The sequence below is a fragment of the Microbacterium sp. 8M genome, from assembly GCF_902506375.1.
Lineage (GTDB): Bacteria > Actinomycetota > Actinomycetes > Actinomycetales > Microbacteriaceae > Microbacterium.
The window spans coordinates 2791427-2903456 of sequence record NZ_LR733284.1 but is presented as its reverse complement, the minus strand read 5'-3'; the positions used below and the strand labels follow the sequence as shown (position 1 = coordinate 2903456).

102 protein-coding genes and 1 riboswitch (2 of these 103 cut by a window edge) are annotated in these 112030 nt (G+C 71.8%); of the genes, 43 read left to right on the top strand and 59 right to left on the bottom strand.

The features are described from left to right. On the top strand, positions 1-1401 hold the 3' portion of the coding sequence (gene ptsP, locus AERO9AM_RS13805) for a phosphoenolpyruvate--protein phosphotransferase (protein ID WP_159576660.1). 1098 nt of this gene lie to the left of the window's left edge; only the last 1401 of its 2499 coding nucleotides appear in the window; the start codon falls outside the window, past its left edge; the stop codon is at positions 1399-1401. A gap of 21 nt (positions 1402-1422) precedes the next feature. Then, positions 1423-2073 (top strand): DUF6226 family protein, encoded by a 651-nt coding sequence (locus AERO9AM_RS13800; protein WP_159576659.1) that lies wholly within the window; start codon positions 1423-1425, stop codon positions 2071-2073. A 141-nt stretch (positions 2074-2214) separates the two neighbouring features. Here the strand turns inward: AERO9AM_RS13800 and AERO9AM_RS13795 are convergent, their stop codons facing one another. Beyond that, positions 2215-2865, bottom strand: a complete 651-nt coding sequence (locus AERO9AM_RS13795; RefSeq protein WP_159576658.1) for an HAD-IA family hydrolase — start codon at positions 2863-2865, stop codon at positions 2215-2217. 34 nt (positions 2866-2899) lie between these two features. Between AERO9AM_RS13795 and AERO9AM_RS13790 the strand changes: the two genes are divergently transcribed. Next, positions 2900-4093, top strand: coding sequence for a DUF998 domain-containing protein (locus AERO9AM_RS13790; protein ID WP_236602624.1), 1194 nt, complete (start codon positions 2900-2902; stop codon positions 4091-4093). A gap of 13 nt (positions 4094-4106) precedes the next feature. Here the strand turns inward: AERO9AM_RS13790 and AERO9AM_RS13785 are convergent, their stop codons facing one another. Then, complete coding sequence (locus AERO9AM_RS13785) at positions 4107-4406, bottom strand: hypothetical protein (protein WP_159576657.1); 300 nt, start codon at positions 4404-4406, stop codon at positions 4107-4109. Positions 4407-4567: 161 nt separating this feature from the next. Between AERO9AM_RS13785 and AERO9AM_RS13780 the strand changes: the two genes are divergently transcribed. Together AERO9AM_RS13780 and AERO9AM_RS13775 are read left to right on the top strand one after the other, a co-directional pair. Next, on the top strand, positions 4568-6001 hold the full coding sequence (locus AERO9AM_RS13780; RefSeq protein ID WP_159576656.1) for an aldehyde dehydrogenase family protein: 1434 nt from the start codon (positions 4568-4570) through the stop codon (positions 5999-6001). 4 nt (positions 6002-6005) lie between these two features. Continuing rightward, a complete protein-coding gene (locus AERO9AM_RS13775; RefSeq protein ID WP_159576655.1) occupies positions 6006-7511 on the top strand; it encodes a GMC family oxidoreductase in 1506 nt (501 codons plus the stop codon). 15 nt (positions 7512-7526) lie between these two features. On the opposite strand, the gene AERO9AM_RS13770 is transcribed toward AERO9AM_RS13775, so the two are convergent. After that, positions 7527-8222, bottom strand: coding sequence for a winged helix-turn-helix transcriptional regulator (locus AERO9AM_RS13770; protein ID WP_159576654.1), 696 nt, complete (start codon positions 8220-8222; stop codon positions 7527-7529). A gap of 92 nt (positions 8223-8314) precedes the next feature. Between AERO9AM_RS13770 and AERO9AM_RS13765 the strand changes: the two genes are divergently transcribed. Next, positions 8315-9793: a DHA2 family efflux MFS transporter permease subunit gene (locus AERO9AM_RS13765; protein ID WP_159576653.1), complete on the top strand. Its 1479-nt coding sequence runs from the start codon at positions 8315-8317 to the stop codon at positions 9791-9793. 120 nt (positions 9794-9913) lie between these two features. On the opposite strand, the gene AERO9AM_RS13760 is transcribed toward AERO9AM_RS13765, so the two are convergent. Genes AERO9AM_RS13760 through AERO9AM_RS13750 form a run of 3 tightly spaced genes read right to left on the bottom strand, consistent with a single transcriptional unit; the run spans position 9914 to position 13967 of the window. Then, positions 9914-11086 (bottom strand): acyl-CoA dehydrogenase family protein, encoded by a 1173-nt coding sequence (locus AERO9AM_RS13760; protein ID WP_159576652.1) that lies wholly within the window; start codon positions 11084-11086, stop codon positions 9914-9916. Then, positions 11083-12402: a beta-ketoacyl-[acyl-carrier-protein] synthase family protein gene (locus tag AERO9AM_RS13755; RefSeq protein ID WP_159576651.1), complete on the bottom strand. Its 1320-nt coding sequence runs from the start codon at positions 12400-12402 to the stop codon at positions 11083-11085. The genes AERO9AM_RS13760 and AERO9AM_RS13755 overlap by 4 nt, the downstream gene beginning before the upstream one ends. Beyond that, on the bottom strand, positions 12399-13967 hold the full coding sequence (locus tag AERO9AM_RS13750) for a class I adenylate-forming enzyme family protein (protein ID WP_159576650.1): 1569 nt from the start codon (positions 13965-13967) through the stop codon (positions 12399-12401). The genes AERO9AM_RS13755 and AERO9AM_RS13750 overlap by 4 nt, the downstream gene beginning before the upstream one ends. A gap of 141 nt (positions 13968-14108) precedes the next feature. On the opposite strand from AERO9AM_RS13750, the gene AERO9AM_RS13745 reads away from it, so the two are divergent. Together AERO9AM_RS13745 and AERO9AM_RS13740 are read left to right on the top strand one after the other, a co-directional pair. Then, a complete protein-coding gene (locus AERO9AM_RS13745) occupies positions 14109-14441 on the top strand; it encodes a PadR family transcriptional regulator (RefSeq protein ID WP_159576649.1) in 333 nt (110 codons plus the stop codon). Next, entirely contained in the window at positions 14438-15085 is a 648-nt protein-coding gene (locus AERO9AM_RS13740) for a hypothetical protein (protein ID WP_159576648.1), read from the top strand. Before AERO9AM_RS13745 ends, AERO9AM_RS13740 begins: the two co-directional genes overlap by 4 nt. Positions 15086-15117: 32 nt before the next feature. Here the strand turns inward: AERO9AM_RS13740 and AERO9AM_RS13735 are convergent, their stop codons facing one another. The 3 genes from AERO9AM_RS13735 to AERO9AM_RS13725 all read right to left on the bottom strand — a co-directional run bounded on the left by AERO9AM_RS13735 (position 15118) and on the right by AERO9AM_RS13725 (position 19139). Then, positions 15118-16767, bottom strand: a complete 1650-nt coding sequence (locus tag AERO9AM_RS13735; protein WP_159576647.1) for an amidohydrolase — start codon at positions 16765-16767, stop codon at positions 15118-15120. Position 16768: 1 nt separating this feature from the next. Next, positions 16769-17611: a molybdenum cofactor biosynthesis F family protein gene (locus AERO9AM_RS13730; protein ID WP_159576646.1), complete on the bottom strand. Its 843-nt coding sequence runs from the start codon at positions 17609-17611 to the stop codon at positions 16769-16771. Positions 17612-17693: 82 nt separating this feature from the next. Then, on the bottom strand, positions 17694-19139 hold the full coding sequence (locus AERO9AM_RS13725) for an APC family permease (protein ID WP_159576645.1): 1446 nt from the start codon (positions 19137-19139) through the stop codon (positions 17694-17696). Positions 19140-19346: 207 nt separating this feature from the next. Between AERO9AM_RS13725 and AERO9AM_RS13720 the strand changes: the two genes are divergently transcribed. The 3 genes from AERO9AM_RS13720 to AERO9AM_RS13710 all read left to right on the top strand — a co-directional run bounded on the left by AERO9AM_RS13720 (position 19347) and on the right by AERO9AM_RS13710 (position 21565). Then, complete coding sequence (locus AERO9AM_RS13720; protein ID WP_236602623.1) at positions 19347-20147, top strand: SDR family NAD(P)-dependent oxidoreductase; 801 nt, start codon at positions 19347-19349, stop codon at positions 20145-20147. Between the two features lie 65 nt (positions 20148-20212). Further along, positions 20213-21019, top strand: a complete 807-nt coding sequence (locus AERO9AM_RS13715; RefSeq protein ID WP_159576644.1) for an SDR family NAD(P)-dependent oxidoreductase — start codon at positions 20213-20215, stop codon at positions 21017-21019. 36 nt (positions 21020-21055) lie between these two features. After that, the gene (locus AERO9AM_RS13710) at positions 21056-21565 is read left to right on the top strand and encodes a DUF3465 domain-containing protein (RefSeq protein ID WP_201298645.1); all 510 of its coding nucleotides are present in this window, start codon (positions 21056-21058) and stop codon (positions 21563-21565) included. A 69-nt stretch (positions 21566-21634) separates the two neighbouring features. Here AERO9AM_RS13710 and AERO9AM_RS13705 read toward each other — a convergent pair whose 3' ends face one another. The 9 genes from AERO9AM_RS13705 to AERO9AM_RS13665 all read right to left on the bottom strand — a co-directional run bounded on the left by AERO9AM_RS13705 (position 21635) and on the right by AERO9AM_RS13665 (position 30710). Next, positions 21635-23041: an HNH endonuclease gene (locus AERO9AM_RS13705; protein ID WP_159576643.1), complete on the bottom strand. Its 1407-nt coding sequence runs from the start codon at positions 23039-23041 to the stop codon at positions 21635-21637. A 247-nt stretch (positions 23042-23288) separates the two neighbouring features. Then, positions 23289-24089, bottom strand: a complete 801-nt coding sequence (locus tag AERO9AM_RS13700; RefSeq protein ID WP_159576642.1) for a potassium channel family protein — start codon at positions 24087-24089, stop codon at positions 23289-23291. A gap of 49 nt (positions 24090-24138) precedes the next feature. Next, positions 24139-24567, bottom strand: a complete 429-nt coding sequence (locus AERO9AM_RS13695; RefSeq protein WP_159576641.1) for a VOC family protein — start codon at positions 24565-24567, stop codon at positions 24139-24141. A 171-nt stretch (positions 24568-24738) separates the two neighbouring features. Continuing rightward, positions 24739-25431: an ABC transporter ATP-binding protein gene (locus tag AERO9AM_RS13690; RefSeq protein WP_159576640.1), complete on the bottom strand. Its 693-nt coding sequence runs from the start codon at positions 25429-25431 to the stop codon at positions 24739-24741. After that, on the bottom strand, positions 25428-27227 hold the full coding sequence (locus AERO9AM_RS13685; protein WP_159576639.1) for a branched-chain amino acid ABC transporter ATP-binding protein/permease: 1800 nt from the start codon (positions 27225-27227) through the stop codon (positions 25428-25430). Before AERO9AM_RS13685 ends, AERO9AM_RS13690 begins: the two co-directional genes overlap by 4 nt. Then, positions 27214-28074, bottom strand: coding sequence for an ABC transporter permease subunit (locus AERO9AM_RS13680; RefSeq protein WP_159576638.1), 861 nt, complete (start codon positions 28072-28074; stop codon positions 27214-27216). Before AERO9AM_RS13680 ends, AERO9AM_RS13685 begins: the two co-directional genes overlap by 14 nt. A 112-nt stretch (positions 28075-28186) precedes the next feature. Beyond that, entirely contained in the window at positions 28187-29350 is a 1164-nt protein-coding gene (locus AERO9AM_RS13675) for an ABC transporter substrate-binding protein (protein WP_159576637.1), read from the bottom strand. A gap of 69 nt (positions 29351-29419) precedes the next feature. Beyond that, positions 29420-29809 carry a nuclear transport factor 2 family protein gene (locus AERO9AM_RS13670; protein WP_159576636.1) on the bottom strand — a complete coding sequence of 130 codons (390 nt, stop codon included), beginning with the start codon at positions 29807-29809 and terminating at the stop codon, positions 29420-29422. Between the two features lie 70 nt (positions 29810-29879). After that, positions 29880-30710: a MoaF C-terminal domain-containing protein gene (locus tag AERO9AM_RS13665; protein ID WP_236602622.1), complete on the bottom strand. Its 831-nt coding sequence runs from the start codon at positions 30708-30710 to the stop codon at positions 29880-29882. 288 nt (positions 30711-30998) lie between these two features. Here AERO9AM_RS13665 and AERO9AM_RS13660 point away from each other — a divergent pair, with 288 nt between their 5' ends. From AERO9AM_RS13660 to AERO9AM_RS13650, 3 genes are read left to right on the top strand one after another with little or no spacing between them, the layout of a single operon-like run. Beyond that, positions 30999-32420 (top strand): MFS transporter, encoded by a 1422-nt coding sequence (locus AERO9AM_RS13660; protein WP_159576635.1) that lies wholly within the window; start codon positions 30999-31001, stop codon positions 32418-32420. A 10-nt stretch (positions 32421-32430) separates the two neighbouring features. After that, positions 32431-34737: a molybdopterin oxidoreductase family protein gene (locus AERO9AM_RS13655; protein WP_159576634.1), complete on the top strand. Its 2307-nt coding sequence runs from the start codon at positions 32431-32433 to the stop codon at positions 34735-34737. Further along, entirely contained in the window at positions 34734-36296 is a 1563-nt protein-coding gene (locus AERO9AM_RS13650; protein WP_159576633.1) for an FAD-dependent oxidoreductase, read from the top strand. The genes AERO9AM_RS13655 and AERO9AM_RS13650 overlap by 4 nt, the downstream gene beginning before the upstream one ends. A gap of 71 nt (positions 36297-36367) precedes the next feature. On the opposite strand, the gene AERO9AM_RS13645 is transcribed toward AERO9AM_RS13650, so the two are convergent. The 3 genes from AERO9AM_RS13645 to nirB are packed head-to-tail and all read right to left on the bottom strand — an operon-like array spanning position 36368 to position 40904. After that, complete coding sequence (locus AERO9AM_RS13645) at positions 36368-37507, bottom strand: uroporphyrinogen-III synthase (protein ID WP_159576632.1); 1140 nt, start codon at positions 37505-37507, stop codon at positions 36368-36370. Then, positions 37507-38289 carry a uroporphyrinogen-III C-methyltransferase gene (cobA, locus tag AERO9AM_RS13640; RefSeq protein ID WP_159576631.1) on the bottom strand — a complete coding sequence of 261 codons (783 nt, stop codon included), beginning with the start codon at positions 38287-38289 and terminating at the stop codon, positions 37507-37509. Before cobA ends, AERO9AM_RS13645 begins: the two co-directional genes overlap by 1 nt. Next, the gene (gene nirB, locus AERO9AM_RS13635; protein WP_159576630.1) at positions 38286-40904 is read right to left on the bottom strand and encodes a nitrite reductase large subunit NirB; all 2619 of its coding nucleotides are present in this window, start codon (positions 40902-40904) and stop codon (positions 38286-38288) included. The genes cobA and nirB overlap by 4 nt, the downstream gene beginning before the upstream one ends. A 183-nt stretch (positions 40905-41087) precedes the next feature. Here nirB and nirD point away from each other — a divergent pair, with 183 nt between their 5' ends. Next, positions 41088-41474 (top strand): nitrite reductase small subunit NirD, encoded by a 387-nt coding sequence (gene nirD, locus AERO9AM_RS13630; RefSeq protein WP_159576629.1) that lies wholly within the window; start codon positions 41088-41090, stop codon positions 41472-41474. A 12-nt stretch (positions 41475-41486) separates the two neighbouring features. Here nirD and AERO9AM_RS13625 read toward each other — a convergent pair whose 3' ends face one another. Then, the gene (locus AERO9AM_RS13625) at positions 41487-42443 is read right to left on the bottom strand and encodes a helix-turn-helix domain-containing protein (RefSeq protein WP_159576628.1); all 957 of its coding nucleotides are present in this window, start codon (positions 42441-42443) and stop codon (positions 41487-41489) included. Positions 42444-42577: 134 nt separating this feature from the next. Beyond that, entirely contained in the window at positions 42578-44344 is a 1767-nt protein-coding gene (locus AERO9AM_RS13620) for an FAD-binding protein (protein WP_159576627.1), read from the bottom strand. 77 nt (positions 44345-44421) lie between these two features. Between AERO9AM_RS13620 and AERO9AM_RS13615 the strand changes: the two genes are divergently transcribed. Further along, complete coding sequence (locus AERO9AM_RS13615) at positions 44422-45351, top strand: LysR family transcriptional regulator (RefSeq protein ID WP_159576626.1); 930 nt, start codon at positions 44422-44424, stop codon at positions 45349-45351. Between the two features lie 96 nt (positions 45352-45447). On the opposite strand, the gene AERO9AM_RS13610 is transcribed toward AERO9AM_RS13615, so the two are convergent. Both AERO9AM_RS13610 and AERO9AM_RS13605 read right to left on the bottom strand, forming a co-directional pair. Beyond that, a complete protein-coding gene (locus AERO9AM_RS13610) occupies positions 45448-47451 on the bottom strand; it encodes a primary-amine oxidase (RefSeq protein ID WP_201298644.1) in 2004 nt (667 codons plus the stop codon). A gap of 90 nt (positions 47452-47541) precedes the next feature. Continuing rightward, a complete protein-coding gene (locus AERO9AM_RS13605) occupies positions 47542-48126 on the bottom strand; it encodes a TetR family transcriptional regulator C-terminal domain-containing protein (RefSeq protein ID WP_159576625.1) in 585 nt (194 codons plus the stop codon). A 93-nt stretch (positions 48127-48219) separates the two neighbouring features. On the opposite strand from AERO9AM_RS13605, the gene AERO9AM_RS13600 reads away from it, so the two are divergent. The 6 genes from AERO9AM_RS13600 to AERO9AM_RS13575 all read left to right on the top strand — a co-directional run bounded on the left by AERO9AM_RS13600 (position 48220) and on the right by AERO9AM_RS13575 (position 54142). Then, on the top strand, positions 48220-48795 hold the full coding sequence (locus AERO9AM_RS13600) for a hypothetical protein (protein WP_159576624.1): 576 nt from the start codon (positions 48220-48222) through the stop codon (positions 48793-48795). Between the two features lie 61 nt (positions 48796-48856). Further along, complete coding sequence (locus AERO9AM_RS13595; RefSeq protein ID WP_159576623.1) at positions 48857-49750, top strand: N-acetylglucosamine kinase; 894 nt, start codon at positions 48857-48859, stop codon at positions 49748-49750. Then, positions 49740-50705, top strand: coding sequence for an N-acetylmuramic acid 6-phosphate etherase (gene murQ / locus AERO9AM_RS13590; RefSeq protein ID WP_159576622.1), 966 nt, complete (start codon positions 49740-49742; stop codon positions 50703-50705). Before AERO9AM_RS13595 ends, murQ begins: the two co-directional genes overlap by 11 nt. A 232-nt stretch (positions 50706-50937) precedes the next feature. Continuing rightward, on the top strand, positions 50938-52389 hold the full coding sequence (locus AERO9AM_RS13585) for a glyceraldehyde-3-phosphate dehydrogenase (protein WP_159576621.1): 1452 nt from the start codon (positions 50938-50940) through the stop codon (positions 52387-52389). A gap of 71 nt (positions 52390-52460) precedes the next feature. Continuing rightward, positions 52461-53129: a response regulator transcription factor gene (locus tag AERO9AM_RS13580; RefSeq protein WP_159576620.1), complete on the top strand. Its 669-nt coding sequence runs from the start codon at positions 52461-52463 to the stop codon at positions 53127-53129. Further along, positions 53126-54142, top strand: coding sequence for a sensor histidine kinase (locus AERO9AM_RS13575; protein WP_159576619.1), 1017 nt, complete (start codon positions 53126-53128; stop codon positions 54140-54142). Before AERO9AM_RS13580 ends, AERO9AM_RS13575 begins: the two co-directional genes overlap by 4 nt. Positions 54143-54168: 26 nt before the next feature. On the opposite strand, the gene AERO9AM_RS13570 is transcribed toward AERO9AM_RS13575, so the two are convergent. From AERO9AM_RS13570 to AERO9AM_RS13560, 3 genes are read right to left on the bottom strand one after another with little or no spacing between them, the layout of a single operon-like run. Next, positions 54169-55053, bottom strand: a complete 885-nt coding sequence (locus AERO9AM_RS13570; protein ID WP_201298643.1) for an FAD:protein FMN transferase — start codon at positions 55051-55053, stop codon at positions 54169-54171. Next, a complete protein-coding gene (locus tag AERO9AM_RS13565; RefSeq protein WP_159576618.1) occupies positions 55050-55589 on the bottom strand; it encodes an FMN-binding protein in 540 nt (179 codons plus the stop codon). Before AERO9AM_RS13565 ends, AERO9AM_RS13570 begins: the two co-directional genes overlap by 4 nt. Positions 55590-55626: 37 nt before the next feature. Beyond that, on the bottom strand, positions 55627-57039 hold the full coding sequence (locus AERO9AM_RS13560) for a ferredoxin reductase family protein (RefSeq protein ID WP_159576617.1): 1413 nt from the start codon (positions 57037-57039) through the stop codon (positions 55627-55629). A 140-nt stretch (positions 57040-57179) separates the two neighbouring features. Between AERO9AM_RS13560 and AERO9AM_RS13555 the strand changes: the two genes are divergently transcribed. Then, positions 57180-58250, top strand: coding sequence for a winged helix DNA-binding domain-containing protein (locus AERO9AM_RS13555; protein WP_159576616.1), 1071 nt, complete (start codon positions 57180-57182; stop codon positions 58248-58250). Between the two features lie 80 nt (positions 58251-58330). Here the strand turns inward: AERO9AM_RS13555 and AERO9AM_RS13550 are convergent, their stop codons facing one another. After that, a complete protein-coding gene (locus AERO9AM_RS13550; protein WP_159576615.1) occupies positions 58331-59770 on the bottom strand; it encodes a helix-turn-helix domain-containing protein in 1440 nt (479 codons plus the stop codon). A gap of 111 nt (positions 59771-59881) precedes the next feature. Between AERO9AM_RS13550 and AERO9AM_RS13545 the strand changes: the two genes are divergently transcribed. The 4 genes from AERO9AM_RS13545 (at position 59882) to AERO9AM_RS13530 (ending at position 65383) form a co-directional block, all read left to right on the top strand. Next, the gene (locus AERO9AM_RS13545; protein ID WP_201298642.1) at positions 59882-61750 is read left to right on the top strand and encodes a phosphoenolpyruvate carboxykinase (GTP); all 1869 of its coding nucleotides are present in this window, start codon (positions 59882-59884) and stop codon (positions 61748-61750) included. Between the two features lie 228 nt (positions 61751-61978). Further along, complete coding sequence (locus tag AERO9AM_RS13540) at positions 61979-63337, top strand: HNH endonuclease signature motif containing protein (protein WP_159576613.1); 1359 nt, start codon at positions 61979-61981, stop codon at positions 63335-63337. A gap of 32 nt (positions 63338-63369) precedes the next feature. Continuing rightward, positions 63370-64320: a hypothetical protein gene (locus AERO9AM_RS13535; protein ID WP_159576612.1), complete on the top strand. Its 951-nt coding sequence runs from the start codon at positions 63370-63372 to the stop codon at positions 64318-64320. Between the two features lie 28 nt (positions 64321-64348). Further along, positions 64349-65383, top strand: a complete 1035-nt coding sequence (locus AERO9AM_RS13530) for a S66 family peptidase (RefSeq protein WP_159576611.1) — start codon at positions 64349-64351, stop codon at positions 65381-65383. A gap of 23 nt (positions 65384-65406) precedes the next feature. Here the strand turns inward: AERO9AM_RS13530 and AERO9AM_RS13525 are convergent, their stop codons facing one another. The 16 genes from AERO9AM_RS13525 to sdhC all read right to left on the bottom strand — a co-directional run bounded on the left by AERO9AM_RS13525 (position 65407) and on the right by sdhC (position 79726). Next, positions 65407-65610, bottom strand: coding sequence for an AsnC family protein (locus tag AERO9AM_RS13525; protein WP_159576610.1), 204 nt, complete (start codon positions 65608-65610; stop codon positions 65407-65409). 94 nt (positions 65611-65704) lie between these two features. After that, positions 65705-67162: an MFS transporter gene (locus AERO9AM_RS13520; RefSeq protein WP_159576609.1), complete on the bottom strand. Its 1458-nt coding sequence runs from the start codon at positions 67160-67162 to the stop codon at positions 65705-65707. Positions 67163-67358: 196 nt separating this feature from the next. Beyond that, positions 67359-67721, bottom strand: coding sequence for a Fe-S protein (locus tag AERO9AM_RS13515; RefSeq protein ID WP_159576608.1), 363 nt, complete (start codon positions 67719-67721; stop codon positions 67359-67361). Positions 67722-67780: 59 nt separating this feature from the next. Further along, a complete protein-coding gene (gene ribH / locus AERO9AM_RS13510; protein WP_159576607.1) occupies positions 67781-68254 on the bottom strand; it encodes a 6,7-dimethyl-8-ribityllumazine synthase in 474 nt (157 codons plus the stop codon). After that, positions 68251-69540, bottom strand: a complete 1290-nt coding sequence (gene ribA / locus AERO9AM_RS13505; protein ID WP_159576606.1) for a GTP cyclohydrolase II — start codon at positions 69538-69540, stop codon at positions 68251-68253. The genes ribH and ribA overlap by 4 nt, the downstream gene beginning before the upstream one ends. Beyond that, entirely contained in the window at positions 69537-70211 is a 675-nt protein-coding gene (locus AERO9AM_RS13500) for a riboflavin synthase (protein ID WP_159576605.1), read from the bottom strand. Before AERO9AM_RS13500 ends, ribA begins: the two co-directional genes overlap by 4 nt. Beyond that, complete coding sequence (gene ribD / locus AERO9AM_RS13495; protein ID WP_159576604.1) at positions 70211-71329, bottom strand: bifunctional diaminohydroxyphosphoribosylaminopyrimidine deaminase/5-amino-6-(5-phosphoribosylamino)uracil reductase RibD; 1119 nt, start codon at positions 71327-71329, stop codon at positions 70211-70213. The genes AERO9AM_RS13500 and ribD overlap by 1 nt, the downstream gene beginning before the upstream one ends. Before the next feature lie 51 nt (positions 71330-71380). Continuing rightward, positions 71381-71530: riboswitch (FMN riboswitch) on the bottom strand. A gap of 81 nt (positions 71531-71611) precedes the next feature. After that, complete coding sequence (locus tag AERO9AM_RS13490) at positions 71612-72487, bottom strand: Fpg/Nei family DNA glycosylase (RefSeq protein WP_159576603.1); 876 nt, start codon at positions 72485-72487, stop codon at positions 71612-71614. 44 nt (positions 72488-72531) lie between these two features. Beyond that, a complete protein-coding gene (locus tag AERO9AM_RS13485; protein WP_159576602.1) occupies positions 72532-73101 on the bottom strand; it encodes a GNAT family N-acetyltransferase in 570 nt (189 codons plus the stop codon). A 26-nt stretch (positions 73102-73127) separates the two neighbouring features. Then, positions 73128-74132: a tryptophan--tRNA ligase gene (trpS, locus tag AERO9AM_RS13480; RefSeq protein WP_159576601.1), complete on the bottom strand. Its 1005-nt coding sequence runs from the start codon at positions 74130-74132 to the stop codon at positions 73128-73130. Positions 74133-74178: 46 nt separating this feature from the next. Next, on the bottom strand, positions 74179-75072 hold the full coding sequence (locus tag AERO9AM_RS13475; protein ID WP_159576600.1) for an exodeoxyribonuclease III: 894 nt from the start codon (positions 75070-75072) through the stop codon (positions 74179-74181). Between the two features lie 9 nt (positions 75073-75081). Continuing rightward, on the bottom strand, positions 75082-76071 hold the full coding sequence (locus AERO9AM_RS13470; protein ID WP_236602621.1) for a YihY/virulence factor BrkB family protein: 990 nt from the start codon (positions 76069-76071) through the stop codon (positions 75082-75084). Positions 76072-76182: 111 nt separating this feature from the next. Beyond that, positions 76183-76953, bottom strand: a complete 771-nt coding sequence (locus tag AERO9AM_RS13465; RefSeq protein ID WP_159576599.1) for a succinate dehydrogenase iron-sulfur subunit — start codon at positions 76951-76953, stop codon at positions 76183-76185. Beyond that, the gene (gene sdhA / locus AERO9AM_RS13460; RefSeq protein WP_159576598.1) at positions 76953-78779 is read right to left on the bottom strand and encodes a succinate dehydrogenase flavoprotein subunit; all 1827 of its coding nucleotides are present in this window, start codon (positions 78777-78779) and stop codon (positions 76953-76955) included. Before sdhA ends, AERO9AM_RS13465 begins: the two co-directional genes overlap by 1 nt. Before the next feature lie 57 nt (positions 78780-78836). After that, a complete protein-coding gene (locus AERO9AM_RS13455) occupies positions 78837-79292 on the bottom strand; it encodes a succinate dehydrogenase hydrophobic membrane anchor subunit (protein ID WP_159576597.1) in 456 nt (151 codons plus the stop codon). Continuing rightward, complete coding sequence (gene sdhC, locus AERO9AM_RS13450; RefSeq protein WP_159576596.1) at positions 79292-79726, bottom strand: succinate dehydrogenase, cytochrome b556 subunit; 435 nt, start codon at positions 79724-79726, stop codon at positions 79292-79294. Before sdhC ends, AERO9AM_RS13455 begins: the two co-directional genes overlap by 1 nt. Before the next feature lie 224 nt (positions 79727-79950). Here sdhC and AERO9AM_RS13445 point away from each other — a divergent pair, with 224 nt between their 5' ends. The 11 genes from AERO9AM_RS13445 to AERO9AM_RS13395 all read left to right on the top strand — a co-directional run bounded on the left by AERO9AM_RS13445 (position 79951) and on the right by AERO9AM_RS13395 (position 91192). Beyond that, on the top strand, positions 79951-81066 hold the full coding sequence (locus tag AERO9AM_RS13445; RefSeq protein ID WP_159576595.1) for a mannose-1-phosphate guanylyltransferase: 1116 nt from the start codon (positions 79951-79953) through the stop codon (positions 81064-81066). A gap of 233 nt (positions 81067-81299) precedes the next feature. Continuing rightward, positions 81300-82418 (top strand): BMP family lipoprotein, encoded by a 1119-nt coding sequence (locus AERO9AM_RS13440; protein ID WP_159576594.1) that lies wholly within the window; start codon positions 81300-81302, stop codon positions 82416-82418. A gap of 117 nt (positions 82419-82535) precedes the next feature. After that, the gene (locus tag AERO9AM_RS13435; RefSeq protein ID WP_159576593.1) at positions 82536-84053 is read left to right on the top strand and encodes an ABC transporter ATP-binding protein; all 1518 of its coding nucleotides are present in this window, start codon (positions 82536-82538) and stop codon (positions 84051-84053) included. Beyond that, a complete protein-coding gene (locus AERO9AM_RS13430) occupies positions 84050-85429 on the top strand; it encodes an ABC transporter permease (RefSeq protein ID WP_159576592.1) in 1380 nt (459 codons plus the stop codon). Before AERO9AM_RS13435 ends, AERO9AM_RS13430 begins: the two co-directional genes overlap by 4 nt. Next, positions 85426-86712, top strand: a complete 1287-nt coding sequence (locus AERO9AM_RS13425) for an ABC transporter permease (RefSeq protein WP_201298641.1) — start codon at positions 85426-85428, stop codon at positions 86710-86712. The genes AERO9AM_RS13430 and AERO9AM_RS13425 overlap by 4 nt, the downstream gene beginning before the upstream one ends. A gap of 9 nt (positions 86713-86721) precedes the next feature. Then, a complete protein-coding gene (locus tag AERO9AM_RS13420; RefSeq protein WP_159576591.1) occupies positions 86722-87117 on the top strand; it encodes a cytidine deaminase in 396 nt (131 codons plus the stop codon). Continuing rightward, positions 87114-88409 carry a thymidine phosphorylase gene (locus AERO9AM_RS13415; RefSeq protein ID WP_159576590.1) on the top strand — a complete coding sequence of 432 codons (1296 nt, stop codon included), beginning with the start codon at positions 87114-87116 and terminating at the stop codon, positions 88407-88409. The genes AERO9AM_RS13420 and AERO9AM_RS13415 overlap by 4 nt, the downstream gene beginning before the upstream one ends. 82 nt (positions 88410-88491) lie before the next feature. Beyond that, on the top strand, positions 88492-89607 hold the full coding sequence (locus tag AERO9AM_RS13410) for an adenosine deaminase (RefSeq protein WP_159576589.1): 1116 nt from the start codon (positions 88492-88494) through the stop codon (positions 89605-89607). Further along, positions 89600-90478 carry a carbohydrate kinase family protein gene (locus AERO9AM_RS13405; protein ID WP_159576588.1) on the top strand — a complete coding sequence of 293 codons (879 nt, stop codon included), beginning with the start codon at positions 89600-89602 and terminating at the stop codon, positions 90476-90478. The genes AERO9AM_RS13410 and AERO9AM_RS13405 overlap by 8 nt, the downstream gene beginning before the upstream one ends. After that, positions 90465-90875, top strand: coding sequence for a DMT family transporter (locus AERO9AM_RS13400; RefSeq protein WP_159576587.1), 411 nt, complete (start codon positions 90465-90467; stop codon positions 90873-90875). Before AERO9AM_RS13405 ends, AERO9AM_RS13400 begins: the two co-directional genes overlap by 14 nt. Continuing rightward, on the top strand, positions 90872-91192 hold the full coding sequence (locus tag AERO9AM_RS13395; protein ID WP_159576586.1) for a DMT family transporter: 321 nt from the start codon (positions 90872-90874) through the stop codon (positions 91190-91192). The genes AERO9AM_RS13400 and AERO9AM_RS13395 overlap by 4 nt, the downstream gene beginning before the upstream one ends. 16 nt (positions 91193-91208) lie before the next feature. Here the strand turns inward: AERO9AM_RS13395 and AERO9AM_RS13390 are convergent, their stop codons facing one another. The 9 genes from AERO9AM_RS13390 to AERO9AM_RS13350 are packed head-to-tail and all read right to left on the bottom strand — an operon-like array spanning position 91209 to position 99681. After that, a complete protein-coding gene (locus tag AERO9AM_RS13390) occupies positions 91209-92162 on the bottom strand; it encodes an NAD-dependent epimerase/dehydratase family protein (RefSeq protein WP_159576585.1) in 954 nt (317 codons plus the stop codon). After that, a complete protein-coding gene (locus AERO9AM_RS13385) occupies positions 92159-93463 on the bottom strand; it encodes a flavin-containing monooxygenase (RefSeq protein ID WP_159576584.1) in 1305 nt (434 codons plus the stop codon). The genes AERO9AM_RS13390 and AERO9AM_RS13385 overlap by 4 nt, the downstream gene beginning before the upstream one ends. Positions 93464-93512: 49 nt before the next feature. Beyond that, the gene (locus AERO9AM_RS13380) at positions 93513-94130 is read right to left on the bottom strand and encodes a GNAT family N-acetyltransferase (protein WP_159576583.1); all 618 of its coding nucleotides are present in this window, start codon (positions 94128-94130) and stop codon (positions 93513-93515) included. A gap of 50 nt (positions 94131-94180) precedes the next feature. Then, positions 94181-95326, bottom strand: a complete 1146-nt coding sequence (locus tag AERO9AM_RS13375) for a mannitol-1-phosphate 5-dehydrogenase (protein WP_159576582.1) — start codon at positions 95324-95326, stop codon at positions 94181-94183. Further along, entirely contained in the window at positions 95326-95757 is a 432-nt protein-coding gene (locus AERO9AM_RS13370; RefSeq protein ID WP_159576581.1) for a PTS sugar transporter subunit IIA, read from the bottom strand. Before AERO9AM_RS13370 ends, AERO9AM_RS13375 begins: the two co-directional genes overlap by 1 nt. Before the next feature lie 27 nt (positions 95758-95784). Next, positions 95785-97395 (bottom strand): PTS mannitol transporter subunit IICB, encoded by a 1611-nt coding sequence (locus AERO9AM_RS13365; RefSeq protein WP_159576580.1) that lies wholly within the window; start codon positions 97393-97395, stop codon positions 95785-95787. A gap of 53 nt (positions 97396-97448) precedes the next feature. Further along, complete coding sequence (ptsP, locus tag AERO9AM_RS13360; protein ID WP_159576579.1) at positions 97449-99098, bottom strand: phosphoenolpyruvate--protein phosphotransferase; 1650 nt, start codon at positions 99096-99098, stop codon at positions 97449-97451. Then, a complete protein-coding gene (locus AERO9AM_RS13355) occupies positions 99098-99379 on the bottom strand; it encodes an HPr family phosphocarrier protein (RefSeq protein WP_159576578.1) in 282 nt (93 codons plus the stop codon). Before AERO9AM_RS13355 ends, ptsP (AERO9AM_RS13360) begins: the two co-directional genes overlap by 1 nt. Further along, positions 99376-99681, bottom strand: a complete 306-nt coding sequence (locus AERO9AM_RS13350; protein ID WP_159576577.1) for a hypothetical protein — start codon at positions 99679-99681, stop codon at positions 99376-99378. The genes AERO9AM_RS13355 and AERO9AM_RS13350 overlap by 4 nt, the downstream gene beginning before the upstream one ends. Positions 99682-99840: 159 nt before the next feature. Here AERO9AM_RS13350 and AERO9AM_RS13345 point away from each other — a divergent pair, with 159 nt between their 5' ends. Further along, positions 99841-101775 (top strand): BglG family transcription antiterminator, encoded by a 1935-nt coding sequence (locus AERO9AM_RS13345; protein ID WP_236602619.1) that lies wholly within the window; start codon positions 99841-99843, stop codon positions 101773-101775. 12 nt (positions 101776-101787) lie between these two features. Here the strand turns inward: AERO9AM_RS13345 and AERO9AM_RS13340 are convergent, their stop codons facing one another. Genes AERO9AM_RS13340 through AERO9AM_RS13330 form a run of 3 tightly spaced genes read right to left on the bottom strand, consistent with a single transcriptional unit; the run spans position 101788 to position 104563 of the window. Next, positions 101788-102042, bottom strand: a complete 255-nt coding sequence (locus AERO9AM_RS13340) for an HPr family phosphocarrier protein (RefSeq protein WP_159576576.1) — start codon at positions 102040-102042, stop codon at positions 101788-101790. A 2-nt stretch (positions 102043-102044) separates the two neighbouring features. Beyond that, positions 102045-103736: a phospho-sugar mutase gene (locus AERO9AM_RS13335; RefSeq protein ID WP_159576575.1), complete on the bottom strand. Its 1692-nt coding sequence runs from the start codon at positions 103734-103736 to the stop codon at positions 102045-102047. Next, on the bottom strand, positions 103733-104563 hold the full coding sequence (locus AERO9AM_RS13330) for a purine-nucleoside phosphorylase (RefSeq protein ID WP_159576574.1): 831 nt from the start codon (positions 104561-104563) through the stop codon (positions 103733-103735). Before AERO9AM_RS13330 ends, AERO9AM_RS13335 begins: the two co-directional genes overlap by 4 nt. 95 nt (positions 104564-104658) lie before the next feature. Between AERO9AM_RS13330 and AERO9AM_RS13325 the strand changes: the two genes are divergently transcribed. Beyond that, the gene (locus tag AERO9AM_RS13325; protein ID WP_159576573.1) at positions 104659-106107 is read left to right on the top strand and encodes an NAD(P)H-quinone dehydrogenase; all 1449 of its coding nucleotides are present in this window, start codon (positions 104659-104661) and stop codon (positions 106105-106107) included. Between the two features lie 230 nt (positions 106108-106337). Here the strand turns inward: AERO9AM_RS13325 and AERO9AM_RS13320 are convergent, their stop codons facing one another. Together AERO9AM_RS13320 and AERO9AM_RS13315 are read right to left on the bottom strand one after the other, a co-directional pair. Next, positions 106338-108107: an acetyl/propionyl/methylcrotonyl-CoA carboxylase subunit alpha gene (locus AERO9AM_RS13320; RefSeq protein ID WP_159576572.1), complete on the bottom strand. Its 1770-nt coding sequence runs from the start codon at positions 108105-108107 to the stop codon at positions 106338-106340. A 125-nt stretch (positions 108108-108232) separates the two neighbouring features. Next, the gene (locus AERO9AM_RS13315; RefSeq protein ID WP_159576571.1) at positions 108233-108892 is read right to left on the bottom strand and encodes a Maf family protein; all 660 of its coding nucleotides are present in this window, start codon (positions 108890-108892) and stop codon (positions 108233-108235) included. A 56-nt stretch (positions 108893-108948) separates the two neighbouring features. On the opposite strand from AERO9AM_RS13315, the gene AERO9AM_RS13310 reads away from it, so the two are divergent. The 3 genes from AERO9AM_RS13310 to AERO9AM_RS13300 all read left to right on the top strand — a co-directional run. Continuing rightward, on the top strand, positions 108949-110208 hold the full coding sequence (locus AERO9AM_RS13310) for a class I SAM-dependent RNA methyltransferase (RefSeq protein ID WP_159576570.1): 1260 nt from the start codon (positions 108949-108951) through the stop codon (positions 110206-110208). Positions 110209-110310: 102 nt separating this feature from the next. Further along, positions 110311-110976 carry a response regulator transcription factor gene (locus AERO9AM_RS13305; RefSeq protein WP_159576569.1) on the top strand — a complete coding sequence of 222 codons (666 nt, stop codon included), beginning with the start codon at positions 110311-110313 and terminating at the stop codon, positions 110974-110976. A 60-nt stretch (positions 110977-111036) separates the two neighbouring features. Continuing rightward, positions 111037-112030: the 5' portion of a sensor histidine kinase gene (locus tag AERO9AM_RS13300; protein WP_159576568.1), read on the top strand. It continues 233 nt past the right edge of the window; 994 of the gene's 1227 nt are visible here — the first part of the coding sequence; its start codon is at positions 111037-111039; its stop codon lies off the right edge, out of view.

Here is a 112030-nt window from a genome sequence, read left to right as displayed (position 1 = left end):
GATCCGGAGCTCGCCTCGGGGGCCGCCGCGCGGGTGCGCGCCGAGGGCGTGCCGGCCGACCGCGCCGTGTGGGACGAGGCCGAGGCTCAGGCGCAGATGCTGCGCGGGCTCGGCGGCCGCATGGCGGAGCGCGTCGCGGACGTGCACAGCGTGCGCGACCGCATCGTGGCACGGCTGACCGGGCGCGAGGTGCCGGGGATCCCGGATCGTGCGGATCCGTTCGTGCTCGTCGCGCGCGACCTCGCCCCGGCGGAGACCGCGGCGCTCGGGCGCAGCCGGTGCGTCGCGCTGGTCACCGAGGAGGGCGGCCCCACCTCGCACACCGCGATCCTCGCGCGCGCCCTCGGACTCCCCGCCGTGGTGGGCGCTGCCGGGGCGACCGGCATCCGGGCGGGGACGGTCGTGCTCGTGGATGGCGAGGCGGGCGTCGTCCAGCTCGACCCGCCGGAGCAGCGGCGCGCGGCCGCATCCGAGGCGGTGCCCGCGTTCGACGGTGCGGGGGCGCTCGCCGACGGCACGCCCGTGCCGCTGCTCGCCAATGTCGGCGGCGCCGCAGAGGCGCGCGCCGCGGCGGAGGCGCATGCGCAGGGCATCGGCCTGTTCCGCACGGAGTTCTGCTTCCTCGACCGCGCGGCCGAGCCCACCGTCTCCGAGCAGACGGACGCCTACCGGGGCGTGCTGGCCCCGTTCTCCGGACGGAAGGTCGTGGTGCGCACGCTCGACGCCGGATCCGACAAGCCCCTCCCGTTCGCGACGGCGGTGGACGAGGAGAACCCCGCCCTCGGCGTGCGCGGGCTCAGGGTCGCGCGGGCGCACCCCGCCCTGCTCGCCCATCAGCTCGCGGCGATCGCCGCCGCCGCGGCACAGGAGCGCGCCGACGTCGAGGTGATGGCGCCGATGGTGGCCACGGTCGACGAGGCGCGCGACTTCGTGGCGGCGTGCCGGTCGGCCGGGATCACGCGGGCCGGGATCATGATCGAGACCCCCGCCGCCGCCCTGCTCGCCGCGGAACTGCTCGATGTCGTCGACTTCGTGAGCCTCGGCACCAACGACCTCACCCAGTACACGATGGCGGCCGACCGGCTGTCGGCGCCGCTCGGCGCGCTCAACGATCCGTGGCAGCCGGCGGTGCTGCGTCTGATCGGCACCGTCGGCGCCGCCGGGCGCACCCTGGGCAAGCCGGTGGGCGTGTGCGGTGAGGCCGGAGGCGATCCGGCGATCGCGCCCGTGCTCGTCGGCCTCGGCGTCACCAGCCTGTCGATGACGGCGCGATCGCTTCCCCGCGTGGCGGCGCGGCTGCGCGCGGTGACCGCGGAGGACTGCCGCCGCGCGGCTGCGGCGGCGCTCGGCGCTGCGACCGCTGCCGAGGGCCGCGCCGCCGTGGCGGCTGCGCTGGGCTGAGGGCTGCGGCAGGATCGAGGCATGAGCGCATATGTGCGGCCGGCGATCGACGCACGCGTGTTCCGCGATGCGGACGGACGGGTGATCCCGTACGGCCGTCGCTGGGCCGGATCCCCGCCGGAGGAGGCGTACTCGGCCGTGTCGCACCCGGACCGGTATCTCCCACTGCACACCGTCGCGGATGCCCTGATCGGCCACCTGCGAGCGACCTACGACGTCGAACTCGACGAAGGCCCGGAGGTTGCCGACGATCTGCTCCGCCCGCACCCGGAGGTTCAGCGCGCGGTGCGCGTGCGGCCCGCCGATGCCGCCTCCGCGGCGCTGACGTTCGTCTTCACGACCTTCCCCGGCGTCATCGTGCACGCCGGGCTGCTGCACGACTTCGCATACCCCGTGTGCGGGTGCGACGCGTGCGACTCCCCGTGGGAGTACGAGGTGGACCAACTGGAGCGCACGGTTCTCGCCGTCGTCTCCGGAGACTATGTCGAGAGCGTGACCAGCCGGTCCGAGGTGGGATTCCGGCTCGTCTACCCGAACGGCTCGACCACCGGGCAGACGCGCGCCGAGGATCTTCCCGCGGGTCGTCTGACCGCCGCCCTTCCGATCCTCCGCGATCTTCCGGACGGCTGGGCGCCGTGGCCGCTGCGGGCGGATCCCGGATCCGGATCCTGAGGCGCGAGACTGTGGATCCAGCATGAGACTGCACGTCTGCCGTGGTGTCTCATGCTGAAAATGGAGTCTCGCGGTGTGGCGCGCGCTGCGCGTTGGGGCGTGCGTGGCGCGGGCGCTGCGCGTTGGCTCGCGCCGCTGGCGTCAGCCGACCGTGAGCAGGAACCCGTCGCCGTCGGGGGAGATGGTGACGTGCGTCAGATCGGGGACGACGGCGTCCGGCGAGTGGGCCGCGGATCCGACGCCCACGCCGATCACCCGCATCCCCGCAGCCTGGGCGGCCTGGATCCCGGCCTCGGAATCCTCGAAGGCGACGCAGTCCGCCGGGTCCACGCCCAGGCGCCGGGCGCCGAGCAGGAAGCCCTCCGGATCCGGCTTCGAGGCGGTCACGAACTCCGCCGTGACCGGACCGTCGGGCACGGCGAGGCCGGCCGCGCCCATGCGGGCACGCATGAGCCGGTCGTCGGCCGAGGTCACGATCGCGTGCGGGAACGGTGCGAGTGCCGCCAGGAACGCCGCGGCGCCCGCCACCTCCACGACGCCGTCGACGTCGTCGCTCTCGCGGGCGAGCATCTCCCGGTTCTCCGCGAGGTTCTCCTCGTGCGGGCGGTCGGGAAGCATGATCGCCATGCTCTGGTGGCCCTGGCGGCCGTGCACCACGCTCAGCACGAACTCGGGGTCGAGTCCGTGCGGCTCCGCCCAGGCCAGCCACAGCCGCTCCACGACGGCGGTCGAGTCGACGAGGGTGCCGTCCATGTCGAGCAGGGCGGCGCGGGCGCGGAACGTCTGGGTCATCATGCCAGGGTATCCGCGCCCCTAGGGTGGAGACGTGACACAGGAGCGGGGAACGATGCGCGCCGAGTGGGACCGGCTGACCGGGCGGCTGCGCGCCGCCCGCGCGATCGCGACGCTGCGTCAGATCCGCGAGAGCGACGCGCTGCTGACCGGCGTGGTCGCGTTCGTGCTGGGGTTCCTCGCGGCCCTCGTGATCTTCTGGAACCGCACCCTCGCGATCACCGGCCCGTGGTCGGTCGGCGATGTGGCCGCGTACGGTGGAGCCGTGGTCGCCGTGCTGAGCTTCCTCGCGGGGCGCATAGGCTTGCGCCTCGAGCGCGTCGAGGCACCCGGGACGCGGCGCGATCGCGCAGGCGACGACGGCTTCGCGACGCCGGGCCAGCGCCTGCGCTGGTACGAGCTGACGGCGATCGCGCTCGCGCACGGCGCCGTCGCTCTGCTCGCCCTGCTCGGGCTGGCCACGCTTCTCGAGGCGGCCTTCCGGGACGCCCCGGTGTTCCCTTTCCCGGGGGCCGTGCTCGTCGGCGTCGCACTGGCCCTCACCGCGTACGTCTGCTACCTGAGCGCGATGGCGCTGAGCCCCACCACGGTATCGCTGATCCTGGCGGTCTACCTCGTGATCGGGGCGCTCACCGCGATGCTCGAGGCGACGGATCCGCACTGGTGGCGCACCAACCTCTCCGCCCTGGGCATGTCGACCAACGCCTCCTCGCCCGCGTTCAACGGCACTCTCATCGTCGCCGGGGTCATGGTGACCACGATCGCCCGCTACGCGACGGCGGCGCTGCCCGTTCCCGAGCCCCGGGACGACCGCGGTCGCACGATCGTGCGGGTCGGACTCGTCCTGATCGGGATCCTGCTCGCGTGCGTCGGGGTCTTCCCGGTGGACCGCTTCTTCCTGCTGCACAACACCGTCGCGACCGGGATGGCGGTGTGCTTCGCGGTGGTGGTGGTCGGGCTGCCGTGGTTCCTCCGGGGGATCTCGCGGGTCTTCGTCGTGCTGGGCTGGGTGTACGTGCTGGTGATCGCGCTGCTCGGGGTGTTCTTCGCGACCGGCTACTACAACCTCACCGCGGTCGAGCTCATCGCCGCCGTGCTGATCTTCAGCTGGATCATCGTGTTCCTGCGCACGGCCGCAGCCGATCACGGAGCGGGAGACGCGGACCGCGCGGCCCGCACGGAGGCCGCGGAGCGCGCGGGCAGCGCGGAGGCCGCGGCGCACACCTGAGCAACGTCGGTGCTCAGCCGGCGGCTGAACGCTGCGCGTCGAGCACCGCGGCGAGTCGCTCCACCTCGGTCTTGCCGGCCTCGTCGACGGTCAGCGACATGATCGACGACATCGCCAGCAGGACCTCGAACTCGCGGGGATCGCGGGGCTTGCCGAATAGCGAGGTGCGCTCCTTGATCCGCACCTCCCGGTACGTCGACACGGGATTGCGGGCGGTCTCGAGCTTGCCGTGATGCTTGAACTTCGCCACGGTCGCCCCGTCGAAGACGATCGACTCGCCGTCCGCGCCGGTGACCTCGATGCTGCTCGTCATGCGCAGAGTCTAGGGCGGAGGGCCCTGCGCCCGGAATGCGGGAACGGATCCGGATCCTTCGCGGGGGGACGAGCGCCGTGCACGGAAGGACAAGCCGCGGCACCGGGCCCTGCCGAGAATGGGTTGACGCATCGTCGTCCGCACACTCGAAGGAGAGACCGATGACCGACCTGTCCGCCGCGTCCGCGCTGCTCGACCGCGTCCAGGCCCCCCAGGGGTCGGGGCGGGAGATCCCCGACGCCGCCACGCGCGAGATCATCGGCCGAGCCCCGGTGCAGACCGTCGCCGACCTCGACGGCGCGATCGCGCGCGCCAAGGCCGCTCAGCCGGGCTGGGAGGCCCTCGGGCACGCGAAGCGGAGCGAACTGCTGCTGGCCGCGGCCGACGCGATCGATGCGAACGCCGAGGCGCTGGCCGTGCTGCTCTCCCGTGAGCAGGGCAAGCCGCTGAACGGCCCGAACGCGCGCTTCGAGCTGGGTGCGTGTTCGGCGTGGCTGCGCACGAACGCGACCACGGTGCTGGAGCCCGAGGTGCTCGTGGACGACGAGAACCTGCACGCCGAGCTCGTCTACAAGCCGGCGGGCGTGGTCGGCGCGATCGGGCCGTGGAACTGGCCGCTCATGATCACGATCTGGCAGATCGGGCCGTCGCTGCGGATGGGTAACACCGTGGTCGCCAAGCCCAGCGAGTACACGCCGCTGAGCGTGCTCGCGCTCCTCGCCGTGATGAACGACGTGCTGCCGGCCGACGTGCTGATCGGCATCTCCGGCGACCGCGAGGTGGGCGCGCGGCTCGCCTCGCACCCGGACATCGACAAGATCATGTTCACCGGATCCACCGCGACCGGGCGGAAGATCATCGAGAGCTCGGCCGGCAACCTGGCCCGCCTCACGCTCGAGCTCGGCGGGAACGACGCCGGCATCGTGCTGCCGGGAACGGATCCGGCCGCGATCGCCGAGGACCTGTTCTGGGGCGCCTTCATCAACACCGGTCAGACGTGCGCGGCCATGAAGCGCCTCTACGTGCACGACTCCCTGTACGACCAGGTCGTCGACGCCCTGGCCGGCATCGCCGCCAACGTGCCGATCGGCAACGGCCTCGACGAGGGCAACGTGCTGGGACCCCTGCAGAACAAGCAGCAGTTCGACATCGTCACGCGCCTCGTCGAGGACGCGAAGGCGCGCGGTGCCCGCATCGTCACCGGCGGCGAGCCGGCTCCGGAGCTGGGCGAGCTGTTCTACCGTCCGACGATCGTCGCCGACATCCCCAACGACGCCGCGCTCGTGCAGGAGGAGCAGTTCGGCCCCGCGCTGCCGATCATCCGCTACTCCGACGTGGACGAGGCGTTCGAGCTCGCCAACGGGGTCGACGTGGGCCTCGGCGCCTCGGTGTGGTCGAGCGATCCCGAGGCCGCGCGCGAGGCGGCGACCCGGATGCAGTCCGGCACCGTGTGGATCAACTCGCACGGGGGCCTGCACCCGATGGTGCCCTTCGGCGGCGTGAAGAGCTCGGGCTACGGCCTCGAGTTCGGCGTCGCCGGCCTCAAGTCGGTGGCCGTGCCGCAGGTCGTCTCCGGGCCCGGCCGGAAGGGCTGAACCGATGGCCCGCTCCGCCATCGTGGTCGGCGCCGGCACCTCGGGCAGCATCGTCACCCGGCGTCTCGTGGACGCCGGGTGGGATGTGACGCTCGTCGAGGCCGGCGGCTACGACACGAATCCCGCGATCCACGATCCGTCCCGCGCCGGCGAGCTGTGGCACGCCGTCGAGGACTGGGACTACGCCACAGTGCCCCAGGAGCACGCGGCCGGACGCCGCCTGCATCTGCCGCGCGGCAAGGTGACCGGCGGCTCCCACGCGCTCAACGCGATGATCTGGGTGCGCTGCGCAGCGAGCGACTTCGACGGCTGGGAGGCCGCGGGAGCGACCGGCTGGGGCTGGGCCGAGGTCGAGCCCGTGTACCAGGCCATCGAGAACGACCTGCTCCCCGTCACCGGCGACTACCCGCTCGTGCCGATCCAGCAGGCGATCGTCGATGCGGCGGTCGAGGAGGGGCTCGCCTTCAACCCCGACTACAACGGGGGCAGCCTCGACGGCGTCTCGCAGGAGCAGGTCACGATGCGGGACGGCCGCCGCGTGAACACCTGGATGGCGTACGTGCGCCCGGTCGAGCACGCCCCGAACCTGCGCATCGTCACCGGTGCCGAGGTGCATTCGGTGATCGTCGAGGACGGCGCGGCCGTGGGCGTGCGTCTTGCCTCGGTCCCTGAGCTGGACGAAGGATCTGAGCTGCGTGCGGACGAGGTGATCCTCGCGGCGGGTGCTCTGGGCAGTCCCGCGATCCTGCTGCGCAGCGGCATCGGCCCCCGTGCCGACCTGGAGGCGCTGGACATCGACGTGGTCCAGGACGCGCCGGACGTCGGCGCGAACCTGCACGATCATCTGCTCTCGCCCGTGATCTTCACGACCTCCCAGCCGGTCGGCCCGCCGCAGCCGGGCGTCTCGGTGACGCAGACGCATCTGTTCTGGCGTTCGCGCGACGACCTCGCCCAGCCCGACACCCAGCCGATCCACTTCTCCGTGCCGATGTGGGGCGAGCTCGAACCCCGCCCCGGCGTGCACGGCCCCGGCGACGGGTTCTCGCTGATGGCCGGCCTCGTCACGCCGTACAGCCGGGGGACGCTGCGGCTGTCCGGCCCGGACATCGCGGATCCGCTGCTCATCGACCTCGCCGCCCTCGAGGACGAGCGCGATCTCGCGGCGCTCGCCGCCTCCGTGCGCCAGGCGCGACGGATCGGCGCCCAGCCGGCCCTCGCGGACGCGTGGGGCGCCGTCGAGGCGTACCCGGGACCGGAGGTCTCGGACGCCGGCGTCGAGGACTGGGTGCGCCGCACCGCGATCACGTACCACCATCAGGTCGGCACCTGCCGGATGGGATCGGATCCGGACGCGGTCGTGGATCCGCGGCTGCGCGTGAACGGCGTCGCCGGTCTGCGCGTGATCGACGCATCGGTGATGCCCACCATCACCACCGGCAACACGAATGCACCCGCCGCCGTGATCGGCGAGCGGGGAGCGCGGTTCGCCCTCGAGGACGCGAGCGCTTGAGGTCTCGCCGGGCGCTCAGCCGCTGACGGCGGCGGGGGCGCCCGGTTCGGGCAGGTGCGCGCTGTAGGGAACGCGCATCGTCTCGGCGAACCGGTCGAACAGGGCGGGGTCGCCCTGGATCTGCACGGCTCCCGAGGCGAGCGCGTCCTGCGGCGTCAGCGTGCCGGCGAGCAGGTCGCGGATCCCCGGACCCGCCATGATCTCGAGATCCGCATCCTCGGCGAGGCCGGGGTCGGCGGTGATCCTGCCGCCCTGCATCACGACGTGCGTCTCCACGTCGCCGACGCGCACGTTGTAGGTGGTGTCCCAATCGGCGGGCACGACGCCGTCGCCCGCGGCCACGCGGAGGGCGGCCGTGATGGATGAGGTGGTCACGATCTCGCCCTCGCGGGGCTCGCGCATCCCGCCAGCGCCCCAGAGCCCCAGTGCGTCCAGCGCCGGCCGCAGCTCCTCGCCGCGCGGAGTGAGGGCGTAGACGACCGAGCGCTCGGTCCCGTGGGGAGCGGTGCGGGTGACGACGCCCGCTTCCTCGAGCTCCTTCAGCCGGGTCGCCAGGGTGTTCGTCGGGATGCCGGGAAGTCCTGCGACCAGATCCGAGTAACGGCGTGGCCCCACCGTGAGGTCGCGCAGGATCAGCAGCGTCCAGCGCTGCCCGACGATCTCCGCCGCGCGCGCGAGGCCGCAGAACTGGCCGTAGTGCTGATTCGTCATGGATCTCAGATTACCACTTGACTTCAGTATTTGCAGTGTGCTTTATTTTTTGCAGTAACCCGGATCCGGGATCGCACCAGAAGGAGAAGGACATGACCGCCACCATCGCACCGGCAGAGGCCGAGGCCTCGTCGGCACCTGCCGTCGAGGCGCGCAACCGCACCGCGCTGCGGCTGCTCCTCGCCGCCGTCTTCGTCGTGTTCCTGAACGAGACGATGATGGCCGTCGCCCTGCCGCGCATCCAGGAGTCCCTGCACATCGACGCGACGCGCGGGCAGTGGCTCACCACGGCGTTCGCGCTGACCATGGCCGTGGTCATCCCGACGACGGGCTGGCTGATGCAGCGGCTGCGCACCCGCGCGGTGTTCACCGTCGCCATGTCGAGCTTCGTCGTGGGAACGGTCGTCGCCGCGCTGTCCCCGGTGTTCGAGATCCTCGTCGCCGGCCGCGTCATCCAGGCCGTGGGCACGGCCGTGATGATGCCGCTCATGATGACGACCGTGATGACGGTGGTCCCTGCCGCGGAGCGCGGCCGGGTGATGGGGCGCGTGTCGATCGTGATGTCCGTGGCTCCCGCCGTGGGGCCGATCGTCTCGGGCGCCCTGATCCAGGTGCTGCCGTGGCAGGGGCTGTTCTGGGTGATGCTGCCCATCGCGCTCACGATGCTCGCGATTGGGATCCGCCGGGTGCCCAATGTCTCCGAGACCCGGCCGGTGCCGCTGGACGTGCTCTCGGTCGTGCTCGCCGCGGTCGCGTTCTCGGCGCTGGTGTTCGGCCTGAGCCAGATCGGCGCGGCGGCCGTCGGGCAGGCGTCCGTGCAGCCGTGGATCCCGGTCGTGGTCGGCCTCGCGACCCTCGGTCTGTTCGGGTGGCGGCAGCTCGTGCTACAGCGCACCGACGCGGCGCTGCTCGACCTGCGCACGTTCCTCTCGCGCGACTTCGCGATCGCAGTCGCCATGATGACCGCGGGGATGGTGTCGCTGTTCGGCGCCTTCATCGTGCTGCCGCAGTTCGCGCGCTACACGCTCGGGCTCGACCCGCTCTGGGTGGGCGCGATCCTGCTCCCCGGCGGGCTGCTGATGGGACTCGCCGGCCCCACGGTCGGGCGCCTGTACGACCGCTTCGGACCGCGCCCGCTCGTCATCCCCGGGTCGCTCGGTCTCGCCGCCTCGCTGTGGACCCTCGCGCTCGGCCTCGGCGAGCACTCCTCCTGGGTCGTGCTCCTGGGCGCGCACATCGTGCTGATGCTGTCGCTCGCGTTCCTGTTCACGCCGGCGTTCAGCGCCTCGCTCGGATCCCTCGCCCCGAAGCTGTACTCCCACGGCAGCGCGACGATCGCCACCCTGCAGCAGGTGGCGGGCGCCGCCGGCACCGCGATCTTCATCGCCCTCTACGCCACCGGGGTGGCGGCGACCGGATCGAACCCCGAGCTGCCCTCGCCCGCCGCCGCGGCGAACGGATCGCACCTGGCGTTCCTCGCCGGAGCCGTGCTGTCGTTCGCGGTGGTCGCGCTCGCACTCTGCGTGCGCCGGCCCGCGGCCGCTGCCGCGTCGAGCACGGACGCCGCGTGAACCCTCGACGCCCCCGCTGAACATCCGGGCCCCCTCGCAATCACGTCGCTGCGAGGGGGCCCGGACGCTGCGAGGGGGCCTCGGTGGAAGCCGGGCTCGGCGGGAGCAGCGGGCGGGGCGTCAGTCGTCGAGGAGTGCCGCGGCGTACATCGGGCGCGCGGCGTCGGCGCTCGGCGGGTGGAACAGCCCCGCCGTCGCGTCGCGGTAGAGCCGGCTCAGCTCATGTCCGTTGTCGAAGCCGGCGCCGCCGGTGCACATGAGCGCCGTCTCGGCGGCACGGCGCGCGGCCGTCGACGCGTTCAGTCGGGCGCTCACGAGCAGCAGCGGCCAGCGGGCGCCGTGGTCGGCGAGCTCGTCGAAGTCGCGGCAGTACGCCTCCAGCTGTGCCGGCACCGCCAGGTACTCGAGGTGGGCGTCGGCGAGGCGGGTGCGCGACTCGGGCACCTCGGCGTAGGACGTGCCGGACTTGGCCGAGCGGCGCTTCTTCAGACCGGCGGCGCCGAGCTCGAGCGCGCGGCGGGCGACTCCGGCGTAGACGGATCCGATGAGCAGCTGGAAGTTGCTGGTGATCGCGAACGTGAGCAGATCCGGCACACGCCCGACCGGGATCCGGCGGTTCACCCGCTCGGGCGCCATCCGCACGTCGGCGAGGATCGTGGCGCGGCTCTGCGATGCGCGCATCCCCATCACATCCCACTGGTCGGAGACGGTGATGCCGTCGGCGTCCCTCGCCACGAACCCGTAGACCAGCATCGGGTTCTCCGGATCCGTGTCGTCGCGGCCGTGCGTGATCAGGCGCGTCCAGACGGGGGAGAGGGAGGTGAAGATCTTGACCCCGGTGAGCAGGTAGCCGCCGTCCGGCTGCGGGGTCGCGGTCGTGGTCGAGTCCTGCATCACCCAGTCGTTCGAGGGCTCGCTGATGCCGAACGCGAAGATCTCGCCGGCCATGGCCTCGGCGAACACGTGGTCGAGCGAGTGGTCGTCGCGATCGGCCAGGGCCTTCGCGACGCCCGTGCACATCAGGTGCATGTTCACCGCGAGCGCGGTGGCAGGCGCCGCGGTCGCGAGGCGCTGCTGCAGATGCGAGACCTCGTCCAGGCTCAGCCCTGGGCCGCCGTGCCGCTCCGGCACGAACAGCAGCAGGTAGCCGCGGTCGGCGAGCTCTTTCAGGTCCTCGTCGAAGAAGCGGTTCTCGCGGTCGTACACGGCGGCGCGTTCGCGGAACCGCTCCAGGAGCTCGTCCGGGAGGTAGCGCTCGGCGAGTTCGGCGTGGCGGGTGAGACGGTCGGTCATCGTGCCTCCAGGGTGCGTGCGAAGATGAGGGCGCCGTTGTGGCCGCCGAAGCCGAACGACGGCGAGAGCACACGGCGGATCGGGCCGACGTCCCGCGCTGCGCCGCGGACGATGTCCCAGTCGCCGAACTCGGGATCGTCGAGGTTGATCGTCGGCGGGAGGACGCCGGTCCGCAGGGCGCGGACCGCGAGGACCGCCTCGACCGCGCCCGAGGCGCCCAGCAGGTGTCCGGTGCTGGACTTCGTCGCGGTGATCGGGATGCGCCGGGCACGATCTCCGAACACGGCGGTGTAGGCGGCGAGCTCGGCGGCGTCGCCCGCCGGTGTGCCGGTGCCGTGCGCATTGATGTGGTCGATCGCGTCGGGATCGTCGGGATCCAGCCCCGCATCGGCCAGGGCGGCCGCGACCGCCTCTGCGGCGCCACGGCCTGCCGGATGCGGCGCGGTCGGGTGGTGCGCGTCGCTGGATTCGCCGAATCCGGCCAGCACGGCGAGGGTCTCGGCGCCGCGCTCCCGGGCGGCGTTCTCGGCCTCGAGCAGCAGGGCGGCGGCGCCCTGCGCCATGACGAAGCCGCGGCGCCCGCGGTCGAAGGGCCGGCTCGCGGCGGTCGGATCAGCCTCGTACCCGCTCGCGAGGGCGCGCAGGTTGGCGTTCGAGGCGAGGTTGACCGGGTTCAGGCAGTCCTCCACGCCCACCACGAGCACCGCATCGGCGTACCCGTGCCGGATGCGGCGCAGCGCCTCGCCGAGTGCGATCGCGCTGGATGCGCAGGTCGCGGTCACACCGTGCGCGGTGCCGCGCGCCCCGTAGCGCTCGCTGAGCAGCGCGGCCGCTGCGTCGGGGGCGCCGTGCACGACGAGGCTCAGCGGCACGGCGCGGGGTCCGCGTGCGTCGAGCGCACGGGTTGCGGCCTGCATCTGGTCGATCGGTCCGGATCCGGTCGCGGTGAGGATCGCGGTGCGGGCCGCGTCCCAGGGCAGCCCGGCGCCGTCGCGGACCTGCGCCGGGTCGACCCCGGCGTGCGCGAGGGCCTGATCGGCGGCGGCGACGGCCCAGAGCTGCGAAGGGCTGAGGCGGCGGACGAGCGGCGGGTCGACGAGACCCGTGGCGTCGAAGCCGCGGACGCGTCCGCCGATCCGTACCGCCAGGCCGGCGAACTCCGGACCGTCCAGCGTGGTGACGGCGCTGCGCCCTGTCGTGACGGCATCCCAGAGTGCGGCGACGTCGAGCCCGCTCGGGGTGACCGCGCCGAGTCCGGTCACGACGACGCGGCGGCCCGCGCCGGGTCGCGACGTGAATGCGGATCCGCCGGTCACAGCCGGATCCCCTCGCCGCGCGCGATGAGTTCGGCCGTCGCCGGTCGCCGGATCTTGCCGCCCGCGGTGCGCGGCAGCCGGTCGAGCAGGTACCACCGCCGCGGCACGAACTGCGGAGCGAGCCGGGCGCGCGCCCACGCCTGCAGCTCTGCCTTGGCGGGACTCGGTCCCTGAGCTTGTCGAAGGGCCCGACCCGGTCCGGTCGCTTCGACGGGCTCAGCGCTCGCGCCTTCGAGGACGAGCGCCACCACGCTGCCGAGGCGCGGATCCGGCAGTGCCACCGCGCAGACGGCGCCCACCCCGGGCATCCCGTCGAAGGCGCGCTCGACCTCGGGCAGCGAGACCTTGTGGCCGCCGGTCGCGACGATGTCGCCGGCGCGTCCGGCCAGCTGCAGTCGCCCGCCGACCATCCGCCCCACGTCGTGCACCGTGGCCCAGCCGTCGGGAGCTCGCAGCACGGCGTCGGTCGTCGCGGCCAGGTAGCCGTCCGAGCACGCCGCCGCGAGGATCCAGAGCGTGCCGAGCTCGCCGTCGGCGACGCGGCGGCCGGCGTCGTCGCGGATCTCGGCGCCGATCCCGTCGTAGACGTCGAGGAGCGTGCCGTCACCGCCGCGGCTGTCGCCGATGAACCCGATCTCCGCGGCGCCGTAATAGCTGATCAGTCGCACCTGCGGCAGCACCGCGGCGAGCCCGTCGCGCAGTGCGGCGGGCAGGTTGGCGCCGCCGGTGACCACGAGATCCAGGCGCGCGAAGGAGTCCGGATCCCGCCGGGCCGCGTCGATGAGCACCTGCACCACGGCGGGCACGGCGACGATGCGGGTGATGCCCTCGGCGGCGACGCGCCGCGCCAGCCGGCCCGGGTCGAAGACGTCGGCGAGGTGCGCGCCGCCGCCGGTGGCGAGGCACTCGATGAGGGCGTACAGGGTGAGGCTGTACGACAGCGGGCCCGGCGCGAGGGTGTCGACTCCGGGGAGCGGCTCGAGGTGCGCGCGGGAGACCGCGACGTTCGCGCGGTACTGCCGGCGGGTCTTGAGGAACGCCTTCGGGTCGCTGGTGGTGCCCGAGGAGAAGAGCAGCAGGAACGCCTCGTCGTCGTCGCGCACCGCGGGCGGATCCGCGGGCTCGGCTGCGGCTTCACGGGCGCGGAACTCGTCGAGCGTCAGGACGGTGCCGGTCCAGCCCGCCGCGGCGAGCGCGTCGGCGAGCGCGGCGTCGTCGCTGATCACGAGGCCGATCCCGGCGGCGACCGCGACATGGACTCGGTGGGCGAGCGGCCACTGCGGATCGATCGTGGCGGACACCGCGCGGTACCCGGCGAGGCCGGCGACGATCCGGGCGGCGTGGAACGCGCTCCCGACGCTGACCGCGGTGATCGGGATGCCGGCGGTCTCCGGGGCGGGCGCCGGGGGAGCGGTCTGCGCGCGATGCGCGGCGTCGACGACGGCGAACACGCGGCGCGAGTCCTCGACGAGCTCGGCGTAGCTGAGGGCGCCGTCGTCTCCGATGATGGCGGGCCGATCCGGATGCCGCGCCGCGGTCTCCAGCACCGTCCCCGTGATCGGCATCCCGCACCCTTCCCGTGGCGCCGGCGCGCCGGATCCAGTCTAGGACCGGCGCTTCCACGCGCGTCCGAGCGTGTCATCACTCGGATCCCGTTGCCGTGCGTCTTCTTGCTCCCTCTTGCGATGCAAGATAGCTTGTCAGGCATGACACCGGACGTCGGGGCGCAGATGCGCAAGGGAGTCGTCGAGTACTGCGTGCTCGGCCTCCTCGCGCGCGGGCCGATGTACGGGTGGGAGCTCGCCGAACGTCTGTCGGCCGAGGGACTGATCGCGAGCATCGGCACCCTTTATCCGTTGCTGTCGCGGCTGCGCCAGAGCGGCTGGGTGCACACGTTCGAACAGCCGTCGGCATCGGGGCCCGTTCGTCGCTATTACGAGCTGACCGCGAGCGGACAGACGCAGCTCGAACGGTTCCGCGCGTCGTGGGCGCCGTTCGCGCGCAGCGTCGCCGCCCTGACCGCAGAGGGGGAAGCATGATCGATCTCGAAGCGCAGCGACTGCGCGACGACTATCTGGCGCGGCTCGACGCCGCCATCGCGGATCTGCCGTGGCGGATCGCGAACGACTTGCGCACGGGCATCATTGAGGAGCTCGACGGGCTCGACGTCGACGGGGTCCGCGAGCGCATCGCGCGGCTCGGGGATCCCGAGCTGGTCGCCGCGGCGGCACGCGACGAGACGGACCCGTCGTCATCCGCCCCTGTGCTCATGGTGGCGCCGAGCGCACCGCCGATTCCGCTGATCAAGCCGCCCATGGTGGACACCAAGTGGTTCGCCGTCGCCGGCGCGATCGTGCTCGGAGTCGGCACATTCCTGGTGCCGATCGGCGGGTGGGTCGTGGGCGTGGCTCTCGTGACGTCGAGCCGGTTCTGGCGTCGCTGGGAGAAGGCGGTGGCGATCCTCCTGCCGGTGCCGGTCTGTCTCCTCATCGCGCTGATCTCGTTCCTCGGCATGCTGTGGCAGGGTCCGGAACCAGGCGCGGGACCGGGTGCGTCGAACCCGCTCCTCCCCTCGGGGAACGCGCTCTGGCATACGGCGATCCTGCTCGCGTTCTTCACGATCCCGGTCGGCGCCGCGTGGCTGCTCTGGCGCCTGCGCGCGCGGGAGACGCCGCTGCGCTGACGCGACCCGCCGCACGACGCTGCCGCAGAACGTCACTCCGCGGTGTGCACCTCGCGTCCGGCGAACCAGGTCGAGAGCACCCGCGCGTCGATGATCGCGTCCGCAGGTCCCGCGATCGCATCGCGGTCGAGGACCACGAAGTCGGCCGACTTGCCGATCTCCAGGGAGCCGGTCTCGGATCCGAGCCCCATCGCGACGGCAGAGTTGCGCGTGAAGACCTGCAGCGCCTCCTCGGCCGTGATCGCCTGCTCCGGCCACAGCATGCCGGGCGCGCGGCGCAGCGGATCGGCGCGGGTGACGAGCCCCTGGATGCCCTCGAGCGGGTTCGGCGACTCGCTCACCGGCCAGTCGGATCCACCGGCGACGAGTGCACCGGCGTCGATCAGGGAGCGGTTCGGCTGCGAGTGCTCGGCGCGCTCGCCGAGCACCTCGGCCAGCATGGTCGGGATCACACCCGGGAACCAGATGAACGGGGAGATGTCGGCGACCACGCCGAGCTCGGCCAGGCGCGGGATGTCCTCGTCGGCGAGGAACTGCCCGTGCGCGATCTGGATCGGGGTGGTGACGCCCTCGGCACGGAGCTTCTCGGCGACGTCGAGCACGAGCCGGGCGGATCCGTCGCCGGTGCAGTGCACCTTGGCGCCGAGGCCGCGGGCGGCGACGGCGCTCATCCAGCCGTGCAGCTCGTCGAAGGTCATGGTCGTCTCGCCGTGGAAGTGCGCACCGTGCGCGGCGTCGGGCACGTACGGCTCGAGGAACGACGCGGTGCGGGCCGGAGGCACGCCGTCGAGGAAGATCTTCACGAAGTCGGGCCGGTGGTGCGCGGTGCGGAACTCGTCGCCGCGCTCGATCAGCGGGGATCCGATGGGGTCGAAGCCGAAGATCTCGTCGTTGACGAGCAGGGAGGAGACCACCCAGGCGTGGAGCTCGCCGTCGCGGTCGAGCGCGGCGAGCGCGCCCAGGATGTCGGTGGAGACCCCCGCATCCTGGAACGCGGTGATGCCGTAGGAGTTCGCCAGCTGCACGCCGCGGGCGGAGGCGGCGCGGTGCTGCGCGGCGGTGAGGCCGCCTGAGCGGTCGTACGCCTCCTGCACCGGGATCCCGGCGGCCTCGAGCAGCACCCCGGTGGGCGTGCCGTCCTCCGGATCCAGGATCGTGACGCCGCCGGAGGGGAGCGAGCCGACGCCGATCCCGGCGAGCTCGAGGGCGCGCGTATTCGCCCAGCGGTTGTGGCGCGAGTCCTCCATGAGCATCACCGGCCGGCCGCCGGACGCCTCGTCGAGGCGCAGCCGGGAGGCGGTGTTCGCGAGCGTGTGCAGCATCGTGCTCGCGATCGCGCCGCCTGTGATCCAGGCGTCCTCAGGCAGGGCCTCGGCGTGCGCGCGCACCCGGTCGAGGATCTCCTCCAGAGTGAGCGAGGTCGGCAGCGACAGCTCGAACAGATCGGTCCGCCCGGCCAGGGCGTGGTGGTTGTGCACGTCCACGAACCCGGGGTAGACGGCGGCCCCGCCGAGCTCGAGCACACGCGTGTCCGGACCGCGCAGCGCGTCGACCTCGGCGCGTGCGCCGATCGCGACGATGCGGCCGTCACGCACGGCGAACGCCTTCGCCAGGGGCTGCGCGGGGTCGAGCGTGCGGATGACGTCGGCGACGACGATGAGCTCAGCGGGGACGGCGGTCATGTCAGGCCCCGGCTCCGAAGCTCGCGGGCTCGAGCTCGGGCGTGTGGTGCGTCACGGAGATGAGGCGACCCCAGGCGCCGAACGTGAAGTGCGTCGGGATCTCACCGGTCTCGTCGAGGCCGAACAGCACACCGTGCGAGCGGATCTTGTCGATGTCGCGGTGGTCGGCGACCGTGATCGACGCGCACGGGATGACCTTCTCGCGCCACGCGAACAGGTAGATGCCGGGGCGGATCTCCCACACGCTGTTCTCGTCGGTGTCGGCGAGACCGCGCTCGGGGCCGGCGAGGCACTGCCACGTGTACCAGCGCTCGGAGAGGTAGACGTGCTCGTACGCGTGCACCGGGCTGTACACCCATTCGACGCGGCGGCCGATGAGCGCGGTGGTCGGGTGCGGCTCGACGCCCGTGGCCTCGATGCCGTCGATCGTCGCGGTGCCGAAGCGATGCTGCACCCGGGTGCGGCCCTGCTCGGGCGCCGGCAGGATCTCGCTGATGACCGCGAGCACGCGGCCGGCGGCCAGGTCGATCACGAGGGACACCGCCTCGTTGGGCAGGTAGCGGTGGTGGAACTGCACGTAGAACAGGTCGTCGTCGACCTCGATCGCCTCGTACGCATCGGTGTCGCTGGCGGGCGCGGTCTCATCGCCTTCACCGGGCGTGTACGTCCAGGTCACCTCATCGTCCCCGAACACGTGCGCGATGCGGGTGCCGTTCGGTGCGGTGAGGTTGATCTCGCGCCCGGAGAGCGCGGTGGTGTGCGGCTCCTTGTTCGCGTCGAAGCCGGGGGCCAGGCCGTCCAGCGGCAGCCACGTCGAGGTGTCGGCGGGGTTCATGGTCGTCATGATGCTCCTTGATGGGGTGGTTGGTCTCGGAACCGGCCCTTCGCTCCCGCGCGAGAGCCGGTCGTCGTTCAGGGGGCCTGGATCAGCCGGCGCTGATCCGCTCCAGATCGGTGGCGAGTCCGTCGTAGACCGCGGACTTGGCGCGCTTGAGATAGGCCGCGTAGCCGATGCCGCCGATCAGGGCGAGCACCAGCAGCAGCGGCATCAGCCGGATGGCGAGGGCGTCGGATCCGGCGACGATGTCGAAGTTCACGATCGCCAGGATCGAGATCGCCGTGATGCCGAGGAAGCCGAGGCCGGGTGCGACGAACGTGCTCCACCAGCGGCCGTCCCGCTGCCGCCGGAACGCGACGACGATCGACAGAGCCGCCAGGCCCTGCAGGATGAGCACGCTGAGGGTGCCGAAGCCGAGCATCGCCGGCACGACGGTGAGGATCGGATCCGCTCCCGCGAAGAAGAAGATCAGCGCGACGATCGCGGCGAAGCCGGCCTGCACGATGCCGGCGACCGCGGGGGATCCGCTCTCCCGGGTGCGGGCGAGCACGCTCGGCAGCACCCGGGCGCGGCCGAGGGCGTACAGGTAGCGGCTGGCGGAGTTGTGGAAGGCGAGCATGGCCGCGAACAGACTGACCAGCAGCAGGATCATCATGACCGTGGTCAGCGGCCCGCCCAGGTAGCGCTGCGCGAGGGAGAAGATCAGGTCGCCGTTCGCGAGGTGGTCGAGCCCGACCTTCTGCGCGTCGGGCACGCCGATCGCGCTGACGACGGCCCAGGCGGTGACTCCGAGGATGACGGCGATCGCGATGATCGCCGTGTAGGTGGCGCGCGGGACCGTGCGCAGCGGATCCTTCGCCTCCTCTCCGAACAGGGCCGTGGCCTCGAAACCGAGGAAGCCGGTCGCTGCGAGCAGCATGCCGATCGGGAGGGACCCGGAGAACACCCACTCGGGGCTGAAGGCGGCGAAGTCGTAGCCCTTCTGCACGAGCACCGAGATGTCGAACACCACGAGCATCGTGGTCTCCAGCACCAGGCAGACGCCGAGCACCTTCGAGGAGAAGTCCACGCCGATCCGGGCGAGCACGAAGCAGACCGCGATCGAGAGGAGGCCCCAGACGATCCAGCTCAGGTCGAAGCCGGTGAGGTCCTTGATGATCGTCTGCATGAAGAAGCCGCTGGTGCCGATCGTGCCCACGACGAAGAAGTTGTAGCCCAGCGTCGCGATGAGACCCGCGACGAGGCCGCCGGTGCGACCGAGGCCGCGCACGACGAACGCGTAGAAGCCACCGGCGTTGACGAGCTGCTTGGACATCTGCGCATAGCCGACGGCGAAAAGCAGCAGGATCACGGCGACGAGGAAGAAGGACATCGGCGCGCCGCCGCCGTTGCCGAGGGCGATCGCGAGCGATGCGACCACGACGATGCCGGTCAGCGGTGCCACGGCGGCGAGCACCAGGAAGACGATGCCGGCGACGCCCAGGGCGCCTTGCCGCAGCGCGGTGTGAGTCTGTTGGTCGGGCAGTGCGGTCACGTCGGCTCCTTCGCTCGATGACGGCGCGTTCTTCCGGGGGTGGCTTCGCGATGCGGACGCAGGGGGGCGTGTGGAAGACGGGCGATGTCGGACTCTGCCGAGTCTGCCCGTTCGCGAACGGGACGGCTTGCCCGTGAGCGAAGGACGATGGTGCCACGGTGCACAGCCCGTCGCGCTCCTCGCACGCCGCAGGAACGGCGGAGCAGGATGACGGAGCAGGGACGGTCCATCCGGCCGCCCGGTCTCACGGAGGGAGCGGCGATGGAGCTGCGGCTGTCGGGCAGGACCGCCCTGATCACCGGCGCCGGGGGCGGCATCGGCCGTGCCGTCGCACAGGCCCTCACCGCCGAGGGCGTGCGCGTCGCGCTGCTGGATCGCGACGCCGAGGCGCTCCGAGCCACGGCTGCGCTGTGCGCCGGGTCTCTTCCGCTCGTCGCGGACGTCACGCACGAGGACGCGGTCGCCGACGCGGTCGCGCACGCCGTCGCGGAGCTGGGCGCGCTGCACACCGTCATCTGCTGCGCGGGGATCTCCGGTCCGGTCGGATCCGGGATCGAGGCGACGTCCCTCGCCGAGTGGCAGGCGGTGTTCGCCGTGAACGTGACCAGCGCGTTCCTCGTGCTGCGGGCCGCTCTTCCGGCGCTGCGCGACGCCCCGGCCGCCTCGGTCGTGCTCGTCGCCAGCGACTCCGCGGTCGTCGCGTCGCCGGGCATGGCGCCGTACTGCGCCTCGAAGGCCGCGCTCGTGCAGTTCGGCCGCGCGCTCAGCGTGGATCTCGCCGGCGACGATGTGCGCGTCACCACGGTGTCGCCGTCCGTCGTCGACACGCCCATGAGCCGCGGGGACCTCGGTGATGCCGCGTTCGCCGCGCCGGAATTCCCGGTGCAGACGGCCGAAGAGGTCGCGGCCCACGTCGTCTATCTCGCCTCGCCGCGCGCCAGGGCGATCAACGGATCCGGGATCCTCAGCGACTTCGGCTACTCGGCGCGATCGGGATTCCCGGCCTGATTCTCCGGTCCCTGAGCCTGCCGAAGGGACCGCCCCACACCCTGCACGATCCCCAAGGAGACCCCATGACCAGCAACGGATCCACCGGACGCGTCGTCGTCATCACCGGCGGAGGCACCGGCATCGGCGCCGCGATCGCCGCACGCTACGCCGCCGAGGGCGCGCACGTGGTGGTCGTCGGCCGACGCGAGGCGCCGCTGCGCGAGGTCGAGCGCGCGGTGGGCGCCCACCCGGTCGTCGCCGACGCCGCCTCGACGGAGGATGCGAAGCGGGCCGTCGCCGAGGTGCTGTCGACGTTCGGGCGGATCGACGTGCTCGTCGCCAACGCGGGCGGGCACGGCTTCGCCCCAGTGGGGGAGACCGACGACGCCGGGTGGGAGAGCGCGATCCGCGCCAACCTCACCACGGCGTTCGTGATGGCGCGTGAGACGCTGCCGGCCCTCATCGAGGCGAAGGGCCAGATCGTGGTGATCTCCTCGCTGGCCGGGCTCTTCGCGGGCCCGTCCGTCGCCGGCTACACCGTGGGCAAGCATGCGCTCATCGGACTCACGCGCACCCTGGCGCGCGACTACGGCAAGCACGGCGTGCGCGTGAACGCGGTGTGCCCGGGATGGGTGCAGACGCCCATGGCCGACGAGGAGATGGACGAGTTCGCGGCGCACGCGGGGCTGACCTCGCGCGAGGAGGCGTACGCCACGGTCACGGCGGACGTGCCGCTGCACCGTCCCGCCCAGCCCACGGAGATCGCGTCGGTGGTGCGCTTCCTCGGCTCGAACGAGTCGTCGTACATGACCGGATCCGTGCTGGTCGTCGACGGCGGCGCCCACATCGTCGACCTGCCCACGACCGCGTTCGAGCACGCCGGCATGTGACGGGCGGGCCGACTCCGGTGATCTAGGCTGGGCGCCGTGACGCGGAGGACGAAGTGGGCGACGGTCGTCGTGGTGATCGCGCTCATCGCGCTCGGGGTGCTCGCGGGCGGTCAGGGCTGGATCGCCGGTGCGCCCGCAGGCACGGCCGTCGCGCCGACGCCGGCGGCCGTGGCCTCGCCCAGCGCTGCGGAGGTGAAGGCCACCGCTTCCGATGCCGCCGACCCGGTCCGCGCGCTGTTCGAGAAGCACCGCAGCGGCGTGGAGGTGCAGGGGACCGGTGTCGTCACGCGGATCCTCCCCGACGACGATGACGGGTCGCGGCACCAGAAGTTCATCCTCAGAACGCCCGGCGGCGTGTCGATCCTCATCGCGCACAACATCGATCTCGCTCCGCGTCTCGACGGCCTGGCGGTCGGGGACCGCGTGGACTTCCTCGGCGACTACGAGTGGAGCGACAGGGGCGGCACGGTGCACTGGACGCACCACGACCCCTCGGGCCAGCACCAGGACGGCTGGCTCTCCTGGGGCGGGCGCCGGTACGCCTGAGGATCCGAAGCGGATCGCGGTGCACGGATCCGTCGAGATCGCGCTCCGATTCCGCGGTCTGATCCGCGGTCAGAACGGTGCCGATTCGTCGTGGGGTGGCGGGTCTGGTTCGTGGATGGTGAAGGTGACGGGTGGGGGTGGTTTGTCGATGTAGCTGGATCCGGTGGGGCTGGTCCATTCCAGGATCCCGGCGCCGAGTTGTTTCACTTTCCACGCGGTGTGGTGTTTCAGGACGTGGTGGCGTCGGCAGAGCCCGCCGAGGTTTCCTTCTTCGGTGGGGCCGCCGTGGGCGGCGTCCACTGTGTGGTCGAGGTCTTGGGTTCGGGGTGGGAGTCCGCAGGTGAGGAATCGGCATCGTGAGTCTCTTGCGTGGAGGAGCCGGCGGAGGTCGGCGTTGGGGCGGTAGTGGTCGACGGCGAGGATCGCCGCGGTGACCGGGTGGGTGAGTACCCGTTCCCATGCGGTGGCGCCGCCGGCGAGGATCCGGGCGGTGTCGGTGTCGATGGGCTGCCCGCCGGCGAGCTCGGCCGGCTGTTCCGCGCGGACACCGAATGCCGTGCCGGGGTTAGTTCCGGTGTCGGGTGCCATGGCCGTGAACGCCGGGACGGTGACTTCCACCCGCGCCTGGACCGCGGACAGCAGGCCGGCTGCGGTGTCGTGTCCGGACGGGGTGCCGGTGAGGAGGGTGTCGGCGCAGAGGTCGGCCCGGAGCTGCTCGAGGGTGCGGTCATCGGCAGGGTCGCCGATGCCGTCTGCATCCGGGGCGATTCCCGAGGCCGCTTCTTTCATGGCCTTCGCGTTCGCGGTCTTCACCAGGTGGGCTTGTTGGGTGAGTCGGTCGAAGATCCCGTCGATCACCGCCGCGGAGTGGATGAGCCCGAGCTGTTTCTGCCCGTCGGGGAGTTCTTCCCGCCACACGGTCCGCTTCTCCTGCGCGGTGCGGTGCCGCTCCGTCAACGACCGTGGGGCCAACCGTTCCGCGATGCGTTCCACGATCCGCTTCGCCCGATGCGGCGTCTCACCCTCGCACGCGGCGACCGCGGCGTGTTCGAACTCGGCCCGCACCTCGTCGTCGAGGCGCGCCGCGGTGTCTTGGATCAGGCGGACGTGGGCGGTGTTGATCCGCGCGTCGCTGAATGCCTGCATGGTGGTCGGGTACCGGGTCATCAACTCCGCCGCCCGTGCCATCCGGCCTTGCACCACCCGGTCGGACATGTGCAGCACCGCGGCCAGTTCTGCCGCGACGCTGCGTGCGGCCAGGTCCACCGCTTCACCCTGCGTGGATGAAGCCCCGGACGCGGTGGCGAGGTGTTCGGCGAGGCGTTGGGCGACGGCGAGGTGCGCGTCCCGCACCGCCTGCAACCGGATGATCGACGCTTCCGTCGCCGCCACCCCGGATGTCACCATGGCCAGCACAGCGACCGGATTCACCGGGTCCACCCCGGGATCCGGAACCGCGCCGACCGTGTTCGTCATACCCCCTATTCAACTCGGGGCCACCGACATTCCCGGGCCGGAAAGGGCCTGATCGGATCGGGAAAAGATCACAACCAGGTCACAAGATCCGGCAGCGGATTCCGGGGGTGTGCGCGGCGCCCTTCGTCTCGCCTTCGGCTCGCTCAGGGACCGGAGGGTCGAGTTCCGGACCCTTCGACAAGCTCAGGGACCGACGACCGAGGATCCGGGCCCCTCGACAAGCTCAGGGACCGGAGGCATGCCCCGCTCACGGGCCGGTGCGCGCAGAGCCCGACTCACCGGAGCCTGTCGTGCCTTCGAGCCGTGGCTCGGCGCGGGCGTCCGAAGCGGCGCGCTCGGCGGTGGCGTCTCGCGCGGTCAGCGCGGCCCGCATCTCGGCGAGCTCGGCGCGGAGGGCGTCGACATGCGCGACCGTCGCGGCTTGGCGGCTGGTACTCTCGGCCGACACCTGCTCGACGATCCAGGAGGCGAAGGTCGCGGTGATGACACCGAGCAGGGCGATGCCGCTGAGCATGAGCCCCACGGCGATCGCCCGTCCTTCCGGTGTGGTCGGCGTGATGTCGCCGTAGCCGACGGTGGTGATCGTGGTGAACGCCCACCACACCGCGTCGCCGAACGTCCTGATCGAGCCCCCGCCGATGCGCTCCGCGTCGAGCTCGGCGAGGGCCGCCACATACACGACCAGCAGGGTCGCGCCGATCACGTAGATGAGGATCTGACCGCGCACCGCTCGTCCGGCGGTGCGCTGCAGCACCGAGAGGAGCGTCACGACGCGCAGCACCCGGAGCGGGCGGAGCATGGGCAGCACGACTGTCGCGAGGTTGAACAGGTGCGTCAGGAACCAGTGCCCGCGCCGCGGCGCGAGCACCAGACTGACGATGTAGTCGATGAGGAACGCGCCCCATGACACCCACAGCAGCCCCTCGAGCAGCACTCCTGCCTCGCCCTTGGGGTCCACGATCGCCTGAACCGAGTAGGCGGCCAGGAACAGCAGGGACGCGACGACGAGCGGCCACTCGGCGATCCGCCGCCAGCGCTCCAACGTCATGCGCGCATCGTACGCCCGCGCAGGTGTCACAGGGGCACGCGCCTCGGGATCAGCCCGCCGCGCCGGCCGCCGCCTTCTTCACCATCGCCATCATCTCGGGAGCAGGCTCGCCGATCGCGATGATGTTGCCCTCGGTGTCGCTGAACCATGCCCCGCGGAGGCCTCCGAGATCCGCGATCCCGTCGACGGTCTTCAGCCCGGGCAGGTCGTAGTCGTGGAACACGACTCCGTGCGTGCGCAGGGCTGTCACGTCGCGATCGAGGTCGTCGGTCACGAGGTTGAGCGCCGTGTTCTGGGCCGTGCCGGCGAAGTCGCTCCGGTACACCAGGACCGTGACTCCGCCCACGTCGTAGAACAGATTGCCCGACGCCGTGTCCGCGAAGACCGGGTCGCGCCCGAGCACGTCGTGCCACCAGCCTTTCGCGCGATCGAGGTCCGCTGCCGGGAGGACGGCCGTGGCCATGAGGTTCTCGAACATGATGAATCCCCAGTCCGGGGGCGCGGTCTTCCTCGCGCCGGCCCAGCGGCGCTGCGGCGATCAGGGCGCGCGAAAGCGGGCCCCGTGCGGATTGTACCTCCGCGTGCCGGGCGACGAAAGACGCGCGAGGACGTCCACCGGCACGCGTGGCAGCGGGCTCGCGTCGAGTCGTCAGCCGCCGAGATAGGCGCGGTGCAGCAGCTGCGGATCCGCCTGCAGCTCCTTCGCGGTGCCCTGGAACGAGACCCGGCCGCCCGCCACGACCACCGCCTCCCCGGCGATCCCGAGCGCGAGGTGCGTGAACTGCTCCACGAGCAGCACGCCCACGCCCGACTCGGCGATCGACTGCACGATGGGTACGAGGCGCATGAAGACGACGGGGGCGAGGCCCAGCGACATCTCGTCGATGAGCAGGATCTTCGGCTTCGCCGCGAACGCCCGCGCGAGCACCACCATCTGCTGCTCCCCGCCGCTCAGCAGCGCGGTGGGGGAGTCGATGCGCTTCTCGAGTTCCGGGAACGACGCCAGCGCCGCCTCGAGCGCCGCCGGGGTGCGCGCGGTGAGGGACAGGTTCTCGCGGACGGTCAACGACGGGAACACGGCGCGGCCCTGCTCGATGTGCACGATCCCGTTGCGCGCCCGTGCGACGCGGGACTGCTTGTCGATGCGCTCGCCGTCCAGCATCAGGGATCCCGACGAATGCCCGGTCACTCCCGAGATCGACTCGATGAGGCTCGTCTTGCCGGCTCCGTTCGGGCCCACGAGTGCGAGCACCTCGCCGCCGCGCACGGTCAGCGAGACGTCCGAGATCACCGGGCCTGCGCCGCGGCTGACGGTGACGCCGTCCAGGACCAGTTCGCTCATGACAGCAGCTCCGTCTCTCCCATGTAGGCCTTGACGACGTCGGGGTTGGCGAGCACCTCGTCCTGGGGCCCGGTGGCGAGCACCTTCCCGAAGTTCAGCACCGTGAGCATCGGGCACACCGAGCGGACCAGATCGAGGTCGTGCTCGATGATGATGAGCGCCGTGCCGTAGCGGTCCGGCAGCTCGCGCAGCCGGGCGGCGAGAGCCAGGTGCTCCTCGTGCGAGAGACCGGCGGCCGGCTCATCCAGGATCAGCAGCCGCGGCTGCGACAGCACGGCTGCGGCCACCTCGACCAGGCGGCGGGTGCCGACGTCGACGCTCGACAGCCGGGCCCGCGCGGGCGGGCACCCGAAGAACGCGAGCGTCTCGTCGATGTCCGCGGACGACAGGCGGCGGCGTGCCACGAAGCGCACGTACGCGCCGATCGTGAGCAGCGGCGGCACGCGGTCCTGCTGGAACGTGCGGCGCAGGCCCAGCCGCGCGCGCCGGGTGGGGGAGAGGCCCGCGAGGTCCCGGCCGCCCAGCAGCACCCGGCCGCCGTGCTTGGGCAGGAAGCCGCTGATCGCGTCGACGAATGTCGACTTGCCCGCGCCGTTCGGGCCGATGAGGCCCATGATCGACGCCGCCGGCACCTGGAACGACACGTCGTCCAGCGCCTTGAGTGCGCCGAACTGCACGGTCAGCCCCTCGACGGTGAGCACGGGCTCGCCGGTCACCGCGGCGGGGTCGAGCGCCGCGGTGGTCGTGGTGCGGACCTCCTCGACGTCGTCGCCGGCATCCGGCGGCAGCGCCGTGAGCTCCGCGTTCGAGGTCTTGCGGTCCTGCCGCTTCCAGATCGCCGAGCGGATGCTCTGGCCGAGGTTCGAGCCGCTCGTGAGCGCCTGCACTCCGAGCACGCCGAACACCACGAAGCCCCAGTCCTGCGGGATGCCCCAGCGCTTGAGCAACTCGGGCACGAGCACCCACAGGATGCCGCCGAGCACCGCCATGTCGATGAGGTGCGCGCCCGACATGATCGCCAGCACGTACAGCGCGAGCGACTGCAGCGGGGTGAAGCTCGATGCGAAGGGCAGCTGCACCTGGCCCGCGAGCAGGCCGCCCGAGATGCCGCCGAGGGCCGCGGAGACCGCGAACGCGGTGAGCTTGGCGCTCTGCACGCTCTGTCCGGCCGCGGCGGTGCCGCGCTCCGAGAAGGCGACCGCCTTCCAGCTCGCGCCCCAGCGGCCGCGCTGCAGGAAGAACACGGCGAGACCGCACACCACGAGCACGATGATCGACAGGAAGAAGAACTGCTTGTCACTCGTGAAGCCCGCGGGCCGGTCGATCGAGATGCTGTCGGCGGATCCGGGGAACTGGATCTGCACGAGCGTGACGTCCGCCGCGGCGGCGAAGCCCAGGGTGACGACGGCGAGGTTCACTCCCCGCAGGCGCAGCGCCGGCAGACCCACGAGCACGCCGACGAGGCCCGCGGCGATGCCGCCGGCGATGAGCCAGACGATGAAGCCGCCCGGCACATGGCGGAGGTTGCACAGCGCCACGATCCAGGCGCCCACGGCGGCGAAGGTGAGCTGGCAGAGCGCGATCATGCCGGCGGATCCGGTCACGATCCCGAGGCCGAGGATCGCGATCGCGGCCGTCACGGCGCTGATCGCGAGGAACACGAAGTAGCCCGAGAGCACGTTCGACAGCACGAGGCCGACGAGCACGCAGACCGCGGCGACCGCGAACGGCCAGGTGTTGCGGAACAGCGGATTCCGGGCGAGGCCCGAGACGAGCGGGCGGTCAGCGCGCGGCATCCCACACCTCCTTGCGCTGCGACCAGAGCAGCAGGATCACGATGAACAGGAACGGCAGGAAGTTGCGCACGAGCGCGACCTGATTGATCTGCGCGACCAGCCCGCCGAGAACGCCGAGGACGAGCCCGCCGACGACGGTGAGATCGAGACGCTTGAAGCCGCCGAGCAGCGCGGCGGCGGCGGCCGGGATGATGAGCATCGCGAGGCCCGTGGCGTCGTTGGACTGCGAGGGGGCGACGATGATGATCGCGATCGCGCCGATCACGCCGGTCACGAACCACACCGCGATCGACAGCGGGCGCGAGCGGATCCCGAGGAGCTCCGCCGTGGTGGGCCGCTCCGACAGAGCGCGCAGCTGCACGCCGACCCGGGTGCGGCTGAGCACGAGCTTGACCAGCAGCGCGGTCACGATCGCCATCAGCACGGTGGCGACGGTGACCTGGCTGACGACGACGCCGCCGACCGAGAACGCGGGGCCCGCGATGATCGGGTCGAACGGCTGCGGCTTGTTCCCGAACAGGATGAACGACAGTGAGATCAGCAGCAGCAGCGGCCCGACCGTCATCGCCGAGCGCGTCGTGGTGGAGGCTTCGGACAGCCACGTCGCCGCGATCCAGCCGATCGCGACCGAGAGGATCCCGGCGACGAGGACGCCGAGGAGGGAGCCGAGCCAGACCGGCAGCCCCGCCTGGCGCACGAGCCAGACGGCGGTGAACGCGCCGAACATGCCGGTGGCGGCCTGCGCGAAGTTCACCACCCGCACCAGCCGCGACATCAGGGTGAGGCACACGCCCAGCACCGCGTAGAGGCCGCCGGCGGCGAGACCGGCGATGGCGCCCTGCAACATGGCGTCGTCCTTTCTGTGTTCCGGTCGCTGAGCCTGTCGAAGCGTCCGGGAGGGAGGCGGATCCGGTCTGTTCCGGCCCTTCGGCGGGTTTCGAACAGACCGGATCCTCAGATCACTGGGTGAGGCGCAGCCAGTCGTCCGCGACCTTCTCCCACTTGTGGGTGCCGCTCTTGAGGACGATCGGCCAGCCGGCCGTGTTGTCGACGCCGAAGGTGTACGGAGTGCCGATCATCTTGTCGTCGATCGGCTTCATGCTCTTCAGCGCCGCGGTCACGCTCTCGCGGGTGACGTCGCCCTTGATGCCCTTCAGCACCTGGATGAAGTGCGTCGCGGCGAGGTAGCCCCCCTGGCTGAACGAGGTCAGCGGGATCTTGTTCTTCGTCATCAGGTCGCGCCAGCCCTTGTTGATGTCGTTCTCCTCCGTGAACGGGTAGAACTCGGCGGGGACGTAGACGCCGGCTCCGGCGTTGTCGACGGCCTGGGCGAAGTTGTCGCTGTAGACGCTGGTCAGGTACAGGAAGGTGACGTCGTTCCAGCCCTGCGCGTTGGCGGCCTTGATCTGGCCGATCGCGTCGGGCTCGATCGGGTTCACCGCGAGGGCCTTGCAGCCGGCCTGGCGCGCCTTCACGATGTACGGCGTGTAGTCGCTCGCACCGTACGGCAGGGTGTCGTCGACGTACGACGGCTTCTTGCCGGTCGCCTTGGTCCACTTGTCGATCGCGGCCTGGTAGGTCGGGCGGGTGGAGCCGGCGATCTCCAGCAGCACGCAGATGTTGTCGAGCTTCAGCACCTCGGAGCCGTACGTGAGCGTGAGGGTGAGGTCGTTGTATGGGCCGACGTTGGCGGGCGAGATGCTCTTGCTGTCGAAGCAGCCGGTGTCCACGCCGATGCCGGGGATCGAGAGGATGCCCTCCTGCTCGTAGTATTTCTTGTTCAGGTCGCACTCGATCAGGCTCGCCGAGCCGACCATCGCCACGGCGTTGTTGCTGCCGACGATCTCGCGGGCGTTCGCGGTCGCGGTGGCGGGGTCGCCCTTGTCGTCGAGGGCCTTGTAGTCGATCTTCCGGCCGTTGAGACCGCCGTCGGCGTTGAACTGGTCGAACACGGCCTTCGCGGCCTGCGAGGCTTCGGGGAAGGTCGCAGGTCCCGAGATGGTGTTCACGGATCCGACGACGATCGGATCCGAGGATCCGCCTCCGCCCGATCCGGAGCAGCCGGCCAGGGCCAGCATGCCCGCGGCGAGCAGCGCTGCCGCGGCGGTGATGCGCTTGTTCATGTGATTCCTGTCTCTCTCGGGTGCGGGTGGACCCCGCGGTGTGGTGCAGGCCGGTGCGACCCGGCGCGTTCAGTCGTGCAGGGCGCGGGAGATCATCTCGGTGTCGGTGAACTGCTCGAAGGCGACGACCTCGCCGCCGGAGAGCCGCCACACGTGCGCCACGCGGGCAGCGAAGAACCGTCCGGTGCGCTTGTAGGTGCCGGAGTAGGTGCCGATGCCGATCACGGTGTCGCCGCCGTCCACGACCTCGTCCACGGCCAGCGTGTAGTCGTCCCAGTCCTCCTGGAGCCGCTCGAACACGTTCTTCGCGACCTCATCAGGGCCGACGTAGGTGCCCGCGTACGGGAAGCCCGCGGCCTCCGTCCAGCGGACGTCCGCCGCGAGCGGGGCGAGCATGCCGTCAAGGTCGCCGCGATCGCTGGCGTCGTAGTGCGCGCGGATGATGTCGGCGTTGGTCATGCATGGCTCCTGGGTTGGCGGGTTCCGACCGGGCGGCGGTGCGGTGGACGTGACATGCGGCGGTCCTCGCTCAGACCGGCTGGGCGTCGGGATACGAGACCGTGCCGAGCGGGTAGATGTGGCCGCCGGCGCGGGAGTGCTCGGAGGCGCCCTCGCCGTTGAGTCCGAGGAAGATGCCGGTCGTGCGCAGCTGGTAGCCGAGGTCGTGCAGCCACACGCTGGCGACCGCGATGCGGAACTCCCGGAAGCAGAACAGGTACAGGCCGTCCGCGAACTTCCACACCGTGGAGAGATCCATGTCGCCGTGGCCGCGCTGCACGCCCTCGAGGCACTGCCAGGCGTACCGCTGGCTGGAGACGTAGACGTGCTCGTACAGGTGATGCGGGCTGTAGCGGTAGACGTTGCGCTTGCCGATGAGGTCACGGCTCGGGCCGGGCACCTCGCCTGTGGCAGGGCCTGCGTCGGTCGTCGCCGCCCAGAACTCCTGGCCCACCTGAGGGGTGCCCTCGACGGCCTCGGGCGCGATCCGGGAGCGCACCACCACGGCGCGGTGCGTGGCGGTGGAGAACACGACGGTCAGTGCTTCGCGCTCGCGGGACGTCAGCGGCAGGTTCAGGAACACGACGTCGTCGCGCACGGCCACCGCGTCGTACGGATCCGTGCCCGCAGCTCCGAGACCCGACCATTCGACCCTCCCGGTCCCGGAGTCCGTCGACGGGCCGAAGCGGAGCGACAGCGTCTGGCCGTCATCGAGAGCGAGCACAAGACTCGTGCCTCCGAGATCGGTGCTCGGCAGACGATACGTGTCGATCCCCGCGGCGAACTCGTCGTACGTGCGCCACTCGTCGAGCCCGTCGACAGGCTCAGGGGTCGTGTCGATCGCGGTCACGTCTTCGGTCACAGTGGGACTCCTTCGACCCTGGTCCCCGCCGGGCTGCGGGGATAGCCCATGCTCTGCCGCCGCCGATCCGGCGCTCAACAGCCCGGCCCGGATCGCGCGCCGAGAGTCAACCGGCGTTCCCCCAGGAGCAAGGCAGCCGCCGCGCAGCCCCGCCGCGTGCGTCACGGAACGCCTCACACGGCGTGCCGGCCCCCGAGAGGACTTCGACACACAGGTGTCACCGGGTGCGCGAGAGCCGGAAACACAGGCTCCCTAGCGTGATGCGCACACACCGACAGGAGGTTCGCCATGACCAGCACCGCGACGATCCGCACCGCTCCGATCGACGATCGCACGGAATCCGGGACGCCCGCCGCCACCGGCGGCCTCGTCTTCCACCCGGGGCGATGGATCTCGGGATGGGACGCCGAGGATCGGCAGCAGTGGCACGTCGCAGGCGCGGCCATCGCGCGGCGCAATCTGCGCTGGTCGATCTTCGCCGAGTTCCTCGGCTTCGTGGTCTGGCAGCTCTGGTCCATCGTCGTGGTCGCGCTGCCCGCCGCCGGATTCCACTTCACCGTGACGCAGACGTTCTGGCTGATCTCGATCCCCAGCCTCGTCGGCGCGACGCTGCGGTTCCCGTACACGTTCATGGTGCCGCGGTTCGGCGGCCGGAACTGGACGATCGTGTCGGCCGCGCTGCTGCTGATCCCTGCGATCGGCCTGGCGATCTGCGTGGCGGATCCGCGCACGCCGTTCCCGGTGATGCTGATCATGGCGGCACTGGCCGGCCTCGGCGGCGGCAACTTCGCGAGCTCGATGGCGAACATCACGAGCTTCTATCCGCAGCGTCAGAAGGGCTGGGCGCTCGGCCTGAACGCGGCGGGCGGGAACCTGGGCGCCGCCATCGCGCAGTTCGTCGTGCCGATCGTGATCACGCTCGGGGCGGGCGCGACGCTGCAGCTGCCCCTGGCCGGGCTGATCTGGGTGCCGTTCATCCTGGTCGCGGCCGTCGGTGCCTGGTTCCGGATGGACAACCTCACCAGCGCCCGCGCCGACGTGAAGGCCTCGCTCGCGGCCCTGCGCGCCCCCGCGCTGTGGCTGATGGCGCTGCTGTACATCGGGACGTTCGGATCCTTCATCGGCTTCTCGGCCGTGTTCCCCAAGCTCATCGCCGATCAGTTCCCGGCGTACAGCGCCTTCCCGCTGGGCGGCGCGACCCTCTCGCTCGCATTCGTCGGCGCGCTGGTCGGATCCCTGGCGCGTCCGTTCGGCGGGCGTCTGGCCGACCGCTTCGGCGGCAGCACCATCACGATCGCCGCGTTCGCGGTCATGGCGATCGGCGCCCTCGCCGTGGTGCTCACGCTGTCGCTGCACTCGTTCTGGCTGTTCCTCGGGTTCTTCCTGCTGCTGTTCGTCGCGAGCGGCGCGGGCAACGGCGCCACCTACCGGATGATCCCCACCCTGTTCGCCCTGCGTGCCGGCGCCGCCGATGCGCACGCGAGCTCCGGGGACGCCGGTGCGCAGCGAGCCGCGGCGGCCGCCCTGGGCATCGTGTCGGCGCTCGGGGCCTACGGCGGGTTCGTCGTGCCGCAGGCGCTCGGCCTGTCCAAGGCCGCGACGGGCGGGTACGCGACGGGGCTCGGCTGGTTCGTGGCCGCCTACGTGGTGCTGCTCGGGGTGACCGTCGCGGTGCTGATCCGCGGGCGCCGCCGCGGGGTCCGGATCTGAGGCGGCGGGCATGACGGCCGCGAGCACCGACCGGGCGACGGCCCCCCAGGGCAGCGTCGGCACGCACTGCCCGTACTGCGCCCTGCAGTGCGCGATGACGCTCACGCCCGAGCCCGGCGGTCCCGTTCCGGTGCGGATCGCGCCGCGGATGTTCCCCACGAACCGCGGCGGGCTGTGCAAGAAGGGCTGGACCTCGGCAGAGCTCCTGGCCGCACCGGACCGGCTGACCACGCCCCTGATCCGCCGGGACGGCGTCCTGCAGCCGGCCACCTGGGACGAGGCTCTCGACCGGATCGCCGCGGAGCTGAGCGGGATCCGCCGCGAGCACGGCGCCGACGCCGTCGCCGTGTTCGGCGGGGGCGGTCTCACGAACGAGAAGGCGTACCTGCTCGGCAAGTTCGCGCGGCTGGCGCTGGGCACCTCCCGGATCGACTACAACGGCCGGTTCTGCATGTCCTCGGCGGCCGCAGCGGGAAACCGCGCCTTCGGGGTCGACCGGGGCCTGCCGTTCCCCGTCACCGACCTCGACGACGCCGACACCATCCTGCTGCTCGGCTCGAACGTCGCCGCGACCATGCCCCCGCTGCTCTCGCACCTCGCAGGTGCCCGCGCCGCGGGCGGCCTGATCGTGGTGGATCCGCGCCGCTCGCAGACCGCCGAGCTCACGGCCGACGGCGCCGGCACGCACCTGCAGCCGGCGCCCGGCACCGATCTCGTGCTGCTGCTCGGGCTCGCCCACATCGTGCTCGCGGACGGGCTCGCCGACCTCGACGGCCTCGCCGCCCGCACGGTCGGCCTCGACGAGGTGCGGCGCAGCGTCGCCGCCTGGTGGCCGGAGCGGGTGCAGCAGATCACCGGCATCCCCGTGGCGCAGTTGCGCGACGTCGCGCACCGCCTGGCGCGCGGACGCGGCACCTACATCCTCACCGGGCGCGGCGTGGAGCAGCACGCCGACGGCACCGACACGGCCACGGCGGCGATCAACCTCGCCCTGCTGCTGGGCCTGCCCGGCCGTGCGGGCTCCGGCTACGGCACGCTCACCGGACAGGGGAACGGCCAGGGCGGCCGCGAGCACGGGCAGAAGAGCGACCAGCTGCCCGGGTACCGGAAGATCGCCGACCCGGCCGACCGCGCCGCGGTCGCCGCGGTGTGGGGCGTCGACCCCGACGTCCTCCCCGGCCCCGGTGTCCCGGCCGTGGAGCTGCTGGGCATGCTCGGCCGCCCGGACGGCGTGCGGGCGCTGCTCGTGCACGGCGCCAACGTCGTGGTCTCCGCCCCCGACGCGTCCGCGGTGCGCGCGGGGCTGGAGCGCCTCGACCTGTTGGTGGTGTGCGACTTCGTGCTCTCCGAGACCGCGGCCCTGGCCGACGTCGTGCTGCCGGTGACGCAGTGGGCCGAGGAGGAGGGCACGATGACGAATCTGGAGGGCCGGATCATCCGGCGCCGCCGCGCACTGCCCGCCCCCGACGGCGTGCGCAGCGAGCTCGACATCCTCGCCGACCTCGCCGCGCGGCTGGGCGCTCCGTCGGAGTGGCCCACGGATCCTGCGGTCGTGTTCGACGAGCTCGCCCGCGCCTCGGCGGGCGGCATCGCGGACTACTCCGGACTCAGTCACGCGACGCTGGATGCGCAGCTCGCAGACGGCGCATCCGCGCATTGGCCGTACCCGCCCGGAACCGACGGCACGCCGCGGCTGTTCGCGGAGCGCTTCGGTCACGCCGACGGCCGGGCGCGGCTCGTGCCGGTGCGTCCCCGTGACCTCGCCGTCGCCGACCGCGACGCCGACGACCTCGGTGTCGCCGCACCCGACCGCGACGCCGACGACCTCGGTGTCGCCGCAGCCGACCGCGACGCCGACGACGCGCGCCTCGCCGCCGCGGAGGCGCCGCAACGGAGCGCCGTGCTCACGCTCGTCACGGGCCGCCTGCTGGAGCACTACCAGTCGGGCGCGCAGACGCGGCGGGTTCCCGAGCTCCTGGACGCGCAGCCGCATGCGCACGCCGAGCTGCACCCCGCGACGGCGGCGCGCCTGGGCATCGCGGACGGCGACCGCGTGCGGGTCGCCAACCGCCGGGGCACGGTCGAGGCCGTCGCGCGACTGGTGAGCCGGATCCGGATGGACACCGTGTTCCTGCCGTTCCATTTCGCCGGGTCCGAGTGCGCGAACCTGCTCACCGCAGCGACGACGGATCCGGTGTCCGGGATGCCGGAGTTCAAGCGCACGACGGTCGTCGTCAGCGCCGCATCTGCGGGGTCGGCGGAGGGTCCGCGCGAGGGCGACCCGGACGCCGAGACGTACGAGGAGGAGGCGGCATGACGCACGCGATGCGAGTGGTCCTGGTCGGCTACGGTCCTGTGGGAGCCCGGTTCGTCGAGGAGATGCTGCCCGCCGTCGCGGCCGGGCGGATCTCGCTCGTCGTGCTCGGCGCCGAAGCGGAGGACGCGTACAACCGGGTGCTCCTGGCCGAGTACGCCGTCGGGGCCACCGATCGCGCGCGCCTCGAGATCGCCGACACCGCGGCGGCGCGCGCGGCCGGGGTGCGGATCCGGCTCGCCGAGACCGCGGTCGCGATCGACCGCGAGCGTCGCCTGGTCCGCACCGCGGCCGGCGAGGAGGTCGCCTACGACCGGCTCGTGCTGGCCACGGGCGCCCGGGCGAACGTGCCGACGCTCGCCGGGCTCGAGGGGAGCCGGCCCGTGCGCGGAGCCGCGCCCGGTCACGACGGGCACGGCGCTCCGCTGCCGGCCGGCGTGCTCGCGCTGCGGGACCTCGCCGACGCCGAGGCGGTCGCCCCGGTCGTCGCCGGGGGAGGGTCGATCGTCGTGCTCGGCGCCGGGGTGCTCGGTATGGAGTTCGCGCTGCTCGCGGCCGAGCACGGAGCACGCGTGACCGTCGTGCACCACGGACCCGCGCCGATGGCGCGCAACCTCGACGAGGGCGGCGGGCGCATGCTCGGCCGCGCGGCGCAGCGCGCCGGGCTGCGCATGGCCGCGCACTCCCGCGCCGAGGCGGTGGAGTTCCGGGAGACCCCGGCTGGGCCGGTCTTCGGCGGGATCCTGTGCGCCGACGGCACCTACACGCGCGGCGATCTGCTCGTGCTCTCCTGCGGGGTCGCCCCGCGAGTGGAGCTCGCCCGCGGCGCCGGCCTGGCCTGCGCGACCGGCGTGCTCGTGGACGCCGCGCTGCGCACGTGGACGGATCCCGACGTGTTCGCGATCGGCGACTGCGCGCAGATCGCCGACCCGGGCTCGGCCGACGCCACAGGGCGCGTCGCCGGCGCGCCGAGCGGGCTGATCGGGCCCGGCTGGCGACAGGCCGCTGCGGTCGCCGCCGGCCTGCACGCCGAGGCGGAAGGAGCTGCGGCCGGGCCCGACGCCTCCGTCGCGCTGCACGAGCGGCCCACCGCGGTCATGCTCAAGGCCAAGGGGATCGACGTCGTCTCGGGCGGGGACTATGCGGCGGAGCCGTGGTCTGCCGACGCCGAGGTGAGCGTCTGGGTGGATCCGGCGCGCGGCTCCTACCTGAAGACCGTGGTCCGCGACGGCGCGCTCGCGGGCTTCGTGTCGGTCGGCCTGCCGCAGGCGGGCGCCGAGCTGACGCTGCGGTACGAGCGGGGCGGAGCGCTGCTGACCGATCCCGCCGCGCTGCTGCGCCTGGACGCCCCTGACGCCGCCGCGGCGCCCGCCGAGGATCCGCTCGGACCGGACGCGACGGTGTGCTGGTGCAACGGCGTGACGGCCGGGCGCATCGCCGAGGCCGTCCACGACGGGTGCGGCACCGTGGAGGAGGTCGGCCGGTGCACGAGGGCCGGCACCGGCTGCGGCGGATGCCGGGGCCGCATCGCCGCCCTGCTCGCCGCCGCCCCCGTGGCCTGACGGCCTGCTCGCCGCCGCCCCCGTGGCCTGACGGCCGGCTCGACGCCGCGGGGAAGGGCGCCCCCGCGTTCTCAGACGTCGAGCCGGTACCCGCGCTTGACCACGGTCGCCACGAGGCCGGGCGCGGCGAGGCTCTGCCGCAGCCGGCTGAGCGAGACCTCCATGGTGTGCTCGTCGCCGTCCAGCGCGCTCGCCAGGGCGCGCCGAGACACGACCGCCCCGTTCGCGGTCACGAGGGCGCGGAACAGCGTCAGCGAGTTCGGCGTCAACCGCACCGGCGCGCCGTCGACCACCGCGACACTGCCGCGCAGCTGCACCTCGCCGTGCCGCGTGCGCACGCGCAGGGTCGCGCGCTCCTCCAGATGCTCGCACACGAGTCGGATGAGCGCGCCCATGCGGAACCGGTCCGGCTGCAGCGCCGGGATCCCCGCCCGCTGCAGCGGTGCCGACGTCACCGGGCCCACGCTGGCCGCGACCACGCCCTGGCGCAGCGCCTCGACGACCTGGTCGTGGCGGCCGCGGGCGAGCGCCGCGAGGAACAGGCCCTCCACCGCGGGGGCGCTGGTGAACGTCACGCAGTCCAGCTGGCGTGCGGCGATCGCGTCGACCAGCCGGGTGACGCGATCGTCGTCGTCCCCCGCGGTCGACCAGGCGTAGGGCGCCACGGTGACCACGCGCATGCCGGCGTCGCGCAGCCGGCGCAGCTGCACCTCGTCGCGCTGGCCGTGCAGCTGCACCGCGACGGTCGCGCCCGCGGCGAACTCGGCGATGGTCAGGCTCACGAGCGATGCCGTGGTCTCCTCGTCGCTCATGCCGCGGTCGTCGAGTCCGGCGGCGCGGACGGCGCCGCGCGCCTTCGGCCCGCGCACGAGGATCGCCGAGGCGGCGAGCGTGCGCTGCAGCGACTCACCGAGCCCCGCGGCATCCGCCACCTCGAACCAGCGCCGCATGCCGTAGCTGGTCGTGGCCAGCAGCACGTCCGGCTGCTCCGCGATGACGCGCTGCGTGTCCGCGATGACCGGCGCGTCGTCCTCCGCGTGCCGCATGTGCACGGTCGGCGCGTGCAGCACCGTCGCGCCGCGCCGTTCGAACGCGTCGATGAGGTCGGCCGAGCGACGGTCGCTCGTGACGCCGATCCGGAAGCCGGCCAGCTGGTCCGGGCCGAAGCCGGTCACGAGCGCCGGCGGGCAGGGGTCGACGGATTCGTGCATCAGGGCGCTCCGCCGGTCGAGCCGACATCGGCGAGCATGGCGGCCGCGGCGGCGTCGCCCTGCTGCGCGAGCCGCACGACCTCGCCGATCACGATCACGGCGGGCGAGGCGACGCCGGCGCGCTCGGCGACGGCGCGGATGTCGGCGAGGTCCGCGATGGTGGTCCGCTGCGCAGCCGAGCAGCCGCGTTCGATGATGGCGACGCCGGTGCGTGCGTTCATCCCGCTGCGCAGCAGTCCTGCGGCGATCGACGGCAGGTTCGTCACGCCCATGAGCACCACGATGGTGCCGCCGAGCTGCGCGAGGTGCTCGAGCTCCGCCGCCGAGAGCGGCGCGTGCCCCGACACCACGGTGAACATCCGGGAGATGCCGCGGTGCGTGACGGGGACGCCCGACGCGGCGGGAACCGCGACGGCGCTCGTCACGCCCGGGATCACCCGCACGGGAACCCCGGCGCGCCGGCACGCCTCGACCTCCTCGCCGCCCCGGCCGAACACGAACGGGTCGCCGCCCTTGAAGCGCACCACGCGGGCGCCGCCCAGCGCGCGCTCCACGAGGATCCGCTCGATCTCCTCCTGCGCGATCGGGTGGTGCCCGGGGCGCTTGCCCACGTCGATGAGCTCGGCGCCGGGCGCGAGCTCATCGAGCAGGTCGTAGGGCGCGAGCCGGTCGTAGAGCACGACGTCCGCCGCCGCCAGCGCGCGCACGGCGCCCACGGTCAGCAGCTCGGGATCCCCGGGGCCGCCGCCGACGAGCACGACGCTGCCGCGCCGCGCGGTCATGACCGCTCCTCCGCGGTGAGCGCCGGCACGCGCTGCTCCGACGGGTCCGGCGTCCGCACCGGGATGCGCGTGCCCGCGATCGGCACCACGCCGGATGCCCGCTCCTCGGGCGTCGCAGGCCGCAGCTGGCCGCGCTCCTCGACCCGCGCGATCGACGGATCCGCTTCGCCGGGAGCATTCACGAACGAGCGGAACCGGCGCAGTCGCTCGGGGTCGCGCAGTGTCGCGGCCCACTCGTCCTCGTAGGTGTCGACGTGCTTGGCCATCGCCGCCTCGAGCTCCTCGGCGAGGCCGAGCGAGTCGTGCACGACGACGTCGCGGACATGGTCGAGCCCGTCCTCGAGCTCCTCGATCCAGCGAGCCGTGCGCTGCAGGCGGTCCGCGGTGCGGATGTAGTACATCAGGTAGCGGTCGATGTAGCGCACCAGGGTCTCGTCGTCGAGGTCGGACGCCAGCAGCTGGGCGTGCGCGGGCTGGAAGCCGCCGTTGCCGCCGATGTACAGGTTCCACCCCTTGTCGGTCGCGATCACGCCCACGTCCTTGCCGCGCGCCTCCGCGCACTCGCGGGCGCAGCCCGAGACGCCGAACTTCAGCTTGTGCGGGCTGCGCAGGCCGCGGTACCGCAGCTCCAGCGCCACCGCCATGCCGACCGAGTCCTGCACGCCGTAGCGGCACCACGTCGATCCCACGCAGCTCTTCACGTTCCGCAGCGACTTGCCGTAGGCCTGGCCCGACTCGAAACCCGCGTCCACGAGCTCGCGCCAGATCTCCGGCAGCTGCTCCAGGCGGGCGCCGAACATGTCGATGCGCTGCCCGCCGGTGATCTTCGTGTACAGCCCGAAGTCCTGCGCGACCCGAGCGATCACGGCGAGCCTGTCGGGCGTGATCTCGCCACCGGGGATCCGCGGGACCACCGAGTACGTGCCGTCCTTCTGCATGTTCGCGAGTGCGCGGTCGTTCGTGTCCTGCAGCGGGCCGCGGCCGTCGTCGAGCAGATACTGCCCATGCTGGCTCGCCAGGATCGAGGCGACCACCGGCTTGCAGATGTCGCAGCCGAGCCCGCGGCCGAGGCGGGTGACGGTGCCGTCCCAGCTGGTCAGGCCGAGCACCCGGATCGATTCGAAGAGCTCCTGCCGGGACAGGTCGAAGTGCTCGCAGAGCGCGCGCGACACCGTCGCACCGGCGGCGGTCAGCTCCGCCTCGAGCAGCTTCTTCACGAGCGGCACGCAGGATCCGCACTGCGTGCCCGCGCGGGTGCACGCCTTCAGCTCGCCGAGGTCGTGGCAGCCGCCGCCCACGGCCTCGCGCACGGCGCCCGCGGTCACGTTGTTGCAGGAGCACACGAACGCGTCGTCGGGCAGGGCGCCTCCCGCCGGCGGCTCGGCGCCGGCGGCGGAGAGGTAGGCCGCGGGTTCCGCGTCCAGCGCACGGCCGAGCAGCGGACGCAGTCCGGCGTACGGCGCGGCATCCCCGACGAACACGCCGCCGAGCAGGGTCTTCGCGTCATCGCTCACGACGAGCTTCTGGTACAGCCCGCGGGCCGGATCCGCGTACACGATCTCCAGCGCTCCGGGCTCCTTGGCCAGGGCGTCGCCGAAGCTCGCCACGTCGACGCCGGACAGCTTGAGCTTGGTCGCATCGTCGATCGTGGTGAAGGTCGCGTCGCCGCCGAGCAGGCGGTCGGCCACGGTCTCGGCCATCGCGTTCGCGGGCGCCACCAGGCCGACCGTGCGGCCGTCGATCGCGGCGACCTCGCCGATCGCCCACACCGAGGGGTCCGAGCTGCGGCACGCCTCGTCCACGACCACCCCGCCGCGCTCGGCGGTGTCGATCCCGGCCTCGCGCGCCAGCTCGTCGCGGGCCCGGATGCCGATCGCGAACACGACGATGTCTGCCGGGACCGTGCGCCCATCGGTGCAGCGCACCGCGGTCGGCCGGCCGTCCTCGTCGAGGAGGATCCGCTGCGGGCGGGTGCCGAGATGCAGGTCGATCCCGCGCGCCGCGATGAGACGGCTGAGCGCCTGCCCTCCGCCCTCGTCCAGCTGGGCGGACATCAGCCATCCGCCGGAGTGGATGATGACCGCGTCCGCCCCGAGCGCGGCGACGCCGCCGGCGGCCTCCAGCCCGAGCAGGCCGCCGCCGGCCACGGCGACGCGCGGGGCGCGTCCGAGCGTCGCGCGCAGGGCGGCGATCTCCGCGACGAGGGCGTCGACGTCGGCGATCGTGCGGTACACGCGGGCGGCGGGTGCGCCGGGGATGTCCGGCACGGGTGCGGAGGAGCCGGTGGCGAGCACGAGGTCGTCGTAGCCGATGACGTCGCCGCCCGAGGTGGTGACGGTCTTCGCGGCGCGATCGATCGCGACCGCCGCCTCACCGACGCGCAGCGCGACGGCGGGCTCCTCCCAGCACGAGGCGGGCTCGAGCGTGAGATCCACCGCGCCGTCCGCGAGGCGCTTGCTCAGCTGCACGCGGTCGTACGGCAGGTGGGGCTCCTCGGTGAGGACGGTGATGCGGTGCGCGACGCTCGGCTCATCGGCGAAGCGGGAGAGCAGCGCCTCGACGAGACGGTGCGCCGCGGGACCGCCTCCGGCGATCAGCGTGTGTCGGGTCGTCATGCCTGCCCTCCTCCGTGTCGATGGATCCCGAGCGTATGAGCGGGCCGTTTCCCTCCCGTTTCGCTCGTGTAACCGGGGGATGACACCGTTCGCACAGCGGTGGCGCGATCGTGTGAGACGGCTTTCACACGGCCGTCATGTGCGGCGACGGTTCCCGAAACATCCCGCGCCTACTGTCGCGGCATGACGATCACGCAGACTCTTCCTCGCCCCGCCGCTCCGCGCACCGTGTGGGAGCGCGCCTGCCGCGTCGACGACCTCGAGCCCACCTGGGGCGAGGCCGTGCTGATCCGCATGCGGCAGATCGCGCTGTTCCTGATCTCGCCGAGAGAGGTGTACGCGGTCGAGCACACCGATCCCGCCGCGGACGGCGCACCCGTCATGGCGCGCGGCATCGTCGGCTCCCGTGGCGACCGGCCGACCGTCGCCTCCCCGCTGCACAAGGAGGTCTACGACCTCGGCACCGGCGAGTGCCTCACGGATCCGGCTCTCATGCTGCGCACGTTCCGCACGCGCGTCGTCGGCGGGTTCATCGAGATCGAGGTCGTCGACATCGAGCTCGACGACTGAGGCGTCCGCTGCTCAGTGCGTCGCCCGGTACTCGCTGGGGGAGACGCCGTAGGCGGTCTTGAACGCGCGGCTGAAGTGCGCGGCATCGACGAACCCCCAGCGGGCGGCGATCGCGGCGACCGGACGGTCGGCGAGCACCGGATCGAGCAGATCGCGCCGGCACTGCTCCAGGCGGCGGGTGCGGATCCAGGTCGACACCGTCGTGCCCTGCTCCTGGAACAGGCCGTGCAGGTGCCGCACCGAGATGAAGTGCGCCGCCGCGATCGATGCCGGGCCGAGGTCCGTCGACGCGAGGTTGCGGTCGATGTGACCGCGGATGCGCTGCACGAGCGCGCGGTGCGGATCGGCGGCGGCCTCGTCGAGTCCGAGTTCGCGCGTGAACACGGTGGAGACCAGGTCGAGCGCGCTGTGCGCCAGGCGCGCCCCGGTGGCGCCGGCGAGCTGATCGAGGTTCGTGGCCAGCTGGCGCAGATAGGGCACGACCATGCCGCCCAGGCCTTCCTGGCCGGAGATCCGCACAGCGGTGAGCTGCCCGACCATCTCCGGCGGCAGGCTCAGCAGGTGCTTCGGGAACATCACGACCATGGTGCGGAAGTCCTCGTCGAACACCAGCGAGTAGGGGCGGTCCGTGTCGTACACGGCGAGGTCTCCGGGGCTGAGCACGGCCTCACGCTCGTCCTGGATCAGCAGACCGGTGCCGGCGAGCATCAGGCTCACCTTGAAGTACGAGCGGTCGCCGCGTGCGATGAGCTCGGGCGTGCGCTCCACCACGTGCCGTGACGCGCGCAGGTCGGTGACATGGACCTCGTCGACGGCGGCGCCTCGGATCATGCCGCGGAACGGATCGGATCCGTCGCGGCTCACCTGCAGCGGCACGAACGAATCGGAGACGGCTGCACGGAACTCGCTGATGCTGCGCGCGACGAGCGTGGAGACGGAGTCTGCGGGAGCGACGGGAACTGCTGCCACGGCTGATCACCTCGGGAGGATGAAGGGGTGGATCGACGACTTTGTATACGATCCGTTGCCGCACTCTACCACTGCGGGCCCGGCGGCGGGTGAGCAGTCCGCCGCCGGGCCCGCGGTCACACCCGCGGGCGCTCCTATTCGACGAGCTTGCCGGCCGTGTCGACATCGCGGATGAGCGCGGCGATCTCGGCGGGGACCGGCGGGATCTCCTCGCGCACCACCCCGGTCGACGGCGACCAGACCAGGTTCACCTGCAGCGCCGGATCGAGGTCGGGGAAGTCGCTGCGGTTGTGGCAGCCGCGCGTCTCCCGCCGCTCCAGGGCGGCCTCGAGGGTCGCCCTTGCGGCCAGCGCCGAGGAGCGCAGGTCGAAGGCGTGCGCGAGGTCCTGGAATCCGGCGATGTCGGGATGGATCCCGATCCGCGTCATGCGCTCCTCGATCGCGTCGAGCTCGCGCAGCCCGGCGAGCAGGCCCTCATCGTCCCGAACGACGCCGGCGTGCGCGGTCATCGTGTCGCGGATCGCACGCTGCAGGGCGCGCACGTTCTCCGGCCCGTCGGCCGCGAGGAGGTCGTCGACCTCGGCCCGCGCCCGCCGCACGGCCTCTGCAGAACGGCGCTGCGCGTCGAGGCCCTGGGCGTGCGCGACGGCCGCGCGTCCGGTGATCCGGCCGAACACGAGCAGTTCGATGAGCGAGTTGCCGCCGAGCCGGTTCGCGCCGTGCAGGCCCGATGAGGCCTCGCCGATCGCGTACAGCCCGTCCACGTCGGTGCGGTGGTCCTCGGGGCGCACCCACACGCCGCCCATCGAGTAGTGCGCGGTCGGGGCGATCTCGATCGGATCCTTCGTGATGTCGAGCATCTGCAGCTCGAGCATCGCCTGGTAGACGCGCGGCAGCCGGGTCATGATCGTCTCCCGGGGCAGGTGCGAGACGTCGAGCCACACGCCGCCGTTCGGCGTGCCGCGCCCCTCGGCGATCTCGGTGTACGCGGCCAGCGCGACGCGGTCGCGGGTGGACAGCTCCATCCGCTCGGGGTCGTAGCGCTGCATGAAGCGCTCGCCGAGCGCGTTGCGCAGGATGCCGCCCTCGCCGCGCGCCGCCTCGGAGACCAGCGTGCCCGCCTCGCTCTCCGGCTGGAGGATGCCCGAGGGGTGGAACTGCACGAGCTCGGGGTCGCGGATGCGGCCGCCCGCCTCGACCGCGAGCCGGAACGAGTCGCCGGTGTTCTCGTCGCGCCGCGACGAGGTGCGCCGCCAGATCCGGTTGTGTCCGCCGGCGGCGAGGATCACGGCGTCGGCGTGGATGAGGTAGCGGGTGCCGTCGAGCAGGTCGAAGCCGTAGGCGCCGAAGACCCTGGGCGCAACGGTGCCGTCCGCGTCGGCCACCTCGTCCACGAGCAGGCGCGTGATGTAGACGGTGTCGAGGATCGGGATGTCCAGGCGCTCCGCCCGGTCCACGAGCGCGCGCTGGATCTCCAGCCCGGTGTAGTCGCCCGCGAACGCGGTGCGGCGGAACGTGTGCGCGCCGAAGAAGCGCTGCGAGATGCGGCCGTCGTCCTCGCGGGCGAAGCCCATGCCGTAGCGCTCGAGGTCGCGGATCCCCTCCTCGGCGCCGCGCGTCACGATCTCCACCGTGCGCGGGTCGGCGAGGAAGTAGCTCTCCTTGATGGTGTCGGCCGCATGCTGCTGCCAGGAGTCCTCGGGATCCATCGTGCCGAGCGCGGCGTTGATGCCGCCCGCGGCGAGGGAGGTGTGCGCGTCGTGGCGAGGCCGCTTGCCGACGGCCAGCACGTCGACGCCCTGCTCGGCGACCTCGATGGCCGCGCGCAGGCCGGATCCGCCGGTGCCGATCACGAGCACCGACGTGGCGACGAGGCGTTCGGGGGAGAGGTTCTGTGTCATGCCCTCCACGCTAGGAATCCGCGCATGATTCCTCCAATGCATAATACAGCTGGACAGAATGCGTCTAGGCTATGGCCATGAACCTCGAGCAGCTCCGCGGTTTCGTCGAGATCGCCCGCCTCGGCAACTTCACGCGCGCCGCGGAGGAGCTGCATCTCGCGCAGCCCTCGCTGAGCCGGCAGATCTCGACGCTGGAGCGCGAGTTCGGATCGGAGCTCTTCCATCGCGCTCGCGGGCACATCTCGCTGACGGCGGCGGGGGAGGTGCTGCTGCCCTACGCGCGCCGGATGCTCGCCGACGCCGCCTCCGTGCGCCGGGAGATGGCTGAGATCGCCGGGCTGCGCCGCGGCAGAGTGCGCCTGGGGGCGCCGCCGTCGCTGTGCGCCAGCATCGTGCCGGAGGTCGTCGGCGCCTTCCGCCAGGCGCATCCCGGCATCGAGCTGGAGCTGACCGAGCGGGGCTCGCGCGGACTCGTCGCCGCGCTCGCCGAGGGTGTGCTGGATCTCGCGCTGCTGGCGTCGTCGGATGCCGCCGCAGGCTCTCCGGTGAGCCTCAGCCGCATCCCGCTGCTGGAGGAGGATCTCGTCGTGATCTCGTCGGCGGAGCAGTCGCCGGTGAGTCACGGGCACGAGATCGCGCTCGCGGCTGTGGCGGACCTGCCACTGATCGCGTTTCCGCGCAGCTACGAGCTGCGCGCCGCGACGGACGCCGCCTTCGTCGCCGCGGGACTGGTACCGGAGGTCGTCGTGGAGGGCCCCGAGATGGACACGGTGCTGCGGTTCGTGGAGCGCGGTGTCGGCGTCGCCGTCGTCCCGGCGATGGTCGCGCTCGAGCGGCCCAGCCTGCGCGCGGTGCCCCTGGCCGCGCCGAGGCTCACGCGCACCGTCAGCCTCGCGCACCGCGCCGACATGGCACCGACGCGCGCCGCCGCGGCTCTGCGGGACACCATCGTCACGACCGCCGACGCGCTCGCCGGATCCGGAGGATTCGTCGCCAGGGCGGTCTGACCTCCTTCGTCTCGCTGCGCTCGCTCAAGAACCGGGGACCGGTCCCTGAGCGAGCAGCGCAGCGACGAGACGAAGGGCGCGGGCTTACGGCGCGGCTCAGTGCCCGCAGGTGCAGGCGTCTCCGCCGCCGCAGCAGGATCCCGTCGAGGTGCCGGACACGGCGTGCGCCTGCGACGACTCGGGGACGTCCATGCCGGGGTTCTGGTCGAGGAAGCCGTAGGGGCGGAACGCGAAGCCCGCGGTGTCTACGGGCATGATCGGCCAGTCCTCGGGGCGCGGGAAGTGCGTGAGTCCGAACGTGTGCCAGAGCACGAGGTCGGCGCCGTCGGGGCCGTCCAGCGGGGCGTCACCCGCGGTGTACGCGGGCAGTCCGGCGCCGCCCTGGTGCGCGTTCGGGTAGCGCCCCGCGGGCCAGTACTCGCCCTCACGGTGCGCGGTCGCCCAGAGGTGCTTCGTGGCGAAGGCGGCGCGGGCGGCGACCGAGGAGGCGGGGTCGGCCATGAGCAGCGCGGTCGGCTGCGGCACGAGCTGGTAGGCCGTCGGCCGCCCCACCGCGTTCGTGCGCGAGGCGCTCTGCACCTCCCACACGCGGGCGACCGAGGTGTCGGCCTCGCGCTGTGCGGCGGACTCGGAGGCGAGCGGGGTCTCCGTCCAGCTGAACGCGTTTCCGAACGGGTTCTCCGGACCCATCGGCACGCGCTGCGCGTCGACCTCGACCAGGCGGTTGTCGGCCCCGTCGACGGCGACGTCGAGCCGCGCGCAGAAGAGGTGCTGGTGCACCGGTGCGAAGACGCCCGGAGCGAGCTCCGTGGCGTGCCGCTGCGGCACGCCCGGTTCCCCGGCGCCGACGAACACGATGCCTGTGGCCTTCGCGATCACCTCGATGGTGCCGTCGAGGCCGAAGTTCCAGTAGAAGCCGTAGTCGTAGTTGCCGATCGTGGAGAAGTACGACACGACGAAGCGGCGGGCGCGGCGCACGTCGTTGCGGCCCTCGAGGTTCGTGTGCTTCCAGAGGATCCCGGTGTCCTCCTCGTGCATGCAGATGACGTTGGGGATCCGCACCGGATGGCCCCGGTCGTCGGCGACGTATCCGTCGAGGTAGCGGATCACGCCGAGGCAGTCGCAGCCGAGCGCCAGGTGGTTGGCGTTCTTGCCGAGCAGGTACTCGCCGGCGTCGAAGTAGCTGATCCAGAAGCGTCCCGGCGCGGTGTCGCCGTACGGCACGACCATCTCGGGCACGCTCGCGCGGTTCAGGACGGGACGCCCGTCGAAGCGCACCTCGTGCAGCACGAGGCCCTCGCGGGCGTTGAAGCTCACCCGCATCGACCAGTTCTCCCACTCGACGAGGGATCCGGAGACCGTGAAGCTGGGGCCCTCGGGCTGGACGATCTCGATCGGCTTGAGGCTCGTGCGGGCCTCGCCCTGCACCTCGGGGTAGTAGTTGCCGTGCCCCGCCGGCACCGGCACGTCGCCGATGTCCTCGACCCGGATCACGCTGTCCGCGGTGAGGTCGATGTGCACGATGAGACCCTCGACCGGGTGCGCCCACGGCGAGTCGAGCTCGTCGTAGCGCAGGAACGTGAGCGAGCGGATGACCCGGCGACCGACCTCGTCGGCGCGGCCGGTGAAGCCCGGGGCGAGCGGCGAGCAGAACGCGAGGTCGATGTGCTCGGCGAGCCCGCGGCGCTCCATCGCGGCGCGCCACTCGGGGGAGGCCTTCGCGATCGCCTCGGCCCGCTCGTACTCCTCGAACAGGTACTGCGGCTGGCCGTAGGGCGGTGCGTCGTTCGGCACCCGCTCGGCGCGCAGCACCTCCCCGCGCGTGATCGACACCACGACCTCGGTGGCGACGCCGGTCGCGGTGTCGAGCAGGGTGGCGTCGACGCGGCGGTCGATCGGCATGCCAGGAGCCCAGGCCGCCAGCTCTGCCCTGGTGGGCTCGTCGGGCAGCAGCATCGGCACGCGCACGGTCTCGCCGAGGAGACCCGCTGACTCGAGGATCGCGCGGGCGGCGGCGATCTCGGATCCGGTGAGCGGATCCAGCGGATGCGGCGTCGGGATCTTCTCGAGCGTGAGCGGCTGCGGAGCGGGGTGGGGCATCGTCGACCTCTGCGGTTTAGTTGAGCGAATGCTCAAGAAACGGGTTGCGACGATGGTACGCCCGGATGCGGGCGTGCGCAACGGGCCAGCTCAGGCGCGCCAGGGATCCAGGATCGCGGTCAGCACGCGCAGGTGCGCGGCGGCGTCGGCGGGTTCGGCGACCTCGACGATCTGCTGTCCGTAGGTGATCGCGCGCAGGAGCGCGAGCAGGTCGTCCAGCGGGGCGTCCGGGCGGAGTTCGCCGTCCTCGACGGCCTGGGCGAGCGCCTCCGCGGTCTCCGTGCGCCAGAGCGGCAGGGTCGCCGCCGAGGCGTCCTCGGCCGGGGCGAGTGAGGCGAGACGGCCCCAGAAGCCCACGACGATGTGCGCCTCCGTGCGCGTGGTCGCATCGACCGGGAGCACCTCGCGCATGATGGCGTCGAGGCGCGCGACCCCCCGCAATCCTTCGGTCGCGGCGCGGATGCGCTCCTCGGTGCGCCGCGTCACTTCGGCGGCGGCCGCGCGGATGACGTCGTCGAAACCGTCGAAGTAGTGCCACAGCGACCCCACGGCGACGCCGAGCTCTCGCGCGACGGCCCGCGAGTTCACGCCCTCGTGGCCGTCGCGCGCGGCCACGGCGAGGAGCGCTGCGGCGATGTCGCGCCGGCGCGCATCATGGTCGACGACTCGGGGCATGGGTCCATCCTCGCGCAGACTCCGCCGGACGGCGCGAATCCGATCCCTCCCCGGGGTATTGATTTTGAGCAGCCGATCAATAAAGTTGCGAGCATGCTCCATGCGGCGGTGATGCTGCTGATGGCCGGATCCGCCATCACGGCCGCCGTCTGCTGCCTCCTCGCCGGGCGGGTCGCCCCGGGCGCCGTGCCATGGCAGGCGCGGCAGAGCGCCGTCGTCATGGCGCTGGGCATGATCGTGCTGTGCGTCGCGACCGGAGACCCGGGGGTGCTGCTCCTCGTCACGGCGTGCGGGATCGGCTCGGCCATGCTCGGCGTCGTCGGCATCCGCGGCCGCGTACACGCCGACGCGTGCTTCCACCGGGCGCTCGGCTGCGTTGTGATGGCGGTATGCGCGCTCGCTCTGCTCGGCGCCCGCGGCGCTGCGGCCGGCTCGGCCGTTCCGGTGGCGGGTCACTCCGCGCACGGAGCCCTCGTGCCCATGACCGTGGTCGCCGTGCTCGCCGCGGCCGCACTGCTCGGCCTCATGGTCATCGCCCGGGTGCGGCACGGGGGAGTGGCCGTGGCGACGGGCCGACGGCGCTCACAGGGTTGGATCCTGCTCGAGACGGAGGGCGCGGCGATGGCGCTCTCGCTCGTCGTCATGGCCGCCATGCTGCTCGTGCGGTGACCGCGCCGACCGCGCGGCCCGGCGGCTTCTCCAGATCGTTCGGATCCCGTACATTTTGTGCATGACCTCTTCCGGCACGGCCGCGATCGACCTCGGCAAGTCGCTGTGCCGGGCCCGCCTGACGGTCGACGGCGCCGCCGTCCGCCGCGAGGGCGGCGGAGCGCCGGGCCTCGCCGCACGCGACGGTGTCGCCCTCGCCCTCGAGGCGATCCTGCCGCTGCTCGCCGACGTGCGTCCGGAGCGGATCGGCGTCGGCGCGGCCGGCGCCCTGTACGCGGAGGCCGAGGCGGACGCCCTCGCCCGCGCGCTCGCGGACGACCGCGGTGCACCGGTCGCCGTCACGTCCGACGTGGTGACCGCGCACGCCGGCGCGCTCGGCGGCGAGGCGGGCGTCCTGCTCATCGCCGGGACGGGCGCGGTCGCCCTCGGCATCACCGCGGACGCGCACCGCAGCGTCGACGGCTGGGGCCCCGACCTCGGCGACCTCGGCAGCGGCTCGTGGGTCGGCCGCGAGGGCGTGCGGGCGGTGCTCCGCGCCCGCGACGGGCTCGGCCCTGCGACCGTGCTGTCCGACGAGCTGGGCGCCCTCATCGGCGACGGCACCTCGCCGATCGCCTGGGTGGGCGCTGCGGCGGCGCCGGCCCGGCTCCTCGCCACGTTCGCCCCCGCCGTGCTCGCGGCGGCCGACCACGGCGACGCAGCCGCCCTCGGCATCCGGGACGAGGCGGCGCGGCTCCTCGCCGAGACCGCGCTCGCCGCCTCCGGAGGATCCGCCGTCGTCGCTCTGCACGGCGGCCTGACCTCGCACGACGGCTTCCGCGGTGCGGTCTCGTCCGCGCTGGAGACTCGGGGGCTCGAGGCGGTCCCCGCCCGCGGCGACGCCCTCGACGGCGCCGCCATGATCGCCGAGGGGCGCGCCCCTCTCCACGAAAGGTTCGTGCACCGTGCCGGATGAGAACACGCCCGCGGAGGATGCCGCGGCCGAGGACGCGCGCCTGGCCGCGCTGATCGGCGAACTGTCCGGGCTCGCCACCGAGCAGGCGGACACCGCCCGCGGCGACCTCGACCTGCTGTCGACCATGGAGCTCGTGCGCGCGATGAACGCCGAGGACCGGCGCGTGCCGGAAGCGGTCGCCGCCCAGGCCGAGCGGATCGCGCAGGCGGTCGACGGCATCACGGAGCGCTTCCGCCGCGGTGGCCGGCTCATCTACATCGGGGCGGGCACGGCGGGCCGGGTCGGCGTGCTCGACGCCTCGGAGTGCCCGCCCACGTTCGGCACCGACCCGGGCATGGTCGTCGGCCTCATCGCCGGCGGCGACGCCGCGATCCGCGACGCCGTGGAGAACGCCGAGGACGACGATCGCGCGGCGGCGGAGTCCCTGCGCGCCCTCGGCCTGACCGAGAACGACACGGTCGTCGGGATCTCCGCCTCGGGGCGCACGCCGTACGTGCTCGGCGGTCTCGCCTACGCCCGCGAGGTCGGCGCGCTCACGGTCGCGATCGCCGCGAACGCCGGCTCCGCGATCGGCGCCGCGGCCGACGTGCCGATCGAGGTCGTGGTGGGGCCCGAGTTCGTGACCGGATCCACCCGGCTCAAGGCCGGCACGGCGCAGAAGCTCGTCGTCAACATGCTCTCGACGCTGTCGATGATCCGCCTCGGCAAGACCTACCGCGGCGTGATGGTGGATCTGCAGGCCACGAACGAGAAGCTGCGCGCTCGTTCCGTGCGCACCCTCATCCAGCTCACCGGCGCCGCGCAGGACGATGCCGTCCGTGCACTCGCCGAGGCCGGCGGGTCCGTCAAGCTCGCGCTGCTGATGCTCTTCACCGGCGCCTCCGCCGAGATCGCCGCCCCCGCGCTGGAGGCCTCGGGCGGGGTGCTCCGGGACGCGATCGCTGCCCTGGGCTGACCGCGGCTGACGGCGGCGCCGGATCCGCTCGACGCCGGATCACCGACGATCTTGCATGCCGGCGGCGATGAATGTCGCCGCTCGCCTTGAGCGCAGCGTCAAGAACGGTGTTTCTTGCACCCCGGAACGGCCGGGTCGCGTCGCGGACCGCGCCTAGCCTGGATGAGGGCGGATCCGCCCCTCCCGATTCCCACGCCACGCATCCGTGGCGCAACTGTGTGCAAGGACCCCGATGAACGACTTCGCCGCGCGCCGCGACGACTGGAAGGCCAGAGAAGAACTCGCCGAGCGGATGATCCCGCTGATCGGCGGACTGAACCGCGATCGCGACGTGGTGACGTCGCTGCACGGGCATCGCCTGCTCGGCCTGGGCACGACCGAGATCCTCGAGGTGCACGAGCGCGTCGCCGCCCTCGGGCACGACGAGCTCGCGCTCGAGGACACGCTCGCGGTGCTCGAGGCGCTGCGGGAGCTGGAGCCCTCGGCTTCCTCGCTCGACCTGGGCCGGCTCGCGGAGCACGTGCAGGACGGCCCTGCGGGGCTCGTCGAGCGCCTGCGGGTCGAGCTCGCCCCGGCCCTCGGTGAGGCGGCACCTGCCGAGCCCACGGACGTGGTGCTGTACGGCTTCGGCCGCATCGGGCGCCTCCTGGCGCGCATCCTCATCGCGCACACCGGCGGCGGCAGCGGTCTGCGGCTGCGCGCGATCGTGGTGCGCAAGGGCGCGGAGAACGACCTCGTCAAGCGCGCATCTCTGCTGCTGCGCGACTCGGTGCACGGCCGCTTCGAGGGTTCCGTCGACGTCGACGAGGAGAACTCGCAGATCATCGCGAACGGCACCCGGATCCAGGTCATCTACTCGAACGACCCCGCGACGATCGACTACACCGCCTACGGCATCCACGACGCGATCGTGGTGGACAACACCGGGCGCTGGCGCGACGAGGCGGGCCTGAGCCGCCACCTCGAGTCCACCGGCGTCGCGCGCGTGCTGCTCACCGCCCCCGGCAAGGGCGACCTGAAGAACATCGTGCACGGGATCAACCACGACACGATCGAGGACGGCGACCGGATCCTGTCCGCCGCCTCCTGCACGACCAACGCGATCACGCCGGTTCTCAAGGCCGTCGACGAGGCGTACGGCATCGTCCGCGGCCACGTCGAGACGGTGCACTCGTTCACCAACGACCAGAACCTCATCGACAACTTCCACTCCGGCGACCGCCGCGGCCGCTCCGCCGTGCTGAACATGGTGATCACCGAGACCGGCGCGGCGAAGGCCGTCGCCCGCGCCCTGCCGGAGCTCGCGGGCAAGCTCACCGGATCCGCGATCCGCGTGCCCACTCCCGACGTCTCCCTCGCGGTGCTGCACCTGACGCTCGAGCGTCCCGCCGAGAAGGCCGAAATCAACGACTACCTGCGCCGCGTGTCGCTGCACTCCAAGCTGCGCCAGCAGATCGACTACGTGGAATCGCCCGAGGTCGTCTCCACCGACTTCGTCGGATCCCACCGTGCCGGCATCGTCGACGGGCTCGCGACCATCGCGAACGGCACCGACGTGATCCTCTACGTCTGGTACGACAACGAGTTCGGCTACTCCAGCCAGGTCATCCGCGTGCTGGAGGTCATGGCGGGCTCGCACCCGGTGGTGCTGCCGGTGCGCCGCGAGGTGACGCTGCAGGGCTGACGCGCGCGGGGGCGCTTCCTGGGTCTCGTCTTGGAGTCCGTGTGGTGTGATCCTGGGGACAGGAGGCCCGCATGATCGATCCCCGGCCGCGGCTGCTCTATGTGGAGGACGACGCCGACATCGCCGAGATGACCCTCGAGGTGCTCGGCGAGTCCTACGCCGTCGATCACGTCACCGACGGGCAGGTCGCGCTGCGCCGCGCACTGGACGAGCGCTACGACGTGATGCTCGTGGATCGGCGGCTTCCGGGTCTGGACGGGGCGAGTCTCGTCGAGGCGGTCCGCACGGCGCGGATCACCACGCCGGTGCTCATGCTGACGGCGCTCGGCGCGGTTCCGGACCGGGTCGAGGGACTGGACGCGGGGGCGAACGACTACCTCACGAAGCCGTTCGACTTCGACGAGCTCCTGGCGCGCCTGCGCGCCCTGCGGCGGGGCTTCGAGGCGCAGGGGCGGCGGCGGTCGATCGGCGAGTGGACCTTCATCCCGGACTCCTGGGTGCTGCATTCGCCGACCGGAGCGCGGGTCTCGCTCACGGCGACCGAATCCGCGTTCCTCGAGTTCCTGTCCGCGAGCCCGGAGCGCGTGTTCCGCCGCGAGGAGATCCTCCGCGGCGTGTTCACCTCGGCCGACGGGATCGGCACGGTCGACACCTACGTGCACTACATCCGGCGCAAGACCACGCCGGAGATGATCGACACCGTGCGCGGGCGCGGCTATCGCGCGGGGAATCCGGCATGAGCGCATCGGCCGATCGCGAGCGCGTGCGCCGGTCCGCGCGTCAGATCGGCGTGTGGACCGGCGTCGCCTCGGCGATCGTCATGGCGGCGGGCGTCGGGATCCTCGTCGCCGTGATCCTCTCGACATCGCGCCCGCAGGACGATGACGGTGGCCGGCCGGACCGGTTCCGCGCCGGGGCGCTCGGGGGGAACCCGGACCACATCGTCGTGGACGTCGACCGGGTGCTGCCCTGGGTGATCGTGCTGGGCGCGATCGGCGTCGCGCTGCTCGGGGTCATCGCGTGGTTGACGGCCCGGCGCGCGGTGGCGCCGCTGGAGACGGCGCTGCGTGCGCAGCGCGACTTCGTGGCCGACGCGAGCCACGAGCTGCGCACACCGCTGACGGCGCTCTCGAGCCGCGTGCAGATCCTGCAGCGCCGTGTGGCGCGCGGCGAGGACATCGAGGACGCGCTGGAGCGCCTGCGCGGAGACACCGCCGCCATGGATGCGATTCTCACGGAGCTGTTGCTCGCCGCCCAGGCCGACCAGGGCCCTGTGGAGACGGCGACCTCGGACGCGGCCGACGCGGCGCGCGCGGCGCTCGAGCTGGTCCGCCCGATCGCCGAGAGCGCGGGCGTGGAGCTGCGGGCGGAGCTCGCCGCGGGCATCGCGGTCGCCGTACCCGCGGTGACCCTGACCCGGCTCTGCACGGCGCTCCTCGACAACGCCGTGCAGCATGCGCCGGTCGGCACCGCCGTGGACCTGTCGCTCGTCCCCGGCCACGGTGCGGGACACGGCAGCGCGGAGCTGCGCGTCGCCGACCGCGGCCCCGGCGTGCCGGAGGCGGAGCGCGAGCGCATCTTCACCCGCTTCGCCCGCGGACCGGAGACCGGGCGGCGCCGGGGGTTCGGCCTGGGGCTCGCGCTGGTCCGCGACATGGCGACCCGCTACGGCGGCTCGGTCGCCGTGGAGCGCTCCTCTGCGGAGGGCACGACGTTCCTGCTGCGGCTCCCCGTCGCGCCGGGCGCGCACTGACGGCGGCCGCCCGTCGGGTCCCGCGCTCACCGAGGAGCGCGCGGATCCGGATCCTCGGCGGCGACGACCTCGACACCGTGCGTCCAGCGGCGGATCCGGCCGTCGGGCGCGATCAGCACCCCCGAGCAGTCGGGCGCCGCGCGCAGCCAGGTCAGGTCGTCGAACCCGGCGACCACGGCGACGGTCGCCCAGGCGTCGGCGTCGCTCAGCCGGTCCGCGATCACCGTCGCGGTAGGGGCGTCCGCCACGGCGGCGCCCGTGCGCGGATCGACGATGTGCGCACCGCGCTCGGAAGGCCCGGACGTCGCGACCGCGCCCTCGCGCAAGGGTATCCGCGCGCGCAGCTCGCCGGCGCGGTCGGGGTCCGCGATGCCGATGCTCCACGTCCAGTCGGCGTCCGCCGCGGTGAGCAGCTGCATGTCCCCGCCCGCGGAGAGCGCCACGGCGACCACCCCCGGCTCCGAGAGCAGCGGCGCGAGGTGCCGCACGGCGGCGCGTTCGACGGCCCACCCCTTGACGTAGCCGGTCGGGTCGAACCATCCCTGCCGGTGCGCGTCGAAGCGGCCGCCGCTGGCCTCGGCGAGCCGTGCGCACGCCTCCGCGACCTCTGCGATGCGCGGGTCGGCGTCGCCTGCGCGCAGCTCGCCGGCGCGCAGCAGCGAGATCTGGGAGTCCGGGCGGAACGGCGAGAACAGCGCATCGATCTCGTGCAGCTGGGCGATCGCGGCATCCTGCGCCGCGGAGATCCGGACTGCGAGTGCGGGCGCGGGGGAGCGGTCGACGGTGAGCACGTGCACACTCGCCACCGTGCCCATGAGTTCTGCGGTGCGCACCTGCCGGTGCGGGGCGGCGGGACGTGCGGGAGTGGGCGTGCCGGAACGGCTGCCGGACGCCGCGGCGGGGACGCTCATGCCTTCGCCTGGTCGATCGCGCTCTGCAGCGACTGGGTGTAGCCGTCGGAGGTGAAGGTGGCGCCGGACACCATGTCGATCTGGGCGGACTGCGCGCTCTTCGTCTCGTCGATGAGGATCGGGAGCGCCTGCGCGTTGATCTCCTCGTCACGGCGCTCCGTGTTCGGATACTGCGGCACCGTCACATCGGTGATCCGCCCGCCGGAGACCGTGATCGCGACCTGCACGGCGCCGTAGCGGGTGTCGGCCGCCTGGCCCGTGAACGTGCCGTCCTTGAGCCCCGTCGAGGTCGTCGTCCCGGAAGCGGATCCGGACGTCGTGGATCCGGATCCCGTGGATCCGGATCCCGTGGATCCTGATCCCGACGATCCGCTCGACGTCGATCCCGCTGCGGAGCCGGTCGATGTGCTGCCGGCCGTGTTCCTGGTCGTGGCGGCGCTCGCTGCGGGCGCCACGGCTTCCAGAGAGGTGCGGTAGCTGAACAGCAGCACCAGGCCCGTGATGGTGGCGAGGATGCCGTAGACGATCTTCTTCATGATGCTCTCTCCTGGTCGGGTCGGGCCGCTCGGTCGCTCAGACGGCGAAGGCCTCGCTGTGGATGCGGGAGGCGTCGACGCCCGCCCGGCGGAGGTCGCGGCGGATGCTCTGCATCCACGGGATCGGTCCGCACAGGTACACGTCGTACGCGGACAGATCCCCGGCGATGCGCTGCAGCAGCCGGGCACCGTCCCACTGCGCATGAGTCGCGGGGACCCAGCTCGTGCCGCTCGCGGCGCGGCGGCCGTGCAGCGTGTAGTGCACGACCCCGCGGGCCAGCACGAGGCGGTCGATCTCCGCGCGGCGCAGGCCGTGCCCCGCGGAGTGGTCGCGGGTCACGAGGATCGCCTCGCCCGGCGCGTAGGGCTCGGATTCCAGAAGGGCGACGAGCGGCGCGACGCCGGCCCCTGCGCCGAGCATGAGCAGCCGGGATCCGCTCCTGCGCTCGCCGGTCATGTGCCCGTAGGGGCCCTCGACCATGACCCGGGTGCCGGGGCGGAGCTCGGCGAGGCGATCCGTGCCGTCGCCGACCCGGCGCGCGGAGATGACCAGCTCGCTGCCCGAGGGATCCGCGGCGAGCGAGAACGGGTGCCCGCGCGTCCAACCCGGTCCGTCCAGGAAGCGCCAGATGAAGAACTGCCCGGCCCGGGCGCGCAGCCGGTGCACGTCGCGCCCGGCGACGCGGACGGACACGCCGTCCTGACCGTCACGGGAGACCGCGACCACCCGCAGGCCATGACGCGCGCTGCGGATCAGCGGCACGGCCACGCGGAACCACAGCACGCACGCGGCGGTGACGGCCCACAGTCCCCACCAGTACATGGTCGCGCCCGCGGAGGCGGTGAAGTCGGCGCCGGTCCACAGCATGTGCGGGATCGCCAGTCCCACGCCCAGGTAGCCGTAAAGATGCAGCAGGTGCCAGGACTCGTACCGCAGCCGGCGGCGGGCGCGGCGGATCGAGGTCACGACGACGAGGATCAGCAGCGCCGTGCCGGCGGTCGCCAGCAGCATGCCCGGGTAGTCCCACACGAAGTCCCATGCCTGCACGAGCACGTCGGTGTGTGAGGTGACCGCATATCCGGCCGTGATGAGCACCAGGTGCGCCATCAGCAGCCAGAACGACCAGAACCCGACGAGGCGGTGGAGGCGCGTGACGCCGTCCCGCCCGAACCCGTGCTCGAACACGGGCACGCGCGCCATGAGCAGCACCTGGTACAGCAGCAGGTTCGCCGAGACCAGACCGGTCAGGCGTCCCAGCGTGGTGAGCGTGTCGCCGTCGAAGGCCAGCAGCGACTGGATCCCGGCGCCGCTCACCCACAGTGCGAGCACGAACAGGCTGGTCGCCCAGATCAGAGTCACCGCGCACAGCCGCCACAGGGTCGGCCGCAGCCGGCGCGCCGGCGCGCTGAGCGGGCGAGGTGCCGGGGCGAGGGTGCTGAGCGTTGCCATGGCACCATCGTCGGCGCCGTCCTGACAGAGAAGTCCAAGAATCGGCCCCCTTGAGCGCGGTCATAGGGAACTCATCGGATCCCGCCGGTTCCGGGGCGATGCGGGGACCGCATGTCGGCGCCTCACGGCATCATGGAGCCATGACGGCACTCCTGCGCGAGCGGCTGCGCTCGCACCGGCTCACCGCCCCCGCCCGCACCCCCGTGGCCGCCGCCCGGCACATGCTCGCGGTGCAGGCGCAGGAGTTCCTGGGCGGGCGGTGGGCCCTGGGCATCCGCTCCGCGGGGACGCCCACGCTTGCGGCCGCCGACGCGGCGTTCGACCGCGGCGAGCTGGTCCGCACGCACACCATGCGGGGCACGCTGCACATCGTCCCGGCCGAGGACGTGCGCTGGGTGCTGTCGGTGACCGGGGAACGGCAGTTCCGCCAGGCCGCCGCGCGCCACCGCCAGCTCGGGATCGACGGGGCACTCATCGCCCGCGTCGAGAAGACGTTCCGGGAGAGGCTCGCCGACGGCGGCCGCACCCGGGCGCAGCTGTTCGACGATCTCGCGGGCATCGGCGTCGACCCTTCGGGGCAGCGCGGCGTGCACCTGATCTACGCGCTCAACGTGCGCGGCGTGCTCGTACAGGGCCCGGTGGTGCATCGCGACGACGCCGTCTCCCGGGAGCAGCTGTTCGTGCTGGCGGAGGACTGGATCCCTGAGACCCTGCCGCCCGCGGATCCGCTCGCGGAGCTCTTCGTCCGCTACGTCGATGGGCACGGCCCGGCCACCGTGGACGACTTCGCGTGGTGGGCCGGCCTGCCGATCATGGCGGCGCGCGAGGCCGCGGAGCGCGGGCGGGCGCGCGTCGCAGAGCAGGCCGAAGGCGTGTTCGTCGGCGGGGCACGCCCGCGTCGTGCGGCAGGAGCCGACGACGCGGGCGTGCTGGCCCTGCCGATGTTCGACGAGTACTACATCTCCTACGCCGACCGCACGCCCGTGGCGTCACCCGAGAGCATGGCGCTCATCGGCCCGGGCAAGAACGGCATGGTGCGAGCGAGTCTGCTCGCCGGGGGCCGCATCGTGGGCGCCTGGACGCACTCCGCCGCCGTGGGCCGGCACCGCGACGACCCCGTGCCGGAGCTCTTCGGCACCGAGCCCGGCGCGGATCCCGCCGCCGTCGCCGCGGCGATGCGCCGCTACGCCGACTTCGTGTCCGCGCACTGAGACCGCGCCGGTCCCTGAGCCCGTCGAAGGGACCGTGTCGCGGTCGGGCGCTTCGACAAGCTCAGCGACCGGTGGGAACGCTACTGCCCGGCGTGGCGGTCGAGGAACGCGTACACCTCGTTGTCGTCCACGCCCGGGAACGCGCCGCGGGGGAGCGGCGAGAACATGTGCGTGTGCACGCGCGCGCTCGGCCACGCCTTGCTGCTCCATCGCTCCGCGATCGCGGCCGGGGGACGGCGGCAGCACGCCTCGTCGGGGCAGGTGGACTGCGCACGGTCCGTGGTCTCGCGGCCGCGCCACCAGCGGGCGTCGTCGAAGGGCACGCCGACGGTGATCGAGAAGCCGCCGCCATCGGTGGATCCGGTCTGGGTCGAGCACCAGAACGTGCCCGACGGAGTGTCGGTGTACTGGTAATGCTCGGTGGTGCGGTTGCGCTGGCTGAACGCGGCACGAGCCGAGAACTTGCGGCACACCGTGAGGCCCTCGACGGATCCGGTGACGTCCATCGGCAGCGGCAGGTCGTCGTTCTCGTACACGCGGGTGAGCGCGCCCGACTCGTCGACCCGCAGGAAGTGCAGGCGCATGTCGAGGTGCGTGGTCATGAGGTTGGTCATGCGCATGCCGGCCGCCTCGTGGGTCACGCCGAACGCGTCGCGGAAGTCCTCGACGGCGAGGTTGCGGTCCTTCTTCGCCTGCTGCAGGAACGCGACACCCGCGGTCTCGGGGATGAGGCAGCACGCCGCGTAGTAGTTGATCTCCAGGCGCTGCTGCAGGAAGTCGGCGTAGTCCGTGGGCGGGGTGTGCCCGAGGAGCCGGTGCGCCATCGCCTGCAGCGCCATGGAGCGCAGGCCGTGCCCGCCGGGGATCGAGGCGGGCGGCAGGTAGATCCGGCCGTGCTCGAGATCGGTGACCGAGCGGGTGGAGTGCGGCAGGTCGTCGACGTAGATCAGCTCGAAGCCGAGCTGCTCCGCCATGATGCTCACGGTGCGGTGCGTGAGCGCCCCGGTCGTGTGCCCCGCCGCCTTCAGCTGCTTCTCCGCGAGCGCCTCGATCTCGGGCAGGTGGTTGTCGAGCGCGCGCATCTTCAGGCGCAGCTCGGTGTTCGCGCGGCGTGCCTCCTCCGGAGTGGCGATCGCCTCGCGCTCGCGGCGGTGCAGTTCGCGGTGCAGGCCCAGGATCGACTCGATCGTCTCGTCGGGCATGCCCTTCGTCACCCGCACCGGCGCGATGCCGAGCTGGCGGAACACCGAGCTCGACTGAGCGCGCTCGAGCTCGATCTCCAAGGCCGCGCGCCGGTTCGGCGGCTCGCCGGAGATCAGGTCGCTCACCTCGGTGCCGGTCGCGTCGGCGATCGCCTGCAGCAGGGAGAGCTTCGGCTCGCGCTTGCCGTTCTCGATGAGGCTGAGCTGCGATCCGGCGACTCCGACGGCGGCGCCGAGCTCGTCCAGCGTCATGCCGCTGCGGGTGCGATGGTGTCTGATGCGATGTCCGAGGGTGGTGAGCTCGAGTCCTGAAGCCATGCTTTTGATCCTAGCGAAAGAATTTCACTTCTTGCATCAGGATATCGCCGGAAGAGTGGCGTTCAGCCGCGCAGAATGGCTGTATCGCCCCACTCTTTAAGGAGCAGACCAATGGCTATCGCCGAGACGTCCACCCCGCGGACCTCCCCCCTCGCACCCGTGCGCGAGTACGGTGCGGCCCCCGAGTACGACACGCCGGCCTTCGCCGCGCTCACCGCGTGGGTCGAGGAGATCCGCGCCCTGACCCAGCCCGACCGCGTGCACTGGGTCGACGGATCCGTCGCCGAGAACGACGCCCTGCTGCATGAGCTCGTCGAGGAGGGCAAGCTCATCAAGCTCAACCCGGAGTGGCGGCCGGGGTCCTACCTCGCCCGCTCGCACCCCAGCGACGTCGCCCGGACCGAGGCGCGCACCTTCATCGCCTCGGAGAAGGAGATCGACGCCGGTCCCACGAACAACTGGGCGGACCCCGCCGAGATGCACGCGAAGATGACCGACCTCTTCGAGGGATCCATGCGCGGACGCACGATGTACGTCGTGCCGTTCTCGATGGGACCCGTGGGCGGCCCCATCTCGCAGATCGGCGTGCAGATCACCGACAGCGCCTACGCGGTCGTCTCGATCGGCATCATGACCCGGGTCGGCACGGCCGTCGCGCGGGAGATCGCGGAAGGCGCCCCGTGGGTGCGCACCGTGCACTCGGTCGGCGCGCCGCTGGCGCCCGGCGAGGCGGACACCACGTGGCCGTGCAACGACGACAAGTGGATCGTGCACTTCCCCGAGACGCTCGAGGTGTGGTCCTACGGATCCGGTTACGGCGGCAACGCCATCCTCGCCAAGAAGTGCTTCGCGCTGCGCATCGCCTCGGTGCTCGCCCGCGACGAGGGATGGATGGCCGAGCACATGCTGCTCATCCGCGTGATCTCGCCCGAGGGCAAGGCCTACCACGTGGCCGCGGCGTTCCCGTCGGCCTGCGGCAAGACCAACCTCGCCATGCTGCGCCCGACCATCCCGGGCTGGAAGGTCGAGACGCTCGGCGACGACATCACCTGGATCCGTCCGGGTGCGGACGGACGCATGCGCGCGATCAACCCCGAGGCCGGCTTCTTCGGGGTGGCGCCCGGCACCGGCGAGTCCACGAACGTCACCGCGGTGGAGACGCTCTGGGGCAACACCATCTTTACGAACGTGGCGCTGCGCCCGGACGGCGACGTGTGGTGGGAGGGCCTGACCGATGAGGCGCCCGCGCACCTCATCGACTGGGAGGGCAACCCGTGGACGCCGGACTCCGGCCGCCCGGCGGCGCACCCGAACTCCCGCTTCACCGTGTCGGCCGCGCAGTGCCCGCAGATCGCGGAGGACTGGGAGGACCCGGAGGGCGTGCCGCTCGATGTGATCCTGTTCGGCGGCCGCCGCGCCACCAACGTCCCGCTCGTCGTCGAGGCAACGGACTGGAGCCACGGCGTGTTCCTCGGCGCGACCATCTCGTCCGAGCGCACGGCCGCGGCCGAGGGCACGGTCGGCGAGCTGCGCCGCGACCCGTTCGCGATGCTCCCGTTCTGCGGGTACAACATGGGCGACTACTTCGCGCACTGGCTGAAGATGGGCCGCGCGGTCCGCTTCGACAAGGCTCCGCGGATCTTCCAGGTCAACTGGTTCCGCCGCGGCGCCGACGGCCGGTTCCTGTGGCCCGGCTTCGGCGACAACGCCCGCGTCATCGACTGGATCATCCGTCGCATCGAGGGCGAGGTCGACGCGGTCGACAGCCCGATCGGTCGTCTGCCGAAGATCGAGGACCTGAACCTCGAGGGCGCGCAGGTGACCGAGGAGGATCTGGCCGAGCTGTTCAGCGTCGACCCGGAGTCGTGGAGCCGGGAGGCCGACGCCACCGAGGAGTTCTTCGCGACCTTCGGCGACCGTCTGCCGGCCGCGCTGACCAGCGAGCTCGCCTCGCTGCGCTACCGCCTCGCGAACGCCTGACCCACCGAGACGCGATCCGGCTCCTCGCCCAGAACGGGCGGGAGCCGGATCCACCAAGACCCGCGGCGGCGGGATGCCAGGGACGAAAAGCTGAGTGGTCCCCGGCATCCTGCCGCCGCGTTCGTGTGTCCGGCACATTCGTCGGGATGACGTCGTCTTCCCGCGGATTTCGGTGTGATTCCGCGGATCAGTTCTTCTGTTCTTCGAACATAAGTGCTAAACTGGGGCATGGCCTCCACCACTCCGATCCCCGCCCCGCACGAAGCGGGTGTGCGTGAGGTGGTGGGGGAGGATGTGGTCGCGCGGGTGCTTTTGGATCGGTTGCAGGAGGACGATGTCGCGATCAACCGGCGTGCCGTGGCGCGGGCGGAGGGGATCCTCGAGGCGGTGGCGTTGACGCGTCGGCATCCGGAGATCTACACGGTCGGCGATCGTGCGGATGATGTGGAGCATGCGGTGCGGGCGGTGGTGTTCGATATCGCGTTGCGGTTGCAGGTGTCGGAGAACGAGGTGCGGTCGCTGCTGTGCACCGCGGAGACGGCGCGGGAGTTCCTGCCGTTGTTGTGGGAGCGGGCGCGGGACGGGTTCGCCGGGTTGCGGTTCGTGGAGGCCGCGGTCGGTGCGGTGCTGCGGTTGCGGGCCCCGGTGGGGGCGGATCCGGTGGCGCGGGAGTATGCGGCGGAGGCGATCGGGCTGGTGGATCGGGCGGCGTCGGAGTGGGCGTTGCATCTGCCGGTCGGCGCGTTCCGGCGGCGTTTGAGGGTGCTTGTGGAGCGGCTCGATCCGGCCCCGGCGGAGCAGAAGCATGCGCGGGGCATGGCAGACCGGTGGGTGGTGCTCGAGGAGGCCGACGATGGCATGACCTGGTTGATGGCGTTGGTGCCGACGGTGCAGGCGGTCGCGATCAGACGGCGGTTGACGTCCGCGGCGAAGCACCTGCAGAAGAACGAACGCGGCCGTCGCTTTCGGGTCCAGGTGCGGGCGGATCTGTTCTGCGGCTGGCTGACCGGGGCGGGCACGGACATGGCGGTGACCACGACGGTGTTCGTGACGGTGCCGGTCGGGTTGCTCACCGGGGATGGGTGTGTCTGTGGCCGCACCGCGGCGTCCGGGGTCGGGACGGCTGCTGCAGTCGCTGCGGTGGGCCCGGTTGTCGGGAACCCGGTCGCGTCGGCGACGCGGGCGCAGCTGGTCGGGCACGGGCCGATCGATGCGGTGACCGCGCGGCAGGCGTTCCTGGATGCGTCCGGGTTCCGGCGGGTGATCACGGATCCGGTCCGCGGGGTGGTCCTGGACATGGACCGCCGCACCTACCGGCCGACGAAGGCGCAGCGGGACTGGCTGGTGCTGCAGCACGGCACCTGCGCCCGCGACGGCTGCGACCGGCTCGCCCTGGACGCGGACCTCGACCACGAACGGATGTGGGCCCGCGGCGGGCCGACCGATATCGGGAACCTGCGTCCGCTGTGCCCGGCGGATCACACCCGCCACCACCGCACCCGGATGATCTACCGCAGCCGGCCCGACCGCACCGTCGAAGTCACCACACCCACCGGCCACCACACCACCGACCCACCACCCTTCTGACCTCGCCCCCGATGCGAGGTAGCGTCGCAGTCATGGACGTCATCGAATACCTGCTCGAAGGGGATCCGTCGATCCGCTGGCAAGTCCTGCGCGACCTCACCGACGCCGCGCCGGATGCGGTGGCCGCGGAGCGAGCGCGCGTGGCGCGCGAAGGCTGGGGCGCACGGCTCCTGGCGCTGCAGGCCGACGATGGGCTGTGGGATGGCGGCGTCTACCGCCCCGGCTGGGTCGATCCGGACCGTCCGATGTACGACGCGTGGACGGCGACGCACTTCAGCGTGCAGCAATTGGTCGACTACGGGGTGGATCCGGCGGACGACCGGGTGCGCCAGGCGGTGCGCCTCCTGCGGGAGCACGTGCGGTGGGACATCGACGGTGGCGGGAGCTACTTCGAGGGCGAGACCGAGGCCTGCGTGAACGGCGTGGTGCTGAGCAACGCCGCTTACTTCGGCGAGCCGGGTGAGATCGTGCTGGCGAAGCTCCTCGCGGGCCAGCTCGCGGACGGCGGCTGGAACTGCTGGGACGATCGCGGCGCGACCGTGTCCTCGCTGCACTCCACGATCTGCGTGATCGAGGGCCTCTGGGCATGGGAGCAGGCCGATGGCGGATCCGATGACGTGCGCCGAGCCCGGATCGCGGGCGAGGAGTACCTGCTGGAGCGGCACCTGTTCCGGCGGCGCAGCACGGGGGAGGTCATCGACCCGCGCTTCACGATGACGTCCTACCCGGTGCGCTGGTACTACGACGTGCTGCGGGCGCTCGACCACCTCCGGCAGACCCGTCCCGAGGGCGACGACCGCTGCGTCGAGGCACTCGCGCTGCTGCGGTCCAAGCGCGGCCCCGACGGTTCGTGGCTGCTCGAGAACACGCATGAAGGACCCACGCCGTTCGCCATGGAGGGCGAGTTCGAGGGCTTCCCGAGCCGCTGGGTCACCCTGCGGGCGCTGCGGGTTCTGCGCTGGGCCGGAGACCCGATCGGCTGACCCGGTTCCGCGCGCCTAGGCTGGGTCGATGCTCCTCCCGCCCCAGGCCCGCCCCGGCGACCGCGTCGCAGTGCTGTCCCCGGCCTTCGCCGCACCGGCGGTGTCCCCAGCGATCCACGAGCAGGCGATGCGCCGGCTTGCCGAACTCACCGGGCTCATCCCCGTGGAGTACCCGACCACGAGACTCCTCGACGCGAGTCCCGAGCAGCGGGCAGCGGATGTGAACGCCGCGTTCGCGGATCCGTCCATCCGGGCGATCCTGGCGACCATCGGCGGCAGCGATCAGATCCTCGTCACCCGCCACCTGGATCCGGATCTGGCGCACGCCGATCCGAAGCCGTTCCTCGGCTACAGCGACAACACGAACATCCTGAACTGGCTGTGGCGGCACGGCGTGGCGGGCTTCTACGGCGGGTCGACGCAGGTGCATCTGGGCGCGGGGCCGGGCGTGGATGAGATCCACGCCCGCTCGCTGCGCGCCGCACTGCTCGACGGCGGTGCGCTCGAGCTCACCGAGCCGGGGGAGTCGGAGGACTTCGGGCCGCGCTGGGAGTCGCGGGCGGCGCTCGAGGCATATGGGGAGCGCGAAGCCACGGAGGACTGGGTGTGGGCCGGGCCTGCCGAGCGCATCTCGGCGACCACGTGGGGCGGCTGCGTCGAGGTTCTCGCGCAGCTCGCACTCGCCGACCGATTCCCGCCGCCTGAGCAGCTCGACGGCGTGATCCTGCTGCTGGAGACGAGCGAGCGGCTCACCCCGGCCGCGGCCGTCGCCGAGCAGCTGCGCGCGTACGGGGAGAGGGGGCTGCTCGGCCGCGTCTCTGGAGCGGTCGTCGCCCGGCCGCCGGTGAGCACTCACGACGTCCGCCCTCCTGCCGCGGACCGTGCAGCACTGCGGGAGGCGCAACGGGACGCGGTGCTCACCGCGTTCGCGCGCTACAACCCCGGCGCGGTCGTGTGCGTCGGCGTGCCGTTCGGGCACACCAGGCCTCAGTGGATCCTGCCGTACGGCGGCCGCATGACTCTGGACGGCACTGCCCGGCGGATCGTCGCCGAGTACGCGTAGCGCCCCAGGGCGCAGCGGACGTGTCAGCGGCGGCCGAACCGGCGGTGCGCCGCTTGGCGGGTGGTGCCCAGCGCACTCGCGATCGCCTGCCACGAATAGCCGCTGGCGCGGGCGCGGCGTACCTGCACCTCCTCGGCGCGCGCGATGTCGCGCCGAGCTGCTACCAGCCGATGCAACTCGGCGAGGGGCTCGCCCTGGGGATCCAGATCGTTCGCCGTCTTCATCATGAAGGCCTCCTCGCGTCAATGCTGGTTGACGCGAGGAGGCCTTGTCAATGAATGTTGACGGATTCGGTTCCGCCGTCGGCGGACGGCCGCCGGCTCAGGGCAGCGTCGGCACGCCGAGGTCGTCCTCGTACGCGTGATCCTTGGTCTCCGGGATCAGGATCAGCGCGATCAGGGTCAGCACGGCCATGGCCGAGAGGTAGATGCCGACGAGCACGGGGGAGCCGTGGGCCACCTGCCACAGCCACACGGCGATGAGCGGGGCGACGGCCGCACCGAGGATCGAGGAGACGTTGTACGCGACGGCGGAGCCCGTGTAGCGGACGTTCGTCGGGAACAGCTCGGGCAGGAGGGCTCCCATCGGGCCGAACGTGATGCCCATCAGCAGGAAGCCGAGGATCAGGAACGACTGCGTCAGGACGACGGCGAACGGCTCACCGGCGTGCTGGCCCAGGAAGAGCGGGAACGTGAAGCCGAACAGGATGATCGCGACCGTGGTCCAGATCAGCAGCTTGCGGCGACCGACGCGGTCGGCCCAGGGGCCGGATACGAGCGTGAAGATGCCGAAGAACACGACGCCGACGATCTGCATCACCACGAAGTCGGTGTAGCCGAAGCCCTGGCCCGGGTAGAACTGCGCGGCGAACGCGGCCGGATCGAACGGCGCGCCCTTGGCCTCTGCCGCCTTCTGCGCGGCGGCCGAGGCGACCTCGACCGAGAACGGCTTGGTGCCGAAGGAGAGCGTGAAGTTCGTCATCAAGTAGAACAGCACGTAGGTGGCGAGCATCACGAACGTGCCCAGGATCAGGTGCTTCCAGTGATGCCGGAACACGGTCGCGAGGGGCAGCTTGCGGATCACCCCGGAGTCCTCGGCGCGCTTGAACGTGTCGGACTCGACGAGCTTCAGCCGCACCCACAGACCGATGACGACCATGACCGCCGAGAACAGGAACGGCACGCGCCAGCCCCAGCTCAGGAACGCCTCGGACTTCTGCGTCGGATCCGAGGCGTGCGGCAGCAGGGCGTTGATGATGAGGAACAGGCCGTTCGCGATGATGAAGCCGAGCGGGGCGCCGAGCTGCGGGAAGGATCCGTACCAGGCGCGCTTGCCTTCCGGCGCGTTCTCGGTGGCCACGAGAGCCGCGCCCGACCACTCCCCGCCGAGCGCGAAGCCCTGGGCCAGCCGCAGGATGAGCAGGAGCAGCGCTGCCCACCAGTTGATCTGCTGGAAGGTCGGCAGCACGCCGATCAGGAAGGTCGCGATGCCCATGGTGAGCAGCGAGGCGACCAGGGTCGCCTTGCGTCCGTAACGGTCGCCGAAGTGGCCGAAGACCATGGCGCCGATCGGCCGGGCGACCATTGCCGCGCCGAACACGGCGAAGGAGGCGAGGAGGGCCGTGGTGTCGTTGCCCGTCGGGAAGAACAGGATCGGGAAGACGAGCACCGCGGCGGTGGCGTAGACGTAGAAGTCGTAGAACTCGATCGTCGTGCCGATGAGGCTGGCGAGGATCACCCGCGATCTGGGATTGGCGGGTGCGGTCGTGGCGGTGCTCATGCGGTCCTCCGGTCGGTGCGTCGAATGCGTTCGCCGTGTCCCCAGGCTCGGCGAGCAGAGGGAGTCTACGCCCGGCGTTCAGCGCACACACAGGTGGACACGCGTGCGCGGCGGAGTGTGACGACGGGAGGCGCAAATGCGAAGGAGGGATCCGCGCGACCGGATCCCTCCTTCGCGAGGATCTATGCAGGACGGCTCAGTGCCAGAAGAACCCGAGCCCGGCGTTCAGCAGTGCGAGGATTCCCACCGCCCAGAACATGCCGGCCGGCACCGCCTCGCCGCGCTTCTGGCGGCCCATGCCCATGCCGAGCAGGGCGCCGATGACGATCAGGACCACGAGCTTCACCGTGATCTTGATGTAGAAGCTCATCCCGGGCGTCCAGTCGATGCCCCAGGGGGCCGCGAGCGCGAGACCCGCGACACCGGCGATCGCGAGGCCGACGTTCATGAGCTGCGTGAACTGGCGCTTGCCCCCGAACGCCTGGGCCAGCCAGGCTCCGAACAGCGTGGCGAAGCCGATCAGGTGGATGAAGACGACGATCTCGCGAAGGGTCTGCATGACCCCAGGCTAGGCCCGAGGGCGCAGTCGCGCCAGGCAGGCGCGCCTGAGGCCCAGGGTCAGCCGCGCAGCGACCGGATGACCTGAGCCGTGCGCAGGGCTGCGTCGGCCGCCTCGGCGCCCTTGTCCTCCTTGGAGCCCTCAAGACCGGCGCGGTCCAGCCCCTGCTGCTCGTCGTCCAGCGTGAGCACGCCGAAGCCGACGGGCTTGCCGGCGTCCAGTGAGACCCGGGTGAGGCCGTCGGTGGTCGCCGCTGAGACGTACTCAAAGTGGGGCGTGCCGCCGCGGATGATCACGCCCAGCGCGACGACGGCGTCCGCTCCGCCCGCGAACGCCGCCTGGGCGGCCACGGCGAGCTCGAACGAGCCGGGTACCCGCACCAGCCGGTGGTTCGCGCCGGTCTCCTCGAGCACGCTCTGCGCGCCGGCGATGAGGCCGTTGGTGATCGTTTCGTGCCAGGTGCCGGCGACGATCACGACGTTCAGGCCGCTCGCGTCGAATCCTCCGGTGCTGGGTGCTCCTGCGCCGCTCATGCGTCGTCCTTTCCTGCGCCCGCGCCGTTCGCCGCCAGGGCGGCGGCGAGGTCGGACGCGCCGATGATGTGACCCATGCGGTCGCGCTTGGTCTCGAGGTACTGGTGGTTGTTTGGCCCGACGCCGACGATGAGCGGCACCTGCTCGACCACGTCCAGGCCGAGCCCGCGCAGCTGCGCGACCTTGTCCGTGTTGTTCGTGAGCAGACGCACCTTCTTGACTCCCAGGTCCGTCAGGATCCCGGCCGCGGCCGCATAGTCGCGGGCGTCGGCCGGCAGGCCCAGGGCGAGGTTCGCATCGACGGTGTCGAGGCCCTCCTCCTGCAGCGCGTAGGCGCGCAGCTTGTTGATCAAGCCGATGCCGCGTCCCTCGTGCCCGCGCATGTAGATGACGATGCCGCCCTCCTGCTCGATGGCGTCGAGCGCCGCCTCGAGCTGCGGACCGCACTCGCACTTCAGGGATCCGAACGCCTCGCCGGTCAGGCACTCGGAGTGCACGCGCACGAGCGCGGTCTCGGAGGGCTCGCCGGAGACGACGGCGATGTGGTCGGTGCCGGTGATCCGGTCCTTGTAGGCGAGGAACCGGAACACGCCGTGCGTGGTGGGGACGGTGGCGTCCGCGCGCAGGCTCACCCGGCGACGCGTGTTGTTCGCCACGCAATCGGCCTCGTCCCGCGGGTCGACCTCGTTGAGGTGGGTGATCAGCTGCTCGATCGTGATCACGGGGATCCTGTCGCGCTCGCCGAGCTCCAGGAGGCCGGGCAGACGCATCATGCTGCCGTCCTCCGCCACGACCTCGGCGATCGCGCCGATCGGGCGCAGCCCTGCGAGGCGCATCAGTTCCACGGCGGCCTCGGTGTGACCGCCGCGCTCACGAACGCCGCCGTCGACGGCGCGCAGCGGCAGCACGTGGCCGGGGCGGATGAGATCGGCCGGCGTCGATGACGCGTCCGCGAGCACGTTCAGCGTGCGGGCGCGGTCGGCGGCGCTGATACCGGTGGTGACCCCGGACGCCGCGTCGACGCTGATGGTGTACGCCGTGCTGCGTGCGTCCTCGTTGGCTTCGACCATCGGCGGGAGGTTCAGCCCGTCGGCGATGTCCGCCGGCATGGGCGCGCACAGGTAGCCGGAGGTCCAGCGCACCGTCCACGCGATCCACTCGGGGGTGGCGAGCTCGGCCGACAGGATGACGTCGCCCTCGTTCTCGCGGTTCTCGTCGTCCGCGACCAGCACGGGGCGACCGGCGCGGAGCGACTCCAGCGCCTCTTCGATGGTGGAAAGGCTCATCGCGAGCCTCCTTCCGGTGTGGCGGCGCGGTCGGCGCCGGAGCCTGTGGCACGGAACGCGAGCAGCCGCTCGACGTGCCGGGCGAGGATATCGGTCTCGAGGTTCACGCGGTCGCCGACGGCACGGGATCCGAGGGTGGTCGCGGCGAGGGTCTCCGGGATGAGCGACACCTCGAACCAGTGCCCGGTCCCTGCGCCTGTCGAAGGGGCGGAGGGCTCGCTCACCGCGCTGACCGTCAGCGACGTGCCGTCGACCGAGATGGATCCCTTGTCGACGACGAGGGGGGCGAGGTCGGCCGGCAGGGAGATCCGCAGCACGCTCCACTGCTCGCCGGGTCGCACCTCGAGCACCTCGCCGACTCCGTCGACGTGGCCCTGCACGATGTGGCCGCCCAGGCGCGCGCCGACCGTCATCGCCTTCTCGATGTTGACGCGGGTTCCCACGGTCGCGGTGCCGATGGCGGCGACGTCGAGAGTCTGCTTCATGACGTCGGCGTCGAAGGTGTCGGCGGTCGATCCCACCACGGTCAGGCACACGCCGCTCACGGCGATCGACTCGCCGTGCACCGCATCGGCCGCGGCCTTCGGGGCGCGCACGGTCAGCCGCCAGCCGTCGCCCGCGGGCGCGATCGCGGTGATCTCGCCGATCTCCTCGATGATTCCGGTGAACATCAGGCGTCTCCTTCGTTCCTGGAGGTGTTCTCGGCCGCCGGCGCGGTGGCTGCGTGCGCGATGCGCTCGACGGCGGGCCCGGTGGCGGCGTCCGGCGCGCTGTCCGGAGCCGCCGGGCGCGCGATCGCCAGCAGGTCTTCTCCGAGCGGCAGCCACTCGGTCACCGTCAGGCGCCGGGCCTCGCCGATCGAGGCCACCCCGATGTCGGTGAGCGCGAGCCGGGGGCCGCCGAGCAGGACGGGCGCCAGGTAGGCGAGCACGTCGTCTACGAGACCCGCGGCGAGGAACGCGCTGGCCAGCGTCGGCCCGCCCTCGACGAACACGCGCTGCACGCCGCGCTCGCGCAGCTCGGCGAGCACTGCGCCCAGGTCGTGGCCGGCGTAGAACAGGGGCTCGTGCGGGTGCCGGCGCACGGCGGCGTCGGCCGGGGTCTCCCGGGTGCCGATCACGACGGGGATCGGCTGATGCGGCATCAGCGCGTCACCGTCGCGCGCCGTCAGCGCCGGGTCGTCGGCGAGCACGGTGCCCGTGCCGACCACGATCGCGTCGGCGGCCGCACGGCGGCGGTGCACGTCGGCGCGCGCATCGGGACCGGTGATCCACTGGCTGGATCCGTCCGCAGCGGCGGCGCGGCCGTCGAGGCTCTGCGCCCACTTCACCGTCACGTGCGGGCGGCCGAGGCGCTGCACGGTCAGCCAGTCGTCGATGAGCGCGTGCGCGGCGTCGGCCTGCTCTCCGGCTTCGACGTCGATGCCGGCCGCGCGCATCCGCTCGGCGCCCCCGCCGGAGACGAGACCGGGGTCGTCCAGCGCGTAGACGACGCGGGCCACTCCGGCATCGATGAGCGCCTGAGCGCAGGGCCCGGTGCGGCCGGCGTGGTTGCACGGCTCGAGGGTGACGACCGCCGTCGCGCCGCGCAGCTCGGCGGGCGTGAGCTTCGAGAGCGCGTCGACCTCGGCGTGCGGGGTGCCCGCGCCTCGGTGCCACCCCTCGGCGAGGACGTCGCCGGCGGGGGAGAGGATCACGGCGCCGACCTGCGGGTTCAGGCCCCGGGGGCCGCGGCGCGCGATCTCGAGGGCGTGCGTCATCGCCGCGCGCTCCGCCGCTGTCGCCGTCATGTCGTTTCCTCGTCCAGATCCAGGTCACCGGGGTCGGGCGCACGACGATCGTGCGTGCTGCCTCTCATCCGGACTCGCGAGCGCTGGCTCGCATCACCGTCGGTTCCGGAATTCCACCGGATCGGCCTCGGATCCCTGTCGGATCCTCGGTTCGCGGACTGTCACCGCCGGTTCGGATTCTCACCGACCCCGGAGCACGTTGTGTTGCTCTCAGCTTAGTCAACGCGCGGATGCCGGTTTCATTCCGGCGGATGCATCTGTGACGGCTCATGTCGTTCCCGGCTACTTCAGCAGCCGCGACAGCCGGCGGTCCGCGAGCACCTTGCCGCCCGTCTGGCAGGTGGGGCAGTACTCCAGCGAGCGGTCGGCGAAGAACACGCTGCGCACGGTGTCGCCGCAGACGGGGCACTTCTCCCCGCGCCGGGCGTGCACCTGCATGCGGCGGCGCTTCGAGTCTTTGAGGTCGGCCGGCGGCTTGCCGCTCGCCGCGGTCACCGCCTCGCGCAGTGTCGTCTGCATCGCGTCGTACAGCCGCGTCACGTCGTCCTCGCCGAGACCGCCGGCCGGCGCGTAGGGCGACATCTTCGCCGCGTGCAGGATCTCGTCCGAGTAGGCGTTGCCGATCCCGCCGATCACGCCCTGGTCGCGCAGCAGGCCCTTGATCTGCGTGCGGCGCCCCGCGAGCAGGGCGGCGAAGGCGTCGCGGGTGAAGGCGGGGTCGAGCGGATCCGGACCGAGCCGGGCGATTCCGGGGACATCCGCCGGATCCCGCACGACGTACACGGCGAGCGACTTCTTGGTGCCGGCCTCGGTGAGGTCGAACCCGCTGCCGTCGTCGAACGCGACCCGCAGCGCGATCGGGGACTTCCCCGGCCGGATCAGCGTCGTCGGCAGCTCGTCGTACCAGCGCAGCCAGCCCGCCTTGGCCAGGTGGAAGACGAGGTGCAGCTGCGGCTCGGCGGTGCTCTCGAGCGTCAGGTCAAGGAACTTGCCGCGCCGCGCGGCGGCGCGCACGGTGGATCCGGGAAGGGCCGTGATCGGCGGGTCGTACGTCTTGAGGGCCGAGATCGCCGACACCGAGGCGCGAGTGATCGTCAGGCCGACCGCGCGCTGCGCGAGGAAGTCGACCAGCCCCTGCACCTCTGGCATCTCCGGCATGGGTTCATCCTGCCACCGGTCGACGACATCGGGGCTGCTGCGGATCAGCCGAGATCGATCGGCCAGTCCACGGGGCCTCGGTCGTCGGTGCGCAGGAGCGCTGCGCTCCAGCCGTCGTCACGACCGCGCGGACCGGCCAACCCCTGCCGCAGCAGCCCCTCGTAGCGGAACCCGAGCGCCCGAGCGCTGCGCGCCGAGGGGACGTTGCCGACGACCGCTCGCCAGCGGATGCGGGCGAGGCCGAGGTCGGCGAAGCCCCAGTCGATCACCGCGCGCGCGGCCTCCGTGAGGTACCCGCGGCCGCGCGCGGATGCGGCGACCCAGTAGCCGAGCTCTGCGTCGCCGCCGGTCGGATGCGCGACGATGTGGTGCAGCCCGATCGAGGCGACGAGTTCCGCGCCGGCGTGCGCGATCCAGACCGTCTGAGAACCGTCGTCCCACCATTCGGCGGCGTTGCGGACGTAGTCCTCGGCGTCCGCGCGGGAATACGGGCTCGGCACCGTCGTCCAGCGAGCGATGTCCGGATCCTGGCATGCCGCCGTGATCGCGTCGACATCCGCGGATGCGGGCGCTCGCAGGGTGAGACGCGATGTGCGCAGTTCGACCGGTTCCATCGGTTCAGCCTAGGGCCGCCCCGGGCTCAGACCCGGCGGAGCAGCCCGACCCGGTCGTACACGTCCGCCAGGGTCTTGTCGGCGACCTCGTCCGCGCGGGCGGCGTTGGCGGCGAGGATCCGGTCCAGCTCGGCAGGGTCGGCCAGCAGCTCGTTCGCCCGCTCGCGGACCGGGCCGAACTCGTCCACGACGACCTCGGCCAGGCCCTTCTTGAAGTCGCCGTAGCCGCGGCCTGCGTACTCGTCCTCGATCGCGGCGATCTGGCGCCCGGTGAGCGCCGCGTAGATGGTCAGCAGGTTGGAGACGCCGGGCTTGTTCTCGCGGTCGTAGCGGACCGAGCCCTCGTTGTCGGTCACCGCGCGCATGATCTTCTTCGCGGACTTCGCCGGGTCGTCCAGGAGCCACAGCACGCCGGCGTCCGACTCGGCCGACTTCGACATCTTCGACGTCGGGTTCTGCAGATCGTAGATGCGTGCGGTGTCCTTCTGGATCACCGGGATCGGCACCACGAACGCCTCGCCGTAGCGCGAGTTGAAGCGCTCCGCGAGGTCGCGGGTCAGCTCGACGTGCTGCTTCTGATCGTCGCCGACGGGCACGACGTCGGTCTGGTAGAGCAGGATGTCCGCGGCCATGAGCACCGGGTACGTGAACAGTCCGACCGAGGTCGCGTCCGTGCCGTACCGCGCCGACTTGTCCTTGAACTGGGTCATCCGGCCGGCCTCGCCGAAGCCGGTGATGGTGGACAGGATCCAGGCGAGCTCGGCGTGCGCGCGCACGTGCGACTGCACGTACAGCGTCGACTTCGAAGGCTCGATGCCCGCGGCGATGTACTGCGCGGCCGTGCGCCGGGTCTTCTCGCGGAGCTCGGCGGGGTCGTTCGGCTGGGTCAGCGCGTGCAGATCGACGACGGAGAAGAAGGCGTCGTAGGAACTCTGCAGGTCCCGCCACTGCAGCAGCGCCCCGATGTAGTTGCCGGCCTGGAGGGAGTCGGCGGAGGGCTGCATTCCGGAGTAGAGGCGGGGTTTCGTCACCGTTCAATCCTATGCGGGCTCGCCGGGGCGCCCGACCGCCTCGGCGTCAGTACGTGTAGTCGGCGATGACGGGGGTGTGGTCGCTCCAGCGCTCCGCGTAGCTCGCGGCGCGGGCGACCCGGTAGTTGGTGGCGCGCTCCGCCAGGGGAGCGGTGGCGAGGTGGTAGTCGATCCGCCAGCCGGAGTCGTTGTCGAACGCCTGCCCGCGCATCGTCCACCAGGTGTACGGGCCGGGGACCTCGCCGGCTGCGGCGCGTCCGACGTCGACCCAGCCGAGGCCCTTGCCGCCGCCCTCCGTCACGTAGGGCCGCGTGTCGCTGAGCTGGCCCACCATTCCCCGCCCGATGCCCTCCTGGCCGACGACGGGCTCGCCCGCGGCGCCCAGGAACCGGTCGAAGTAGGCCCGTTCCCGCGCGAGGAAGCCGGCCTTCTTGACGTTCCCCTTCCAGTTCAGGATGTCGAGAGGCCGGTGCCCGACGTTCAGGTCGCCCGTCACCAGCGCCAGCGCGCCGTCGGCGCCGAGCTCGCCCATGCGGACGGTCATCGCGTCGAGGAACTTCCACTTCTCGTCCTGCTTCGGGGTGTCCGCCTCGCCGCTGTGCACATAGGCGCTGACGACGGTGAGCGGGACGCCGCCGAGCACGAAGTCGGCTTCCAGCCAGCGGCCCTTCGAATCGAAGTCGTCGGGCCCGAGCGCCGTGCGCGAGGCGAGCGCGGGCTCGCGGCTCAGCACCGCCACACCGGCGCGTCCCTTCGCGGAGGCCTCGTCGTGCAGGATCGACCACCCGGGGAAGGCCGCCTCGAGGTGCTCGTCCTGCGCGCGCACCTCCTGGAGGGTCAGCACGTCGATGTCTGCGGTGTCGAGCCAGGTGTGCATTCCGTTGCGGACCGCGGCGCGGATCCCGTTGACGTTGACCGTGGCGATACGCAGATGGGGCATGGATCCAGCCTAACGAGCACCTCGGACACGGCGGCCCGGGGGAGCGGGCGCTCTCTCTGCGGCGTCCTGCAGGGGCTCGCCGCGATCCTCGGCGGTGAGGGCGATCCACGCGGCCGCCACGAGGACGACGATCGACACCCAGCGGCACCACAGCAGCATCGCCACGACCACCGCGAACGTCGCCAGCAGCGGGTTACCCGGGGTGTGCGTGAGCAGAAGGCCGGCGCCGAGCTGCAGCACCGTGACCGCCGCGCCGCCGAGCATCGCCCCAGGCAGGATCGTGCGCCACGCGAGCGCGGTCCCGGTGAGGAAGCGCACCAGCAGCGCGATCGCCGCGGAGCCGATCACGAACATCACCACCACTGACGCGGCGCGGGTGAGCAGATCCCACGCGAGAGCGCCGAGATGCCACCCGAACAGATCCAGCACCTGACGCAGAGCCCAGACCCCGGCGAAGCCCAGGACGGATCCGACCAGCAGCGCGAGCCCGAACAGCCCTCCGGCCAGGCCGTCGCGGAGCTTCAGCAGCACGATGCTGCGGTCGTCGTACGGCAGTCGGAACATGCCGCGCACCGCCCGGCGGGTGAAGGTGATCGCGGTGACGGCGGTCCATGCGACGACGGCCGCGGCGACGACGCCGGTGATGCTCAGCACCCCGCCGGCGTCGGCGGCGAGCGACTGCACGTCTTCGGGGTGGACGAGACCGTGATCGCTGATGATGCCCGGGATGTAGCTGTTCGCGACCGCCGTGAGCAGGGCGATCGCCCTCTCGCTGCCGCCGAGCCAGAGCCCGGCCGAGGCGAATGCGATGTAGAGCAGCCCGAACACCGCGAACAGGCCCTGATAGCTCATGCCGGCGGACAGCAGGAAGCCGCCCTGCTGCAGGAACCGACGCCACACCCTGATCGGGAACGCGCGCATCGTGCGCCGGGTGAGTGCCGCGGCGCGCTCGATCGGCGCCTCGAGCCGCGCCCTCAGCTCCGCATCGGTATCCGCCACGCACTCACCCTAGCGATGCCGTCCCGTCGTCTCGCTGCGCTCGCTCAGGGACCGGAAGAGGCGCCGCCCCAGGGGGACGGCGCCTCTTCGACGGGCTCGGGGACCGCGGGTTCAGGGGCGGCCCCGCAGGATCGCCTGCTTGACCTCCGCGATGGCCTTGGTGACCTCGATGCCGCGCGGGCACGCCTCGGTGCAGTTGAAGGTCGTGCGGCAGCGCCACACGCCCTCCTTGTCGTTGAGGATGTCCAGGCGCACATCGGCCGCGTCGTCGCGCGAGTCGAAGATGAAGCGGTGCGCGTTCACGATCGCCGCGGGGCCGAAGTACTGGCCGTCGGTCCAGAACACCGGGCACGACGAGGTGCACGCGGCGCACAGGATGCACTTGGTGGTGTCGTCGAAGCGCTCGCGCTCCACGATCGACTGGACGCGCTCCTTGCCCTTCTCCGGCTCGCTCTTGGCGAGCAGGAAGGGCTTGACCTCGCGGTACGCCTCGAAGAACGGATCCATGTCGACGACGAGATCCTTCTCCAGGGGGAGACCCTTGATGGCCTCGACGTAGATCGGCTTGGAGATGTCCAGGTCCTTGATCAGCGTCTTGCAGGCGAGGCGGTTGCGGCCGTTGATGCGCATGGCGTCGGATCCGCAGATGCCGTGCGCGCAGGAGCGGCGGAAGGTGAGGGATCCGTCCACCTCCCACTTGATCTTGTGCAACGCGTCGAGTACGCGGTCGGTCGAGTACAGCTCCACGTCGTAGTCGACCCAGTGCGGCTCGCTGTCGACCTCGGGGTCGAAGCGACGGATGTTGAACGTGACGAGGAACGACTGCACGCCGGTGTCCTCGACGACGGCCTCTGCGGCGGTTTCCGTGGCGACGGCGGACATCAGTACTTCCTCTCCATCGGCGGGTAGTTCAACTCGCCCTGCTCGTTCTTCGTGAAGACGACCGGCTTCCAGTCGAGCTTGATGTGGTCGCTCGGCGTCGACGAGTGCGGGTCGCCGGTCAGATACGCCATCGTGTGCTTCATGTAGTTCTCGTCGTCGCGCTTCGGGAAGTCGTCGCGCATGTGGCCGCCACGGCTCTCCTCGCGATTCTGCGCGGCGTAGACGACGACCTCGGCGATGTCGAGCAGGAAGCCCAGCTCGACGGCCTCGAGGAGGTCGGTGTTGAACCGGTGGCCCTTGTCGTCGACGTGCACGTTCTTGTAGCGCTCGCGCAGCTCCGCGATCACGCCGAGCACGTGCTGGAGGGAGTCGTGGGTGCGGAACACCTGGGCGCCCCGGTCCATCTCCTCCTGCAGCTTCTTGCGCAGCACGGCGATGCGCTCGGTGCCGGCGTTGTTGCGCAGGCCCTCGAGCATGTCCTGCACGTCCTTCTCCGGGTGCTCCGGGAGGGGCAGGAAGTCAGCGGTCTTGACGTACTCGACCGCGTTGCGGCCCGAGCGCTTGCCGAACACGTTGATGTCCAGCAGCGAGTTCGTGCCCAGGCGGTTCGCGCCGTGCACGGAGACGCAGGCGCACTCTCCCGCGGCGTACAGGCCGGGGACGATGGTGTCGTTGTCGGCGAGCACCTCGCCGTTGTTGTTCGTCGGGATCCCGCCCATCGCGTAGTGCGCGGTCGGCATCACCGGAACGGGCTCGACGACCGGGTCCACGCCGAGGTAGGTGCGGGCGAACTCGGTGATGTCGGGGAGCTTGGTCTCCAGCACCTCGGCGCCCAGGTGCGTGCAGTCCAGCAGCACGTAGTCCTTGTGCGGGCCGGCGCCGCGGCCCTCCGCGACCTCCTGCACCATGCAGCGGGCGACGATGTCGCGCGGGGCGAGGTCCTTGATCGTGGGGGCGTACCGCTCCATGAAGCGCTCGCCCGAGGCGTTGCGCAGGATCGCGCCCTCACCGCGGGCGCCCTCGGTGAGCAGGATGCCGAGGCCGGCGAGTCCGGTGGGGTGGAACTGGAAGAACTCGAGGTCCTCCAGGGGCAGGCCCTTGCGCCACACGATCCCGACGCCGTCACCGGTGAGGGTGTGCGCGTTGGAGGTGGTCTTGAAGATCTTGCCGAAGCCGCCGGTCGCGAAGATCACGGCCTTGGCGTGGAAGACGTGCAGCTCGCCGGTGGCGAGCTCGTAGGCGACGACGCCGGCGATCCCGGTCTTGCCGGCCTCGTCCTTCACCGTGATGAGGTCGAGCACGTAGAACTCGTTGAAGAAGTTGATGCCGAGCTTGACGCAGTTCTGGAACAGCGTCTGCAGGATCATGTGCCCGGTGCGGTCGGCCGCGTAGCAGGCCCGGCGCACAGGAGTCTTGCCGTGCTCGGCCGTGTGCCCGCCGAAACGGCGCTGGTCGATCTTGCCCTCAGGGGTGCGGTTGAAGGGCAGGCCCATGTTCTCGAGGTCGATGACCGCGTCGATGGCCTCCTTCGCGAGGATCTCCGCCGCGTCCTGGTCGACGAGGTAGTCGCCGCCCTTGACGGTGTCGAACGTGTGCCACTCCCAGCTGTCCTCCTCGACGTTCGCGAGCGCCGCGGCCATGCCGCCCTGCGCCGCGCCCGTGTGGGAGCGCGTGGGGTACAGCTTCGAGATCACCGCGGTCTTCGCGCCGGGGCCGGCCTCGATCGCCGCGCGCATGCCGGCGCCGCCGGCGCCGACGATCACGATGTCGAACTGATGGTGGTGCACGCCGTTCTTGACGACGGAATCCTGGGTCTCAGTGGTCACTGGTTCCTGCCCTGTTCTCTGTCTGGATCTCTCGCGCTGATCGCTCGGGACGGCCGGCTACTTGCCCAGCGCCTTGCAGGTGTCCCACATGGCGCCGCTCTCGAACACGCCGTTGCACGGGTCGAAGGTGAACACGACCAGGGTGCCGAGGAGGATGAGCAGCGCGGCGGCCAGACCCAGCACGACGAGCAGCGTCTTGCGGACGCCGGCGTGGCCCACGTAGTCGTTGACGACCGTGCGCATGCCGTTCGCGCCGTGGATGAGGGCCAGCCACAGCATCAGCACGTCCCACCACTGCCAGAAGGGAGTGGCGTACTTGCCGGCGACGAAGGCGAAGTCCAGTGCGTGGATTCCCTCGCCGAGCATCAGGTTGACGAACAGGTGGCCGAAGATCAGCACGACGAGCACGACGCCCGATACGCGCATGTAGATCCAGCCCCACTTCTCCCAGTTCACGCCCTTGTTGCGGCGCGCAGCGGCGAGGTGCTGAGTGGTGAAGACGTCGGCGGCCATCAGCTCGCACCTCCCACGTGAGAGAACACGTTGATCAGGTGGCGCGGCACGAAGCCGGCCAGCAGCACCAGCCACAGGCCGATCACGATCCAGAACATCTGCTTCTGGTACTGCGCGCCCTTCGACCAGACGTCGACGAGGATGATCCGCAGCCCGTTCAGCGCGTGGAACACGATGGCCGCCACGAGCACCGTCTCGCCGAGACCCATGATCGGGTTCTTGTACGTGCCGAGGACCGCGTTGTACGCCTCCGGCGACACCCGGATGAGCGACGTGTCCAGCACGTGCACCAGGAGGAAGAAGAAGATGGCGATTCCGGTGATGCGATGCAGAACCCACGACCACATGCCTTCGCGACCCCGGTAGAGGGTGCCGCGCGGCGTCTTGGACGTGGTTTCCGCAATCGAAGGTGTCAAGCGCGTGCTTGCGGACACAGTCGTCCTCCCTGATCTAAGCGGCGGATCGCGGCGCGCTGGCGTCCGATCCCCCTCATCCTATTCCTGTCATCTCGCTGAGAGCGACGAAGGGGAGCCTTAGCAGGTATGCGCATCTGCGATCGTTTCCATGCACGGATGCGATCGAGTCGGCGGGCGGACCCGCGCCCGGGGGACGTCACGGAAAACGCATGGGTGAGGACCCGCCCCGATAGCCTGGGCTCATGCGCGAGCCCATCCCCGACTTCTACGCCGTCATCCCCGCCGGAGGCATCGGGAGCAGGCTGTGGCCGCTGTCGCGCGCCGATGCGCCGAAGTTCCTGCATGACCTGACCGGGTCAGGACAGTCGCTGCTGCGCGACACCTGGGACCGCCTGGTGCCGCTCGCCGGTCCCGACCGGATCGCCGTCGTCACGGGGCGCGCCCATCGCGCCGCGGTCGAGGCCCAGCTCCCGGGCATCCCGGACCGGAACGTGTTCCTGGAGTCGGAACCGCGCGAGTCGGCTGCGGCGATCGGCCTTGCGGCGGCGATTCTGCACCGGCGCGATCCCGATGTGATCATCGGATCCTTCAGCGCCGACCACGTCATCCGCGGCACCCGGGTCTTCGAGTTCGCCGTGCGCGACGCCGTCGAGGTGGCGCGACGGGGTTACATCGTCACGATCGGCATCACTCCGACCGAGCCCGCCGTCGGATTCGGATACATCAAGCAGGGCGCGGAGATCGTCGTCGACGGGGCCAGAGAGGCGTCGCTGGTGGAGCGCTTCGTCGAGAAGCCCGATCTGGCCACCGCGCGGACGTACGTCGCGGATCGCAGCTATCTCTGGAACGCCGGCATGTTCATCAGCCGTGCCGACGTGCTCCTGGCCGAGCTCGAACGGCACCAGCCCGCGCTGCACGCCGGGCTCATCGAGCTGGCCGAGGCGTGGGACGACCGCGAACGCCGCGGTCCCGTGGTCGACAGGGTGTGGCCCGCCCTGCCGAAGATCGCCATCGACTACGCGGTCGCCGAGCCGGCGGCCGAGAGCGGCCGGCTGGCCGTGGTGCCCGGTCACTTCGACTGGGACGACGTCGGGGACTTCGCCTCGCTCACCAAGCTCATCCTGAACGGGCGCAAGAACGACCTCGCCGTCCTGGGGCCCTCCGCCCGGGTGCTCTCCGACGCGGCCAGCGGGATCCTGGTCAGCCAGACCTCCCGGGTGATCAGCCTCGTCGGAGTCCAGGACATCGTCGTCGTGGACACCCCCGATGCGCTTCTCGTCACCACGACGGAGCACGCGCAGCGCGTGAAGGGCGTGGTCGAGTCGCTCAAGCTCAACGGGCGCGGCGACGTGCTCTGAGGCGTCCGGCCGGGCGCGCCACCGAGTGCCGCTTCACCCGCAGATGCGCACGAGTCTGCACAAAAGCAGGGCACGTGGTGTGGGCGCGCTCATCTGAGCAGCGACAAGCGCATGTGATCTCATGTTTGTAACCATTGAGTCCAGCGACGCGGACGAGGATGCCCGATCTTCGTCACAGTCGGTAACTTTCAAGTGTCCCGCGATGGCCGCGGGCTCGTTTTCTGGAGGCCCGAGTGACCATCTCCCTCACAAAGAAGCTGATCGGCGCGACCGTCGCGGCCGGTGTCATCGTCGCCCTGGCAGGATGCGGATCCGCTCCTGCTCCGGCCGGCTCGAGCGGCGGCGCGAAGCCCGCTGACGCGAACTTCAAGCCCTGCCTCGTCTCCGACAGCGGCGGCTTCAACGACAAGTCCTTCAACGAGTCGGCCAAGAACGGCATCGAGAAGGCCGGCAAGGAGCTCGGCGTCAAGCCGATCACCACCGAGTCGAAGTCGGACAACGACTACAAGAGCAACATCGACTCGCTGATCGCCGGCAAGTGCACGCTGATCATCGGCGTGGGCTTCAAGCTCGACGCGGCCATCTCCACGGCCGCGCAGGCGAACCCGAAGATCGACTTCGGCATCATCGACTCCATCGCCGACACCAACAACGACGGCAAGCCGGACGCGCCGAACATCAAGCCGCTGCTGTTCGACACCGCTCAGGCGGCGTACCTCGGCGGCTACGCCGCTGCGGCGTGGTCGGCGCAGGCCGGTGCGAACAAGGTCGGCACCTTCGGCGGCATGCAGATCCCGCCGGTGACGATCTTCATGGACGGCTTCGTCGACGGCGTGAAGAAGTACGACGAGGACAAGGGCGTCAAGGTCGAGTCGTTCGGCTGGGACAAGGACGCGCAGAAGGGCTCCTTCACCGGTGAGTTCAAGGCGAACGACACCGCGAAGCAGACCGCGCAGGGCATCCTCGACCAGGGCGTCGACGTGATCCTGCCCGTCGGCGGCCCGATCTACCTGTCCGCCAGCGCCGCCATCAAGGACAGCGGCAAGAAGACCGTGATGCTCGGTGTCGACTCCGACCTCGCCGTCGCCGACCCGTCGGTCGCCGACCAGATCCTGGTGTCGATCATGAAGCGCATCGACGACGCCGTGTACACCACGGTGACCGAGACCGCCAAGGGCTCGTTCGACGCGACCCCGTACGTCGGCACGCTGGAGAACAACGGCGTCGGCCTGTCCTCCTTCCACGACTTCGAGAGCAAGCTCCCGAAGGGTCTCACCGATGAGCTGAAGGCCCTGCAGGAGAAGATCATCAAGGGCGAGATCAAGGTCTCCTCGCCCAGCTCGCCGAAGTAATCACCCTCACCTGGCGCGGGACGTCTCCGCTCCGCCGTCGTCGCTCCGGCGCGACGCGCGGAGCGGGGCGTCCCGCGCTCTTTCCCGCCTCCGAGGCCCCCGGATAAGGTCACTGATATGAAGCTTGAGCTGCGCGGCATCACGAAACGCTTCGGATCCCTCGTCGCCAACGACCACATCGACGTGGTCGTCGAGCCCGGCGAGATCCACGCCCTTCTGGGCGAGAACGGCGCCGGCAAATCCACCCTGATGAACGTGCTCTACGGCCTGTACCAGGCCGACGAGGGCGAGATCCTGCTCGACGACGTGCCCCAGCACTTCCGCGGTCCGGGCGACGCGATGGCCGCCGGCATCGGGATGGTGCATCAGCACTTCATGCTGATCCCCGTGTTCACCGTCGCCGAGAACGTGATGCTCGGCCACGAGCAGTCCAAGGGCCTCGGCGTGCTCGACATCGCCGCCGCGCGCGAGCACGTGCGCGCGGTGGCCGCGCGCTTCGGCTTCGAGGTCGACCCCGACGCGATCGTGGGCGATCTGCCGGTCGGCGTGCAGCAGCGCGTGGAGATCATCAAGGCGCTCAGCCGCGACGCGAAGGTGCTCGTGTTCGACGAGCCCACCGCCGTGCTCACCCCGCAGGAGACGGACGAGCTCATGGGGATCATGAAGCAGCTGCGCGACGAGGGCACGGCGATCGTCTTCATCACCCACAAGCTGCGCGAGGTCCGCGCGATCGCGGACCGGATCACGGTCATCCGGCTCGGCAAGGTCGTCGGCGAGGCCGACCCGCAGTCCTCCAACACCGAGCTCGCCTCCATGATGGTCGGCCGCGCGGTCGAGCTGACCGTGCACAAGGATCCCCCGCGGATCGGGGAGGGCGAAGGGCTGATCGTCAGCGATCTCCGCGTGATCGGCGCCGACGGCGTGGTGATCGTCGACGGTGTGAGCTTCCAGGTGCGTCCCGGCGAGGTGCTCGCCATCGCGGGCGTGCAGGGCAACGGCCAGACCGAGCTCGCCGAGGCGATCATGGGTCTCGACACCCGCACCAGCGGGTCGATCCGCCTGGATGGGGTCGAGCTCGTCGGGCGCACCGTGAATCAGGTGCTCGCCGCGGGTGTCGGCTTCGTCCCGGAGGACCGCAACGAGGACGGCCTGGTGGGCGCGTTCTCGGTGGCGGAGAACCTCATGCTGGACCGCTCGGACGATCCGTACTTCACCAGCGCCGGAACCATCCGGCGCGGCGTTCTCGACGAGTTCGCCCGGGAGCGCATCACCGAGTTCGACATCCGCACCCAGGGTCCGGGTCAGGCCGCAGGATCCCTGTCGGGCGGCAACCAGCAGAAGGTCGTCATCGCGCGCGAGCTGAACCGCGAGCTGAAGCTCCTGCTCGCCTCGCAGCCCACGCGCGGCGTCGATGTCGGATCCATCGAGTTCATCCACAAGCGCATCGTCGCCACCCGCGACTCGGGGATCCCGGTGATCGTGGTGTCCACGGAGCTGGACGAGGTGGTGGCGCTCGCCGACCGCATCGCGGTGATGTACCGCGGCCGCGTCGTCGGGATCGTCCCGGCGGACACCCCACGCGATGTGCTCGGCCTGATGATGGCCGGCGAGAACCCCACGGAGGAAGCCGCATGAGCACCGAACCCGAGCCCACCTCCGGGACCCCGGCGGCCGAGCCGGCGCCGAGCGCCGACGGCGGACCCGTTGCGCCCGCCCCCGCCGAGCCGCAGATCTCCGCGGCCCCGCCGACGCGCAACATCCAGGAGATCCCGGTGTCGAACCGGGTGCTCCGCGAGATCCTGCGGGGCAGCGCGGTCACCACCGTGCTCGCGATCCTGCTCGCGCTGATCGTCGGCGGCGTCCTCATCGCGGTCACCAACCCCGATGTGCAGACCGCATCCGGCTACTTCTTCGCTCGCCCGACGGACACCCTCGGCGCCGCGTGGACGGCGGTGTGGGGCGGCTACTCCGCACTGTTCACCGGATCCGTCATCGACTTCTCCGCGCCCGACTTCGCCTCGGCGGTCAAGCCGCTGGGCAACACCATCGGCTTCGCCGTGCCGCTGATCGCCGCGGGACTCGGCGTCGCGGTCGCGTTCCGGGTCGCCCTGTTCAACATCGGTGCACGCGGGCAGATGCTCATCGCCTGCGCGGCCGCCGCGCTGTTCACCTTCCAGCTCGACTTGCCCGCGATCATCCAGGTGCCGCTCACGCTCATCGTCGGCATCGTCGCGGGCGCGCTGTGGGGCGGCCTGGTGGGTCTGCTCAAGGCGCGCACGGGGGCGCACGAGGTGATCCTCACGATCATGCTCAACTACATCGCGTTCTACCTCGTCACCTGGATGGTGCGCGTCCCGGAGCTGCTGCAGAAGCCGAACCAGATCCAGCCGATCTCGCGGCCCACGCCGGCCAGCGGCCAGCTCCCGAAGCTGCCCGGCCTCGGCGACCTCGACCTGGGCATCGTGCTCGTCATCGTCGCCACGGTGTTCGTGTGGTGGCTGATCGAGCGCTCCAGCCTCGGCTTCCGGATGCGCGCAGTGGGGGAGAACCCGCACGCCGCGCGGGCGGCGGGCATCAGCGTGCCGCGCATCTACATCTACGCGATGCTGATCTCCGGCGGTCTGGCGGGCCTTGCGGGCATGATCCAGATCCAGAGCACGATCACGAGCGGGTTCGACGGCGGCATCGACGCCGGCATCGGCTTCACCGCGATCACGGTCGCCCTGCTGGGGCGCAGCCGCGCCTGGGGAACGTTCTGGGCCGGCCTGCTCTTCGGTGCGCTCAAGGCCGGATCCTTCCCGATGCAGGCGCTGCAGTCGATCCCGGTCGACATCGTGCTGGTCGTGCAGTCGCTGATCGTGCTGTTCATCGCCGCGCCGCCGCTGGTGCGCGCGATCTTCTTCCTGCCCAAGGACGACGCGGAGCTCTCGCCCCGTGCGCGCGCGCGTCGCGCGGCGCGGCGGGCCGCGCACCGTACCGATTCCTCCGACTCGAAGGCGGCGGCCGCATGAGCACCTCCCTGTCCTCGCCCGCGGCGATCGAAGAGCCGACCGTCGTCAAGGTGCGCTCCCTGAAGTCGCCGGTCACCCTGCTGATCATTGCGGCGCTGCTCGGGCTGCTGTTCCTCCTCGTGCCGCGCTACGGCACCACGACGTACCGGCTCGCCGACAAGGGCGCCGTGATCGCGCTCGGCGACGTGGCGGTGCCGGCCGGCCCGGTGGTCTGGGTCACCTGGGTGCTCGCCGTCGCCCTCGCCGTCGCCGCCCTGGTCGCCGCACTCGGCTACCGCCGGTTCGGACTGTGGCTGCCGATCGTGTACGCGGCGCTCGCCATGACCGCGTTCCTCACCTGGTCCGGAGCGGGCGCGTCGGGCGCGATCACGCTGGCGGGGCTCCTCGGCGGATCCGTGTCCCTCGCTGTGCCGCTCGTGTTCGGTGCGCTCGGCGGCGTGATCGGTGAGCGCGTGGGCGTGGTGAACGTCGCGATCGAGGGCCAGTTCCTGCTCGGCGCGTTCACCGCGACGATCCTGTCGTCGGTCACGCACAACGCCTTCGTGGGGCTCATCGGCGCGATGCTGGGCGGCGTGGTGGTCGCCTTCGTGCTCGCGGCTTTCGCGATCCGCTACGTCGTCGACCAGGTCATCGTCGGTGTCGTGCTGAACGTGTTCGTCTCCGGACTGACCGGCTTCCTCTACGGCGCCGTGCTCGCGCCCAACGGACAGACCTTGAACACGGCGACGCGCTTCTCCCTGGTGAAGATCCCGGTGCTCAGCGACATCCCGGTCATCGGGCCTGCGCTGTTCAACCAGACGTTCCTGGTGTACCTGATGTACGCCACGGTCGCCCTGGTCGCCTGGGGAATGTACCGCACCCGGTGGGGCCTGCGCCTGCGCGCCGTGGGCGAGCACCCCCAGGCGGCGGACACCGTGGGCATCAAGGTCAATCCGACCCGGTTCTGGAACGTGCTGCTGGCAGGCGCGATCGCCGGCGTCGGCGGTGCGTACTTCACGCTCGTCTCCGTCCCTCAGTTCACGAAGGACATGACGGCGGGCCTCGGCTTCATCGCCCTCGCCGCCGTGATCTTCGGGCGCTGGGATCCGGTGCGCGCCACTCTGGCGGCCCTGCTGTTCGGCTTCGCGACTAACCTGCAGAACCTGCTGTCGGTGCTGAAGACGCCCATCCCCAGCGAGTTCATGCTCATGCTGCCGTACCTGGTCACGGTGCTCGCCGTCGTCGGGTTCGTCGGGCAGATCCGCGGGCCGGCGGCCTCCGGCAAGCCGTACATCAAGGCCTAGGAGGATCCGGTGGACATCGACTGGGATGAGCTGCGTCGCGTCGCGGACGAGGCGCAGCAGAAGGCCTACGCGCCGTACTCGCACTACCGGGTGGGCGCCGCCGCGCTCGTCGACGACGGGCGGATCGTCTCCGGCTGCAACGTCGAGAACGCGTCCTACGGCGTCACGCTGTGCGCCGAGTGCGCGATGGTGGGCGACCTGTTCATGTCGGGCGGGGGACGGCTGATCGCGTTCCTCTGCGTGAACGGCGACGGCGAGACGATCATGCCGTGCGGCCGGTGCCGGCAGCTGCTGTATGAGCACTCCGCGCCCGGGATGCTGCTGGAGACGATCTCCGGCATCAGGACGATCGATGAAGTGCTGCCCGACGCGTTCGGGCCGAGAGATCTGGAGAACGCCCGATGAGCACGGTGGAGCCTTTCGACGCGGTGGACGTCATCCGCATCAAGCGCGATGGCGGAGCCGTTCCCGAGCCGGCCCTGCGATGGATGGTGGACGCGTACACCCGCGGCTACGTCACGGATCCGCAGATGGCGTCGTTCGCGATGGCCGTGTTCCAGCGCGGCATGGAGCGCGACGAGATCCGCGTGCTCACCGACGCGATGATCGCGTCGGGGGAGCGGATGAGCTTCGCCGCCCTAGGCAAGAAGACCGTCGACAAGCACTCCACCGGCGGTGTCGGCGACAAGATCACCCTGCCCCTGGCGCCGCTCGTGGCGAGCTTCGGGGTCGCGGTGCCCCAGCTCAGCGGTCGTGGCCTCGGTCACACCGGGGGCACGCTCGACAAGCTCGAGTCGATCCCCGGCTGGCGCGCGGCGCTGAGCAACGAGGAGATGTTCGCGCAGCTGCAGGGCGATGTCGGCGCGGTGATCTGCGCCGCCGGATCCGGCCTCGCCCCCGCCGACAAGAAGCTCTACGCCCTGCGCGACGTCACCGGCACGGTCGAGGCGATCCCGCTGATCGCGTCGAGCATCATGTCGAAGAAGATCGCCGAGGGCACCGACGCGCTCGTCCTGGACGTGAAGTTCGGGTCCGGCGCGTTCATGCAGGACATCGACCGGGCGCGCGAGCTGGCTCGCACCATGGTCGAGCTCGGCACCGACTCAGGCGTGTCCACGACCGCGCTGCTCACCGACATGAACGTGCCGCTGGGCCTCGCGATCGGCAATGCGAACGAGGTGCGCGAATCCATCGAGGTGCTCGCCGGCGGCGGTCCCGCCGATGTGCGCGAGCTCACCCTCGCGCTCGCCCGGGAGATGCTGGCGCTGAGCGGCCAGCCCGACGCGGATGTCGAGAAGGCGCTGGACGACGGTCGGGCCATGGATTCCTGGAAGGCCATGATCCGCGCCCAGGACGGCGACCCGGACGCGGCCCTGCCGCTGCCGCGCGAGACGCACACGGTCACCGCGGGCGCCGACGGGTTCATCACCCGCATGGACGCGCTGCCCTTCGGGATCGGCGCGTGGCGGCTCGGCGCCGGACGGGCGCGCGCGGAGGATGCCGTGGTGTTCGCCGCGGGCATCGACCTGCACGTCAAGCCGGGCGACGCGGTGCGCGCAGGGGATCCGGTGTTCACGCTCTCCGCCGACGACCCGGCGCGCTTCGAGCGCGCCCTCCAGGCCGTCGAGGGCGCCTGGGAGATCGGCGCCGCGCCGATCGAGCGCGGCCCCCTCGTGCGCGAGCGCATCACCGCCTAGGCTGATTCCGGGCGGTTCGCCGCCCTGTCCCTGAGCCTGTCGAAGGGCTCCTCCCCATCCGCCCGCCGAGGAAGGATCCGTCATGCCCATCGACGCGAACGGCGACCTGGACGTCGAGGGCCTGTCCCTCCGCGGACTGCCCAAGGTCTCGCTGCACGACCACCTCGACGGCGGGGTGCGCCCCGCCACGATCATCGAGCTCGCCGACGCGGCGGGGATCGAGCTGCCGCACACGGACGCCACGGCCCTAGGGATGTGGTTCCGCACCCAGGCGTCGGCCGGATCCCTGGTCGACTACCTGAAGACCTTCGACGTGTCGCTCTCGGTGATGCAGACCGCGGACAACCTGCGCCGGATCGCCCGCGAGTTCGTCGAGGACCTGGTGCGCGACGGGGTCGTGTACGGCGAGGTGCGCTGGGCACCCGAGCTGCACCTCTCCGCCGGGCTGACCCTGCAGCAGGCGGTCGACGCGGTGCAGGACGGCATCGACGAGGGCGAGGACGCCGCCGACCGCAGCGGCAGGAGCATCCGCGTGGGCCAGCTCCTGTCCGCCATGCGCCAGACCGACCGGGTGCGCGAGATCGCCGAGCTCGCCGTCGCGAACCGCGACCGCGGGGTGGTGGGCTTCGACACCGCCGGCCCCGAGGCGGGGTATCCGTCCTCGCGCTACCGGGACGCCTTCGAATACCTGGCGGGGCAGATGTTCCCCACGACCGTGCACGCCGGTGAGGCGGCGGGCCTGGACTCGATCCGCTCCGCCCTCATCGACGGCCGCGCCCTGCGGCTCGGGCACGGCGTGCGCATCGCCGAGGACCTGGAGATCGTGAACCGCGACGGCGAGGAGGTGCAGGTGCGCTTCGGCGACACCGCACGCTGGGTGCGGGACCGGGAGATCCCGCTCGAGCTGTCGCCGTCGTCCAACCTGCAGACCGGGGCGATCGCGGCGTGGGGCAGCGAGTTCGCCGATCACCCGTTCGACCTGCTGTACCAGCTCGGCTTCGCCGTCACCGTCAACGTCGACAACCGCACCATGAGCGCGACGTCGCTGACGCGGGAGATGGCGCTCCTCGTCGACGCCTTCGGCTACGACCTGGAGGACCTGGAGTCGCTGCAGTTCAACGCCGCGGCGGGGGCCTTCCTCCCCGTCGAGGAGCGTGAGGAGCTCGTCGAGATGATCGCCGAGGGCTTCGATGAGTGAGGCCCCGGGATCCGGGCGCGTCGCGATCGTCGGGGCGGTGTCGTGGAACACGATCGTGCTGCTGGACCGGCTCCCCGATCCCACACCGCACATGCAGTTCGCCGAGGCGGACTGGCAGACGGTCGGCGGCACGAGCGCCGGGAAGGCGCTGAGCCTCGCCGGGCTCGGACGTGCGGTGTCGCTGCGTGCCCGCGTCGGAGCGGATGATGCGGGGGACCGGATCCGGGAGGCGCTGGAGCGTGCCGGCGTTCCGCTGTCGGGGCTGCGTCCTGCGGACGCCTCAGAGCGGCATCTGAACCTGATGACCGGCGCCGGGGAGCGGGTGTCCCTCTACCTGTCGTCCCCTGAGCCGGCCACCGGCGACGACCAGGAAGCGGCCCCCGACGAGGCGCTCGCCGGGGCATCGGCGATCGTGCTCGATCTCTCCGCCGAAGGGCTCGACGCGATCGACGAGGCGCGCGCGACCGGTGCGCCGATCTGGGTCGACGCACACGACTACGACGGATCGGCCGCGTTCCACCAGCCGTTCCTCGACGCCGCGGACGTGGTGTTCTGCAGCGCGGACCGCCTCGACGATCCGGAGGGCTTCCTCCGCGACCGCATCGCCGCCGGCGCGGTGCTGGCCGTGTGCACGATGGGCGCCGACGGCGCGATCGCGGTCGACCGCGACGGGGCGCTGCACCGCGTGGCCGCAGAGCCGGTCGAGGTCGTGGACACCAACGGGGCAGGCGACGCCTTCTTCGCGGGCGTGCTGGACGCGACGCTGTCCGGCCTGGCGCTGGATGAGGCGCTGGCGGCGGGGGCGAGGACTGCCGCGGGCGTGCTGAGCACCCGGCACCTGCATCCGTTGCTCGACGATGTCCTCGCCTGAGCCGCCGGCTCCCGCGCCCCGTCCGGCGCCCGTCGCGGGCCCGCGGAGCGCGTGGCCGCCCCTGCTCCTCGCGATCGTGCTGGAGGTGAGCGCGACGCTCAGCCTCCGCGCGGTGTCGACGGGCGGATCCTGGTGGTGGCTCTGCGTGGTCGCGGTCGGGTACGGCGGCTCGTTCTGGCTCCTCGGGGTGGTGCTCACCCGCGGCATGCCCGTGGGTGTCGCGTACGGCATCTGGTCGGCGATCGGGGTGGCGCTCACCGCGCTCGCCGCGGCGGCGCTCTTCGCGGAGGCGCTCAGCCCGCTCTCCCTCGGGGGACTGGGCGTGATCATCGCCGGCGTCCTGCTCGCCGAACTCGGCACCCGGCACGCCCGGGGCGAGGACGGGGGCTCCGCGTGACCTGGCTGCTGCTGCTCGGCGCCATCGCGGCCGAGGTGACCGCCACGCTGAGCCTGCGCGCCTCCGAGGGGTTCCGGCGGCGCCGCCACATCCCGGCGATCGTCGTCGGCTATCTGGTCTCGTACGTGCTGCTGGGCGCGACGCTGGCGCTGGGCATGCCCGTGGGCATCGCGTACGCCGTCTGGGCGGCGCTGGGCGTCGCGGCGACCGCTGTGCTCGGGCGGGTGCTGTTCCACGACCGGATCTCCGTCATGACGGCGATCGGGCTCGCGATCATCGTGGGCGGCGTGATCCTGGTCGAAGCGGGTACGCACTGACGGGGGGATGTGCCCGTCAGTCTCCGCGCACGACGTCCGGGTGGGTGCGGACGTACTCCTCGAACGCCTCCGCCGAGGTGAGCCGCGGCACGTAGCCGAACTCCTCCTTGAGGCGGGCGTTGCGCAGCACCGGACGGTACCGCAGGAAGCGGATCTTCTCCGGCCCGTGCTCGGTCAGCCGCAGCGCGCTGCCGATCGCCAGGGCCGTCGCGAGCAGCGGCGCCGGCAGGGTCAGCAGGGGCTTGCGCAGCCGGCGCGCGATTTCCGGCACGGTGAGGGCGCCGTCGCCCGCGACGTTGTAGATCCCGGGCGGGCCTTCGCCGACGGCGGCGCGCACCATGGCCCGGGCGACGTCGTCGACCCAGACGAACACGAACGGCGAGTCGGATCCGGCGATGCGCAGGATGCGCGGGGCGTCCCACAGCGCCGTGACCTGGTTGCGGACCGTCGGGCCCAGCACGGTGCCGATCCGGAACACGACCTGCTCCAGGCCCGGGTGCGTGGTGCGGGCGGCGGCGAGCAGTTCCTCGATCATGCGCTTGTGCCGCGAGTAGGGGAACTCGTCGTTGCCGCGCAGCGCGTCCGTCTCGTCGATCCAGACCGGGTTGTCGGCGTGGTAGCCGTACGCGGCGCCGGAGCTCGACACCACGAGGCGACGCACGCCGGCCTCCACGCAGGCGGCCACGACGTTCGAGGAGCCCTGCACGTCCACGCGGAACTCCGCCTGCACGTCGCGGCCGGGATTGACGATCGCGGCCAGGTGCACGACCGTGTCGATGCGGTGAAGCCGCAGCAGGTCGGGCAGGGCGAGCGGATCCGTGACATCCACCCGCACCGACGTGACCCCCGGCACCTCGGATTCGCGCAGATCGCCGCAGAGGACGACATCGACGTCGGGATGGTCGACCAGCAGACCGGTGACCCTGGCGCCGAGGAAGCCGGCGCCGCCGGTGACCAGGACGCGCCTCATCGCAGCGCCTCCTTCTCGACGCGCACCGCGCGCCGGTAGGCATCCTTGTTCACGTAGTACGACATCCGGGCGAGTCCGAGATAGTGGTACCCGCCGGTCAGGTCGGGCCACGGCTGGTCGCCGACCCGACGCCGGAACCGCGCGGCGCGGGCCGGATCCTGCTCCGTCGCGGCCACGTACGCCGCGATCAGCTCGGCCTGCTCGTAGCGGCCCTGCCAGCCGATGCCGCTGGCCTCGATCATCCCGCACACGAAGAGGCCGTTGAACGACGGCGGGAAGATGTTCAGGAAGAGCTGCGGTGCGGCACCGGTCCAGTTCAGGTGCTCGCGGTCGACGAACGGGTAGTCGAGCAGGTATCCGGTGGCGAGCAGCACCAGGTCGTAGTCGCCGCTGGACCCGTCGCGGAAATGCACGGTCGAGCCGTCGAACCGGTCGATGTCGGCGCGGATGCGCAGATCGCCCTGGCCGAGATGGTTCAGCACGAGCGTGTTCACGATCGGGTGCGACTCGTAGATGCGGTAGTCGGGCTTCGGGAACCCGAAGCGCACGGGGTCTCCGGTGAACGCCCGGAGCACCCGGGAGTCGATCGCCTGCTTGAGGCGCGCCGGCAGCGGCCTGCCCTGGTTGAGGGTGTCGCTCGGTCGGCCGAACAGGTAGCGCGGAACGAAGTAGTAGCCCCGGCGCACGCTCATCTCCACGCTCGCCGCGTGATGCACGGCGTCGACGGCGATGTCGCAGCCCGAATTGCCGGCACCGATGATGAGCACGCGGCGATCGGTGAGCTGCGCCGGATCCTTGTACCCGCTGGTGTGCAGGAGCTCGCTGGTGAACGTGCCGGGGAAGGCGGGGACGTTCGGCTCGGCGAGCGTGCCGTTGGCGAGGATCACGCCGTCGTAGCGCTCCGTCACGGCGCTGTCGCCGCCATCGCCGTCGCGCGCGGTGGCGTGCAGGATCCAGCCCTCGCCGTCGCGCTCCAGGCGGTCCACCCGGGTGCCGAAGCGGTAGCGCTCCCGCAAGCGGAACGCGTCGGCGTAGTCGTCGAAGTAGCGCTTGAGCAGCCGATGGCCGGGATAGTCGACGTCGGTGTCCATCGGGAACTCGGCGAACTCGGTCGTGGCGCGCGAGGAGATCAGGTGGGCCGACGCGTACACGGTGCTGCGGGGGTTCGTGATGTCCCAGAGTCCGCCGACCCCGTGCGAGGCCTCGAATCCCGTCGCCGCGATGCCCGCCTTCTGCAGCGCGCGCATGACCGCGAGGCCCGATGGGCCGGCGCCGATCACGGCATATGACCTCGTCGCCATGTTCTCCCCATCCGCGCGGTCCCGGGCCGCCGCGCGCAGTGCCCCGATCCTATCGGTCGGCTGAGAACGACGGGAGGAGCGACCTGCGCCGGTCGAGCCGGGCGTCGAGGCCGTTGCGCACCGCCGGCCACTCGTGGGGGAGGATCGAGTACACCACGGTGTCCCGCAGCGCGCCGTCGGGCCCGATGCGGTGGTTGCGAAGGATCCCGTCGAGCTTGGCGCCGAGCCGCTCGATCGCGGCGCGCGACTGACGGTTGTGGAAGTGCGTGCAGAACTGCACGCGGTTCGCTGCGCATGTCTCGAACGCGTGCGCGAGCAGCAGGCGCTTGGCGGACGGGTTCACCGCCGTGCCGTGCACCTCGGGCGACAGCCAGGTGTAGCCGATCTCGACGGCGCGGTTCGGCTGATCGATGTCGCAATAGGTCGTCATCCCGACCGCGCGACCGGTGTCGAGCGACACGATCGCGAACGGGTTCATGGATCCCTCCGCGTGCATCCGTCGGCGGCGTGCGATCTCCGCGGGCACGCCCTCGGCGGACGGGACGCTCGTGTACCAGCGATCCTCGAGCCCGGCGGTCGCGGCGGCGAGGTCCTCGGCGTGATCCGCGCTCAGCGGCTCCAGCCGGACGAAGTCGTTCTCGAGGGTGACCGGCGCGGCGAAGTCCATGCCACGAGCCTAGCCGCGCCGTGGGGTCGTCGCCGGTGTCGACCTTCGCACTACCGATCCTGATGCCGGGCGACCTCGTCGCGCACCGGGGCGTACAGCGGATGCGCGGCGTCGAGGCCGGTGACCTCGACGGTGAACGCGTCGGCGTCGAGGGCGCGCAGCAGCTCCTGCAGCCGCACCGACTCCTCGTCCTCTGGTGCGTCGAAGGACAACGCGGCACCGACCGCGGCGACCAGCGCCGACGTGCCGAGACCTCGTTCCGCGGCCATGGCCGCCGGGCCGATGAACCTCTCATGCCGCGACAGCTTGCGCAGCGGCTGCCGGCCCACCCGGCGCACGGTGTCCGGGAGCAGCGGGTTGCGGAACCGGTCCAGGATCTTCGCGCGGTACCGGGAGAGCTCCTCCGGATCCAGGCCGTGCACCGCGGACAGCACGTTCGACGTCTCCTCGAGCGCGGCCTCGACCGCCGCCGCGGTCGCCGGGTCCTGCAGCGCCTCGGCGATCGTGATCGCACCGGCGCGCTCGCCGAAGTAGGCGGTCGCGGCATGCCCCGTGTTCACGGTGAACAGCTTGCGCTCGATGTAGGGCGCGAGGTCGTCGACGAAGTGCGCACCCGGGATGTGCGGCGGACGGTCGCCGAACGGCCCGCTCTCGATCGCCCACTCGAAGTAGGGCTCCACCGTGACGTCGACGCCCTGACCCGGCGCCTGAGCCGGCACGATCCTGTCGACGGCGGTGTTCGCGAACACGGCACGCGCGAGGAGCGCCGAGTCGTCTCCCGCGGCGGCGGCGATCTCGGTGCGCAGCAGGTCGGTCGCGCCGATCGCGTTCTCGCAGGCCATGACCTGCAGCGGCGGCAGGTCGGGGTCGCGCAGTCGCAGCCCCGCCACGATGGTCGGCGCCACGAACCGCAGCACGGTCGGGCCGACCGCGGTCGTCACGACGTCGGCCGTGGCGACCGCGGCGGCCGCGGCTTCGGGGTCGGTGCGGCTGTCCACCGCGCGGTAGCCGGTGACGACGTGGTCGGCGCCTCCGGGACCCGCCTCGTGCACGGTGTACTCCGGCGCGGCGTTGATCGCGTTCACGAGGTCGGCAGCAACGTCCGAGAACACCAGGTCGTACCCGCCCTCGTGCAGCAGCAGGCCCACGAAGCCGCGCCCGATGTTGCCCGCGCCGAAGTGCACCGCGACGGGCATCAGCCGTTCACCCCCGCCAGCAGCTCGTACAGCTCCTCGGCGGAGCCGGCGGCGGCGAGGCGGGCGACCTCGTCCTCATCCGAGAACGTGATCGCGATCTGCGACAGGATCTCCAGGTGCTCGTCACCGCGGCCCGCGATGCCGATCACGAAGGTCACCGGGTCGCCCGCCCAGTCCACGCCGCCGTCGTAGCGCAGCACGCACAGCGCGGAGGCGAGGATCTCTCCCTTGGCCTCGTTCGTGCCGTGCGGGATGGCGAGCCCGTTGCCCATGAACGTGGAGACGGTCTGCTCGCGCTGCCTCATCGCGTCGAGATACGCGGGGGTCACCGCGCCTGCGGCCTGCAGGAGGCCGGCGGCCTCCTGCAGCGCCTCCTCCTGGGTGGCGGAGCCGGCGTGGATGCGGACGCGGTCGGGGGTCAGGATGCTCATCGTGGTGTTCCTCTCGTACCGGTCGGGTCAGGCTTCGCCGTCGTGCTGCTTGCGGACGAGCTCGACGACCTCGTCGTAGCGCGGCGAGTTCATGAAGTTGTCCACCGACACGTGCATCGCCTCGCCGTTGCGCGCGCGGGCGCGGTCGGTCAGCTGCTGCTGCGTGATGATCAGGTCCTCGCTGCCGTCCAGGTTCGCGATCGCCTTGTTGGTGACGTCGACGCCTTCGATCCCGGCCTTCTTGATCTTGTTCCGCAGCACGCTCGCACCCATCGCGGACGAGCCCATCCCGGCGTCGCAGGCGAAGACGATCTTGGAGATCTGCTTGTCGACGACGGCGCTGCCGGCGGTGGCGGGAGCGGCCTCGGCGCCCGCTTCGGCCGCGGTGCGCTCGCGCAGGCCGGACAGCGCCGAGGACGCCTTGCCCTTGTTGGCCTCGGTCTGAGCGATCGCCGCGGACAGGTCGCCGGCGCCCTCCGTGGCGAGGTCGCGCTTGCGCGTGCGGAGCAGGAACAGCGACGACAGCAGGAACGAGACCGTCGCAGCGAGCACGACCGACAGGATCACGCCCAGGTAGCTGTCGGAGGCGGTCGCGAGCAGTACCGCGATGATGCTGCCGGGTGCAGCCGGGAAGCGCAGGCCGCTGTGGAACAGCGCGTTCGTGGCGACACCGGTCATGCCGCCGCCGATCGCCGCGATGACCAGGATCGGCTTCATGAGCACGTACGGGAAGTAGATCTCGTGGATGCCGCCGAGGAACTGGATGATGATCGCCCCCGGCGCGCTCGCCTTCGCCGCGCCGACGCCGAAGAACGTGAACGCGAGCAGGATCCCGAGTCCGGGGCCGGGGTTCGCCTCGATGAGGAACAGGATCGACTTCCCGGTCTCGCTCGCCTGCTGGATGCCGAGCGGCGTGAACACGCCGTGGTTGATGGCGTTGTTCAGGAACAGGATCTTCGCGGGCTCGACGATGATCGACAGCAGCGGAAGCAGTCCGACAGAGACGAGCCAGGCCACGATGGTGCCGAGGAACCCGCTGACCGCGGAGATCAGCGGACCGAATCCGAAGAACCCGGCGATCGCGAGGAGCATGCCGAGGATACCGGCGGAGAAGTTGTTCACGAGCATCTCGAAGCCGGGGCGGATCTTGCCGTCCCACAGCCTGTCCATCTGCTTCGTGATCCACGCCGCCAGCGGGCCCATGATCATCGCGCCGAGGAACATCGGGATGGTGGTGCCGACGATCACGCCCATGGTGGCGATCGTGGCGACGACGCCGCCGCGCTCGCCGTAGACCATGCGTCCGCCGGTGTTCGCGATGAGCAGCGGCAGCAGATAGGTGATCATCGAGCCGACCAGACCCACGTACTGCGGGAACGTGGAGCCGTCCGGTGCCTTGGCGAGGGCCGTCATGGCATGCGTCCAGCCGATCTTGTCGGCGTTGCCGAAGCCGCCGAGCATGTCGGAGACCGGATGCCACCAGCCCAGCCAGCCCGCCGCGATGAACAGGGTGGTGATGAGGCCCCAGGCGATGAAGGCCGCGATGTTCGGCATGATCATGCCGGAGAGGAAGGTGCCGAACCTCTGCACCGCGACTCGGGCTGAGCGCGGGGAGGCGGTGGGTGACGTCGTCGTCATGATGTCATCGCTTTCTGTGTGGATTCGGGGGAGGGATCTGTCGGGAAGGGGGTTCAGCCGGCGCTCTGCGCCGCGGCGCGGGCGGAGTCGGCGTCGTCGGCGCCGAGAGCGGCGGCGGCGAGGCGCTGCGCGTCCTCGAGCGTGTGCTGGGCGAGTGCGCGACGCACATCGGCCAGCGCCGCCGGCGCCATCGAGAGCGAGCCGACGCCGAGGCCGGCGAGCACGACGGCGAGCAGGGGATCGGCCGCCGCCTCGCCGCACACCCCGACGGGCTTGCCGAGCGCGGCTCCGGCACGGCCGACCTCGGCGACCAGGCGGAGCACGGCCGGATGCCAGGGGTCCTGGAAGGACGCGACCGAACCGAGCAGCCGGTCGGCGGCCATCGTGTACTGGGTGAGGTCGTTCGTCCCGATGGAGGCGAAGTCCGCATGCGCGAGCAGTCGGTCGGCGAGGAGGGCGGAAGCCGGGACCTCCACCATGATGCCGGCCGTGCGCAGTCCGTACTCGCGGGCCAGGGCGGTGAAGTAGGCGGTCTCCTCGACGGTCGCGACCATCGGAGCCATCACCCACAGGTCTGCGTCGGTCTCGGCGTCCGCCTCGGCGAGGGCGGTCAGCTGCTCGCGGAGGATGTCCTCGCTGGCGCGGAGCGCGCGCAGGCCGCGCAGCCCGAGCGCAGGGTTCTCCTCGTGCGCGTCGTTGAGGAACGGCAGCGGCTTGTCCGCACCGGCGTCGAGCACGCGCACGACCACCTTGCGGCCGGGGAACGCGGAGAGCAGCTCCCGGTACGCGTCGCGCTGCGCGGCCACGGTGGGCGCCTGGGTGGCGGAGAGGAACAGGAACTCCGTGCGGAACAGCCCCACGCCCTCCGCACCGCGGGCCACGGCATCGGCGGCATCGCCGGGCTTGCCGAGGTTCGCGAGCAGCGCGATCGGCGTGCCGTCCGCGAGCGCGCCCGGCGTCGCCGGTGCGGTGTCGGCGGCGCGGCGGTCCGCGGCGCGGGTCAGGGCACGCTCGATCTCGTCTGCCGCGGGCTCCGTCGTGACGGTGCCCGCGGCGGCGTCCACGATCACGGTCTCGCCGTCGGTGACGGAGGCCGCCTCGGCGGCGCCGACGACGGCGACGATGCCCTTCTCCCGGGCGAGGATCGCGGTGTGCGAGGTCGGGCCGCCGTCCGTGGTGACCAGGGCGAGGACCTTCTCCAGGTCGAGCAGGGCGGTGTCAGCGGGGGCGAGGTCGCGGGCGACGAGCACGAACGGATGCTCGGAGTCGGGGACGCCGGGGGCGGCGACGCCGCGCAGCCGTGCGATCACGCGCTGGGCGATGTCGTCGAGGTCCGCCGCGCGCTCGCCGAGGTAGCCGCCGACGGCCTCCAGGGATGCGCGGAAGCCCGCGAACGCGTCGTGCACGGCCCACTCCGCGGTGGCCCCCGCGCCGATCCGCTCCTCGACCTCGTCGGCGAGAGTCGGATCCTCGGCGATCATCGCCTGCGCCTCGAGCACCTCGCGGGCGGCGCCGCCGGCGGCCTCCGCGCGGCGGTTCAGCTCGGCGGCGACGGCGGCGATCGCGTCCTGCACGCGGGAGCGCTCGGCGTCGGCGCCGACGGCGCTCGGGGTGTTCTCGGGCGCGGGAGGCGCTTCCGCCATGTGCCGGACGGGGCCCGTCGCCACGCCCTGGCCGATGCCGACGCCGCGCAGCACGGCCATCAGGCGGCGCCTTCGTCGTGGTCGGTGGACAGCAGTTCGGAGAGCCGGTCGAGGGCCGCCTCGGCGCTGTCGCCCTCTGCGGTCAGCGTCGCGTAGTCGCCCTGCTCGAGGCCGAGAGCGATGACGCCGAGGATGCTCGCGGCGTTCACCGCCTTGCCCGCGTCCTTGGCGATGGTCACGGGGATCCCGGTCTCCTTGGCAGCCTGGGCGAAGATCTTCGCCGGGCGGGCGTGCAGTCCGTGGGATGAGCCGATGCGGACGGTGCGGGTCTGCGCGGTCATGACGTTCCTTTCGGTGCGGAGACGGCGGCCGCCACGAACGTGTGGATGCGGCTGCCGTCGAGATCGGTGAAGGCGTCCTCTGGGAGCACCACGACGAGCGCGCGCGGCGCCCGCCGTCCGATGTCCTCCCGGAGCGCGGCGATGTGGGGGCCCAGCAGGACGACGTCGGCGAACGCGTCCACTCCGTCGGCCGGAGCCGCGGAGACGTCCCATTCGGAGCCGGCGGCGAGCGCGGCGCGCCGCAGCCGGGCCGCGACGAAGGTGCTGGATGCGCCGGCGCCGCAGATGACCTGGATCCTCATCGATTCGTTCCTCCGATGCTCATTCTTCGACGGCTGCCGCAGCGGCAGCCACCAGGAACTCTTCCGCCCGGGCGGAACACGCGTTCCGCGACCCGGGGGTCCGGATCCTGGCATCATGAGGGTGACCGTGCGGTGCGCGGGCGGGTGAAGGGACAACGGGTGTCGACTCGACGGCAGGACCGGCTGCTGAGCGTGCTGCTGCGCGAGGACGCGTGGATCACGGGCCCGCGGCTGGCCGATCTGCTGGGCGTGACGCCGCGCAGCGTCCGGGCGTACGTGACGGCGCTGAACGCGCGGGTGCCGGACGGGGAGGCCGTCGTCTCTGGTGCGGCGGGCTACCGTGCGGGCGCGTCGGCCCGGGCCGCCCTCGCCGCCAAGGCGGGTGCGGACTCGACGCCGCGGGCACGGCTGCACGGACTGGTCCGCTCCCTCCTGGACGACGAGGCCGGGATCAACGTCTTCGACACCGCGGATCGGCTGCACGTCAGCGAGGCCACACTCGAGGCGGATCTCGCCCGGGTGCGGTCGCTCCTCGACGGGACACGGCTGACCCTGGAGCGGGACAGGGACGTCGTGCGGCTGCGCGGCGCGGAGCGCGACCAGCGTCGGCTGCTGAGCAGGCTCGCGCACGACGAGATGGATGCCGCGGACTTCCCGGTGGATCCGTTCCGTCTCGCCCTCGCCGGCGGAACCATCCCGCCGGATGCGGTGGGCCCGTTCAAGGACGGGCTGGTCTCCGCGCTGGGCAGGCTGGGCTACTACGTCAACGAGCTCGCGATCGCCGACGTGCTGCTGCACATCGCGATCGCCGCGGACCGGGTCGCCGCCGGACGCGCCCTCGACGGGGCCGACCGCTCCCACGGCGCGGAATCCGGGAGCGCCGCGGATCCGGTGGCCGAGGCGATCCGCACCCTGGCGCGGGAGCAGCTCGGGGTGGAGCTCGGCGACGAGGATCTGGCGCACCTCGCCCGCCTCGTGCTGACGAGGATCGTGACACCGGGCGGCGCGGATCCCGCCGAGCTCGCGCGAGCGGGACTCGACGCGGAGGTCGAGGCGGCGGTGCGCGCCGAGGTGGTCCAGGCGTCGTCCGACTACCAGGTCGACCTCGTGGACGACGCGTTCATCCTGCGCCTCGCCCTGCACGTGCAGAACCTGCGCCGCCGCGCCCAGGAGGAGTCGCGCGCGCGGAACCCGCTGACCCGGTCGCTGAAGGCGGCGTACCCGATGATCTTCGAGGTCGCCGTCTCGGTGGTCAGCGGCCTGCAGGAGCGGCTGGGCCTCCGCGTGGACGACGACGAGATCGCGTACGTCGCGATGCACATCGGCGGACGCCTGGAGCGCAGCCGCCGGGCGGAGACGCTGCTGACGGCCACGATCGTCTGCCCCGGCTACTACGAGCTGCACGAGGTGCTCCGCTCCCGCGTGGACCACTCCCTCGGCCAGGGGATCGAGGTGGTCCGGGTGATCACCGCGATGGATCCGCGGGAGTCCGAGATCGACAGCGACCTGGTGCTCACGACCGTGCCGCTGCCGGCCGCAGCCGATCGGGCGGTGCTGATCCAGCCGTTCCTCACCGACGCCGACGTGGAGCGCGTGCAGCAGACGGCCGCCCGGCTGCGTCGTGCGCGACGGCTGGCCCGGCTCCGCGAGGAGCTGTCCCGCTACCTGTCGGAGGACGCCTTCGTGCACCCGCTGCCGGACGTCGGCGAGGAGGGGATCATCCGCCTGCTCGGCGGCCGCCTGGTGGAGGCGGGGCTCATCGGCGAGGACTACATCGAGAACACGATCCAGCGCGAGCGGCTCTCCTCGACGGCGTTCAGCGATGCGCTCGCCGTCCCGCACGCCCTGCAGATGACCGCCCGGCGCACTGCGATCGCCGTGGGCGTCGCGGCCGGTTCGGTCGCGTGGGGGAGCGGCCGGGTGCAGGTCGTCGCCCTGGCCGCGTTCAGCGAGCACGACCGCGAGGCGTTCCAGACGGTGTTCGAGCAGCTCGTCGAGGTCTTCGGCGAGGGCGAGAGCGTGCAGCGGATCGTGCGCCGGGGCACGACCTTCACCGGGTTCCTAGACGAGCTCGTCGCGGTCATCGACGGCTGAGCGGACGCGCGCTCAGCCGTCCAGCACCCCGGCGAGGGTCTCCAGCAGCCGCTCGGCTCCTGGTCCCTCGGCGGTGAGCACCACCTCGTCGCCCGGCACGAGCGCGAGATCCATCACCGCCAGCACGCTGCCGAGGTCCACGCTGCGCCCGCCCGCCGTCGTGAGCCCCACCGGGCCCTGATGCGCCAGGGAGAGCCGCACCAGCTCGGCGACGGGGCGCGCGTGCGCCCCGCCCTCGGCACGGATCACGACGGAGCGGGACGGCATCGTCAGCCCAGCCGAGCCAGCAGCTCGCGGATCGCCGCGTCGAGCTCCGCCACGGCGGCACGGGCCGCCTCGGCCGAGTCGGCGCGCGCGTCGAGGTACACCTTGAGCTTGGGCTCGGTGCCGCTCGGACGCACGATCACGCGGGAGCCGTCGGCGAGCCGGTACCGCAGCACGTCCCCCGCGGGGGCGCCGGAGTCGGCGGAGAGGAGGTCCTCGGACGCGGTGATCGCCCTGTCCCCGAACGCGGAGGGCGGATCCTGGCGGAGCGCTGCCATGATGCGGCCGATCACGGCGACATCGTCGACGCGGAGCGACACCTGGCCGCTGGCGAAGTGGCCCACCTCTGCGGCGACCTCGTCGAGCAGGTCCGCCAGCGTGGCCTCGCGCCCGCGGGCCTCCGCAGCGAGGCCGAGCAGGGCGACAGCTGCCGAGATGCCGTCCTTGTCCCGCACCGTGTCGGGGTTGACCAGGTAGCCCAGCGCCTCTTCGTAGCCGAACGCGATGCCGCGTGCCCGCGAGATCCACTTGAAGCCGGTGAGCGTCTCGTGGAAGTCCAGCCCGTAGCGCTCCGCCACCGCGCCGAGCGCCGGCGAGGAGACCAGGGAGCACGCCAGCGAGGTCCCGGGCGCCGCGGGGCCGTCGACCGTGGCCGCGCGCGCCGCGCGCCAGCCGAGCAGCAGGCCCACCTCGTTGCCGGTGAGCCGGCGCCAGCCGCCCTCGGCGCTCTCGTCGGGGATGCCGACGGCGAGCCGGTCCGCATCCGGGTCGTTCGCGATCACCAGTTCGGCCCCCAGGGTGCGGGCCTTCGCGAACGCGAGATCCATGGCCCCGGGCTCCTCCGGGTTCGGGAAGGAGACGGTGCGGAAGGTCGGATCCGGGTCGCGCTGCTCGCCGACGGTCCACGGCGCGGGGTAGCCGGCCTCGGCGATGATGCGGGAGAACGTCTCCCAGCCCACGCCGTGCATGGCGGTGTAGACCCAGCGCAGCCCTGCGGCGCCGACCGGGGCGGGGGCGACTGCGGCGGTCGCGGCGACGTACGCGTCGACGACCTCCTCGCCGGCGGTCTCGTACGCGTCGGAGCGGGGGATCGCCGGGACGTCCCCGCGGTCGGCGACGCGCTGGATGTGCGCGGCGATCTCGGCGTCGGCGGGGGAGACGATCTGCGACCCCTGATCGGCGCCGCCGAGGTAGACCTTGTACCCGTTGTCGTTGGGCGGGTTGTGGCTCGCGGTCACCATCACGCCGGCGTCGGCGCCGAGATGGCGCACGGCGAACGCGAGCACGGGCGTCGGGAGCAGGCGCGGCAGCAGGATCGCCCGCAGCCCCGCGCCGGCGAAGATCTCCGCGGAGTCCTTCGCGAACACCCGCGAGTTCCTGCGTCCGTCGTAGCCGATGACGACGGTGGGCGTTGTGCCGGCGGCTCTCTCGGTCAGGTACGCCGCGAAGCCGGCCGCGGCCTGCGCCACGAGCACGCGGTTCATCCGGTTCGACCCCGCCGCGAGCTCGCCCCGGAGCCCGGCCGTGCCGAACGCGAGGCGGGTGCGGAACCGGTCGTCGAGGTCGGCGAGCGCCGCTTCGTCGCCGGATCCGGCGAGCGTGATGAGCCCGGCGAGCTCGTCGCGGGTCTCCGGATCCGGATCCTGTCGCAGCCAGGCGCGGGCCTGCGTGAGCAGTGCCGCCTCCCGGCCGCTCACAGCGCCCCGATCACGCGGGCCAGCAGATCCGAGATGACCGGCTCGGCCTCTCGGCCCGCCTCGATCACCTCTTCGTGGCTGAGCGGCGTCTTCTGGATCCCGGCGGCGAGGTTGGTGATGAGCGAGAAGCCGAGGATCTCCATGCCGGCCTCGCGCGCGGCGATCGCCTCGAGCGCCGTGGACATGCCCACGATGTGGCCGCCGATGGCCTTCGCCATCTGCACCTCGGCGGGAGTCTCGTAGTGCGGTCCCCGGAACTGCGTGTACACGCCCTCGTCGAGCGTCGGGTCGATCGTGCGCGCGAGGTCGCGCAGGCGTGCGCTGTAGAGGTCGGTGAGATCGATGAAGGTGGCGCCCTCGAGCGGAGAGTCCGCGGTGAGGTTGATGTGGTCGCTGATCAGCACGGGCTGGCCCGGCTTCCACGTCTCGCGGATGCCGCCCGCGCCGTTGGTGAGCACCATGGTCTTCGCCCCCGTGGCCGCGGCGGTGCGCACGCTGTGCACGACCCGGCGCACGCCGTGGCCCTCGTAGTAGTGCGTGCGTGCGCCGATCACGAGCACGTTCTTCCCACCGGGCGTCACGATGCTGCGCAGCGTCCCGACGTGGCCCTCGAGCGCGGGCTTCGAGAAGCCGGTGACCTCCGTGGCGGGGATGGTCGCGACGGTCTCGCCGATGAGCTCCGCGGCCTTGCTCCAGCCGGAGCCGAGGGTGACGGCGATGTCGTGGTGATCGACGCCGGTCAGCCGGTGGATGTCCGCGGCCGCCTCTGCGGCGATCGCGAAGGGGTCGGCGTTCGGGTCGTCGAGGGGGTGGGTCTGATCAGCCATGAGAACGAGGATACGGCTCCGTGCTCTCCCCGGGGGAGGCGGGCTCGGAAGAGCGCCGGGCGGGCGGATCGTCGGCATCCTGCGGATGCGGAAGAATGGATCCCATGACCTTGATGTTCGAGCGCTCTCAGCGCGTCGCCGTTCTCGGCGGCGGCCCCGGCGGATACGAGGCGGCGCTCGCCGCAGCCCAGCTCGGTGCGGAGGTGACGCTCGTGGAGAGGGTGGGCGTCGGCGGTTCCGCCGTGCTCACCGATGTCGTGCCCTCCAAGAGCCTCATCGCCACGGCCGACGCCGCCGTCGCAATCAGCGAGGCCAGCGACCTGGGCGTGCAGTTCTACGCCAAGGGCGCCGAGGGCAAGCCGCTCAAGCCGCAGATCGCGATCAACCTGGCCGCCGTGAACAAGCGGCTGATGGCGCTGGCGGGGCAGCAGTCCGAGGACATGCGCACCGCGCTGCTCGACGCGGGCGTGACGATCCTCTCCGGCCACGGCCGTCTGGACGGCCCGGACGCGATCGTCGTCTCCACCTCGGAGGACGGCACCGACTTCGACCGCATCGAGGCCGACACGCTCGTCGTCGCCGTGGGCGCGTCGCCCCGCGAGCTCGACTCCGCCAAGCCCGACGGGGAGCGCATCCTCACCTGGACGCAGCTCTACGACATGAAGACGCTGCCGGAGCACCTCATCGTGGTCGGCTCCGGCGTCACCGGCGCCGAGTTCGCGTCCGCGTACATGAACCTCGGGGCGAAGGTCACGCTGATCTCCAGTCGTGATCAGGTGCTGCCCGGCGAGGACCAGGACGCCGCGCGCGTGCTCGAGAAGGTCTTCAAGCGCGGCGGCATGCAGGTGCTCTCCAAGTCCCGCGCCGATCGGGTGGAGCGCACCGACACGGGCGTCAGGGTCACGCTGTCGGACGGCCGCACGGTCGACGGCAGCCACTGCCTGATGGCGGTCGGATCCATCCCGAACACCGCAGGGATCGGCCTCGAGGACGCCGGCGTCGAGCTCACCGACTCCGGTCACATCCGGGTCAACCGGGTCGCGCGCACCTCGGTCTCGAACATCTACGCGGTCGGCGACTGCACCAACTTCTTCCCGCTCGCCTCGGTCGCCTCGATGCAGGGGCGCACCGCCGTGTTCCACGCCCTGGGCGACATCGTGATCCCGCTGGAGAAGCGCAAGATCACCGCGAACATCTTCACGGCGCCCGAGATCGCCACGATCGGCTTCTCCGAGAAGGACATCGAGGACGGCGTGGCCGACGGCATCGCGTACAAGCTGCCCTTGGCCGCCAACCCGCGCGCGAAGATGCAGGGGATCCGCGACGGCTTCGTGAAGATCCTCGCGCGCAAGGGCTCCGGCACCGTGATCGGCGCCGTGATCGTCGCCCCGCGGGCCTCGGAGCTGATCTACCCGCTTGCGATCGCCGTGGAGCGCCGCCTGAACGTCGACCAGGTGTCGCGCGTGTTCGCCGCGTACCCGTCGATCACCAGCAGCATCACCGACGCCACCCGCGCGATGCACCAGGTCTACATCGCCGGCTGAGCCCCCGCTCGCGCCGCTCGCGCCCTCGCGCCGCCCGCGCCGCCCGCGCCCTCGCGCCGCTCGCGCCGCCCGCCTCCCCGCGCCGAGCCACCCCCTTCTCATCGAACCACCCCCTTGCGTACGCGGTGCAAGGGGGTGGTTCGGCGTGAAAGGGGTGGCTCGGCGGCAACGGCCCCGCCTACGGCAGCGTCGGCGGTGGCGGCAGCGGCGGTGGCGCGATCCGGATCCGGTCAGCTGATGGTGAGCAGCTGGTGGCCGGCCGACACGGTCGCGCCGGCGTCGGCGTTGATGTTGCCGACCACTCCGTCCTTATGCGCCTGCAGAGGCTGCTCCATCTTCATCGCCTCGAGGACGACGACCAGGTCGCCCTTGACGACCTGCTGGCCCTCCTCGACCGCGACCTTGACGACCGTGGCCTGCATCGGCGACTTCACCGCGTCGCCGGATGCGCCGGCGTTCACCGTCTTGGCGTGGCTGCGACGCGACGGCGGCACGGCGGCGGGGCGCCCGCCGGTGCCGACGACCGAGGCCGCGACGCGGTCGGGCAGGCTCACCTCGAGGCGCTTGCCGGCGACCTCGACGACCACCGTGTGGCGGCCCTTCGGCTCGGCGCTGGGCTCGAGCTCGCCGTCCCACGCGGGGATGTCGTTGACGAACTCGGTCTCGATCCAGCGCGTGTAGACGCCGAACTGGCCGTCCTCGGCCGTGAAGGCCGGGTCGTTCACGACCTTGCGGTGGAACGGCAGCACGGTGGGCAGGCCCGAGACCTCGAACTCGTCCAGGGCGCGGCGGGAGCGCTCCAGCGCCTCCGCGCGGTCCTTGCCGGTGACGATGATCTTCGCCAGCAGGGAGTCGAACGCGCCGGAGACCACGTCGCCCGCGGTCACGCCGGAGTCGAGGCGGATGCCCGGGCCGCCGAAGGTCTTGAACACGTGGATCGGGCCCGGCTGCGGCAGGAAGCCGCGGCCCGGGTCCTCGCCGTTGATGCGGAACTCGATCGAGTGGCCCTGCGGGGCGGGGTCGTCGTAGTCGATCGTGCCGCCGGCCGCGATGCGGAACTGCTCGCGGACCAGGTCGATGCCGGTGACCTCCTCGGACACGGGGTGCTCGACCTGGAGGCGCGTGTTGACCTCGAGGAAGGAGATGGTGCCGTCGGCGCCGATGAGGAACTCGCAGGTGCCCGCGCCGACGTAGCCGACCTCCTTGAGGATCGCCTTGGACGCCTCGTAGAGCACGCGGTTCTGCTCCTCGGTGAGGAACGGCGCGGGGGCCTCCTCGACGAGCTTCTGGTGCCGGCGCTGCAGTGAGCAATCGCGGGTCGAGATGACGACGACGTTGCCCGCCGCGTCGGCGAGGCACTGCGTCTCGACATGGCGCGGCTTGTCGAGGTACTTCTCCACGAAGCACTCGCCGCGGCCGAATGCCGCGATCGCCTCGCGGGTGGCCGACTCGAACTGCTCGGCGACTTCGTCGAGCTCGCGGGCGACCTTGAGGCCGCGCCCGCCGCCGCCGTAGGCGGCCTTGATCGCGATGGGCAGCCCGACCTTCTCGGCGAAGGCGACGACCTCTTCTGCGGTCTCCACCGGTCCCGGGGTGCCGGGCGCCAGCGGCGCGCCGACCTTCTCCGCGACGTGGCGGGCGGTGACCTTGTCGCCGAGCGCCTCGATGGCCTCGGGGGAGGGGCCGATCCACACGAGCCCCGCGTCGATGACGGCGCGGGCGAAGCCGGCGTTCTCGGCCAGGAAGCCGTAGCCGGGGTGGACGGTGTCTGCGCCGGAGCGGCGGGCCACCGACAGGATCTTGTCGATCTGCAGGTAGGTCTCGGCGCTCGTCGATCCGTCGAGGGCGTAGGCCTCGTCGGCGAGCCGGGTGTGCATGGCGTCCCGGTCCTGGTCCGCGTACACGGCGACGGAGGAGAGACCGGAGTCGCGCGCGGCGCGGATGATGCGGACGGCGATCTCGCCGCGGTTGGCGACGAGCACCTTGGCGATGGCAGGCATGGATGTCAGCCTATCGACAGCCGTCCCGATATTTTTGACGACCCTCCACAAGAATCCGCGGAGATCGCTTCCTGGAATCTACGAACCGCGGATCCGGGCGCGCCTCGATGCGGCGCCTGCCGAGGTCAGGACACGGACGGAACGGCGTTCCAGAGATCGGTCCAGCGGATGCCGAGCCGCCCGACGAGGTGGCGGAGGGTGGACAGCGACATGCCGACGACCGTGGAGGGGTCGCCCTCCACGCGCTCGATGAAGGCACCGCCCAGGCTGTCCACGGTGAAGGCGCCCGCGACGAGAAGCGGCTCCCCGGTGGCGACGTACGCCTCGATCTCCGCGTCGTCGATGTCGGCGGCGAACGTGACAGCCGCCTCGGCGACCGCGTGCACCTCGCGGGGCGGCGCATCCGGGCGCACCTGGATCACGCTGTGCCCCGAGTGCAGCACTCCGGTGCGTCCGCGCATCGCGTGCCAGCGGGCGATCGCGCGCTCGGGCTCGTAGGGCTTGCCGTGTACCTCGCCGTCGAGCTCGAACATGGAGTCGCCGCCGATCACGATCCCTTCGAAGCCGGGGTGCGCGTCGTGGATGCGGGCGGCGACGTCCGCGGCCTTCGCACGTGCGAGCAGCAGCACGACCTCCTCCGGCGCGAGCGCGCGGCCGAGGCGCTGCGCCTCCGCCGCGGCGACCGCGTCCTCGTCGACGCCGGGGCTCAGGCAGATCGGCTCGATGCCGCTCTGGCGCAGCAGGGCGAGACGAGCGGGAGAGGTGGAGGCGAGGCACACGCGCATGGATCCACGCTATCGGCTCGGGATCCGTCGCCTCCGCGGTCTGGGATGATCGAGAGGTGAGCGATTCCGACGCGTCCGAGGGCGCCCTTCTCGACCTCGACGTGACCGCGATCGCGCACGGCGGGGTGTTCGTCGCCCGGCACGAGGGGCGCGTCGTGTTCGTCTCCGACGCCATCCCGGGGGAGCGCGTGCGAGCGAGGCTCAGCGAGCCCGCGGACGGTGCGGACACCCGTTCTTTCTGGCGCGCCGAGACCGTCGAGGTGCTCGAGGCCTCGCCCCACCGGCGCCCGCACGTGTGGCCTGAGGCCGACGTCGCGCGTGCTCCGGAGCAGCGCCCCGGCGGCGCCGACCTGGGTCACATCGAGATCGGGCACCAGCGCGTGCTGAAGCGCCAGGTGCTGCAGGAGGCGCTGGACCGCTTCGCCGGCGGCGGCATCGACGCGCCCGACGTGGAACCCACCGGTGCCGACGAGAACTGGCGCACCCGGGTCACCCTGCACGTCGACGACGACGGGCGGATCGGACCGTTCGCGGCGCGCAGCCATCGCGTGGTGCCGGTGGTCGGGCATGTGCTCGCGCGCCCGGCGATCGACGCGGCGGCGCGGGAGCTCCGCGGGCTGCCTGCGGGCCGGATCGAACTCGTCGAGCCCGCCGACGGCGAGGTGCGCCGCGTGCTGCGCCCGGCGGCCGAGCAGCACCCGCGCGGGCGGGGCGGGCGTCGCGGAGCGCGCCCTCGCACTCCGGAGACGATCGTCGAGCAGGCGGCGGGGCGCTCGTTCGCCCTGGACGTCGACGGCTTCTGGCAGATCCACCCGGCCGCGGCGGGCCTGCTGGACGGTGCCGTGGCGGAGCTGCTCGACGGCGCCGTGGATCCATCGGCCGCGCACCTCGACCTGTACGGCGGCGTCGGGCTGTTCGCCGCGACGCTCGCGCGTCTCGGCGGGCGCCGCATCACGACGGTCGAATCCGCGCCGCGCGCTACCCGGCACGCGGCGGAGAACCTGCGCGACCTCGGGGTCAGGGCCCTGACCGCGCGCGTCGACCGCTTTCTGAACTCCGGGGACGCCGACCTGCGCGACGTCGCCGGCGGTGCGGTGGTCCTGGATCCGCCGCGCTCCGGTGCGGGGCGCGCCGTGGTGGAGGACGTCGCCGCCCTGGATCCGTCCGCGATCGCCTATGTCGCCTGCGACCCCGTCGCGCTGGCGCGCGACCTGGCCACCTTCCGCGGGCTGGGCTACGAGCCGCGACGCCTGCGCGCCTTCGACCTCTTCCCGCACTCGCACCACCTGGAGACGGTCGCCCTGCTCACCCGCTGAGCCGCGGTGACGGGGGACGGGTGTGCGCCGCCGACGTCTCGCACGGCGCAACCACGTCGCCGCACGACGGAATCAGGCGGTGGCACCGGATAAAGTGAGACCGTGAGCAGCGTAGCCCTGATCGACGACCACGAGTCCGTTCGTCTGGGACTCGCCGCCGCGCTCGAGCGGGCCGACTTCGAGGTCGTGTTCTCGGGCGCCGGCGTCGCCGAGTACCTCGACGCGCGGGGACGCGCCCTGCCCGTCCCCGCCGACGTCGTGCTGCTCGATCTCACGCTCGGCGACGGCACCACGGTGACGGAGAACGTCACCCGGCTGGTCGCCGACGGCTCGAGCGTCGTCATCCACAGCGTCGCCGATCGCCCGGTCTCCGTGCGCGAGGCTCTCGTCGCCGGGGCTGCAGGCGTCATCAGCAAGTCCTCGCCGCTCGATGACGTGATCGCGGCGGTGCGCACCGTCGCGCGCGGCGAGGCCCTGAACAACGTGGAATGGGCGAACGCCGTCGACGGCGACACGGCCTTCGCCGATGCCCAGCTCTCCACGCGCGAGCGGGAGGTGCTGCGCCTGTACGCGACCGGGCTGCCGCTGAAGGTCGTGGCGGAGCGCCTCGGCGTGGCCTACTCCACGGCCAAGGAGAACATCACCAGGATCCGCGTGAAGTACGTCGAGGTCGGGCGGCCCGCGCCGACGAAGGTCGACCTGCTGCGCCGGGCGATGGAGGACGGCATCGTGGAGACCGCCCAGGAGGATCCGCAGGGTGTCGGCTGAGCGCACCGCGCCGCGGGTGACGCGTCCGACGGCCCCGGCACCAGGGCGAGCGGGCTAGGCGTGTCGGCGGACCAGGGCCTCAGGGAGGCCTGGGAGAAGATCCCCACACCCGGCGAGGTCGGGCAGGAGCTGGAGCGCTTCGCCGGACGGCGGATCGAGCGCATCATCGCCATCGTCGTCGGCGTGGGCGCGCTCGCCCTGGGTACCCAGGCGCTCGTCAACGCCCTCGTCAAGCTGACCGTCGTCGACGTCCCGCACGTGGCGATGATGGCGCTCGTGTTCGTGCCGTGGCTCGCGATGCTCGTGTGCTGCGCGATCGGACGCGCCGTGCGCCTTACCGCCGGCGTGTTCTTCGTCGCGTACATCGTGGATCTCGCGCTGTGGCCCTTCGTCGCCACGCACCGCAATCTCGTGCCGTCGGATCAGCCGTGGATCTTCTTCCTCGTCAACGTGGCCGGGGTCGCCGCCGTCGTCGCCTTCCCGCTCGGCGTGCAGGTAGCGTGGGCGCTCATCGGACCCTTCCTCTACGGCACGGTGCGGCTCCTGCAGGGCGAGTTCCGGTCCGACTTCTGGGTCGTCACCGCTTTCGACGTGTCGTTCACCCTGATCCTCGGGCTGGTGCTGGTGGCGCTGGGGTGGATGTTCCGGTCCGTCGCCAACGGCGTCGACGACGCCCGCGGTCGCGCGGTCGCGCTGTACACCGCCGCCGCGGCCGCCGAGGCCGCGGAGCACGAGCGGGTCGCCGTCGCCGCGCTCATGCACGACAGCGTGCTCGCCGCGCTCATCGCCGCGGAGCGAGCCGAGACCGATCGAGCACGCGCGCTCGCTGTCGACATGGCGCGGGAGGCCCTCACCCGTCTGGCCAACGCGGAGGCGCCCGCGCAGGAGGGCAGCGAGGAGCCGGTGCAGATCGAGCTGCTCGTCGAGGACCTGCGCGTCGCCGTGCGGCAGATGGGGCTGTCGATCGAGGTCGAGCACTTCGGACACGGCGCCGTGCCCGACCGCGTCGCCCGGGCGATGGCGCTCGCCGCGCGGCAGGCCATCGGCAACGCGG

Bases quoted from the DNA above. Each gene is read 5' to 3' on its own strand.
- AERO9AM_RS13435 (WP_159576593.1), top strand. From the start codon at position 82,536: ATGAAGCTTGAGCTGCGCGGCATCACGAAACGCTTCGGATCCCTCGTC.
- AERO9AM_RS13800 (WP_159576659.1), top strand. From the start codon at position 1,423: ATGAGCGCATATGTGCGGCCGGCGATCGACGCACGCGTGTTCCGCGAT.
- AERO9AM_RS13525 (WP_159576610.1), bottom strand. From the start codon at position 65,610: ATGATGAAGACGGCGAACGATCTGGATCCCCAGGGCGAGCCCCTCGCC.
- AERO9AM_RS13365 (WP_159576580.1), bottom strand. From the start codon at position 97,395: ATGACGACGACGTCACCCACCGCCTCCCCGCGCTCAGCCCGAGTCGCG.
- AERO9AM_RS13475 (WP_159576600.1), bottom strand. From the start codon at position 75,072: ATGCCCCATCTGCGTATCGCCACGGTCAACGTCAACGGGATCCGCGCC.
- nirB (WP_159576630.1), bottom strand. From the start codon at position 40,904: ATGACGACCCGACACACGCTGATCGCCGGAGGCGGTCCCGCGGCGCAC.
- AERO9AM_RS13545 (WP_201298642.1), top strand. From the start codon at position 59,882: ATGGCTATCGCCGAGACGTCCACCCCGCGGACCTCCCCCCTCGCACCC.
- AERO9AM_RS13425 (WP_201298641.1), top strand. From the start codon at position 85,426: ATGAGCACCTCCCTGTCCTCGCCCGCGGCGATCGAAGAGCCGACCGTC.
- AERO9AM_RS13325 (WP_159576573.1), top strand. From the start codon at position 104,659: ATGGATCCCATGACCTTGATGTTCGAGCGCTCTCAGCGCGTCGCCGTT.
- AERO9AM_RS13410 (WP_159576589.1), top strand. From the start codon at position 88,492: ATGCCCATCGACGCGAACGGCGACCTGGACGTCGAGGGCCTGTCCCTC.
- AERO9AM_RS13675 (WP_159576637.1), bottom strand. From the start codon at position 29,350: ATGAACAAGCGCATCACCGCCGCGGCAGCGCTGCTCGCCGCGGGCATG.
- ptsP (WP_159576579.1), bottom strand. From the start codon at position 99,098: ATGGCCGTGCTGCGCGGCGTCGGCATCGGCCAGGGCGTGGCGACGGGC.
- AERO9AM_RS13535 (WP_159576612.1), top strand. From the start codon at position 63,370: ATGGACGTCATCGAATACCTGCTCGAAGGGGATCCGTCGATCCGCTGG.
- nirD (WP_159576629.1), top strand. From the start codon at position 41,088: ATGACGATCACGCAGACTCTTCCTCGCCCCGCCGCTCCGCGCACCGTG.
- AERO9AM_RS13600 (WP_159576624.1), top strand. From the start codon at position 48,220: ATGCTCCATGCGGCGGTGATGCTGCTGATGGCCGGATCCGCCATCACG.
- AERO9AM_RS13490 (WP_159576603.1), bottom strand. From the start codon at position 72,487: ATGCCGGAGATGCCAGAGGTGCAGGGGCTGGTCGACTTCCTCGCGCAG.
- ribH (WP_159576607.1), bottom strand. From the start codon at position 68,254: ATGAGCGGCGCAGGAGCACCCAGCACCGGAGGATTCGACGCGAGCGGC.
- AERO9AM_RS13760 (WP_159576652.1), bottom strand. From the start codon at position 11,086: ATGACCGACCGTCTCACCCGCCACGCCGAACTCGCCGAGCGCTACCTC.
- AERO9AM_RS13520 (WP_159576609.1), bottom strand. From the start codon at position 67,162: ATGAGCACCGCCACGACCGCACCCGCCAATCCCAGATCGCGGGTGATC.
- AERO9AM_RS13685 (WP_159576639.1), bottom strand. From the start codon at position 27,227: ATGCCGCGCGCTGACCGCCCGCTCGTCTCGGGCCTCGCCCGGAATCCG.
- AERO9AM_RS13650 (WP_159576633.1), top strand. From the start codon at position 34,734: ATGACGCACGCGATGCGAGTGGTCCTGGTCGGCTACGGTCCTGTGGGA.
- AERO9AM_RS13720 (WP_236602623.1), top strand. From the start codon at position 19,347: ATGACGGAGCAGGGACGGTCCATCCGGCCGCCCGGTCTCACGGAGGGA.
- AERO9AM_RS13780 (WP_159576656.1), top strand. From the start codon at position 4,568: ATGACCGACCTGTCCGCCGCGTCCGCGCTGCTCGACCGCGTCCAGGCC.
- AERO9AM_RS13485 (WP_159576602.1), bottom strand. From the start codon at position 73,101: ATGGAACCGGTCGAACTGCGCACATCGCGTCTCACCCTGCGAGCGCCC.
- AERO9AM_RS13775 (WP_159576655.1), top strand. From the start codon at position 6,006: ATGGCCCGCTCCGCCATCGTGGTCGGCGCCGGCACCTCGGGCAGCATC.
- AERO9AM_RS13415 (WP_159576590.1), top strand. From the start codon at position 87,114: ATGAGCACGGTGGAGCCTTTCGACGCGGTGGACGTCATCCGCATCAAG.
- AERO9AM_RS13605 (WP_159576625.1), bottom strand. From the start codon at position 48,126: ATGCCCCGAGTCGTCGACCATGATGCGCGCCGGCGCGACATCGCCGCA.
- AERO9AM_RS13380 (WP_159576583.1), bottom strand. From the start codon at position 94,130: ATGGACTTCGCCGCGCCGGTCACCCTCGAGAACGACTTCGTCCGGCTG.
- AERO9AM_RS13550 (WP_159576615.1), bottom strand. From the start codon at position 59,770: ATGGCTTCAGGACTCGAGCTCACCACCCTCGGACATCGCATCAGACAC.
- AERO9AM_RS13620 (WP_159576627.1), bottom strand. From the start codon at position 44,344: ATGACACAGAACCTCTCCCCCGAACGCCTCGTCGCCACGTCGGTGCTC.
- AERO9AM_RS13645 (WP_159576632.1), bottom strand. From the start codon at position 37,507: ATGCACGAATCCGTCGACCCCTGCCCGCCGGCGCTCGTGACCGGCTTC.
- ribA (WP_159576606.1), bottom strand. From the start codon at position 69,540: ATGAGCCTTTCCACCATCGAAGAGGCGCTGGAGTCGCTCCGCGCCGGT.
- AERO9AM_RS13540 (WP_159576613.1), top strand. From the start codon at position 61,979: ATGGCCTCCACCACTCCGATCCCCGCCCCGCACGAAGCGGGTGTGCGT.
- AERO9AM_RS13680 (WP_159576638.1), bottom strand. From the start codon at position 28,074: ATGTTGCAGGGCGCCATCGCCGGTCTCGCCGCCGGCGGCCTCTACGCG.
- AERO9AM_RS13355 (WP_159576578.1), bottom strand. From the start codon at position 99,379: ATGACCGCGCAGACCCGCACCGTCCGCATCGGCTCATCCCACGGACTG.
- AERO9AM_RS13340 (WP_159576576.1), bottom strand. From the start codon at position 102,042: ATGCCGTCCCGCTCCGTCGTGATCCGTGCCGAGGGCGGGGCGCACGCG.
- AERO9AM_RS13715 (WP_159576644.1), top strand. From the start codon at position 20,213: ATGACCAGCAACGGATCCACCGGACGCGTCGTCGTCATCACCGGCGGA.
- AERO9AM_RS13670 (WP_159576636.1), bottom strand. From the start codon at position 29,809: ATGACCAACGCCGACATCATCCGCGCGCACTACGACGCCAGCGATCGC.
- AERO9AM_RS13595 (WP_159576623.1), top strand. From the start codon at position 48,857: ATGACCTCTTCCGGCACGGCCGCGATCGACCTCGGCAAGTCGCTGTGC.
- AERO9AM_RS13655 (WP_159576634.1), top strand. From the start codon at position 32,431: ATGACGGCCGCGAGCACCGACCGGGCGACGGCCCCCCAGGGCAGCGTC.
- AERO9AM_RS13795 (WP_159576658.1), bottom strand. From the start codon at position 2,865: ATGACCCAGACGTTCCGCGCCCGCGCCGCCCTGCTCGACATGGACGGC.
- AERO9AM_RS13660 (WP_159576635.1), top strand. From the start codon at position 30,999: ATGACCAGCACCGCGACGATCCGCACCGCTCCGATCGACGATCGCACG.
- AERO9AM_RS13350 (WP_159576577.1), bottom strand. From the start codon at position 99,681: ATGAGGATCCAGGTCATCTGCGGCGCCGGCGCATCCAGCACCTTCGTC.
- AERO9AM_RS13785 (WP_159576657.1), bottom strand. From the start codon at position 4,406: ATGACGAGCAGCATCGAGGTCACCGGCGCGGACGGCGAGTCGATCGTC.
- AERO9AM_RS13565 (WP_159576618.1), bottom strand. From the start codon at position 55,589: ATGAAGAAGATCGTCTACGGCATCCTCGCCACCATCACGGGCCTGGTG.
- AERO9AM_RS13430 (WP_159576592.1), top strand. From the start codon at position 84,050: ATGAGCACCGAACCCGAGCCCACCTCCGGGACCCCGGCGGCCGAGCCG.
- ribD (WP_159576604.1), bottom strand. From the start codon at position 71,329: ATGACGGCGACAGCGGCGGAGCGCGCGGCGATGACGCACGCCCTCGAG.
- AERO9AM_RS13695 (WP_159576641.1), bottom strand. From the start codon at position 24,567: ATGTTCGAGAACCTCATGGCCACGGCCGTCCTCCCGGCAGCGGACCTC.
- AERO9AM_RS13385 (WP_159576584.1), bottom strand. From the start codon at position 93,463: ATGGCGACGAGGTCATATGCCGTGATCGGCGCCGGCCCATCGGGCCTC.
- AERO9AM_RS13370 (WP_159576581.1), bottom strand. From the start codon at position 95,757: ATGAGCATCCTGACCCCCGACCGCGTCCGCATCCACGCCGGCTCCGCC.
- AERO9AM_RS13735 (WP_159576647.1), bottom strand. From the start codon at position 16,767: ATGACCGCCGTCCCCGCTGAGCTCATCGTCGTCGCCGACGTCATCCGC.
- AERO9AM_RS13455 (WP_159576597.1), bottom strand. From the start codon at position 79,292: ATGGCCGCCGACGTCTTCACCACTCAGCACCTCGCCGCTGCGCGCCGC.
- AERO9AM_RS13560 (WP_159576617.1), bottom strand. From the start codon at position 57,039: ATGGCAACGCTCAGCACCCTCGCCCCGGCACCTCGCCCGCTCAGCGCG.
- AERO9AM_RS13555 (WP_159576616.1), top strand. From the start codon at position 57,180: ATGACGGCACTCCTGCGCGAGCGGCTGCGCTCGCACCGGCTCACCGCC.
- AERO9AM_RS13750 (WP_159576650.1), bottom strand. From the start codon at position 13,967: ATGCCGATCACGGGGACGGTGCTGGAGACCGCGGCGCGGCATCCGGAT.
- AERO9AM_RS13400 (WP_159576587.1), top strand. From the start codon at position 90,465: ATGTCCTCGCCTGAGCCGCCGGCTCCCGCGCCCCGTCCGGCGCCCGTC.
- AERO9AM_RS13770 (WP_159576654.1), bottom strand. From the start codon at position 8,222: ATGACGAATCAGCACTACGGCCAGTTCTGCGGCCTCGCGCGCGCGGCG.
- AERO9AM_RS13730 (WP_159576646.1), bottom strand. From the start codon at position 17,611: ATGACGACCATGAACCCCGCCGACACCTCGACGTGGCTGCCGCTGGAC.
- AERO9AM_RS13445 (WP_159576595.1), top strand. From the start codon at position 79,951: ATGCGCGAGCCCATCCCCGACTTCTACGCCGTCATCCCCGCCGGAGGC.
- AERO9AM_RS13580 (WP_159576620.1), top strand. From the start codon at position 52,461: ATGATCGATCCCCGGCCGCGGCTGCTCTATGTGGAGGACGACGCCGAC.
- AERO9AM_RS13390 (WP_159576585.1), bottom strand. From the start codon at position 92,162: ATGAGGCGCGTCCTGGTCACCGGCGGCGCCGGCTTCCTCGGCGCCAGG.
- AERO9AM_RS13375 (WP_159576582.1), bottom strand. From the start codon at position 95,326: ATGCCCGTCGCGGTGCACTTCGGCGCGGGCAACATCGGGCGCGGCTTC.
- AERO9AM_RS13575 (WP_159576619.1), top strand. From the start codon at position 53,126: ATGAGCGCATCGGCCGATCGCGAGCGCGTGCGCCGGTCCGCGCGTCAG.
- AERO9AM_RS13745 (WP_159576649.1), top strand. From the start codon at position 14,109: ATGACACCGGACGTCGGGGCGCAGATGCGCAAGGGAGTCGTCGAGTAC.
- AERO9AM_RS13765 (WP_159576653.1), top strand. From the start codon at position 8,315: ATGACCGCCACCATCGCACCGGCAGAGGCCGAGGCCTCGTCGGCACCT.
- AERO9AM_RS13330 (WP_159576574.1), bottom strand. From the start codon at position 104,563: ATGGCTGATCAGACCCACCCCCTCGACGACCCGAACGCCGACCCCTTC.
- AERO9AM_RS13740 (WP_159576648.1), top strand. From the start codon at position 14,438: ATGATCGATCTCGAAGCGCAGCGACTGCGCGACGACTATCTGGCGCGG.
- AERO9AM_RS13610 (WP_201298644.1), bottom strand. From the start codon at position 47,451: ATGCCCCACCCCGCTCCGCAGCCGCTCACGCTCGAGAAGATCCCGACG.
- AERO9AM_RS13315 (WP_159576571.1), bottom strand. From the start codon at position 108,892: ATGCGCGTGTGCCTCGCCTCCACCTCTCCCGCTCGTCTCGCCCTGCTG.
- AERO9AM_RS13405 (WP_159576588.1), top strand. From the start codon at position 89,600: ATGAGTGAGGCCCCGGGATCCGGGCGCGTCGCGATCGTCGGGGCGGTG.
- AERO9AM_RS13690 (WP_159576640.1), bottom strand. From the start codon at position 25,431: ATGAGCGAACTGGTCCTGGACGGCGTCACCGTCAGCCGCGGCGCAGGC.
- AERO9AM_RS13585 (WP_159576621.1), top strand. From the start codon at position 50,938: ATGAACGACTTCGCCGCGCGCCGCGACGACTGGAAGGCCAGAGAAGAA.
- AERO9AM_RS13705 (WP_159576643.1), bottom strand. From the start codon at position 23,041: ATGACGAACACGGTCGGCGCGGTTCCGGATCCCGGGGTGGACCCGGTG.
- AERO9AM_RS13320 (WP_159576572.1), bottom strand. From the start codon at position 108,107: ATGCCTGCCATCGCCAAGGTGCTCGTCGCCAACCGCGGCGAGATCGCC.
- AERO9AM_RS13700 (WP_159576642.1), bottom strand. From the start codon at position 24,089: ATGACGTTGGAGCGCTGGCGGCGGATCGCCGAGTGGCCGCTCGTCGTC.
- AERO9AM_RS13570 (WP_201298643.1), bottom strand. From the start codon at position 55,053: ATGAGCGTCCCCGCCGCGGCGTCCGGCAGCCGTTCCGGCACGCCCACT.
- AERO9AM_RS13515 (WP_159576608.1), bottom strand. From the start codon at position 67,721: ATGCAGACCCTTCGCGAGATCGTCGTCTTCATCCACCTGATCGGCTTC.
- AERO9AM_RS13530 (WP_159576611.1), top strand. From the start codon at position 64,349: ATGCTCCTCCCGCCCCAGGCCCGCCCCGGCGACCGCGTCGCAGTGCTG.
- AERO9AM_RS13465 (WP_159576599.1), bottom strand. From the start codon at position 76,953: ATGTCCGCCGTCGCCACGGAAACCGCCGCAGAGGCCGTCGTCGAGGAC.
- AERO9AM_RS13615 (WP_159576626.1), top strand. From the start codon at position 44,422: ATGAACCTCGAGCAGCTCCGCGGTTTCGTCGAGATCGCCCGCCTCGGC.
- cobA (WP_159576631.1), bottom strand. From the start codon at position 38,289: ATGACCGCGCGGCGCGGCAGCGTCGTGCTCGTCGGCGGCGGCCCCGGG.
- AERO9AM_RS13500 (WP_159576605.1), bottom strand. From the start codon at position 70,211: ATGTTCACCGGAATCATCGAGGAGATCGGCGAGATCACCGCGATCGCG.